Annotated in this window: 73 protein-coding genes and 2 pseudogenes (1 of these 75 only partly in view); 47 read left to right on the top strand and 28 right to left on the bottom strand. The window is 72.4% G+C overall.

Annotated features, from left to right (window positions below):
- The coding region (locus tag BL253_RS15065) for a DUF6444 domain-containing protein (RefSeq protein ID WP_420801667.1) at positions 1-296 on the bottom strand (296 nt) is incomplete at its 3' end.
- A gap of 101 nt (positions 297-397) precedes the next feature.
- Between BL253_RS15065 and BL253_RS15060 the strand changes: the two genes are divergently transcribed.
- The 5 genes and pseudogenes from BL253_RS15060 to BL253_RS45365 all read left to right on the top strand — a co-directional run.
- Entirely contained in the window at positions 398-1,183 is a 786-nt protein-coding gene (locus BL253_RS15060; protein ID WP_076817360.1) for an IS5 family transposase, read from the top strand.
- 86 nt (positions 1,184-1,269) lie between these two features.
- On the top strand, positions 1,270-1,803 hold the full coding sequence (locus BL253_RS15055) for a hypothetical protein (protein ID WP_076817359.1): 534 nt from the start codon (positions 1,270-1,272) through the stop codon (positions 1,801-1,803).
- A gap of 54 nt (positions 1,804-1,857) precedes the next feature.
- Positions 1,858-2,736 (top strand): transposase, encoded by an 879-nt coding sequence (locus BL253_RS15050; RefSeq protein WP_241834810.1) that lies wholly within the window; start codon positions 1,858-1,860, stop codon positions 2,734-2,736.
- A 328-nt stretch (positions 2,737-3,064) separates the two neighbouring features.
- Complete coding sequence (locus BL253_RS15045) at positions 3,065-3,874, top strand: SAM-dependent methyltransferase (protein WP_241834812.1); 810 nt, start codon at positions 3,065-3,067, stop codon at positions 3,872-3,874.
- Between the two features lie 154 nt (positions 3,875-4,028).
- Positions 4,029-4,124: pseudogene (locus BL253_RS45365) on the top strand (SAM-dependent methyltransferase); the annotation flags it as partial.
- Positions 4,125-4,214: 90 nt separating this feature from the next.
- On the opposite strand, the gene BL253_RS42270 reads toward BL253_RS45365, so the two are convergent.
- The 8 genes and pseudogenes from BL253_RS42270 to ald all read right to left on the bottom strand — a co-directional run bounded on the left by BL253_RS42270 (position 4,215) and on the right by ald (position 12,915).
- Positions 4,215-4,397, bottom strand: a complete 183-nt coding sequence (locus tag BL253_RS42270) for a hypothetical protein (protein ID WP_158230360.1) — start codon at positions 4,395-4,397, stop codon at positions 4,215-4,217.
- 188 nt (positions 4,398-4,585) lie between these two features.
- The gene (locus BL253_RS15035; RefSeq protein ID WP_076817355.1) at positions 4,586-4,999 is read right to left on the bottom strand and encodes a VOC family protein; all 414 of its coding nucleotides are present in this window, start codon (positions 4,997-4,999) and stop codon (positions 4,586-4,588) included.
- The gene (locus BL253_RS15030; protein WP_274535208.1) at positions 4,996-5,556 is read right to left on the bottom strand and encodes a dihydrofolate reductase family protein; all 561 of its coding nucleotides are present in this window, start codon (positions 5,554-5,556) and stop codon (positions 4,996-4,998) included. The genes BL253_RS15035 and BL253_RS15030 overlap by 4 nt, the downstream gene beginning before the upstream one ends.
- Positions 5,557-5,852: 296 nt before the next feature.
- Positions 5,853-6,123: pseudogene (locus BL253_RS42910) on the bottom strand (hypothetical protein); the annotation flags it as partial.
- Positions 6,124-6,152: 29 nt separating this feature from the next.
- Complete coding sequence (fxsT, locus tag BL253_RS15020) at positions 6,153-8,810, bottom strand: FxSxx-COOH system tetratricopeptide repeat protein (protein WP_081438325.1); 2,658 nt, start codon at positions 8,808-8,810, stop codon at positions 6,153-6,155.
- Positions 8,811-9,551: 741 nt separating this feature from the next.
- Positions 9,552-10,217 (bottom strand): hypothetical protein, encoded by a 666-nt coding sequence (locus BL253_RS15015; RefSeq protein WP_076817352.1) that lies wholly within the window; start codon positions 10,215-10,217, stop codon positions 9,552-9,554.
- Between the two features lie 229 nt (positions 10,218-10,446).
- Complete coding sequence (locus BL253_RS15010) at positions 10,447-11,598, bottom strand: acyl-CoA dehydrogenase family protein (RefSeq protein WP_076817423.1); 1,152 nt, start codon at positions 11,596-11,598, stop codon at positions 10,447-10,449.
- Between the two features lie 192 nt (positions 11,599-11,790).
- Positions 11,791-12,915, bottom strand: a complete 1,125-nt coding sequence (gene ald, locus BL253_RS15005; RefSeq protein ID WP_076817350.1) for an alanine dehydrogenase — start codon at positions 12,913-12,915, stop codon at positions 11,791-11,793.
- A 216-nt stretch (positions 12,916-13,131) separates the two neighbouring features.
- Between ald and BL253_RS15000 the strand changes: the two genes are divergently transcribed.
- Complete coding sequence (locus BL253_RS15000) at positions 13,132-14,529, top strand: aspartate aminotransferase family protein (RefSeq protein ID WP_076817348.1); 1,398 nt, start codon at positions 13,132-13,134, stop codon at positions 14,527-14,529.
- 159 nt (positions 14,530-14,688) lie between these two features.
- Here the strand turns inward: BL253_RS15000 and BL253_RS14995 are convergent, their stop codons facing one another.
- Together BL253_RS14995 and BL253_RS14990 are read right to left on the bottom strand one after the other, a co-directional pair.
- Positions 14,689-14,898, bottom strand: coding sequence for a hypothetical protein (locus BL253_RS14995; protein WP_131831497.1), 210 nt, complete (start codon positions 14,896-14,898; stop codon positions 14,689-14,691).
- A gap of 216 nt (positions 14,899-15,114) precedes the next feature.
- The gene (locus tag BL253_RS14990) at positions 15,115-18,930 is read right to left on the bottom strand and encodes an ATP-binding protein (protein ID WP_241834808.1); all 3,816 of its coding nucleotides are present in this window, start codon (positions 18,928-18,930) and stop codon (positions 15,115-15,117) included.
- Positions 18,931-19,236: 306 nt separating this feature from the next.
- On the opposite strand from BL253_RS14990, the gene BL253_RS14980 reads away from it, so the two are divergent.
- Complete coding sequence (locus tag BL253_RS14980) at positions 19,237-19,635, top strand: VOC family protein (protein ID WP_076817345.1); 399 nt, start codon at positions 19,237-19,239, stop codon at positions 19,633-19,635.
- Positions 19,636-19,870: 235 nt separating this feature from the next.
- Positions 19,871-20,536, top strand: coding sequence for a GlcG/HbpS family heme-binding protein (locus tag BL253_RS45820; RefSeq protein WP_241834807.1), 666 nt, complete (start codon positions 19,871-19,873; stop codon positions 20,534-20,536).
- 536 nt (positions 20,537-21,072) lie between these two features.
- On the opposite strand, the gene BL253_RS45135 is transcribed toward BL253_RS45820, so the two are convergent.
- Positions 21,073-21,372, bottom strand: a complete 300-nt coding sequence (locus BL253_RS45135) for an aquaporin (RefSeq protein ID WP_338013716.1) — start codon at positions 21,370-21,372, stop codon at positions 21,073-21,075.
- Between the two features lie 5 nt (positions 21,373-21,377).
- The gene (locus BL253_RS14960; protein ID WP_076817421.1) at positions 21,378-21,860 is read right to left on the bottom strand and encodes an ArsI/CadI family heavy metal resistance metalloenzyme; all 483 of its coding nucleotides are present in this window, start codon (positions 21,858-21,860) and stop codon (positions 21,378-21,380) included.
- A gap of 98 nt (positions 21,861-21,958) precedes the next feature.
- Here BL253_RS14960 and BL253_RS14955 point away from each other — a divergent pair, with 98 nt between their 5' ends.
- Entirely contained in the window at positions 21,959-22,351 is a 393-nt protein-coding gene (locus tag BL253_RS14955) for an ArsR/SmtB family transcription factor (protein WP_076817419.1), read from the top strand.
- Here BL253_RS14955 and BL253_RS14950 read toward each other — a convergent pair.
- Entirely contained in the window at positions 22,348-23,694 is a 1,347-nt protein-coding gene (locus BL253_RS14950; protein WP_076817341.1) for an amidohydrolase, read from the bottom strand. The two genes, BL253_RS14955 and BL253_RS14950, sit on opposite strands and share 4 nt — an antisense overlap.
- 261 nt (positions 23,695-23,955) lie before the next feature.
- On the opposite strand from BL253_RS14950, the gene BL253_RS14945 reads away from it, so the two are divergent.
- Together BL253_RS14945 and BL253_RS14940 are read left to right on the top strand one after the other, a co-directional pair.
- Complete coding sequence (locus BL253_RS14945; protein ID WP_131831496.1) at positions 23,956-24,366, top strand: hypothetical protein; 411 nt, start codon at positions 23,956-23,958, stop codon at positions 24,364-24,366.
- Between the two features lie 68 nt (positions 24,367-24,434).
- Complete coding sequence (locus BL253_RS14940) at positions 24,435-26,012, top strand: AAA family ATPase (RefSeq protein ID WP_076817337.1); 1,578 nt, start codon at positions 24,435-24,437, stop codon at positions 26,010-26,012.
- Between the two features lie 403 nt (positions 26,013-26,415).
- On the opposite strand, the gene BL253_RS14935 is transcribed toward BL253_RS14940, so the two are convergent.
- Positions 26,416-27,603 (bottom strand): LacI family DNA-binding transcriptional regulator, encoded by a 1,188-nt coding sequence (locus BL253_RS14935; RefSeq protein WP_241834806.1) that lies wholly within the window; start codon positions 27,601-27,603, stop codon positions 26,416-26,418.
- A 300-nt stretch (positions 27,604-27,903) separates the two neighbouring features.
- Between BL253_RS14935 and BL253_RS14930 the strand changes: the two genes are divergently transcribed.
- The 21 genes from BL253_RS14930 to BL253_RS14830 all read left to right on the top strand — a co-directional run bounded on the left by BL253_RS14930 (position 27,904) and on the right by BL253_RS14830 (position 50,920).
- Positions 27,904-29,508, top strand: coding sequence for a sugar ABC transporter ATP-binding protein (locus BL253_RS14930; protein WP_076817336.1), 1,605 nt, complete (start codon positions 27,904-27,906; stop codon positions 29,506-29,508).
- Complete coding sequence (locus BL253_RS14925; RefSeq protein WP_096336003.1) at positions 29,505-30,554, top strand: ABC transporter permease; 1,050 nt, start codon at positions 29,505-29,507, stop codon at positions 30,552-30,554. Before BL253_RS14930 ends, BL253_RS14925 begins: the two co-directional genes overlap by 4 nt.
- Positions 30,544-31,746, top strand: a complete 1,203-nt coding sequence (locus tag BL253_RS14920; protein WP_241834805.1) for an ABC transporter permease — start codon at positions 30,544-30,546, stop codon at positions 31,744-31,746. Before BL253_RS14925 ends, BL253_RS14920 begins: the two co-directional genes overlap by 11 nt.
- A gap of 262 nt (positions 31,747-32,008) precedes the next feature.
- Positions 32,009-33,091 (top strand): rhamnose ABC transporter substrate-binding protein, encoded by a 1,083-nt coding sequence (gene rhaS / locus BL253_RS14915; protein ID WP_076817334.1) that lies wholly within the window; start codon positions 32,009-32,011, stop codon positions 33,089-33,091.
- A gap of 338 nt (positions 33,092-33,429) precedes the next feature.
- Positions 33,430-33,750, top strand: a complete 321-nt coding sequence (locus BL253_RS14910) for an L-rhamnose mutarotase (RefSeq protein ID WP_076817332.1) — start codon at positions 33,430-33,432, stop codon at positions 33,748-33,750.
- Between the two features lie 119 nt (positions 33,751-33,869).
- Complete coding sequence (rhaI, locus tag BL253_RS14905) at positions 33,870-35,039, top strand: L-rhamnose isomerase (RefSeq protein WP_076817331.1); 1,170 nt, start codon at positions 33,870-33,872, stop codon at positions 35,037-35,039.
- Between the two features lie 40 nt (positions 35,040-35,079).
- On the top strand, positions 35,080-36,606 hold the full coding sequence (locus tag BL253_RS14900) for an L-fucose/L-arabinose isomerase family protein (protein WP_241834804.1): 1,527 nt from the start codon (positions 35,080-35,082) through the stop codon (positions 36,604-36,606).
- 55 nt (positions 36,607-36,661) lie between these two features.
- Complete coding sequence (locus BL253_RS14895; RefSeq protein WP_241834803.1) at positions 36,662-38,773, top strand: bifunctional aldolase/short-chain dehydrogenase; 2,112 nt, start codon at positions 36,662-36,664, stop codon at positions 38,771-38,773.
- Positions 38,774-38,807: 34 nt separating this feature from the next.
- Positions 38,808-40,319, top strand: coding sequence for a rhamnulokinase (locus BL253_RS14890; RefSeq protein WP_076817329.1), 1,512 nt, complete (start codon positions 38,808-38,810; stop codon positions 40,317-40,319).
- 4 nt (positions 40,320-40,323) lie between these two features.
- A complete protein-coding gene (locus BL253_RS14885; protein WP_076817327.1) occupies positions 40,324-41,121 on the top strand; it encodes a (Fe-S)-binding protein in 798 nt (265 codons plus the stop codon).
- 322 nt (positions 41,122-41,443) lie between these two features.
- The gene (locus BL253_RS14880) at positions 41,444-43,033 is read left to right on the top strand and encodes a LutB/LldF family L-lactate oxidation iron-sulfur protein (RefSeq protein WP_076817325.1); all 1,590 of its coding nucleotides are present in this window, start codon (positions 41,444-41,446) and stop codon (positions 43,031-43,033) included.
- Entirely contained in the window at positions 43,030-43,779 is a 750-nt protein-coding gene (locus tag BL253_RS14875; RefSeq protein ID WP_076817324.1) for a LutC/YkgG family protein, read from the top strand. The genes BL253_RS14880 and BL253_RS14875 overlap by 4 nt, the downstream gene beginning before the upstream one ends.
- A gap of 212 nt (positions 43,780-43,991) precedes the next feature.
- Positions 43,992-44,315 carry a hypothetical protein gene (locus BL253_RS14870; RefSeq protein WP_076817322.1) on the top strand — a complete coding sequence of 108 codons (324 nt, stop codon included), beginning with the start codon at positions 43,992-43,994 and terminating at the stop codon, positions 44,313-44,315.
- A gap of 1 nt (position 44,316) precedes the next feature.
- On the top strand, positions 44,317-45,585 hold the full coding sequence (locus BL253_RS14865) for an FAD:protein FMN transferase (protein ID WP_081438323.1): 1,269 nt from the start codon (positions 44,317-44,319) through the stop codon (positions 45,583-45,585).
- The gene (locus BL253_RS14860) at positions 45,582-46,244 is read left to right on the top strand and encodes a ferric reductase-like transmembrane domain-containing protein (RefSeq protein WP_081438322.1); all 663 of its coding nucleotides are present in this window, start codon (positions 45,582-45,584) and stop codon (positions 46,242-46,244) included. The genes BL253_RS14865 and BL253_RS14860 overlap by 4 nt, the downstream gene beginning before the upstream one ends.
- Before the next feature lie 194 nt (positions 46,245-46,438).
- Positions 46,439-47,851 carry an NADH-ubiquinone oxidoreductase-F iron-sulfur binding region domain-containing protein gene (locus BL253_RS14855; protein WP_241834802.1) on the top strand — a complete coding sequence of 471 codons (1,413 nt, stop codon included), beginning with the start codon at positions 46,439-46,441 and terminating at the stop codon, positions 47,849-47,851.
- Between the two features lie 117 nt (positions 47,852-47,968).
- The gene (locus BL253_RS14850; protein ID WP_081438321.1) at positions 47,969-48,340 is read left to right on the top strand and encodes a ferredoxin; all 372 of its coding nucleotides are present in this window, start codon (positions 47,969-47,971) and stop codon (positions 48,338-48,340) included.
- 430 nt (positions 48,341-48,770) lie between these two features.
- Positions 48,771-49,295 (top strand): pyridoxamine 5'-phosphate oxidase family protein, encoded by a 525-nt coding sequence (locus BL253_RS14845; protein WP_076817316.1) that lies wholly within the window; start codon positions 48,771-48,773, stop codon positions 49,293-49,295.
- Between the two features lie 29 nt (positions 49,296-49,324).
- On the top strand, positions 49,325-49,819 hold the full coding sequence (locus tag BL253_RS14840) for a nitroreductase family deazaflavin-dependent oxidoreductase (RefSeq protein ID WP_076817314.1): 495 nt from the start codon (positions 49,325-49,327) through the stop codon (positions 49,817-49,819).
- A 118-nt stretch (positions 49,820-49,937) separates the two neighbouring features.
- Entirely contained in the window at positions 49,938-50,363 is a 426-nt protein-coding gene (locus BL253_RS14835) for a PPOX class F420-dependent oxidoreductase (RefSeq protein WP_076817313.1), read from the top strand.
- Positions 50,364-50,716: 353 nt separating this feature from the next.
- Positions 50,717-50,920, top strand: a complete 204-nt coding sequence (locus BL253_RS14830) for a cold-shock protein (protein ID WP_071051652.1) — start codon at positions 50,717-50,719, stop codon at positions 50,918-50,920.
- Positions 50,921-51,378: 458 nt separating this feature from the next.
- Here the strand turns inward: BL253_RS14830 and BL253_RS44740 are convergent, their stop codons facing one another.
- Positions 51,379-52,242 (bottom strand): PadR family transcriptional regulator, encoded by an 864-nt coding sequence (locus BL253_RS44740; RefSeq protein ID WP_076817311.1) that lies wholly within the window; start codon positions 52,240-52,242, stop codon positions 51,379-51,381.
- A gap of 329 nt (positions 52,243-52,571) precedes the next feature.
- On the opposite strand from BL253_RS44740, the gene BL253_RS42905 reads away from it, so the two are divergent.
- The 3 genes from BL253_RS42905 (at position 52,572) to BL253_RS14810 (ending at position 55,542) form a co-directional block, all read left to right on the top strand.
- Positions 52,572-53,780: an aminoglycoside phosphotransferase family protein gene (locus tag BL253_RS42905; protein WP_076817309.1), complete on the top strand. Its 1,209-nt coding sequence runs from the start codon at positions 52,572-52,574 to the stop codon at positions 53,778-53,780.
- A 193-nt stretch (positions 53,781-53,973) separates the two neighbouring features.
- Positions 53,974-54,309, top strand: a complete 336-nt coding sequence (locus BL253_RS14815) for a TFIIB-type zinc ribbon-containing protein (RefSeq protein WP_076817408.1) — start codon at positions 53,974-53,976, stop codon at positions 54,307-54,309.
- Positions 54,310-54,819: 510 nt separating this feature from the next.
- Complete coding sequence (locus BL253_RS14810; RefSeq protein ID WP_076817307.1) at positions 54,820-55,542, top strand: NeuD/PglB/VioB family sugar acetyltransferase; 723 nt, start codon at positions 54,820-54,822, stop codon at positions 55,540-55,542.
- Between the two features lie 189 nt (positions 55,543-55,731).
- On the opposite strand, the gene BL253_RS14805 is transcribed toward BL253_RS14810, so the two are convergent.
- Positions 55,732-56,139, bottom strand: coding sequence for a VOC family protein (locus BL253_RS14805; protein WP_076817305.1), 408 nt, complete (start codon positions 56,137-56,139; stop codon positions 55,732-55,734).
- A gap of 248 nt (positions 56,140-56,387) precedes the next feature.
- Positions 56,388-58,973, bottom strand: coding sequence for an endopeptidase La (lon, locus tag BL253_RS14800; protein WP_076817406.1), 2,586 nt, complete (start codon positions 58,971-58,973; stop codon positions 56,388-56,390).
- A 276-nt stretch (positions 58,974-59,249) separates the two neighbouring features.
- Between lon and BL253_RS14795 the strand changes: the two genes are divergently transcribed.
- Both BL253_RS14795 and BL253_RS14790 read left to right on the top strand, forming a co-directional pair.
- Positions 59,250-60,296 (top strand): alpha/beta hydrolase, encoded by a 1,047-nt coding sequence (locus BL253_RS14795; protein WP_076817303.1) that lies wholly within the window; start codon positions 59,250-59,252, stop codon positions 60,294-60,296.
- A gap of 244 nt (positions 60,297-60,540) precedes the next feature.
- A complete protein-coding gene (locus BL253_RS14790; RefSeq protein WP_158230359.1) occupies positions 60,541-61,332 on the top strand; it encodes a GAF and ANTAR domain-containing protein in 792 nt (263 codons plus the stop codon).
- A gap of 106 nt (positions 61,333-61,438) precedes the next feature.
- On the opposite strand, the gene BL253_RS14785 is transcribed toward BL253_RS14790, so the two are convergent.
- The 4 genes from BL253_RS14785 to BL253_RS14770 form a co-directional block, all read right to left on the bottom strand.
- Positions 61,439-63,550, bottom strand: coding sequence for a catalase (locus BL253_RS14785; protein ID WP_076817302.1), 2,112 nt, complete (start codon positions 63,548-63,550; stop codon positions 61,439-61,441).
- A gap of 145 nt (positions 63,551-63,695) precedes the next feature.
- The gene (locus BL253_RS14780; RefSeq protein ID WP_076817300.1) at positions 63,696-64,739 is read right to left on the bottom strand and encodes an NAD(P)-dependent alcohol dehydrogenase; all 1,044 of its coding nucleotides are present in this window, start codon (positions 64,737-64,739) and stop codon (positions 63,696-63,698) included.
- A gap of 15 nt (positions 64,740-64,754) precedes the next feature.
- Positions 64,755-65,849 carry a DUF459 domain-containing protein gene (locus tag BL253_RS14775; RefSeq protein WP_241834801.1) on the bottom strand — a complete coding sequence of 365 codons (1,095 nt, stop codon included), beginning with the start codon at positions 65,847-65,849 and terminating at the stop codon, positions 64,755-64,757.
- Between the two features lie 241 nt (positions 65,850-66,090).
- Positions 66,091-67,470 carry a M20/M25/M40 family metallo-hydrolase gene (locus BL253_RS14770; RefSeq protein ID WP_076817298.1) on the bottom strand — a complete coding sequence of 460 codons (1,380 nt, stop codon included), beginning with the start codon at positions 67,468-67,470 and terminating at the stop codon, positions 66,091-66,093.
- Between the two features lie 1,098 nt (positions 67,471-68,568).
- On the opposite strand from BL253_RS14770, the gene BL253_RS14765 reads away from it, so the two are divergent.
- Positions 68,569-68,901, top strand: a complete 333-nt coding sequence (locus BL253_RS14765; RefSeq protein WP_076817297.1) for an ArsR/SmtB family transcription factor — start codon at positions 68,569-68,571, stop codon at positions 68,899-68,901.
- A gap of 146 nt (positions 68,902-69,047) precedes the next feature.
- Here the strand turns inward: BL253_RS14765 and BL253_RS14760 are convergent, their stop codons facing one another.
- The gene (locus tag BL253_RS14760; protein WP_076817295.1) at positions 69,048-69,263 is read right to left on the bottom strand and encodes a DUF3073 domain-containing protein; all 216 of its coding nucleotides are present in this window, start codon (positions 69,261-69,263) and stop codon (positions 69,048-69,050) included.
- Positions 69,264-69,607: 344 nt separating this feature from the next.
- Here BL253_RS14760 and BL253_RS14755 point away from each other — a divergent pair, with 344 nt between their 5' ends.
- Complete coding sequence (locus BL253_RS14755) at positions 69,608-70,147, top strand: DUF2237 family protein (protein WP_241834799.1); 540 nt, start codon at positions 69,608-69,610, stop codon at positions 70,145-70,147.
- 104 nt (positions 70,148-70,251) lie between these two features.
- Here BL253_RS14755 and BL253_RS14750 read toward each other — a convergent pair whose 3' ends face one another.
- Positions 70,252-70,686 (bottom strand): cold-shock protein, encoded by a 435-nt coding sequence (locus BL253_RS14750; protein ID WP_076817293.1) that lies wholly within the window; start codon positions 70,684-70,686, stop codon positions 70,252-70,254.
- Positions 70,687-71,082: 396 nt separating this feature from the next.
- Entirely contained in the window at positions 71,083-72,672 is a 1,590-nt protein-coding gene (locus tag BL253_RS14745; protein ID WP_081438319.1) for a carboxylesterase/lipase family protein, read from the bottom strand.
- 420 nt (positions 72,673-73,092) lie between these two features.
- Between BL253_RS14745 and BL253_RS14740 the strand changes: the two genes are divergently transcribed.
- The 8 genes from BL253_RS14740 (at position 73,093) to BL253_RS14705 (ending at position 83,363) form a co-directional block, all read left to right on the top strand.
- A complete protein-coding gene (locus tag BL253_RS14740) occupies positions 73,093-74,079 on the top strand; it encodes a malate dehydrogenase (RefSeq protein ID WP_076817292.1) in 987 nt (328 codons plus the stop codon).
- A 166-nt stretch (positions 74,080-74,245) separates the two neighbouring features.
- On the top strand, positions 74,246-75,871 hold the full coding sequence (gene pruA / locus BL253_RS14735) for an L-glutamate gamma-semialdehyde dehydrogenase (RefSeq protein ID WP_076817290.1): 1,626 nt from the start codon (positions 74,246-74,248) through the stop codon (positions 75,869-75,871).
- A gap of 172 nt (positions 75,872-76,043) precedes the next feature.
- Positions 76,044-77,330, top strand: a complete 1,287-nt coding sequence (locus BL253_RS14730; protein ID WP_076817288.1) for a methylenetetrahydrofolate reductase C-terminal domain-containing protein — start codon at positions 76,044-76,046, stop codon at positions 77,328-77,330.
- Positions 77,331-77,493: 163 nt separating this feature from the next.
- Positions 77,494-78,795, top strand: a complete 1,302-nt coding sequence (locus tag BL253_RS14725; protein ID WP_198946269.1) for an amidohydrolase family protein — start codon at positions 77,494-77,496, stop codon at positions 78,793-78,795.
- A 3-nt stretch (positions 78,796-78,798) separates the two neighbouring features.
- A complete protein-coding gene (locus BL253_RS14720; RefSeq protein ID WP_076817285.1) occupies positions 78,799-79,557 on the top strand; it encodes an ABC transporter ATP-binding protein in 759 nt (252 codons plus the stop codon).
- A 5-nt stretch (positions 79,558-79,562) separates the two neighbouring features.
- The gene (locus BL253_RS14715; protein WP_076817400.1) at positions 79,563-80,462 is read left to right on the top strand and encodes an ABC transporter permease; all 900 of its coding nucleotides are present in this window, start codon (positions 79,563-79,565) and stop codon (positions 80,460-80,462) included.
- A 118-nt stretch (positions 80,463-80,580) separates the two neighbouring features.
- Positions 80,581-81,771 carry a nitrate ABC transporter substrate-binding protein gene (locus tag BL253_RS14710; protein ID WP_076817283.1) on the top strand — a complete coding sequence of 397 codons (1,191 nt, stop codon included), beginning with the start codon at positions 80,581-80,583 and terminating at the stop codon, positions 81,769-81,771.
- 227 nt (positions 81,772-81,998) lie between these two features.
- Positions 81,999-83,363 carry an FAD-binding oxidoreductase gene (locus tag BL253_RS14705; protein WP_081438318.1) on the top strand — a complete coding sequence of 455 codons (1,365 nt, stop codon included), beginning with the start codon at positions 81,999-82,001 and terminating at the stop codon, positions 83,361-83,363.
- Positions 83,364-84,115: 752 nt separating this feature from the next.
- Here BL253_RS14705 and BL253_RS14700 read toward each other — a convergent pair.
- The 3 genes from BL253_RS14700 to BL253_RS14690 all read right to left on the bottom strand — a co-directional run.
- Complete coding sequence (locus BL253_RS14700; protein ID WP_076817281.1) at positions 84,116-84,862, bottom strand: GAF and ANTAR domain-containing protein; 747 nt, start codon at positions 84,860-84,862, stop codon at positions 84,116-84,118.
- 51 nt (positions 84,863-84,913) lie between these two features.
- Positions 84,914-85,693 (bottom strand): GAF and ANTAR domain-containing protein, encoded by a 780-nt coding sequence (locus BL253_RS43730; RefSeq protein WP_241834798.1) that lies wholly within the window; start codon positions 85,691-85,693, stop codon positions 84,914-84,916.
- Between the two features lie 246 nt (positions 85,694-85,939).
- Positions 85,940-86,158: the 3' end of a fatty acid desaturase family protein gene (locus BL253_RS14690; protein WP_081438315.1), read on the bottom strand. Its footprint extends 876 nt past the window's final position; only the last 219 of its 1,095 coding nucleotides appear in the window; its start codon lies beyond the right edge, outside the window; its stop codon occupies positions 85,940-85,942.

The raw sequence follows: 86,158 nt of genomic DNA, 5'->3' as shown, positions 1-86,158 counted from the left end.
CCCGGCTCGCCCGGCTGCTTGCCACGGGGCCGGCCCGACGCCGTCCGCGACGACCGCTTCGGCGCCTTCGTGAACGGGCTGTCCGACGACGGCGGACGCGACGACGTCGAACTGTCCGTCCCGAGCCGGCGTTCGAGCTCCGCGACCCGCGCCGCCAACTCCTCGGCCCGCGCGGTCAGCCCCTCGATCAGCGCCGCCTGCCGTTCGATCAGCGCGRCCTGCCCGGCGATGACAGCCACCTGCTCCGCGACCAGACGCTCAAGCTCCTCATAGCTCGGCCGGCCCGCAAACTCCACCCCCGCAACCTAGCCGATCTTGCCCCGCCGCCCGACAACCAGGAGACCGATCACCACACAAGATCCGGAAGACAGCCGCTCAACCGAGCTGAACAGCTACGATCGCCCCGGCTCTGCACGCCTGGCGGAAGGCCCGGCTCGACCGCCGGCCCACCGGCCAACCCGCCTCCGTCGACCTCCGTGAAGTCTTCAACGCGATCCTCTACCTCAACCGGACCGGCGTCCCGTGGAAATACCTGCCCCACGACTTCCCGCCACACGGCACCGTCTACTTCTACTTCGCAGCCTGGCGMGACGAGGGCATTCTTGCCCAGCTCGGCTATGAGCTGACCGGCCTGGCCCGCGCCGCCGAGGGCCGCGAGCCGGAGCCGACCGCGTGCATCCTCGACACCCAGACCGTCAAGACCTCCACCGATGTTCCCCTTGCCAGCCAGGGGATCGACGCCGGCAAGAAGATTGTCGGACGGAAGCGGGGCGTGGTCACCGACACCCTCGGCCTGCTGCTCGCCGTGACCGTCACCGCCGCCCACCTGTCCGACAACGCTCTCGGCATACGCCTGCTCGACCAGGCCAAAAACACCTGGCAGTCCCTGTCGAAAACCTGGGTCGACAAAGGCTTCAAGAACACCGTGGTCGAGCACGGGGCCACCCTCGGTGTCGACGTCGAAGTTGTCTCCAGAAGCACCGGGGCCCGCGGTTTCCACGTCGTGAAACGGCGTTGGGTCGTCGAGCGGACTCTGGGCTGGCTGATGTTCCACCGCCGTCTGGCCCGTGACTATGAGACCCTGCCCGCCAGCTCCGAAGCGATGATCCACATCGCCATGATCGACAACACGGCCAGGCGCGTAACAGGCGAAGCCACACCAACCTGGCGAGACCTTCAATAGAAGAGGAACCACAATCAAGTCAAATCAAACATCCAGTGACTACCGGCTGAGCCTGCTCGGCGCCGAACCCGGAACCGGTCCCGTCGATGCCATGGTCGAACTGGGGTGACGGCCGCCGCAGGACCGCAACCTTTGTCTCCTACCAGGACCTGGCGACAATCCTGACCCGCTGGCAACGCTCGGGCGAGTGCCTCGGCGGCCGGTACTTCTGGGTCTTCGACCAGATCCTCGCCGCGCATACCACCCCTGGCGCCCTCGACCGCATCGTCGCCGATCTCGTCCACACCGGCGACATCGACGACGCCTTCCCCGCCCTGCGCATCACGACAGACGATCTCCTCTGCGACGGGGACCTTCCCGCCGGCTTCTCCTACCCCGCACAGTTCATGCGGCTCGTCGAAGACGGCCCGGCCAGCCTGCAGCCCTGGCACCTCCTGACCGGCAACCTCCTACACGACTSCCACGCCGGCCTCACCGAACGCCGCTCAGACYGGATCCTGGTCCCCTTCGCCCACCGGCAGAACACCGACGACGTCGCCTGCTTCGACATCGAGACCAACCACATCGCCGTTATCCACGAGCACAGCGACCCCCACACCCTCTGTGTCAGTCTCGGGTGAGACACCCGCTGGGTGCGGGTTGGCTACAGGGGGCGTGATCGGAGATCCTTGTGTTTGTATCGACCCATCGCTGGGGACAGCGAGCTGGCCGAGGCGGTCAAGGTCCTTGCCCGCACACATCAGAACCTGATCTGGTCGCGGCAGCGGCAGGCGAACCTGCTGCGCTCGACACTGCGGGAGTTCTACCCGGCCGCGCTGGTCGCGTTCACCGATGAGCTCGCCGGCCGCGACGCCCTGGCCGTGTTGGAGATCGCGCCGACCCCGACCCGAGGGCGGGGACTGTCGATGGCGCGGATCGTCTCCGCGCTGCGCCGCGCCGGCCGCCAGCGCTACCTCGACAAACGGGCCGGGGAGATCCGCGATGCCCTGCGCACCGAACAGCTACAGGCCGCACCGCTGATCGCGGACGCCTACGGCCACACCGTGACCGCCCTCGTCGCCGTCCTCGCGACCCTCGTCGCCCAGATCGAGCAGGTCGAAGGCGAGCTGAGCTCGTGTTTTGACCAGCACCCGGACGCGAAGATCCTGCTCTCCCAGCCAGGACTGGGACCGGTCCTCGCCGCCCGGGTGCTCGCCGAGTTCGGAGACGACCCGACCCGCTACACCGACGCGAAAGCACGCAAGAACTACGCCGGCACCGCCCCGATCACCCGCGCCTCCGGCACGAGACGCGTCATGCTAGCCCGCGTCGCCTGCAACAAACGGCTACGCGACGCCCTCTACCTACAAGCCTTCGCCGCCCTGAACGCCTCGCCCGGCGCGAGGGTCTACTACGACGCCCACCGCGCCCGCGGCGCCACCCACCACAAGGCACTACGCTCCCTCGCGAACCGGCTCGTCGGCGTCCTGCACGGCTGCCTACGCCACCGCGCCTGCTACGACGAAGCCACCGCCTGGCCCAACCAGAACACCGACCTGAAGATCGCCGCTTGACAGTTGGAACCGTGGGATATCTAGCCAGGACCACGGCCCGGGTGGGGCGGGCGGTGGCGCAGCCCGTTACACGGGGCCGACAGGACGTGGTGCCAAGGCCACGATCTCGTCCCGGATCGACCGCAGGCCGCAGGGTCTCAGCGGTGGAGGGTCGTTACGATACGGCGTAGTTCGGGTCGTATGTGTCGTGGTGAGCCCCGTGATGCGAGATGCACAGGGCTCGCCGTACCCGTGGTGGGGCGCCACGGGCGGAGGGGGTTAAGGGTCAGTGACTGACAGCGATGATGTCCCGGGTTGGGACTTCTCATCGGCGGCGGCCGGCGAGGAGATCATCGGTTCTGGTGGTACGTCGGTCGATCTGAAGACCGACGTACCACACTCCGCCCGCCTCTACGACTACTACCTCGGAGGCAAGGACAACTTCCCCGCGGATCGGGAGGCTGCGCAGAAGGTGATCGCCGCGGCGCCGGAAGCGCCGCTGATGGCCCGGGAAAACCGTGGCTTCATGCATCGTGCCGTTGCGCACCTCGCCTCAGAAGTCGGGATCCGTCAGTTCCTGGACGTCGGGACCGGTATTCCGACGCGCCCGAATCTGCACGAGGTGGCCCAGGGAATCGCGCCTGACGTGCGGGTCGTATACGCCGACAATGATCCGATCGTGCTCGTCCACGCCCGCGCTCTGCTGGGTGRCACGCCGCAGGGCCGTACCGCCTACCTTGACGCCGATGTTCGGGATCCGGCGAGCATTCTGGCCTCATCCGAGGTGCGGGACTGCCTGGACCTCACGCAGCCGGTCGCGCTGTGCCTGGTCTCGATCCTGCACTTCATCGCGGACGACGACGATCCCTACGGCATCGTACGTGCGCTGCTCGACGCTCTTGTACCGGGCAGTTACCTGGTTCTCTCGCACGCCACGACCGACACACAGGCACGGGGAGTGTCCGACGTCGTGTCGACCTACGGCCGCTCGTCATCGTCGCTGACCGTCCGCAGCAACAGCCAGATCATGGCCTTCTTCGACGGGCTGCACATGCTTGAGCCCGGCCTGACGCTGGTCCCGGCGTGGCGACCCACCAGCGATCTGCCCAAGGGCCACGAGCTGGTATGGATTGCCGGTGGTGTAGGCCGTCTGCCCTGACCGGCTCCCCGCAGCGTCAGGCCAAGGGTCACGGGGGTTGTGTTTGGCGACCACACCTGTGGCGGCGTTCTGGATAGCAGCGCAGCGCAGCGCCGCGCGCCGAGGTGCGCCGCGCCTCCAAATGCAGAACCCCGAAGCGGGTGCGTACGACCCGACTTGTAACGGTCCGCTCGTGCTCGTCCACGCCCGCGCGTTGCTCGCCAGCAGCCCGGAAGGACGGACCGCCTACCTCAACGCGGACGTCCGTGACGTGAATGTGTGACCTTTTGGTTGAATTCGAGGACATGCACTTGTGGCTGTGAGCACACGACGGGCCATACGCTGCCGCGTCCCACCTGTCTCAACGAGCCGGATTTTCGCGAAGTTGGCGACGCCTTGCGACCGTCCCGGCGAAATATGCGACGAAAAACATAATTTCTACAAGAAGAATACTCCGTGCAAGCGAGTCCTGCGAGTCCGGTCCGAGCGCCCACAGTACCTGTTCGACACCATCGAACACATCATCGAGCAGCGACAGCTTCAACCGGTCACCCGCGCCACCATGTTCGGCACCTCCCGCACCATCGGCTGACCGCGGCGCATCCGGACATGGCTTAGCGACCGAAAGGCCCCCCAGCCACTAGCTCAGTTGGAGCGGCGTCACGGTCGGGGGGCTCAGCTGAGGTCAGCGGAGCGTGCGACGAGTGGTCCAGGCAGGTACTGGGCGATCCCTCAGGAGAAGTCTGCTGCGGTGATGCCGTCGGGATGTCCGAACGGCCACTCCACCAGCTCGATCCGGTAACCGTCCGGGTCGGTGAGCCACGACGTCTTCGGGCCGTGAGGGCCGCCCGGATACTGGATAGGCTCCGGCTCCAGGCCGGCTTCGGCCAGCGTCTTCAGGGTGACAGTCAGCGTGTCGACCTGGATCGCGAGGTGGTCGATTCCGCTGCCCACGTCGACGCGTCCATCGGCGGGACGGTAGACCAGTTCGAGCGAGGCCGCCGGTTCGCCGGGGAACTTGAGGATCACAAGACGGCTCCCGTCACCGACCTCGACCCTGCCCAGTTCGACGTAGCCCAAAGCGGTGTAGAAACCGAGCGAGCGATCCAGATCGGTGACGCGGTAGGCGACGAAGAGCGTCTTCATGCGGCTTCCTCGGGTCGGCGCACTCGGTAGCGGAGGTGCGTGACGTCTCGATCCTCGAGTCGTCGGACGAGGTCGAGTTCGATGTGATCACCACCGAGGTGGTCGAACAGCCGTCGGCCGTCCCCGAGGAGGACTGGCACCAGGTGGATCTCCATCTCGTCCATCTGCCCGGATCGGAGAAGCGCTTGGGCCGCCCCCGCCCCATGGACCATGACCGGCCGGTCTCCGGCGGCGGCGCGAGCCTGACGAGCGCATTCCTCGACGTCAGTGACGAAACACGCGTGGCCGGGTGGCACGTCCCCGTCATCCACCTGGTGGGTCAGGACGAGGATCGGCACGCCGTCGTGATGGTCGCCCTGCCAGCGCCCCGCGAGTTCGAAGGTCCGTCGGCCGGAAATCACCGCGCCGGTCGCCAGCGCTTCACGGTAAACCTCGCCGCTCGGACCGTCGGATTCCCGATCGTCAAGCCAGTCGAAAAGCCGTCCGCCGCCGCGTCCGAGCTCCTGACCTGGCCGATCGTCCGGCCCGGCGATGTAGCCGTCGAGCGACATCGACATGTACAGCCGAATCGGATTGTGCATCCTGGCCCCATCTCTCCTCCATGACACCGGGACCCGCCGCTGCCTGATCCGCCGACGGGGGGCGGGCATGCCACAAAAAAGACCTCAGGCAACCGACAAACTCATCGGCCTGACGCGCCGGCCCACCTGCCCAGAGCGCAATGGCCGTCGCTTAAGTGATCGACTGGCTGTCGGGCTTACTGTGGCCAGCGTCACTCGAAGCCTGTGACCTGGCCTTCTACGCCGGCCGAGTTCCGCGGCCGTGACTTACATCACGACCGGTCGGACCAAAGCTACGGCCATTGGCCCAGAGCGCGCGGGCGGGGAGTTGCAGTCACGATCGTGGATGAGTCGAGGTCGTTCAGGCCGCGTGCCTCTCGAGACGGTTCGACGAGGCGGCCGGGCTCGAAGCGGGCTCCGGCACGGACGACGGCGACGAGGTCGGGTGCGTTCACGGCTCGCCAGCGGGCAAAGGGTGGAGTCAACGATCTTGCGCACCATCGCCAGGGCGGCGGCGCGGGAACCAGCCCCTTTGGTGACCTTGGTCCGCAGCCGGACGACGGATGGACCCCGAACAGCGAGAAGGTTAAAAATCAAGCTAACTTGACGTTCCCGGCAAGTGCGGCGGAGATCGAGTCGAGGAACTCCGCCGCGGCGCCGGTGTCCGGATGGTCGTCGCCCAACACCAGCCGTCTGCGGGTGTAGGTGTCCCGGGCGAGGGTCCGCGCRGCCTGATGATCGCCAAGTTCGATCAGGTAACGGGCAAGACGGGCCGCCGCAGCAAGCGTGTGGTTGTGGTCGTCGCCGTACAGCCACCGCCTACGGGCCAACGTACGTTCGGTCAGGTCACGGGCGGTCCTCAGATCGCCGATGGCGGCCATCGCCACCGCGAAGGTGGTGGGCAGGGCCTGGTGATCGGGAACGTCGTCGCCATACCGCCGCCGGGCGGTAAGCGGACCATCGACGGAGTCTCTGATCAGAAGGGCCTGGCCAAGTTCGGCCCGTGTGCTGGCCAGGCCGGCCGCGCCGCTGGGAAACGACCAGTCATCGCCGACGAGTGCCTGCCATCGTGTCCAGGCGTCCTCCACGAGTGTGCGCGCCTGCTGCGGCTCACCGACCGCGGCGAGCTGAACGGCAAGGTTGGCAGCGGTGGTCAGGGCGTTGGGATGGTCGTCACCAAGCAGCCGGYACCAGCGCTCGAGAAGGTCCTCGGCTAGGGGACGCGCGGCGTGGTGTTCACCGAGCAGTCCAAGTTGGACGAGGAAGTCGACGCCGGAAGCGAGGGTCTCCGGGTGGTCGTCGCCAAGCAGACGCCGACGGCGTGCGTACACGTCCTCGGACAAGGCGCGCGCTTCCTCGTGCTCGCGCAGTGAGTCGCACGCGACGACCAGCAGGCTGGCGACGGTGAGACTGTCCGGATGATCGGGGCCGTGTGTCCTCGACCACCTGGCCAGGGTCGCTCCGGCGAGCGAGTGCGCGKCTCGATGCTGCCCAGTCAAGCAGATGTACCAGATGGTCCGCACGAGCAGGCGGCGGAACCCGTCGGGCTCCACGACACCGAAAGTCACATCCAGATGTCCAGTGACAGCTTTGACATGCGGCGTCAGCCACGCATAGGCGGGCCACGAGTCAAGGTCCTTGGGGTCGCCGAGCCGCGCGGTGCCGAGCAGTCGCATCGCGCCTTCCACCGCCTCCTGGCGTCGCGCGTCGCTGCAGGATGCCCGCAGCAGGGCGTGGACGAGTCGGTGGAGCTGCAGGCCCGAGCCGGAGCGGCGGGCCAGCGCCAGCTCGCTGATTGCCGCGATKTGTAAAGAGGTGGTCACCGGGTCGGCGACCACCAGCATGCCCGCGGCGCCCGGGGTCGCGGCCGTGTTCGTCGTGGCCGGGACGCTGGTGAGAGGGACGAGCTCGGGCGCGAGGAACGCCAGCTTGTCCAGCAGGAGGGCTGCGTCGGGACGGTGGCCGGCGAGGCGGTCACGGGCGGTACTCACCGTGGCCGCGAGGCCTGGGTGGCTGAGTGTCTCGCCGGCCAGGACGGCATGCGGCTGGTCCGCGAGCACCTGCAGGTAGACGTCTGCATCCATCCCCGTCTGGGCGAGGAAGGCGCCTGCCTGGTCCACCGCGAGCGGTAGGTCGCCCAACTCCTCGGCCAGTCTGTCCCGCACGTCCTCGGCCAGATCCTGGACATGACGGCCTAGCAGAAGGCGGGATTCGTCGCGGTCGAACGCCTCGACCTCGACGGTCGAAATGCCGAGGCGGCGTACGCCGGGGTCTCGACACGTCACGATCAGCTGTCCTCTCGGCGGAGGGAGGTAACGGGCCAACACCGCAACGTCGGAGACGTTGTCGAAGACGAGCAGCCAACGGTCACGGCGCCCGAGCTCGGCCAGCACCCGCGCCACCTGGCTCGGCACGTCCGGGGCGGCGATGTCGAGTTCGGCCGCGAGTGCGGCCAGCCCGGCGGCGAAACCGTCCGGGGTCTCGGCATCGACCCACCACACCAGGGAGTGCTCGACACAGTGCCGCCACACGTGCTCAGTCGCGAGCTGGGTCTTGCCGACCCCGCCGAGACCGTGCAGCGCCACATAGCCCGTTGCCGCCCCGCCGCCGACCAGGCGGTCCCGTATCTCGCCAAGCAGCTGTTCTCGACCGGTGAACATCTGGTTCTGCGCCGGCACTGGCCCCCAGACCGGCGGCAGCTGCCCTGGGAACGCCGCCGGTCGCATGAGGTCCGTGGGGCTGGTCCACTCACCAGGAAAGGGCACCGGCCCGGGTCGACGAGCCGCCGCGCCAACTTCCTCAAGAAGTCGGCTCCGGGCCCTCTCCTCTGGCAATCCGGTCAGGTCGATCCGCGACAGCGACCGGTACAGCACCGGAATCTGCTGTTCGTCGCATCGTCTCACGACGACGGGCACCAGGCGCCCACCCCGCTCCTGGCTGTGCGCGAGCAGGGCGCTGCCGGCCAGGACGTTCCACATCTGATTGAAGTAGTCCGGAGTCAGCAGCACGACCACCTGATCGRCATGGGTAATCGCCCGCTCGGTCGCCGCGACCCTGTCGGTGCCCGCGGGCCAGTGCCACAGGTCCAGCTCCACCTGGTAGTTGGCCTGCGTCAGTTCCCAGGCCACCCACTCGGCCCACTGCCGGTCTGCTTCCACGTAGGAGACAAAGAAGTCGAAGCTACCGGGCGGGCGATTCCGCGGCGCGACCTCGACGAACCCCGAACCGCCAGACCCCATGCCCACAAGCATTCCATCTCCGAGTGGCGTGCCCCGACCCGGGCACTCGCCATTGACGGGCCACGCCAAGGCCACTGAATCCCGATCCACCGCCGGTTATGGGATGCCTGAACGCGTAAATGCCCTCCGAGTCGCCCGGGCCCTTCGGGCGGCCGCGCGAGCGCGGAAATTTTGGGGGTGGCTCGTTCGGGTGGTCTGTCCGGGCGGGGTGCGGCGTGGGTGGCGCGGCTCGGGATGATGTTGTCCGAGTCGTCCGCCGATGCCGGTCATTTCCTGCCGCCTCGTTGAGGCCGTCTCTGGGTCTGACTCTGGGGGCCTGATTGTCGGGCTGTGCACTGCGCTTCGAGCGCGCGTTCCAGAGTGGGTTTTCTGCCCTGGCTCCCCGGGCGGCTCGCTGTGTCCCTGTCGGTGGTGCGGAGCGAACCACACCGCGTGCACATAGACGAAACGCATCGTCCCGGCGAACCTGGAGATCGCGTCCGCGGACCCGGTCGGGCGACCCCGCGAAGGCCTCTCGCTCGTGGCGCAACGCAACGACCGGCCGGTGATGCCCAGCGTCCCCGCCCTCGCAAGACGGCGCCTGCATCGTGCTGACCGGGTTGYCTCGGAGCGTGGGTCATGACGCCACTCCACGCCGGCCTGTCGCGTCGGCGCCCTTCTCCAGGGCGGCCCCGGCCCCAGGTGCACAGGGATGCGCAGATCGCGAAACAGTGGATAGCAGCGATCGACATGACTTCGGATTACGCGGCGCCGTCAGAAGCCGGCGGCGTCCAGGACGCGCAGAAACGCGGGACGGCGCCGGTTGCCGGCGCGCAACTTCTGCAGGTAGGTGGCGAAGGCGTCGGGGTCGCCGTGCCGTTCGTAGGCGGCGCGTAGAGGCGGCAGCAGCGCCTGGGCTTTCTGGTAGCGGTGCTTGTCGTAGGAATCGGCGTGCAGGTGGGTCTCGACGAGACGCTCGTAGTGGCCGATGACGTCGCCCGGATGGCCTTCGGCCCGCCGGGCTTCCAGCAGTTCGGTCAGCAGGCTGGGCGTCAGCACGTCGACGTGCGCGTTCCCGATCTGCCACGCCTCGGCGGGCCGCCCTTCGGCCAGCAGCACACGGACGAGAGTCGCCGCCGCGGCCGGCTGGCGGGCGACCCTGGCCCGCAGCGTGTCGACGGCCCAGTCCGCGAGCCCCGACCGGCCCACCCGGGCGCCAGTCTCGACCAGCGCCCGGAAGGTATCGAGCGTGGGATGGCGCTCGAACTCGGCCTGCCGTTCCGCGACCGCCGCCGCACCGTCGTCGAACCGCACAAGCAGCTCGACACAGGCGTCGCGCAGCGCCCCGGCGCTCGGCCGCGTGCCATGCTCCGCGAGACCCCGGCGGGCCCAGTCCAGCGCCTCACGCGGGCCCGCCCCTCCAGCGTCAAGGCTGCTCACGCATCGCCTACGGCGACCGGGTCCCTTCCGGGGCCCACGGGCCCTGACCCCGGAGCCTCTGCGAACCCGCGGGCAGCACACAACGGCAGGCACAGCTGCCTGCCCCTCCCACACGCCGCCGACCCCACGGCGGCCAACCCCCGCACGCCCACAACCAGCCAAAACAGATCCCAGCATCGTCTTGACCGGCCCCGCTCCTTCAGGGATGACCAGCGAAAACCCCGCCTGATCAGGCCTTTGCCAGGTGCCGGCTGATCACCAGCCGCTGGATCTGATTGGTCCCCTCAAAAATTTGCATGACCTTGGCTTCGCGCATGTAGCGCTCTACCGGGTAGTCCTTGGTGTAACCAGCACCCCCAAGAACCTGAACGGCGTCCTCGGTGACCTTCATGGCCGCGTCGGTGGCGACGAGTTTCGCGATGCTCGCCGATCTGGAGAACGGCAGGCCGGCGTCGCGCAGGCGAGCCGCGGCGAGCGTCGTCGCCCGGGCCRACTCCACAGCTGCCGCCATGTCCGCGAGCAGGAAACCCAGGCCCTGGTGGTCGATGATGGGCCGGCCGAACGATTCCCGTTCCTTGGCGTAGGCGACGGCGTCGTCGAGTGCCCGCTGGGCGAGGCCCGTCGCCGCGGCCGCGATACCGAGCCGGCCGGAGTCCAGCGCCGACAGCGCGATGGTGAGTCCCTGGCCTTCGACGCCGATCAGCCGGCTCGCCGGCACGGCGGCGTTCTCGAACCCGATCTGGGTGGTCGGGGACGCGGTGAGGCCCATCTTGCGTTCGGGCGCGTGCGCGGTCATGCCCGGGGTGGCCGCGTCGACGAGGAAGCAGGAGATCCCGCCGTGGCCCTCGCCGGTGCGGGCGAACACGGTGTAGAAGTCGGCGGCGCCGCCGTGCGTCACCCAGGCCTTGGTGCCGGACAGGACATAGTCGCCGCCGGTCTCCGTCGGCGGGGTGGCCGTGGTCCTCAGAGCCGCCGGGTCCGAGCCGGCGTGCGGCTCGGACAGGCAGTAGGCGCCGAGCAGGTCGCCGAAGAGCAGACGCGCCAGGTGTTCCTCGCGCTGGGCGTCGGTGCCGAAGTTCGCCAGCGGATAGCAGGAGAGGGCGTGCACGCTGACACCCACGGCGACGGACGCCGACCGGTAGGCGATCTCCTCCAGGACCTGGAGGTACACCTCGAACGGCTGCGCGCCGCCGCCGAACCGCTCCGGGTACGGCAGGCTCAGCAGCCCCGCCTGACCGAGCGTCGTGAACACCTCGCGCGGGAAGTGCGCCTCGGCCTCGTCCCGCGCGATGCGCGGCTCGAGTTCCTTGGCGCAGATGTCCGTGGCGAGCGCGACCAGTTCACGCGCCTCGTCGGACGGCAACAGACGCTCCGCCGGCACGGCGACCACCCCTTTTCGGCGACCAGCCCTCCGGGCGCGACCTCGCACCCGGCCGGCTGAACAGTACCAGGAGCGGTACCCGGGTACTACCTCCGGTCTTCACATTCACGATCACCGGCGGGCATGGACGGCATGCCGGACAACGGCCCGGCCGAACCCGACGGGGCGAACTGGTGGCGACGATCCGGTCCGTCAGCTCTCAGCGTCGAGCACGGCGGCGGCGGGAACACCGGGCAGGCCGTGGGCCTCGGCCACCGGCGCGCAGGTGACGTCGCCGGCGTGGGTGTTGAGCCCGCGAGCCAGCGCCGGGTCGAGGCGCATGGCGCCGCGCCAGCCGTGGTCGGCGAGCGCGACGGCGTAGGGCAGGGTGGCGTTGGTCAGGGCGTGGGTGGAGGTGCGCGGAACGGCGCCGGGCATGTTCGCGACGCAGTAGAAGACGGCGTCGTGCACCTTGTAGGTCGGGTTGTCGTGCGTCGTCGGTCGGGTGTCCTCGAAGCAGCCGCCCTGGTCGACGGAGATGTCGACGAGCACCGCGCCGGGCCGCATCCGGGCGACCATGGCGTTCGTGACCAGCTTCGGCGCCCGGGTCCCCGGTACCAGCACCGCGCCGATCACCAGGTCGGCGTCGAGCACCGCCCGCTCGATCTCGTAGGCGTTGGCGGCGATCGTGCGCACCCGGCCCTCGAAGCGGGCGTCGGCGGCGCGCAGCCGGCCGAGGTCGCGGTCGAGCAGGGTCACGTCCGCGCGCATGCCGGCCGCGATCGACGTCGCGCCCTGCCCGGCCACGCCCGCGCCGATGACGACGACCCTCGCCGGGTCCACCCCCGGGACGCCGCCGAGCAGCACACCCCGCCCGCCGGCCGCCGCGAGCAGCGCCTGGGCGCCGACCTGCGGCGCGAGCCGGCCGGCCACCTCCGACATCGGCGCGAGCAGCGGCAGCGACCGGTCCGTGAGCTCGACGGTCTCGTAGGCGACCGTGGTGACCCGCGCGTCGAGCAGCGCCCGGGTACACGGCAGGGACGCGGCCAGGTGCAGGTAGGTGAACAGCACCAGGCCGGGGCGCAGCCGGTGGAACTCCTCCTCGACCGGCTCCTTGACCTTGAGGACCAGGTCGCCCGAGGCCCAGGTCGCGTCGGCGCCCTCGACGATCTTCGCGCCGGCCGCCGCGTACTCGGCATCCATGATCATGGAGCCGGCGCCCGCACCAGCCTCGACGAACACGTCGTGGTTGTGCCGGGTCAGCTCGTGGACGCCGGCGGGGGTGGCGGCCACCCGGTACTCGTGGTTCTTGACCTCGCGGGGGATCGCGATCCTCACAGCTGGGCTCCCTTGTGACGGCGCCATGCCGACGCGGCTCGGTTCACCAGGCCGCGGTCCGGCCGACACGGGACCGCAATACGGGAACCGTTGCCATGTCGATCATACGCTTCGGAAACACTCGCACAGTGGCTGCTGTTCCGCGATAACCGTATGATGAGGCGCATCTTATGACGCAACGTCGGTGACCACTGCCGGCCAGGCGGAAGGACAGCAGTGACAGCCTTCGGCACCGCGACCGACCCCATCCCCTCCACCGGCGCGCTCGCCCGGTCGGCCGCGGCCCACCTGTGGCCGCACTTCTCCCGGCTGTCGTCGCTCGCCGCGGGCGAGATGCCCGTCATCGTGCGCGGAGAGGGCGCCTACATCTGGGACGCGAACGGTCACAGGGTGCTCGACGGGCTCGCGGGGCTCTTCGTCGTCCAGGTCGGCCACGGCCGCGCCGAGCTCGCCGAGGCCGCGCGCAAGCAGTCCGAGCAGCTGGCCTTCTTCCCGCTCTGGTCGCACGCGCACCCGAGCGCCATCGAGCTCGCCGAGCGGGTCGCGGGCCTGGCGCCCGGCGACCTGAACCGGATCTTCTTCACCACCGGCGGCGGCGAGGCCGTCGAGTCGGCCTGGAAGCTCGCCAAGCAGTACTTCAAGCTCGTCGGCAAGCCACTCAAGCACAAGGTGATCAGCCGGACGACCGCCTACCACGGCACCACCCAGGGGGCGCTCGCGATCACCGGCATCCCGTCGCTCAAGCAGATGTTCGAGCCGCTGGTGCCCGGTGGGTTCCGGGCCGCGAACACGAACTTCTACCGGGCTCCCGAGCACGGCGACGACCTGGTGGCGTTCGGCCGCTGGGCCGCCGACCAGATCGCCGTCGCGATCGAGGCGGAGGGCCCGGACACCGTCGCCGCCGTCTTCCTGGAGCCGGTGCAGAACTCCGGTGGCTGCTTCCCGCCGCCGCACGGGTACTTCCAGCGGGTCCGCGAGATCTGCGACCAGTACGACGTGCTGCTGGTCTCCGACGAGGTGATCTGCGGGTTCGGCCGGACCGGCGCGATGTTCGGTGCGCAGCGCTACGGCTACCAGCCCGACATCATCACCTGCGCGAAGGGCCTGACGTCCGGCTACGCACCGCTTGGCGCCATGATCGTCAGCGACCGGCTCGTCGAGCCGTTCCTGCACGGCACGGCCAGCTTCGCCCACGGCTACACCTTCGGCGGCCACCCCGTGTCGACGGCCGTGGCCATGGCGAACCTGGACATCTTCGAGCGCGAGGACCTCGTCGGCCACGTCGACCGCAACGCCGCCGCGTTCCGCGCCACCCTGGAGAAGCTCTCCGACCTGCCGATCGTCGGCGATGTCCGCGGCGACGGCTTCTTCTACGGCATCGAGCTGGTCAAGGACAAGGCGACCAAGACGAGCTTCACCGACGACGAGTCCGAGCGGCTGCTGCGCGGGTTCATGTCCGGCGCGCTCTACGAGGCCGGCCTGTACTGCCGCGCCGACGACCGCGGCGACCCGGTCATCCAGCTCTCCCCGCCGCTGATCTGCGAGCAGAGCCACTTCGACGAGATCGAGTCCATCCTGCGCTCCGTCCTCACCGAGGCCTGGGCCAGAATCTGAGCCCCGGCCCGGCCCGGCCGGCCTAAGGCCAGGCCAGCCCGGCCCTGCGGCGAAGCAGGACAACAAAGCAACAGCGCGATACAGCGAAGGCCGGCAGCATGGCTGCCGGCCTTCGCTGTCATAGGTGCGACCCCCTGATTGCCGCGCCTGTGACGTCGGTCAGAAGAAGACCCCGAGCCGCGGCGGGAGCGAGAGCGAACGGTCCGCGGAGGAACCGGCTTCGCCCCGCCGGCCCGGCGCCCTGGAGGCGACGATCCAGTCCGGGACGTCACCCTCGCCGCTGGTCGCGCCGTGGGTGGCGTCGGCGGAGTGAGTCAGGCCGCGGAGCGCGCCACCGATCCGGGACATCGACGGGAATGAGCGCGTCATTGGGCTCCCCTGCTTTCTGTGGCGTGCCCCGCGGCCCATGACCGCGGCGGACTTCTTTCCGGTGCGCCTCGGCGTTGGGGCGCATCGCCATGAAAGCCCGGCCGGAGGCGTCCCGTCCCCCGGTCGACGCCCGGCTGACACGCCCCGCGCGTAGCCGACACCTTTTCTGACGCCCGGCCGACAGTTCCGGCCGGCGACGCGCCCAGCCCGGTCCGCTCAGCCGACGACGTCGCCACCGACGGGATTGAGGCCGGCCTCCGCGGCGGTCAGCGCGCCATAGCAGCGAGCGGCGTCGAGCGGGTGGCCGACATAGTCGAACAGCCGGCCGGCGGCGACGAGCAGCGCGCCCGCCCGTTCCGTGTCACCCTCCAGCCGGGCGACATACGCCTCGGCCTCCTGCGTCGCCGCCTGCCAGGCGGTGCCGTCCCACAGCACGGCAGCCGAACGCGCGACGACGAGGTGGCGGTGGGCACGTGCCAGGTCACCCCACCGGGCCGCCGCGACGGTCGCCGGCACGGCCGAGGTCACCGAGCAGAACACGCAGCCGTCCTCGACGCCGAGCGTCTCCTCCACTCTGGTGAGCGCGGCCGCGGCGGCCGCGGCGTCCGGTGCGGCGGCGATCAGCGTTCCGTGGATGCGGTGCAGCAGGTGGGCGGCGATCGGCGACCAGCGCGCCAGCGGCAGGGCGCGCAGCAGCAGKCGGTTGGCGTCGGCGGCGTCGCCGCGCGCGAGCCTCGCCTCGGCCAGCCGCTGCAACGAGTGCGCCTCCCCCGACGTCGCGCCGATGCCGCGGTGCAGGTCGACCGCCTCGGCGAGCCGCCGCTCGGCGCGTTCGAGGTCACCGCTGAGCAGCCTCGCCTCGCCGGCGAGGCAGGCGGCGAACGCCAGCCCCCTGGCCGCGCCCGCCTGCTCGGCCGCCTCGGCCAGCCGGTCCGCGATGCTGACCACCTCGGTGTAGGGCGTCGGCCCGTAGAGCATGATCTCGGCGACGCACAGATGGGCGTCGAAGACGGTCGTCGCGAGCCCCGGCAGGCGGCTGCTGTGCCGCAGGTCCGCGGTCAGCTGCGCGAAGTACTCGCCACGGCTGTGCGAGACGAGTCCCCGCAGGCTGATGAGGTCGAAGCCGAACCGGGTCGTCGGGGCGGACACGAACCGACGGCCGCCCTCGTCGGCGATCGCGGCGGCTTCGTCGATGTCACCCCGGAAGTAGGCGAGGTGTCCCCGCCCCAGCAGGATCGCGAGGTCCGCGGGGCCGCCGTCCGGCTCCAGCCCGTCGAGCGCGGCGGCGGCTCCGTCGAGGTCGCCGGCCACGAGCAGGGCACGGGCGAGGCGGGCACGCGGTATCCGCGCGTCGGCTGGCGAGCAGAGCGCGATCGCCGCCCGGTAGGCGTCCGGGGCACTCGGGTCGGCGAGCGCGACCAGCAGGTCCGCGCGCAGCGCGGCGAGCGCCGCGGCGTCGGCGCCGGTGGCGTACTCGCGGACCTCGTCGAGCCGGGTGAGCGCGTCGCGGTAGGCGCCGAGTGCCGCGGCCGTCTCGACGGCGCGCAGCACGAACGGCACGGCGCGGGCGCGCTCCCCGGCCTGGACCAGGTGGTGCCCGACCCGGCCCGCCGGTCCGCCCGCCGCGGCGAGCCGGTCGGCCACCTCACGGTGTGCCATCCGCAGCCGGTGTGGCGCCAGGTCGGCGAGCAGCCCGTGACGGACCGCCTGATGGCGGAACCGGAAGCCACCCCCGGTCCGGTCGAGGACTCCACGGTCGAGCAGGTCGTCGAGCAGCGCGTACGCGTCGGGCTCGGAGCGGCCGGACAGGGCGACGAACTCGTCCGTGTCGAACGAGTCGCCGGCGACGGCGAGCAGGCACAGCAGGTCGCGGGCCGCGCGCGCGAGACCGGCGATCACCGCGGTGTCGAGGGCCAGCGGGTTCTCCGGGTCAAGCGCCGCTCGCCGGGCGAGCTGGAGGGCGGTGGACGGCAGGCCGCCCGACACCTCCCAGATCCGCTCGACCAGCGGGCCGGCGAGAGTGGACTCTCGGGTGACAAGCGCGGCGGTGGTCGCCTGGTCGAGCGGGGCGAGGTCGACCGCGACGGCGGCGCCTCTACCCAGAAGGCTCGCGCGGATCTCGGCGAGGACCGCCGGAGCGGCACCGAGCGGACGGTGGGCGAGCAACAGCACGACGGGCCGGCCCGAGAGCGAGCGGACCAGGTAGTGCGCCAGCCGCAGGCTCGCGTCGTCGGCGTCCTGCAGGTCGTCGACGACGAGCAGCACGCCCCGGCGGGTGCCAGGCGCGACGGGAAGGCCGGGGTGAGCGGAGCCGACGAGGCCGGCGGGGCCAGGGGGATGGGCAGAGCCAGCGGGATCAGCCGCGCCAGCGGGACCAGTGTGACTGGCATCGTCGGCGCGGCTGGCGGAGCCGGCGAGGTCGGCACCCTCGGCCGCGGCCCGCAGAAGTTCGGCGGCGGCGATGAACAGCCGCTGGTGCCCGCCGGCACCCGGCCACTCGAGGTCGCGGCCGGACATGGCGCGCTCCAGCTCGGAGCGGAAGCGCTCGTCGATCTCGCCGAGGAGCGCCGGGCGGCGGCGGCACAGGTCGGCGAGGGCCTCCAGGACCGGTGCGTAGGGCCAGGCGCCCTCGACCGCCGCTGCCGTGCCCACGCCGACCTGCCAGCCCACGGCGGCGGCACGGCGGGTCACGGCGTCGAGCAGCGCCGACTTCCCCACGCCCGCCGGGCCGCCGACCAGCACCGCGGCGGCGCCCCCGTGGCCGGCGGCACCCGCCGCCACGGTCGCGCCGCCGCTGTCAGCGCCGAAGCCCCCGCCGACGCGGTCGAGTACCCGCTCGACCAGGCGCAGCTCCGCGTCCCGCCCAACCAGGCCGGCCACCGCGGCCGCGCCGCGGGGACGCGGCGCACCAGCCTCCCGACCCACCTCGGCACCGCGGCGGCCGTCGGTCCCCTCGCCCGCCCGCCGCGCGCCGTCAGACCGTTCGCCGTCGGCCCGTTCTCCGCTGGACCGTTCACCGCCGGACCGTTCACCGCCGGACCGTTCACCGGCAGGGCGCTGGCCGCCGGCGGCCAGCGCCTCCGCCTCCGGCGCCCGCGCGGCTGGCACCTGGTTCGCGGCAGCGGCAGCGGCCGGCCGGGCCGCCGATGTCCCAGCCGCGGGCGGACGGGCGACCGCCACGGCGGTGGCCGGCGGCGGTGCCGATGCCGGAAGCGGGGGCGGAGGCTGAGGCGCTGAGGCCGACGGCGAGGGCAGCGTCCGCGGGTCGAGCAGGGCCGCGGCGCGCAGCGCGAGCGCGTCAGGCCCGGGGCCGACGCCAAGCTCGCGGCGCAACGCCCGGTCCATCCGCTCGAACTGGCGCAGCGCCGCGTGCCGCTCACCGCGGGCGATGTACCCGCGCATCAGCGTCAGATGGGCTTCCTCGTCCGCCGGGTCCTCGGCGAGCACCCGCTCCCATCGGCCGGCGGCGCGCAGCAGCCGCAGGTAGAGCAGCCGGAGCCGGTCGCGGTCGGCCTGTGTCCACGGCTCGTACAGGTCGTCCGGCAGCAGCGCCCCGCCGTACGCGTTCGCCGCGTGGGCGGCGGCGTCACCCGCCGGGCTCCCGCCGGTGCCGGCGGGCCCGAGGGCCCGCTCGGCCAGATCCTCGAAGACCCGGACGTCGATGGTCGCGTCCCGGTCGGGGCAGAGCGTGACGACCTCACCGCGCAGGAGGACGCCCTCCGGATCGCGCAGCGCGCGGCGGGCGTAGTGCGCCGCCTTGTGCAGCCGGGGCGCCGCCTCGTCGACGGGAACGTCGGGCCAGAGCGCGTCGAGCACCCGCTCCCGGTGCAGTCTCCGCCCCGGCGCCAGCGCCAGCAGCTTCACCAGCGCCGCCGCCTGCCGCCGGCGCCACACCTCCTCCGGCAGCACCTCGGGAAGCCCTCGGCCGCCGCCGTCCCGACCGGCCCGCAGCGTCACCTCGAACCCGCCCAGCAGCCGGATCTCCACCTCGGGCCGCGCCGAGGCAACCGGTACCCGTTCCGCCAGCGTCATGACGACGATTGTCGGCCGAGGCGGGGCCAGTCCGATCCACCGCGAAACCCCGGCGGCCGTCGCCTTCCCGACACCCTCGGCACCGCCACCGGGCGCGTCCACCTGCGTCTTCCCGGCTGGCCACCCGGGTAAGCCCTACGTGGGCGCGCCTTCTCTGGACCTTCCCCGCCGTGGTCGCGGCCCCGACAGCCCGCAAGAAGGCCGGCGGAAGCAACCGTCCCTAGCTTCAGCTGCATCCGGTCCGGCACTCCACGCCGGGCGCCGATGAGCCTCTCCGACGAGAGATTTCATGAAAGGAGACGTCCGATGACGTCCTTCCCCGCGGTCACGCACGTCGCCGTCACGGTCACCGACCTCGAGACCAGCGTCCCCTGGTACACCCGCCTGTTCGGCGCCGAGCCGGTCCTGGACGAGGACACCGGTCCGTTCCGCCACGTCGTCTACGCCCTGGACGGCGGGCAGCTGTTCGGCCTGCACCACTTCCCTGAGGGCGTCTGGGCGGGCGAGTTCAGCCCGCGGCGGGTCGGCCTCGACCACGTGGCGTTCGGCTGCGCGGACCGCGCCGAGCTGGAGAGCTGGTGCGACCGGTTGGACGGGCTCGACATCAAGCACGGCGACATCGTCGACGCGCACTACGGCTCCGGCCTCGCCGTCAAGGACCCGGACGGCATCGCGCTGGAGTTCTTCGCTCCGCCGGCGGCCTGAGCGGGCGCGGGCCTGGCGGCCAGACGAGCGCCGCGGTGGTCGTGGCGCCCCTCATCCCACGACCACCGCGCACCCCGTCACCAGGCGGGCGACAGGTGTGCCACGTGGCGCACGGCGCCCAGCGGCGCGAACGGATCTAGCGTCGGCGACGGGCAGACCGCCCAGGTTCACAGCAACGCACGGGGGCGGCGCCGACGGGGCGACGAGTCCCGTCAGGGGAAGGTGAGGGGGGACCGTGACCTTGTCACTGTCCGACGCACGCCGGGTCATCGCGGCGGGCGAGCGGCGGGCGCGCGAGCTCAGCCAGCCGATGAACATCGCGGTCGTCGACGACGGGGGCAACCTCGTGTCGCACGTACGGATGGACGGCGCCTGGGTCGGCAGCGTCGACGTGTCCATCAACAAGGCGGTCACCGCCCACGCGGGGCGCCCCCGGCCCGCCGAGGAGCGGGTGCGCGACCTCGCCGCGGCCAGCGTGTCCCGCTACGGCGGGCCCGACCACGCCGCCAACGGGCACCACGCCGACCGCTACCCGTCGGACGGGTTGCGCGCGGACCACCCTGACGCGGGCGGGCGCCGCGGGAGCGGGCATGACCCGAGCGGGCACGACGGGCACGACGAGGGCGGATACGACAGGGACCGGTACGACGAGGACCGGTACGACCGGGGTGGCTACCGCGAGAGCGGCTACCGCGAGAGCGGCTACCGCGGCGGTGCCGGTCGCGGCCACGCCGCCGACGATGACCGGTTCGGCGACGTCAGCGGCCGGGGACGGGCCGCGAGGCCCGTCGGCGGCGTCCCGCTGACACGCGACGGGCGGGTCGTCGGGGCGGTCGGGGTCAGCGGCGGCACCGCCGACGACGACCAGACCGTCGCCCGGGCCGCCGCCGCCGCGCTCTGAGGCCCGTCCGTCCGTTTGTCCGGACGGGCCATGTCCGCCCGGGTCTCGCGCCCCGCCCAGGGGATCCGCGCGGGATCCGGGCCGGTCCCCTCAGCGGTGGACGGGGCCGCGGCCGGTTCGGGATGCTGGCCGAGTAGCGCGTTACCGGCCGGCGCGGGTGCGGGGTAAAGCAGGTGAATCAGGCCATAGCCGGCGGCGACGCCCACGGTCTGCGCGACGACGAAAGCGGGAGCGGACGCGGGGGCTATTCCGGCGAAGGTGTCGCTCAGCGTGCGTCCGAGAGTGATGGCGGGATTGGCGAAGCTGGTGGAACTGGTGAACCAGTAGCCGGCGCCGATATAGGCGGCGACCGCGGCGGGAACGCGCGAAGCCTGCCCAGAGCGGTCGAGCGCGTAGATGAGCAGCAGCCGGCCCGTGGTCGCGACCACTTCGGCGAGCAGGTGCGGGCCGCTGGCGCGGTGGTGCGTCGACAGCGACACGGCCGGCTGGTCGAACATGACGTTGGCCAGGACAGCGCCCAGCGCGCATCCGACGGTCTACGCGGCGATGTACCCGGCGGCACCGCGGCGGCCGATGTCATGGGTGATCGTGCGCAGGATGGTGACGGCTGGGTTGAGGTGCGCGCCGGACACCGGCCCGATCATGAGGATGATCGCGAACAGGCCGGCGGCGGTCGCGGCGGCGTTCTCGGCCAGTTGAAGGCCGAGGTCGGTCGGGCTGAGCTGCCGGGCCGCGATCCCGGACCCGACCACCAGCGCGGCCAGCAGCACCGCGCCGACCAGTTCGGCGGTCAGCCGGCGCCACAGCGCCGGCTGACCGCCAGGTACTGAGCCCACGTGGATCAGGCGGTGGCGGCGGGTGCGCACACCGGTCCGCAGTCGCAGGCGGACCCCGGCCGATCCGGCTCGACGGTACGCGGCGTCGTCCGGCCGCCGCTGGCCTCGGCGATGTCGGCGAGGACGGTGTAGACCTCCCACGGCGCGCCGTCGGGGTCGTCGACCCATACCTTGTCCTGCACCGCGTAGCAGCAGGCGGTGTTCTCCTCGACAGCGGTCGCCAGACCGGCCGCGCCCAGACGCCGCGCGGCGGCGGTCACCTCCTCGGACGTCTCGGTCTCCACGCCCAGATGGTTCAGTGCCCCGGCCACACCGGCGCCCCGGGCGTCGGGGTTCTCGATGAGGACGAGCTTGAGCGGTGGCACGTCCACGGCGAAGTTGGCGTATCCCGGCCGGCGCTTGGCCGGGCCCACCCCGAACAGCTTGCTGTAGAAGTCCACGGCGGCGTCCACGTCGGTCACGTTCAGGGCGAGCTGCACCCGAGCCACGGTCACCACTCCTCACATCGACAGATATCTATGTCTTGGCAGGGGCAGCATGCGGGCACGGATAGACGGCTGTCAATACGTGGGGCATGCTGGGAGCCATGGCCATTGCGACGCTGCCCTCGCCGTCGCCGTCGTCGGCACCCGCGGATGGCGCCGCGTCGCTGGTGACGATCGCGGCCTGCCGTACGCCGCTGACCCGCGCGCCGCTGTCGGCCGGGGACGCCGAACAGCTCGCCTCGGCGCTCAAGGCGATCGCGGTGCCGGCACGGCTTCGCCTGCTGTCGATGATCTACGCGGCGGAGGACGGCGAGATCTGCGCGTGCGAACTGAACGAGCCGCTCGAGCTCACCCAGCCCACCGTCAGCCACCATCTCAAGGTCCTCGTGGACGCCGGACTGATCAGCCGCGACAAGCGTGGCGTCTGGGCCTACTACCGACCGGTTCCCGCCGCGCTCGACGCACCGCGGGCCATGCTCGGCACGTCGGACTAGCGGGGAGTCAGGGCGGCCCGGCGGGCGAACAGCTCCTCGGCGGCGGACTGGGCGCGGGCACGGACGGCGGCCTCGTCGCAGGTCAGCAGCTCGCCTGCCGCTAGCAGGCGGCGGCCGTCGACCCAGACGCTGTCGACGTCCTGGCCGGACGACGAGAAGACCAGATGCGCGGCCACGTTGGCGTCCGGTCCGGACAGCAGCGGGGTGGTGTGCAGCTTGCGCAGGTCGACGGTGATGACGTCGGCGCGCTTGCCTGGTTCGAGGCTGCCGGTGATGTCGGCCAGGCCGAGGCAACGGGCGCCCTCGATCGTGGCCATCGCGAGGATGTCCCACGGGTCGCCGGCGGTCGGGTCGAGGGCGACGAGCTTCTGCAGCAGCGACGCCATCTTCACCTCCTCGAGGAGGTCAAGATTGTTGTTCTCTTTTTCGCCGTCGCTGCCGATACCGACGGTGACGCCGGCGGACCACAGCTTCGGGACCGGCGCCGCGCCGGAGGCGAGCTTCATGTTCGACGCCGGGCAGTGGGCGACCCGGGTACCGGTCGAGGCGATCAGCTCGATCTCGGCGTCGTCGAGCCAGACGCAGTGCGCGACGACCGCCCGGCCGTCGGCGAGCGCGCCGCGCCGGGCGATCTCCGCCAGCGGGCGGCGGCCGTAACGGCGCAGCGACTCCTCGACCTCCCAGCGGCTCTCGCTGGAGTGGACGTGCAGGCCGGTGTCGTACTCGGCGGCGAGCGCGGCCGCGTCGGCGAAGGCGTGCTCGGTGCAGTAGAAGAGGTGCTCCAGGCCGACCCAGGAGCGGACCCGGCCGCCGAAGGACGAGCGGTGCGCGGCGAGCAGCGCCCGGGTCGAGTCGATCGATTCGAAGTAGTCGTATCCCTCCTCGTCGGCGACGTATGGCACGAGGGTGACCCTGACGCCGAGCTCCCCCGCGACGCGTGCCGAGCCGTCGAGGAAACGCCACATGTCCATGACCGAGGTGGTGCCGGAGCGGACCGCCTCGGCGTAGCACAGCCAGCTAGCCGCCTCGGCGATCTCGGGAGTGAGTGCCCGGTGGGCCGGGTCGACGTAGGTCTGCAGCCAGTCGAACAGGGCGAGCCCCTCGGCCGTCCCGCGCAGCAGGCCGGAGTGCAGGTGGCAGTTGTGCAGCCCTGGCAGCACGGCGAACCCCGCCGCGTCGATCACCTCGACATCGGGCCCGGCCGCGCGCGGGTCGGCGTCGACCTCGTCCACCGTCCCGACGGCGAGAATCTCCGCCCCGTCGAACAGCACCGACCCCGGCTGCAGCAGCGCCCGCCTCGGCGCCATCGGCAGCACGACCCCACCTCGCACCAACGTCCTCATGGCGCCTCATTCAGCCCCACCCGCCAGCCCCGGACAAGCGGCCTCACCCCGATGCGGCGCGAGCCACACCGATGCCCAGCTGCGCGTTCGCGTGTCGGACCTGAGGACGACGTGTCGAGCCGAGGTGTCGGGATCAGGACAAGTCCGAGCGCGGAGGTCGCGGTTCGGCATAATCGCGCCGTGACCGCGACTGGACGGACGAGGGCGGCAGCGGCAGCGGCGAGCGCGGCGGCGGTGCTCCTGCTCGGCACAAGCTGTGGCTTGGCCGATTCGGAACCGGATGCCGTGGCGCCGTGTTCGCTGCTCACCGCGACGGAGGTCAGCCTCGAGGCCGGGTCGACGTTTCTCCAGGGCAGCGAGTCCCCATCCGAAGGCGATCACCGGACGCTTCAATGCCCCTACCAGTCGCCCAAGGGCTGGACGTACGTCTGGACCGCGCGCGGCGCCGGCGGGACCAGCGTCGGCTGGCAGGAGCCGCCGAGATGCCCCGACGGCGAGCTCGAGAACGCCGACGGCCCGGGCTACCGCGCCTACACCTGCACCACCGGCACCAACATCCAGTACATGCGCGTGCGGAAGGGCGACAACTACCTCAGGGTCGACGTCGGCGCCGGCGCGCCGCCCGCCGCCGGCCGCCGCCTCGGCGCACTCGCCGCCGCCCGCCTGCCCTGACAGGCCACTCGACAGGTGATCCGTAGAGTGGACCGCGATCCACTGTCGGGTCGGCTAGGGGGTGGGCGGTGAAACGCCATTTCAACACCGCGGGTCCGTGCCTGCCCGAGCTGCATTACATGATCCCGGCGCTGACCCGCCTGCCGGCGGCGCCGCGGCTGGTGGAGGAGTCGAGCTACTTCGTCGTGCACGCCCCGCGGCAGACGGGGAAGACGACGGCGCTGCGCGCACTCGCCGCCGAACTGACGGCGACCGGCCAGTACGCGGCCCTGCACTTCTCCTGTGAGGTGGCCGAGTCCGCCGGCGACGACTACGTCGCGGCGCAACAAGCCATCGTGCATGCCGTCTCCCGACGCGCCCGAATCTCGCTTCCGGAAGATCTGCGACCGCCGCTTCCGACGGAGGCACCTGACATCTCGATGCTCGGAGACGCGTTGACGGCCTGGGCGACGTCATGCCCGCGCCCGTTGGTGCTGTTCTTTGACGAGATCGACGCGGTCCAGGGTCAGAGCCTCATCAACGTGCTACGCCAACTACGCGACGGCTTCAACGACCGACCCGCGAATTTTCCCGCCTCAATAGCCCTCTGCGGCCTGCGGGACGTCCGTGACTACAAGGCCGCGTCCGGCGGTGATCCAACCCACCTGGGCACGGYGAGCCCGTTCAACGTGAAGGTCGAGTCGCTGCGGCTCGGTGACTTCACGGGCGAAGAGGTACGGGAACTCTACGGRCAGCACACGGCCGAGACCGGACAGGAGTTCACTGAGGAGGCACTGGAGCGTGCCTTTGAGCTGACCGCCGGGCAGCCCTGGCTGGTGAACGCTCTGGCTCGCGAGGTCATCCGAAACATGGCCGTGCCGGCGGACGTCCCGATCGCTGCCGCCCACCTGGACCGGGCGAAGGAACGGCTCATCCTCGCCCGCGCGACCCACCTCGACTCACTGGCGGAGAAGCTCGTCGAGCCACGGGTCAGGCGCGTTTTGGAACCAGCGCTGGCGGGGACCCTGGCCACGTTCGATCCCTACGACGACGACCTCAGCTATGTCCGCGACCTCGGGCTCATCAAGTCCGACGGGCCGGTCGACGTCGCGAACCCGATCTACCGGGAGGTCATTCCCCGGGTCCTGGCCGCCGGGGTGCAGGCGAACGTCACCGTCGACCCGCGGTCCTTCGTGCTCCCCGACGGCCGGCTCGACTTCCGCAAGGCACTCGAATCGTTCGCCGCCTTCTGGCGGGAGAACGGAAACGTGCTCGCCGCCGCGCAGCTCTACCACGAGGCCGGCCCCCAGCTGATCCTCATGGCATTTCTGCAGCGGGTCGTCAACGGCGGCGGCTACGTGGACCGTGAGTACGGCGTCGGYCGCGGCCGTGTCGACCTGCTCATCCGCTGGCCCTACACCGACACGGACGACAGACCGGCCCTGCAGCGCGAGGCCRTCGAGATCAAGTTCCACCGCCCCGACAAGGGCGACCCCACCCGGGACGGCATCGCCCAGCTCGACAGCTACCTCGACGACCTCGGCCTCGACACCGGCACCCTCGTCATCTTCGACCGCCGCCCCGGCGCCGCCCCCATCGCCCAACGCACCCAGTTCGGCATCGCCACCAGCCCCACCGGCCGCCCGCTCACCCTGCTCCGCGCCTGAATTTCGGGGTCACGCTCGGTCATGAATCGCGCATCGAACGGCCAGCGCCGTTCGCCCAGTTCTTTCCTCAGCAGGAAAACCAGGAAACGACGAAGACCAGGTCCCGCCACATAGGTGGGCCGATCCTCCCGTTAATCGACATCGATAAAGAGAACAGCGTCACCGTCAAACAGTTCTCTGCTCGCATCCACTACATGGGAATTGCCGTGGCCGTCACCAGCGACCGGAATCCAGCACCAGTCGCTCCATACTGGGTGTAGCGAAATCACCGATCCAATGTCGAGACTCACCCTCGGGTTTCCGGCACCATGGATCCCCCTGGGCCCGCCATGACTCCGGTCAGCCGGTCAGCCGGTCAGCCGGTCAGCCGGTCAGCCGGTCAGCCGGTCAGCCGGTCAGCCGGTCAGCCGACGGTGGAGGCGCGGGCTACCAGTTCGGGGGTGAACTGGACGGCCTGGTGTTCGTGGGTGGGGTTGTTGGCCTCGTCGAGAAGGAGCTCGGCGGCGGTGCGGCCGAGGAGGCGGCGGGGCTGGCGGACCGAGGTGAGCGGGACGGCGGCCGCCGCGGCGAAGTCGATGTCGTCGTAGCCGACGATCGCGCAGTCGCCGGGCACGGCGACGCCCAGGCCCACGCACATCTGCAGCAGACCCAGGGCGACCAGGTCGTTCGCGCAGAACGCCGCGGTGGGGCGGCGCGCTGCCGGCAGGCCGATGAGCCGTTCGGCGGCCCCCCGGCCCTCGGCGACGGTGAGCGCGCCGGTCGCGAGCACGGTCAGCCGGTCCGGTGGGAGGCCGGCGCGTTCCAGGGCGCGCAGGGCGCCGTCGCGCCGGTCGCGAACCTGGCTGAGGGTGTCCGGGCCGCCGACGAACGCGATGCGCTCATGGCCGCGCTCGAGCAGGTGGGTGGCGGCGAGCTCACCGCCGAGGACGTCGTCCACGGACACCGAGCAGCCTTCGCCCGCGCCGGCGACCCGGTCGACAAGCACGACGGGCGTGCCGCGGGCGGGCAGGGTGCGCAGCCGTTCGTTCGCCGCGTCGACCGGGGTGATGAGCACACCCTGGACGCGCTGTTCCAGGAGCAGGTCCAGGTAGCGGGCCTCACGGGCCGCGTCCTCGCCGCTGTTGCACAGGAACACCGACAGGTCCGCGGCCCCGGCCACCTCCTCGATCCCGGTGGCGACGTCGGTGAAGAACGGGTTCGACGGGTCGAGCATCACGTAGGCGAGGATCCGGCTGCTGCCTGCGCGCAGCGCCCGTGCGGACTCGTTGCGGACGAAGCCGAGCTCCTCCATCGCACGCTCGACCCTGGCCCGGGTACGCGGGCTGACGAGCTGCGGCCGGTTCAGGACGTTGGAGACCGTGCCGAGCGAGACCTCCGCCGCCGCCGCGACCTCCTTGATGCCGGCGGCACGGATGGCGCCCATGGCCCGGCCCGCGCCCGCCGGACGGCCTACACCCGCGGGCCGTCCGGCGCCCGCGACCCGGTCGGCAGCGGCCGCCGCGTCAGGCGCGGCGGACTGCGCGGGCACGGCGGCCACCCGGCGGGGGCTCTCAGCCCCGGCCGCGGGTAATGCCTGGTCGCCCTCGTCCACGCCACTCCTGACCATTGAAACGTGCCAGCCGAACCGTGCCAACCGCTCCGAGAAAGCTGGACCGGGCCAGCCGGACCGTGCTGGTCGAAGGACCGAACCGTCCCACGGACCGACCCGGGKCCGCGGCGCCGACGAGGCGTCGGAGCGCGCCATCCCGACGAGCGGAGCGTACCGGCCGCTACCAGCGGTGACGCAACCGAAGCACCCAACCAGGCCCCAACCCGGACCTTGACACCGTTCGGGACGCGCGGCTACGTTGCGCTGGTCACGCTCGTTGAAACCTTTCATTAAAGGGGTGAGATGTCCGCAGAGCAGGCGCCGCTGTTAGCGGTGCGCGACGTCTCCAAGTCCTTCGGGGCGGTCGCCGCGGTCCGCGACGTCTCGTTCCCGCTCTACGCAGGCGAGGCRCACGCGCTGGTCGGCGAGAACGGCGCAGGCAAGTCCACGATCGTCAAGATGCTCGCCGGGGTGCACCGCCCCGACACCGGCGCGATTGAGCTGGACGGTGCCCCACTCACACTGAGCTCCCCCGCCGACGCCCGAGCCGCCGGCATCGCCGTGATCTACCAGGAACCCACACTCTTCCCCGACCTGTCCGTCGCCGAGAACATCGCGATGGCGAAGCCGCCCCGCGGCCGGTTCCACGCGATCGACCGGGCACGCATGGTGCGGGACGCGACGGCCCTGTTCGAGCGGCTCGGCGTGGACATCGACCCGGCCCGGCCCGCGCGCGGTCTCTCCATCGCCGACCAGCAGCTCGTCGAGATCGCGAAGGCGCTGTCCGCGGACGCCCGCGTGCTGGTGATGGACGAGCCGACGGCCGCGCTGTCGACCGTCGAGGTCGAGCGCCTGTTCACCGTCGCCCGCTCCCTTCGCGACCGGGGCGCCGCGGTGCTGTTCATCTCGCACCGGTTCGAGGAGATCACCGCGCTGTGCCAGCGGGTGACCGTCATGCGCGACGGCCGGCACGTCTCGACGGACCCGCTCGCCGGCCTGACCGTCGACGACCTGGTCCGCCGGATGGTCGGCCGCGACCTGTCGACGCTCTATCCGGAGCGGTCGACGACGCCGGGCGACGTCGTGCTGGAGGTCGACGGCCTGCGCCGCGACGGCGTCTTCCGGGACGTCTCCTTCCAGGTGCGCGCGGGCGAGATCGTCGCGCTCGCCGGCCTGGTCGGCTCCGGGCGTTCCGAAGTCGCGCAGGCGGTCTTCGGCGTCGACCCGCGCGACGCGGGCACCGTCCGCGTCCACGGCCGCCAGCTGCGCGCCGGGTCGCCGCGCGCGGCGATGGCCGCAGGGCTCGCGCTGGTGCCGGAGGACCGGCGGCTGCAGGGCCTGGTCATGGACGCCTCGATCGCCCGCAACGTCACCCTGCCGCGCTCCGGCGCGCTCGCCCGCCTCGGGCTGCTCTTCGGCGGCTCCGAGCGGCGCGCGGCCGCCGAGTGGACGGCCCGGCTGCAGACGAAGTACGGCCGGCTGGCCGACTCGGTGTCGACCCTGTCGGGCGGCAACCAGCAGAAGGTCGTGCTCGCCAAGTGGCTGTCGACCCTGCCCCGGGTCCTGATGGTGGACGAGCCGACCCGTGGCATCGACGTCGGGACGAAGGCCGAGGTACACCGGCTGATCTCCGGCCTCGCCGAGGACGGCGTCGCCGTCCTGATGGTCTCGTCCGAGCTTCCCGAGGTGCTGGGCCTGGCCGACCGGGTGCTGGTGATGCGGGAGGGCCGGCTGGTCGCCGAGCTCGGCCGCGCGGACGCCACCGAGGAGTCCGTGATGTTCGCCGCGGTCGGCCAGCGCAGGCACGAAGCCGCGTCAACCGAGACGACCGGGACGGCACCCGCGGCCGGCGAGGGCAGGGCCCCCGGAGGCAAGGCCACCGAACAGGGTGTGGAGGTCGCGCTGTGACCACCGTCGAGGACTCCGTCCGGACAGTGCCGGCGCGCGGCGCGGTGCCCGCCCGGGCGTCCGTGCTGGAGCGGGTGCTGCGGGCGCGCGAGATCAGCATCGTGCTGGCGCTGGCGCTGCTGGTCATCGTGACCGCCGTCGGCCATCCCAGCTTCGTGCACTCGCAGTCGATCCGCGACATCCTGCTCGGCGCCGCCATCATGGCGGTGCTCGCGGTCGGCCAGACGATCGTCGTCATCACCCGCAACATCGACCTGTCGGTCGGCTCGGTGCTCGGCCTGTCGGCGTTCGCCGCCGGTTCGCTGCTGATGGACCACCCCGGTGTTCCGATCATCGTGGCGGTCCTGGTCGGGATCGCGGTCGGCGCGGGCTGCGGCCTGGTCAACGGCCTGCTCGTCCGGTTCGGCGACGTGCCGGCGCTGGTGGTGACGCTCGGGACGCTGTACGCGTACCGGGGTGTCGCCTACCTGTGGGCGGGCGGCAGCCAGATCAACGCCGACGAGCTGCCGGACGGCTTCCTGAAGTTCGGCACCGCGACCGTCCTCGGCGTGCCGTACCTGGTGCTGATCGCCGTCGCCGTGCTCGTCATCGCCGGCGTCGTGCTGCGGTCCTACCCCGCCGGGCGCCAGCTCTACGCCCTGGGCTCCAGCCCCGACGGAGCACGCCTCGCCGGCATTCCGGTCGGCCGGCGCACGCTGGCCGCGTTCCTCGCCAGCGGCGTTCTCGCGGGCCTGGCCGGCGTGCTGTTCGCCGCCCGGTTCGGCACGGTCGACGCCGCCGCGGGCAACGGCTACGAGCTGAACGTCGTCGCGGCGGTCGTCGTCGGCGGCGTCGCGATCTTCGGCGGCAGCGGCTCGGTGTGGGGCGCGGCCCTCGGGGCGCTGCTGCTCACGACGATCGGCAGCGCGCTGCCCGTGCTCGGCGTCGACCAGTTCTGGCAGCAGGCCATCGTCGGCGCACTGATCCTGCTCGCGATCGGGATCGACCGGCTGATCGCCGCCCGGGTCGCGGCGGCGCTGAAGAAGAGGGGCTCCCATGTCCGCTGACAGCGACCGGCCGGCCACCTCCGCCGCGACAGCTAGCTCTGCCGCTGCCACAGCCGCCACAGCCAGCCCTGCCGCTGGCACGGCTGCCGCGGCCGGCAGCCTCGCCAGCGCCGCGGCACCCGCGGGTGGCCGCCGCGCCGGGCCGCCGGCCGCCGGCCCGGGAGCGCGGCAGGGCTGGAGCGCGCGGCTGGGCCGGCTGGCGAGCTGGGACGTCGGCGTCATCGTGATCGCGGTGCTCGTCATCGTCGTCGCCTCGGCGTCGGTCGAGAACTTCGGGACGTCGCGCAACTTCACGTTCCTGGTGCTCGACCTGCTGCCGATCGCGCTGATCGCGCTGCCGATGACGTTCGTGATCGTGACCGGCGAGATCGACCTGTCGGTGGCCAGCACGCTGGGCCTGTCCAGCGCGGTGATGGGCAGCCTGTGGAACCACGGGCTCACCATCGAGACGATCATCCCGCTGTGCGTCGTGCTGGGAGCGGTGCTGGGCGCGGTGAACGGCCTGTTCGTGACGGTGTTCCGGCTGCCGTCGCTGGCCGTGACGATCGGTACGCTGGCGCTCTTCCGCGGGCTGGCGCTCGTCGTCCTCGGCGACACCGCCGTCGCCGACTTCCCAGGCGGGTACACGACCTGGGTAACGGGCACCGTCGGCGGCTCCGCGGTGCCGAACGTCCTGATCCCGCTGGCCGCGCTGGCGGTGGTGTTCGCCGTCGTGCTGCACGCGACGCCGGTGGGCCGCTGGGCGTTCGCCGCCGGCGCCAGTGAGCAGGCGGCGCGGTTCGCCGGGATCCGCGTCGGGCGGCTGAAGTTCTGGCTCTACGTCGTGACCGGCGCGGTCGCGGGGCTCGCCGGGGTGCTGTGGACGCTGCGCTACTCCAGCGCCCGCGCTGACAACGGCTCCGGCCTTGAGCTCGCGGTCGTCGCCGCCGTCCTGCTCGGCGGGGTCTCGATCTTCGGCGGTCGCGGCACCCTGCCCGGGGTGCTCGGCGGGGTCGTGCTGCTGGCCGCGCTGCAGAACGCCCTGCGCCTGTCGGACGTCTCGAACGAGTCCCTGAACGTCGTCACCGGCGCGCTGCTCGTCGTGTCGGTGCTCGTCCCGAACCTCATCCGCCGGACCAGGGCCGCCCTCGCCGTCTCCCGCGCCCGACGCCGCGGGCCGACGTCCCTCTCCCCACCGCTGCCCGGTTCCTGACCGCCGGGTCGCGCCGACCACCCCGCCACCGCCCGCCCACCACGTCCACCGGGCACCGCCCACGGGCTCCGTTCGACTCGCCCCTTGTTGATCACACCAGGTAGTCGATTGCTACTGGATGTGATCAGGCGGGAGGTCGGCAGACCCGCGGCGGCCCATCCGCCTCCATCGCACCGCCGCCTTCCCCGTACCGCCTTACCGCCCGCCAGCGGTCACGGTCACACCGACCGCCCGGCGGCCACTCCGAAGGGACCCTCCAGCCATGCAGCCACGCCGGTCCAGAAGACTCCTCCTACCCGCCGCCGCGTTAGTCGCGCTGACCGTCGGCCTCGTGGCCTGCGGCGGCACGTCGAAGGACGACGCCACCGCCAGCGGCGCCACGTCGGGCGGTGCGGCGGCGAACGCCAACCCGAACGCGACGCTGAAGACCGGCGTGAAGATGGCGTTCCTGCCGAAGCAGCTCAACAACCCCTACAGCGACATCGAGGTCGGCGGCGGCAAGGCGGCGCTCGGCGACCTCAAGGGCGAGTACAAGCTGGTCGGGCCGAACGACGCGTCCGCGTCGTCGCAGGTCAGCTACATCAACACGCTGATCCAGCAGCAGCAGGACGTCATCGGCATCGCGGCGAACGACCCGAACGCCGTCTGCCCGTCGCTGAAGCAGGCGACCGCCGCCGGCATCAAGATCGTCGCCTTCGACTCGGACGCGGCGAAGGACTGCCGCGACGTGTTCATCAACCAGGCGACCACGCAGGGCATCGGCGAGGGCCTGGTGAAGATGACCAGCGACCTGGTCGGCGGCAAGGGTGACATCGCGATCCTGTCGGCCACCCCGAACGCGACGAACCAGAACGCCTGGATCGACGTCATGAAGACCGAGCTGGCCAAGCCGGAGAACAGCGGCATGAAGCTGGTGAAGATCACCTACGGCAATGACGACGACCAGACGTCGTTCCAGCAGGCGCAGGGCCTTCTGCAGTCGTACCCGAACCTGAAGGCGATCGTCTCGCCGACCACCGTCGGCATCGCCGCGACCGCTCGGTACGTGAGCAGCTCCAGCTACAAGGGCAAGGTCGCCGTCACCGGGCTCGGCACCCCGAACCAGATGCGCGAGTACGTCAAGGACGGCACCGTCAAGCAGTTCGCCCTGTGGAACCCGGCCGACATCGGCTACCTGGCCGCCTACGCGGGTGTCGCGCTCGCCTCCGGCCAGATCACGGGCGCCGAGGGCGAGACGTTCACCGCCGGCAAGCTCGGCAAGTACACGATCGGCAAGGACGGCGAGATCGTCCTCGGCCCGCCGACCGTCTTCGACGCCAACAACATCGACAAGTTCGACTTCTGAGTTTCTTGGTTCGCTCCGTGCGGGCGGCGCGCTCCGGCCCCTTACTCGCTTCGCTCCCAAGGGACCTCCGCGCGCCGTCCTCCTCCGCTCACGGGCGCTACGGCGACCTCGCTGCGGCCCAGCCCACGTCGCTTCGCTCGTGGGCTGGGCCTCCGCGAGGCGCGCCTCCCGCGCCAGCCCGGTGGCGTTCCGGTCGCCCGTTGCCTTCCTGGCTGCCTGTCATGGGGGCCACGTCACTCGCTCATGGCAGGACTGCTCCGCGCTGGCACGCCTGCGTGCTGAGAAGGCAGCCCGRCCGGTGCGAGCCACCAACCGCAGATACAAGGGAGAAGATCGCCGTGCGACGGTACTGCTTCACCCTGCGGGTTCGGCCGGACCGCCTGGCCGAGTACGCCGAGCGCCACCGCGCCGTCTGGCCGGAGATGCTCGACGCGCTGCGGGCCGCGGGCTGGCACAACTACTCGCTCTTCCTGCGTGACGACGGCCTGCTCATCGGGTATGTCGAGTCGCCGGACCTGGCCGCCGCGCAGGCGGCGATGGCCGCGACCGAGGTGAACGCGCGCTGGCAGAAGGAGATGGCCGACTTCTTCACCGGCATCGACGGCCGCGGGCCGGACGAGGCCATGCGGCCGCTCACCGAGGTCTTCCACCTGGACTAGCTGGTTTCACCTGGCCTAGCTGGACTGAGCCGGCCCTAAGCCCAGTCCTGGCCGCTTTCCCGCCGACGTCCGCKGCGCCCACCCCAGCGCCCCGACGGCGCCGGCCCCCAAGGAGCGTGATGACGATGGCGAACCCGACGGATGTTGTGAAGACAGGCCTTCGTTCGCTGCAGATCGAGACCCCGTCCTGGGCCTACGGCAACTCCGGGACCAGGTTCAAGGTGTTCCCGCAGCAGGGGATACCCAGGACTCCGTTCGAGAAGATCTCGGACGCCGCGCAGGTGCATCTGTATACCGGGACCGCGCCGAGTGTCGCCCTGCACATCCCCTGGGACCGGGTAGACGACTACGAGGGGCTGGCGGCATATGCCCGCGAGCAGGGTGTCCGGATCGGCGCGATCAACTCCAACGTCTTCCAGGACCCCGACTTCATGCTCGGCAGCGTCACTAACCCGGAGCCGCGCATCCGTCACAAGGCGGTCAAGCACCTGCTGGAATGCGTCGACATCATGGACGCCACCGGCTCGACCGACCTGAAGCTGTGGTTCTCCGACGGCCTGAACTACCCCGGCCAGGATGACCTGCGCGACCGCCAGGACCGGCTCGCCGAGGCGCTGCGCGAGGTCTACGACCGGCTCGGCGAGGGGCAGCGGATGCTGCTCGAGTACAAGCTGTTCGAGCCCGCGTTCTACGCCACCGACGTCCCCGACTGGGGCACCTCCTACGCRCACTGCGTGGAGCTCGGGCCGAAGGCGGCCGTCTGCATCGACACGGGCCACCACGCGCCGGGCACCAACATCGAGTTCATCGTCGCGTTCCTGCTGCGCGCCGGCCGGCTCGGCGCGTTCGACTTCAACTCCCGCTTCTACGCCGACGACGACCTCATGGTCGGCTCCGCGGACCCGTTCCAGCTGTTCCGCATCATGTACGAGATCGTCCGCGCCGACGCCCTCGCGGGCGGCATCGCGTTCATGCTCGACCAGTGCCACAACATCGAGCCGAAGATCCCCGCGGTGCTCCGCTCGGTGATGAACGTCCAGGAGGCGACCGCCAAGGCGCTGCTCGTCGACCGCGACGCGCTGCGCGCGGCTCAGCGGGCCGGTGACGTCCTCGCCTCGAACGCCATCCTGATGGACGCCTACAACACCGACGTGCGCCCACTGCTCGCCGAGCTGCGCGCCGACGCGGGCCTCGACCCCGACCCGACGGCCGCCTACCGCCGCTCCGGCTACGCCGAGCGGATCATCGCCGAGCGCGCGGACGGCCAGCAGGCCGGCTGGGGCGCCTGACCGGCGTCCGCCTGGCCTGCCCGGGAGGAGGAACTCGACCATGACATCCACGACCACCGCCACGACCACGAGCGCGGCGACGAGCGCGGCGACGACAGGCACGCCGGTGGCGCCTGGCGCGTCCGGCCTCGCCGCCGGACTGGCGCGGGTCAGGCCCCGCCCGACCAGGGTGGGCCTGGTGGCCGGCGGGCTCGGCGCCTACTGGCCGCAGTTCCCGGCGCTGCTGCCGAAACTCCAGCAGTCGGCCCGCGAGGTCTCGGCCCGGCTGTCCGCGCTCGACTGCGAGGTCGTCGACGTCGGCTTCATCTCCGACGCGCAGGAGGGCGCCCGCGCCGCCGACCGGCTGCGGGCCGCGGACTGCGACCTGATCGTCGGCTTCCTCACCACCTACATGACCGCGAGCATGCTCGTCCCGATCGCCCAGCGCGCCGGGGCCCCGGTCCTCCTGCTCAACCTGCAGCCGACCGAGGCGATGGACCACGGCACCTTCGACACCGGCGACTGGCTGGCCTACTGCGGCGCCTGCCCGCTGCCCGAGATGGCGAACGCGTTCCGCCGCTGCGGCGTCGAGTTCCGGTCCGTCTCCGGCTACCTCGCCGACGAGCGGGCGTGGCGCCGGATCGAGCGCTGGGTGCGGGCCGCCGGCGTCCGGGCCGCGCTGCGCACCGGCCGCCACGGCCTGCTCGGCCACCTCTACCCCGGGATGATGGACGTCGCCACCGATCCGACGCTCGTCTCCGCTCAGCTCGGCGGGCACGTCGAGATCCTGGAGATCGACGACCTGCGCGTCCGCGTCGAGAAGGTCACCGACGCCGAGACCGACGCCCGGCTCGCGCTCGCCGGCGAGGTGTTCACCCTCGACCAGTCCGTCGTCGACGAGGACCTGCGCTGGGGCGCCCGGGTCTCCGTCGCGCTCGACCGGCTGGTCGACGACTTCGCGCTCGACTCGCTCGCCTACTACCACCGCGGCCTCGACGGCGAGCAGCACGAGCGCGTCGGCGCCGGGCTGATCCTCGGTGCGTCGCTGCTCACCGCCCGCGGCATCCCGGCCTGCGGCGAGTACGAGCTGCGCGCCAGCCTCGCCATGCTCATGTTCGACCGGCTCGGCGCCGGCGGGTCGTTCACCGAGATCCAGGCGCTGAACTTCCGCGACGGCGTCGTCGAGATGGGCCACGACGGCCCGGCGCACCTGGCGATCAGTGCCCGCCGGCCGCTGCTGCGCGGCCTTGGGACCTACCACGGCAAGCGCGGCTGGGGCGTGTCCGTCGAGTTCGACGTCGCCCACGGCCCGGTGACCGCCTTCGGCCTCGGCCAGCTGCGCGACGGCACGTTCCAGTTCATCGCCGCCGAGGGCACGGTCGTCGACGGGCCGCTGCTGCGGATCGGCAACACGACGTCGCGGGTCGACTTCGGGCGCGACCCCGGCGAATGGGTCGACGCCTGGTCGGCCACCGGCGTCGACCATCACTGGGCGCTCGGCACGGGCCACCGCGCCGCCGACCTCGCCGCCGTCGCCGACCTGCTCGGCATCGAGCTCGTCGTCGTCGGCCCCGGCGGCGGCGCGTGACCAGCCCAGGGCGCGCGAGCCGGACACACCAGAACACGAAGGGACTTGGGACACGATGAGCGAGCAGCCAGCACGACCGGCCGGCGCGAGCGGGACCGGCCGCGACGCCGGGACGGACGCCACAACGGTGGTCGACGAGCTGCTCGGCCGGTCGAACCGGCTGGGGGCGGACCCCCGCAACACCAACTACGCCGGCGGCAACACGTCGGCGAAGGGCACCGGGACCGACCCGGTCACCGGTGGCCCGGTCGAGCTGCTGTGGGTGAAGGGCTCCGGCGGTGACCTCGGCACGCTGAAGGCCGCCGGTCTGGCCGTCCTGCGCCTGGACAGGCTGCGCGCGCTCGTCGACGTCTTCCCGGGCGAGGACCGCGAGGACGAGATGGTCGCCGCGTTCGACTTCTGCCTGCACGGCCGCGGCGGCGCCGCCCCGTCGATCGACACCGCCATGCACGGCCTGGTCGAGGCCGCCCACGTCGACCACCTGCACCCCGACGCCGGGATCGCGCTCGCGACCGCGGCCGAGGGCGAGCGGCTGACCGCCGAGTGCTTCGGCGACCGGGTCGTCTGGGTGCCGTGGCGTCGGCCCGGCTTCCAGCTCGGCCTCGACATCGCCGCCGTCGCCCGCGAGCACTCGGACGCCATCGGCGTGATCCTCGGCGGGCACGGCATCACCGCCTGGGGAGCGACGTCCGCCGAGGCGGAGGCGAACTCGCTGGAGATCATCCAGACGGCGGCCCGGTTCCTCGCCGAGCGCGGCAGGGCCGAGCCGTTCGGCCCGCCGGTCGCCGGCTTCGGCGCGCTCCCGCCGGCCGAGCGGCGCGCCAGGGCCGCCGCCCTCGCCCCGCTCATCCGCGGCCTCGCGTCCACGGACCGGCGGATGGTCGGGCACTTCACCGACGACGACGCCGTGCTCGACTTCCTCGCGCACGCCGAACACCCGCGCCTCGCCGCGCTCGGCACCTCCTGCCCGGACCACTTCCTGCGCACCAAGGTCCGCCCGCTGGTGCTCGACCTGCCCCCGGACGCGCCCCTCGACGCCGTCGCCGACCGGCTGCGCACGCTGCACGCCGCCTACCGGGACGACTACCGCGCCTACTACGAGCGGCACGCCACCCCCGACAGCCCGCCGATGCGCGGCGCCGACCCGGCGATCGTGCTCGTGCCCGGCGTCGGCATGTTCTCGTTCGGCGCCGACAAGCAGACCGCCCGCGTCGCCGGCGAGTTCTACGTCAACGCCGTCAACGTGATGCGCGGCGCGGAGGCCGTCTCGACGTACGCGCCGATCGACGAGTCGGAGAAGTTCCGGATCGAGTACTGGGCGCTGGAGGAGGCCAAGCTCGCCCGGATGCCGAAGCCACGCCCGCTCGCCGGCCGGGTCGCGTTCGTCACCGGCGGCGGCTCCGGCATCGGCCGGGCGATCGCGCTGCGGCTGGCCGCCGAGGGCGCGTGCGTCGCGGTCGCCGACCGGGACGGCGCCGCGGCCGAGAAGGTGGCCGCCGAGATCGGCGCCGCGGCGGCGCGGACCGCCGACCGGGCCGTGGCGGTGGCCGCGGACGTCACCGACGAGGAGCAGGTCGCCGCCGGGCTCGCCGCCGCGGCGCTCGCGTTCGGCGGCGTCGACCTGATCGTCAACAACGCCGGGCTGTCGATCTCCAAGCCGCTGCTGGAGACCACCACCGCCGACTGGGACCTGCAGCACGACGTCATGGCGCGAGGCTCGTTCCTGGTCTCCCGCGAGGCGGCACGGATCATGACCGATCAGGGCCTCGGCGGCGACATCGTCTACATCGCCAGCAAGAACGGCGTGTTCGCCGGCCCGAACAACATCGCCTACGGCGCCGCCAAGGCGGACCAGGCCCACCAGGTCCGGCTGCTGGCCGCCGAGCTCGGCGAGCACGGCATCCGCGTCAACGGCGTCAACCCGGACGGCGTCGTCCGCGGCTCCGGCATCTTCGCCGGCGGCTGGGGCGCCAAGCGCGCCGCGGTCTACGGCGTCCCCGAGTCCGAACTCGGCGCGTTCTACGCTCAGCGCACCCTGCTCAAGCAGGAGGTGCTCCCCGAGCACGTCGCGAACGCCGTCCTCGCCCTCACCGCCGGCGACCTGTCGCACACCACCGGCCTGCACATCCCCGTCGACGCCGGTGTCGCCGCCGCCTTCCTCCGATGACCTCGCCGCTGGTAGTGCTGGCGGGGAGGGCGCGATGAGCCTGTTCGCCGCCGTCGACCTCGGGGCCTCCAACGGGCGGGTGCTCGCCGCGCACGTCGACCCCGGCCGGCTGGAGGCGACCGAGGTACGCCGGTTCCCGAACACGCCGCTGCGCCTGCCCGACGGCCTGCACTGGGACGTCGGGCACCTCTACCTCGAGATCCTCGCCGGGCTGCGGTCCCTCGTGGAGACACACGGGCAGCCGCACAGCATCGGCGTCGACTCCTGGGCGGTCGACTACGGCCTGCTCGACGGCGCCGGCCGGCTGCTCGGCCTCCCCCACCACTACCGCGACGCCCGGACCAGCGACACGGTTCTCGACGCGGTGCACGCCGCGGCCTCCCCCTCGGCGCTCTACCAGGCGAACGGGCTGCAGTTCCTGCCGTTCACCACGCTCTACCAGCTCGCCGCCGAGTCGGCGGCGGGCAACGGCGCGCTGGACGCCGCGGCGTCCCTGCTGCTCATCCCGGATCTGCTGACCTACTGGCTGACCGGGCAGTGGGTCGCGGAGGTGACGAACGCGTCGACCACCGGCCTGCTCGGCGCGCGCGACCGGACCTGGTGGGCGTCGCTCGCCCGGCTCGCCGGGATCCGGCCCGAGATCCTGCCCCCGCTGGTCACCCCGGGCACGATCGTCGGCGGCCTGCGGCCCGAGGCCGCCGAGGACACCGGGCTCGCCGCCGGGACACCGGTCACTGCGGTCGGCTCGCACGACACCGCGTCCGCCGTCGTCGGCGTCCCCGCCGCGGGCGAGAACTGGGCCTACATCTCGTGCGGCACCTGGTCGCTCGTCGGCGTCGAGCTCGACGCGCCGGTTCTCACGGAGGAGAGCCGGGCCGCCCGGTTCACCAACGAGGCGGGCGTCGACGGCCGGACCCGCTACCTGCACAACGTGATGGGCCTGTGGATCCTGCAGGAGTGCCTGCGGACGTGGCGGCGCGCCGGACACCGACGGGCGCTCGCCGACCTGCTGGGCCAGGCGGCGGCGCTGCCGCCCGGCGGCCCGCTGGTCGACCCCGACGCCCCCGAGTTCCTGCCGCCCGGTGACATGCCGGCGCGCCTCGCCGCGGCCGCCAGCGCCGGCGGGCAGCGCGAGCCGCGGACCCCGGCCGAGATCGTCCGCTGCGTCCTGGACAGCCTCGCCGCCGCCTACGCGCGGGCGGTGCGCGCCGCCGAGCACCTGTCGCGCCGGCGCGTCGACGTCGTGCACCTCGTCGGCGGCGGGTCGCGCAACGAGCTGCTGTGCCAACTGACCGCCGACGCGCTCGGCCTGCCGGTGCTCGCCGGCCCGGCGGAGGCGACCGCGCTCGGCAACGTGCTGGTCCAGGCCCGCGCCCACGGCGCCTTCGGCGCTTTCGGCGGGCGGGAGGCCGGCGGTGACGTCAGTCTGGAAGCGTTGCGCGCGCTGGTCCGTGCCACGGCCCCGCCGACGCGGTACGAACCGACGAGGACCCGGACGGTCCTGGTGCCGGGCCCGCCGCGGCGCGGCGGCGCCGGAGGGAGCTGAGCGGATGCGGGTCGGACTGTTCGTCACCTGCCTCGTCGACGGGATGTTCCCGGACGTCGGCGACGCGACCGTGCGGGTACTGGAGCGCCTCGGCCATGAGGTCGACATGCCGATGGCGCAGACCTGCTGCGGCCAGATGCACATCAACACCGGCTATGCCCGCGAGGCGCTACCGCTGGTGCGGCGACACGTGGGCGCGTTCGAGGGCTACGAGGCGGTCGTCGCGCCGAGCGGGTCCTGCGTCGGCTCGGTGCGCCACCAGTACGCGACGCTGGCCGCCGCCGCCGGCGACGAGGCGCTGGCCGCGGCCGCCGCCGACCTCGCCTCGCGCACCTACGAGCTGTCCGAGTTCCTGGTGGGGGTGCTGGGCGTGACCGATGTCGGGGCCTACTACCCGCACCGGGTCACCTACCACCCGACCTGCCACTCGCTGCGGCTGCTGCGGGTCGGCGACGCGCCGACGCGGCTGCTGCGCGCCGTCGCCGGGCTCGAGCTGGTGGAGCTGGCGGCCGCCGAGTCGTGCTGCGGCTTCGGCGGGACGTTCGCGCTGAAGAACGCGGACACCTCCACGGCGATGCTCGCCGACAAGATGCGCGACGTGCTGTCCACCGGCGCCGAGGTCGTCACCGCCGGCGACTCGTCCTGCCTCATGCACATCGGCGGCGGCCTGTCCCGGCTGCGGGCTGGCGTCCGCCCCGTCCACCTGGCGGAAATCCTCGCGTCCACACCCACCGCCGCGTCCACTGTCGCGCCGCCGGCCGCCGCGTCACCCGCCGCATCCGTCGCGCGGACCGCCCGATGACCCGGCCGGGTGGCGGTCAGGCGCCCGGGGGCCGTCAGCTCGCCAACCAGCGAGACCTGATACGCACAGTGCCCAACCGTGTGCGGCTGAGCGGGCCGTGTACGGGCGAAAGGGAGTGGGCCGGTACGTCTGCCACCCCCTCACCGCGCCTTCCGGCCGGTGGCCTTCCGCCCCGGCCAGGCTCGAACGTCGGACTGTGTCATCTGGGGGTGTCTACAGGCATGCTCATCCACCACAGTTCGCCGCTGGGGGCAGGGACTGTGTCGTCTCAGCGCGCCTATAGGCGCGCTGAGACGACACAGATCGTTGGCGGGGGTGGGGCGTGACGGGGGCGGGTGAGTCGACGACGTTTTTGGGGTTGCCGGGGGTGGTGCCGCCGACGGCGCCGCGCGGGGTGGGGATGCTGCGCGGCGACGAGCCGTTCCCGGTGGCCGCGCGCCGGGCACTCGGTGACGCGCAGCTGCGCCGCAACCTCGGGAAGGCGACGGGCACGATCCGCGGGCGCCGGGCGCGCGTCGTCGCCGAGCTCGACGACTGGGACCAGCTGCGCGCGGCCGGCGCCGCGATCAAGGACGACGTGCTCGCGAACCTGGGCGACTACCTGGTCCAGCTGGAGGAGCAGGTCACCGCGCGCGGCGGCGTCGTGCACTGGGCGCGCGACGCGAACGAGGCGAACCGGATCGTCGTCGACCTCGTCCGCGCCACGGGCGCCACCGAGGTCGTCAAGGTCAAGTCGATGGCGACCCAGGAGATCGGCCTCAACGAGGCCCTCGCCGACGCCGGCGTCGCCGCCTGGGAGACCGACCTCGCCGAGCTCATCGTCCAGCTCGGCCATGACCGTCCCAGCCACATCGTCGTCCCGGCGATCCACCGCAACCGCGCCGAGATCCGCGACATCTTCACCCGGGAGATGGGCGCGTCCGGCGGCATCCCCGCGCCGCCCGGCCTGACCGCCGAGCCCCGGGCGCTCGCCGAGGCCGCCCGCCGGCACCTGCGGCAGCGCTTCCTGTCCGCCAAGGTCGCGATCAGCGGGGCGAACTTCGCCGTCGCCGAGACCGGCACGCTCGCGGTCGTCGAGTCGGAGGGCAACGGCCGGATGTGCCTGACGCTGCCCGACACGCTCATCACCGTGATGGGCCTCGAGAAGATCGTCCCGACCTGGCGCGACCTCGAGGTGTTCCTCCAGCTGCTGCCCCGCTCCGCGACCGGCGAGCGGATGAACCCGTACACCTCGATGTGGACGGGGGTGGCACCMGGCGACGGCCCGCGCGCGTTCCACCTGGTGCTGCTGGACAACGGCCGCACGGCGACGCTCGCCGACCCGGCCGGGCGGGCGGCGCTGCGCTGCATCCGGTGCGCGGCCTGCCTGAACGTCTGCCCCGTCTACGAGCGGACCGGCGGCCACGCCTACGGGTCGGTCTACCCTGGCCYGATCGGCGCGGTGCTGTCCCCGCAGCTCGCCGGCGTCGCCGACAACCCCTCGTTGCCCTACGCGTCGACGCTGTGCGGGGCCTGCCTGGACGCCTGCCCCGTGGCGATCGACATCCCGTCCATGCTGGTCCATCTGCGGGCCAAGGTCGTGGACACTGGCCGCGGCGCCGGCCACCCGCCCAAGCCCGAGCGGGCCGTGATGGCCGCGGCCGCCTGGACGATGGCGAAACCAAACCGCTGGGCACGCGCCCTGCGCGCCGCCCGCCTCGGCCGGCCGCTCGGGCGCCGCCGCGGCGCGATCGGGCGGCTGCCACCGCCGCTGGCCGCCTGGACGGCCAGCCGCGACCTGCCACTCCCACCGCCCGAGACCTTCCGCGATCGCTGGTCGCGCCAGCGCTCCGGCCCCGACGGTCCGGACAGGCCGGACAGGCCGGACAGGCCGGACAGGCCGGACAGGCCGGACGAAGGGACGCCGCGATGAGTCGGACAGACCCGTTGCCGTCCGAGGACGCGCGGGCGGAGGTCCTGGCCCGGGTGCGCGCCGCGCTCGTCGACCGGCCGGCCGCACCGCCCGCCTCCCGGGACTACCGGACCGCCGGCGGTGGTTCCCCGAGCCTCCCGGCGGACGCCCCACAGGAGGCGTTGCTGGAGCTGCTGGCCGGCCGGCTCGTCGACTACCACGCGCTGGTCCGCCGAGTCCTCGCCGGACCGGCCGGACTCGCCGGCCAGACCAGCGACAGGAAGGACGCGAAGGACGGGAACGACGACGGGGATATCGCCGCCGCCGTCGCGGACGCGCTCGCCCAGCGCGGCGCGCGGCGCCTGGTCCGCCCATCGGGTCTGCCCGGTGGCTGGCTCGCCGCGGCGCGCGGGATCGAGACGGTCGACGACGAGCCGCCGCTGACAGCCACCGACCTGGATGTCGTCGACGGGGTGCTGACGGGGTGCGCGCTGGCGATCGCCGAGACCGGGACGGTCGTGCTCGACGGCGGGCCCGGGCAGGGTCGCCGCGCGCTGTCCCTGGTCCCGGACTACCACCTGGTGGTCGTGCGCGCTGACCAGGTGGTCGCCGGCGTGCCGGACGCACTCGCCCGCCTGCGCGCCGCCGGACGCGCGACCCGCCCGCTGACCTGGATCAGCGGGCCGAGCGCCACCAGCGACATCGAGCTCCACCGGGTCGAGGGTGTCCACGGCCCCCGCACGCTGGAGGTCGTCCTCGTCGGCTGACACGGGGAACGGGACCACGGACCGGACTCGGGAGTCGGATCGCCGACACGTCTCCGGGCCTGCGCACAGCGCGCGTTCAGTCCTCTCCAAGGGTAGGCGCCCACTCTGACGGTGGTGCCTCGATCGTTGCACACGCGCCGAACCTGCCGGCCTCGGCAGGCACGGGCGCGCACGGTGACGGTCGAGGCGAGGGCCGACGGAGGGACAGCGCCATGACCACCCGCGACGAAGGTGCCCGACAATCCCGCGACGACGGGATCCGGCGCACGGCGAGGGCGACCACCGGCCTGTTCGCCATCAGCGCCGCGGCGGTCATCGGATTCGGGGTGCTCGCCCGCGACCACTCCGTGGCCTCCGCCGGCACGGGCGGCGGCGGGACGGACGACGACTCGACCACCGGCGGCACGCAGGACGGCGGCTTGTCGTCCGGGAGCGACGACTCGACCTGGCCGTTCGCCGACGGGTCCGGCGACGGCCTCGTCTCCGGCGGCAGTGGCGGAGCCGGCGGCTTCCACGGCAGTTCGGGTGGCAGCTGACATGCCCGCCGACAGCCCGGCGTCCGCCGAGTGGGCGATCTGGAGCACGACCGCGCGGGTGGTCGTCACCGACCCCGCGACGATCGACGAGGCAAGGCAGATCGTGGCGGACGAACTCGCGGCCGTGGACGCGGCGGCGAGCCGGTTCCGCGACGACTCGGAGATCAGCCAGCTCGCCGCCGCCGGCGGGAGGCCGCGCCGCGTCAGCCCGCTCCTCGCGGAACTGGTCGCCGCGGCGCTCACCGCGGCTGAGGCCAGCGGCGGCGACGTCGTCCCGACGCTCGGCGGCCCGCTCGCCGCACTCGGCTACGACCGCGACATAAGCCTCCTGACGCCCGGCGGCCTCCTGACGCCCGGCCGCGCGCCCGCTCCCGGAACGACCGGCCACGTCGACGACGCCAGCCGGGCATTCGCCTCGGCCCATGGCGACGCCGGCAGTCCCACCACCGCCGCCGTTCCTGTCACAGTCAGTCCCACCACCGTCCTCGGTCCCGCCGCCGGGCCTGCCACGACCGTCAGGTCTGCCCCGACCGCCAGACCGGTCGTCCCGGCCGCGCTCAGCGCCGGCGGACCGGCGACCATGGTGGTTCGGCTCGCGCCCGCGTGGCGGCGTGTCATCCTCGACGGCGACGTCCTGACGGTGCCGGCCGGTGTCCAGCTCGACCTGGGCGCGACGGCGAAGGCGCACGCGGCGGACCGGTGCGCCGCCCTGGTCGCGAGACGGCTGGGCACGGGCACGCTGATCAGCCTCGGCGGTGACATCGCGACCGCCGGCGACGCGCCGCCCGGCGGCTGGCGCGTCCGGGTACAGGACCGCCCCGGCGAGCCGGCGGGCACGGTGACGCTCGCCCCCGGCGGGGCATTGGCCACGTCGAGCACCATCGGCCGGCGCTGGCGGCACGAGGGCCGGGTGCTCCACCACGTCCTTGATCCGCGGACCTGCCGACCCGCCCCGGTGATCTGGCGGACGGTGACCGTCGCCGCCGGCAGTTGCCTCGCGGCCAACACCGCGAGCACCGCGTCCATCATCCGCGGTGAGACGGCCGCGGGTTGGCTGCGCCGGCTTCGCCTGCCCGCGCGCCTGGTCGACGCCGGCGGCTCCGTGCTGGCCATCGCGGGCTGGCCGCCCGAGCCGTTGCCGGTAGTACCCGTCCCCGACGCCACCCCCACCATTGCCCTGACGCCTGTCGCCCTCGCCGTCGCCATCGCGGCGGCCGCGCGGGCGGGCAGCGCGCCCGCGGGCATGGCCCACGGAGGTAGGGCGCGATGACGAACGACGTGCTCTGGTACACCGCGCGCGGCACCGGGATGACGTTGCTGCTGGTCCTCACGCTCACGGTCGTCCTGGGAATCGCGGCTCGCTCGGGGCGCCCCGCCGCCGGTCTTGCGGGGTTCGCGCTGGCGACGGTGCACCGCGACGCGAGCCTGCTCGCCGTGGCGCTGCTCGCCATCCACGTGACGACGCTCGTGGCCGACCCGTTCGCCCAGGTCGCCGTCCTGGACGTGGTGCTGCCGTTCCGCGCCGCCTACCGGCCGCTGTGGGTGGGGCTTGGGACGGTCGCGCTCGACCTGCTCGTGGCACTCGTCGCGACGAGCCTGCTGCGCCGCCGGATCGGTGCTCGGGCCTGGCGGGCGCTGCACTGGGCCGCCTATGCCACCTGGCCGTTGGCGTTCGCGCACTCCCTCGGCTCGGGCAGCGACGTCGGAACCCGCTGGCAGGTGCTCGTCGCGGTGGTCTGCGCCGGCGCCGTCCTGCTCGCGATCGGCTGGCGCTGCTCGGCAGCCTTCCTGACGACGCGCGGGACGACCCGTACCAGCGGCAGACCCGGCGGTCGGCCCCACGCCAGGTCCGGCGGTGGCGTTCAGCTCAGCACTGGACCCGGTGGTCAGCCCGCCGGCGCGCCCGTGGGCACGGAGCGGGCCCGATGACCGCCGCGCCCGCGCCCGGCGCCCAGGCGCCGCGCCCCAACCGGCATCAGGACGCCATGCCCGTCCCGCGCCCTGGCCCGGCGCACCCGGCGGGACGAACGGCGGCCGGGTCGCGGCGCCCGGCCGGGTCGCGGCGCCCGGCCGGGTCGCGGCGCCCGGCCGGGTCGCGGCGCCCGGCCGGGTCAGCGCCACGCGTGGCGCCATCGTCCCCGCCGCCGCCGGATCACGGCCTCCGGCTGTTCGGCTCCGCCGCCGAGAACCTCGCGGAGCACCTTGCCCGCCTGGGTCCGGTCCCGTGGCGGGGCGGGCCCGGCCCGCTCATCGACGAGCTGCGCGGGTCCGGCCTCACCGGGCGGGGCGGCGCCGGTTTCCCGGTCTGGCGAAAGCTGGCCGCCGCGTCCGGCGGCGGTGTGACCACCGGACCACCAGCCGCCGCGCTCGGTGGCGCAGGACCGCGCGGCGGGCCGGCCACGGTGATCGCGAACGCGGCCGAGGGCGAGCCGGAGAGCCGCAAGGACGCCTGGCTGCTGACCGCGGCACCCCACCTGGTGCTCGACGGCCTGGCGTTGGCCGCCGAGGCCGTCGCCGCGGCCGAGACCCACGTCTACGTCAAACCGGGCCCCGCCGCCGACGCCGTCACCCGCGCCATCGCCGAACGGCGCACGGCGCGCCTCGATCGTGTACCGCCCGACGTCCGGGCGGCTCCGGCGGGAGTGTTCGTCGCCGGCGAGGCGGCCGCCGCGGCGGCCGCGGTCGCGGGGAGACCTGCCAGGCCGTTCCCCCAGTGGATTCCGCTCGCCGCGCCGGCACCGCGTGGCGCCGGGCGGGCGGGACGGCTGCGCCGGCCGGTCATCGTGCTGAACGCCGAGACGCTCGCTCACCTGGCGCTGGTCGCCCGGTACGGCGCTGGGTGGTTCCGAGGGACCGGCGCACCCGGCGAGCCAGGCACCATGCTCGTCACGGTCAGCGGCGCGGTCATCTTCCCCGGACTGGTCGAGGTGCCGACCGGCGCGACGCTCGGCGAGATCGCCGGGCTCGCGGGTGGCGCGGCCGAGGAGCCGGGGGCGATCCGCGTCGGCGGGTACGGCGGTGGCTGGGTGCCGGCGGGTCGGGCACACGCGGTACCGATGTCGCGGGCGGCCCTCACCGCCTGGGACGCCGGCCCGGGGCCGGGTCTCGTCCACGTGTTGCCCGCGCGGCTGTGCGGGCTGGCGGAGACGGCCAGGATCGTCGGGTACCTGGCCGGGCAGAGCGCCGGTCAGTGCGGGCCGTGCCGCCGCGGCCTGCCCGAGCTGGCGGCGGCGATGGCCAACCTGTCGGCGGCGGGCGGCCCAGGGGTGGGCGGCCTGGCGGCAGGCGAATTCCTGACGGGCGGCTCGGCGGCGTCGAGCAGCGCGGCGGCAGGCGGTTCGGCGGCGGGGGACGCGGCGGGGGACCCGGTCGCCCGTTGGGTCACGCAGGCGGCTGAGCTCGCGGAACTGGTCGACGGCCGCGGCGCGTGCCGCCATCCCGACGGCGCAGCCCGGCTCGTCCGCACCGCGCTGCGTGTCTTCGCCGCGGACCTGGCGGCCCACGCGGCCGGCCGCTGCGTCGGTTCCGTCACGTGATCGCCGTCATCCCAGGTGCTGTTACGCAACGACGCGGGTAGTTCCTGATGTGGCGGCGTTCGCCGCCGAACCGCCGGCGCAGTCCCGAGCCCCGCAACCAGCCGGAAGGACCCAGCAATGTCCAGTGGATCACCGCAATGGTCAGCCAGTTCACGCGGCCCGGCGCAGTCGGAGACGGTCACGCACGCGGGCAGTGGCACTCGCGCCGCGGTGAAGCCGCCGACGAGCTGGCTGCTCACCGTCGACTGGACCGCGTGCGACGGCCGCGGCTGGTGCGTCGAGCTGCTGCCAGAGGTGCTCGCCCAGGACCGCTGGGGCTACCCGATCTCCCGCGAGGACGCGGCCCGCGCGGCCACCGCACGTGACGGCGAGCTCCCCCCGGGCCGACCGAGCCGCGACATCCCGGTCCCGCCGCCGCTGGCCGCGCACGCCCGCCGCGCCGCCGACACCTGCCCGCGGCAGGCGCTCCGGCTGCGCTACGTCTCGTAGCAGGGCCCTGTCAGGTAGTTCCGACCGCGCACGCGAACGCGCCGGAGGTGCGGCGGGCGCGATCTCCGGCCCCCGTCCGCACAGGTCACAGGCGTCTCCTGGACGACGCCCGCTACTCGGCCGAGAGGTCCCCGTCCCTGGGTATCCCCGGCTCGTCTCCTCACATGGATCACGCGGTACGGCCCGGTCGACCCGTGATCAGTGGATCACGCACCGGCCATCGCGCACACTGCGTCTGTCGGGCATCGATGTGCCACCTCGACCACCGCGAGGGGCCATCGTCGGAGTCGTGACGTCGATCCTCGTCAGCCCGGCCTCGGCCACACCGCGTTTCGCCTGGCCGGTGCCGGCGGCGCGGGCAGCGCGCGGCGACCGACACCTACGAGGACGAGATACGGGCCAGACGGCACCTGAAGAGGAAGCAGATCACGTGGGAGCAAATCAGCGGTCCCAGGTCGAGATGACGGCCGAGGAGATCTCGGCATATGTGACGACGCGGCGCACGGCGACGCTGGTGTCGCTCGGGCCGACCGGTCATCCGCACGCCGTCGCGATGTGGTTCGCCGTCCTCGACGGGGTGCTGTGGTTCGAGACGAAGGCGAAGGCGCAGAAGGCGCTCAACATCCGCCGCGACCCGCGCGTCACCGTCCTGATGGAGGACGGCCTGACCTATGACACCCTGCGCGGGGTCTCGATGGAGGGCCGAGCCGAGATCGTGGACGATCCCGAGGCGCTGTGGGCCGTCGGCGTGAACGTCTGGGAGCGCTACAACGGGCCCTACAGCGACGAGGCGAAGCCGCTCGTGGAGTTCATGCTCCACAAGCGCGTCGCCGTGCGCTTCGACGTCGAGCGCACCCGTTCCTGGGACCATCGCAAGCTCGGCATGGGCGCGATGCCCGTCGGGGGGACGACCGCTCCTCGCCACGCCGCATCCCCGTCGTCCCGGTCCCTGTAGGCCGCTCACGTTCAGGATCAGGAGCTTCGGTGGCACGTTTCTCCCTGCCCGAGGAGGCCCCCAGCGGCCTGGGCTCCCCCACGACGGCCAGGGCCATCAAGTACATGGCCAGAACCCAGGTGCGGGTCTTCAGGCTGACCAATGGGCGCGTCGGCGGCAAGTGGCGCGTCGGGGCGGGTTTCCGCCGGCCGGTGCCGACGCTGCTTCTGGAGCATCGCGGCCGCAGGTCCGGGAAGCTGTTCACCACCCCGCTCCTGTACCTGCGATCCGGTGACGAACTGGTCGTCGTGGCCTCTCAGGGCGGGCTACCGAAGAACCCGCAGTGGTATCTGAACCTGATCGCCCACCCCGAGACGCGGGTGCATCTGAAGGGCCGGCGAGATGTCTCCGTCCTGGCCCGGGTCGCCTCGCCCGAGGAACGCGCCAGCCTGTGGCCGCGCCTGGTCGAGCTCTACGCCGACTTCGCGAGGTACCAAAGCTGGACTGACCGCGAGATCCCCGTCATCATCCTGGTCCCCCGCTGACGTTGCCCCCTGCCGGGCAGGTCCATCCGGCGAACTCATCATGGTGACATGGCCACCATCCGGCATCCATGCCGAAAATTCATGGAGCAGCACACCGGCATGTGGAAAGGAGCAAGGCATGAATGGTCTGCCACCTACGCTGCGAGAGCTGGTCGAATCCGGGCCCATGGCTCACCTCAGCACCATCAACCCCGACGGAAGCCCACAGGTGACCGTGATCTGGATCGGCCTGGACGGCGATGACCTGGTCAGCGGACATATGTCGTGGCATACGAAGCTGCGCAACCTCGACCGGGACCCGCGGGCGGTATTGTCCTTCGACGCGCCRCATGTGCCCGGCATCTTCATGAACCAGTACGCCGTGGTGCAGGCGCGAGCCACCATTCAGCCGACCGACGACGCCTGGGACCTGCTCAACCGGCTGGCGAAGGTCTACATCTCCCCCGACGCCGAGTTCCCGGCGCCGAAGGGGCCCGGCTACATCGTGCGCTACTCCATCCAGCGCATCGGCGGCGTCGGCCCCTGGGCACCGGCCTCGCACTGACCACGGGCTTGGCGGCCAGACCCATACCATCGCGCGGCGGCGACCAGGACTCGTGGCCCACCGCCCCGCGTCCCGTCGACCGAACCGGTCTGCCCTGTCCCGAGAAGCCCGGTCGGCCGTGTGCGCCGCCATTACCCCATTCGCACCCTGGAAGTGTGTAAACAGATGGGATCCAGCCGGGCCGCGACAGCACCGCCGGCGCCGCGGGCGGGTAAGGTGGAGGCGTTACCGGTTCTCCGCTGTATGAACGTCATGCATCGTCGAACGGGACGGCCGGACGTGGAGCGCTCCTCGGCCGGCGCGAGACCGGGAGACGAAGGACGTCTACCGGGAAAGTAGCAAGGAGAACGCTCGTGGCTCAGGGTACCGTCAAGTGGTTCAACGCGGAGAAGGGCTTCGGATTCATCTCCGTGGACGGTGGCGGTCCGGACGTGTTCGTCCACTTCTCAGCGATTATGTCGGACGGCTACAAGTCGCTTGACGAAGGACAGAACGTGCAGTTCGAGATCGTGCAGGGCCAGAAGGGTCCGCAGGCTGACAAGGTTCAGCCCGTCTGACGACCCCTCGACCTCAGACAGAGCAGCGCGCGGCCGCCGGGCCGCGCGCTGCTTTGTTCTGAGCGGGCCCCCAAGCTCCACCGAATCGGCCTGATGTAATTTCAGGCAGGGTTGGCCGGTGATTTTGCCGCGCCGCCGGTTTGATCGACGGAAGCGTGCTCGGACGTGAACCGACGGGGGCTCGCGTTTCGATCCCGACCGAGGGCAGCCCGGGCGATCTCGCGCGACGAAGGTCGGCGAACGCCGCCGGGGAGCGGAGGGGACCCGGTCAGCCGTCGCGCGGAGGGAGCCCTGCGCGACGACCGACCGGGCTTGTGAGAAGGGCCTCGACGCTCAGGATGAGCGCCGAATCTTGGCTGCGCCTTAAGAAAGGCTGTAGAGCTGCTGACGGGACGGCGGAGTCCGGCCCGCCGGAGACGGGCCGGACTCCGCCGGTGGTCACTCGCCAGTGCCAGTGGTCACTCGCCGGTGGCGGGCGCCGCGTCGCCCGAGGCGGATGCCGCGGGCGGCTCCGGGACCGACTCGGCGGCCGGCTCGGCCGGGCCGCCGGAGTCGCCGGTCGGCTCGCCGGTCGGCTCGCCGGCCAGGATCAGGTACAGGGCCCTGCGGGCGTCCGTGAGGATCTTGTGGGCGGCCGTGATCTGGTCGGCGTCGCCGGTCCTCGCGACCTGCCAGGTGGCGGCGTGCAGCTCCTGGACCGGGCCGATCAGGCTGGCGCCGCCGCCGGCGCGGGCGGTGAACCCGGCGAACGGGTCCCCGAGCGTCGCGCGGTTGGCGGTGACGTGCTCACGGCCAGCGTCAGTGAGGGTGACCAGGCGCCGGCCGCCATCGGCGGTGACGGTGACCAGGCCCTCGTCCTCGAGCTGGCTGATCGTCGGGTAGACGGCGCCGGGGCTGGGCTGCCAGGCGCCGCCGGTGCGCTCGGCGATCGCCTGCATCAGCTGGTAGCCGTGCATCGGGCCGTCCGCGTCGGCGAGCAGCAGCAGAACGGCGGTGCGAACGTCGCCGCGTCCGGCGCGGCCGCGGCCGCCGCCCGGACGCCCCCGCCGTCCCCATGGGCCGGCGGCCCAGGGCCCCGGACCACCCGGGGGAACCGGGCCGGGATGCATCGCTCCCATGGGGGGCGGTCCGCCGAACACCCCGAGGCCGGGACCAGGGAACGGGCCCCCGTCGGGGCGAGGGAACGGGCCCATGCCAGGGCCGGGGTGATGCGCGAACCCGTGGCCGTGCCGGCGGAACGGGCCGTGGTGCCGCCGGCCTCCGCCGCGCGGGCCGGACTCCTCCGGGTGTGACCCGGACCAATCACGATGATCGGACTTCATGGTGGTGTCTCCTTGCGGAATGTGCGCTTGCGCGCTGATGGAGGTAGATGCGCGGGGGCGTCCGATGGGTATCCGATCGGCGCGCGGCCAGGCGCGCCAGCCGAGCCCGGCGCCTCCCACGAGAGCCACTGGCACCGGGCGCGCTCCGGGCGTTTGCCTATCTGGAGCGAGCCGGTGTTTCAGTGACACGCTCACGATATATCGCGTTAGCACGCTTGGCAAGTCCCGGCTGCCGGCAAGATCCTTCGCGATCGCTCTGGGCGGCGGGCCTGGCCGATCCGAGAACCGCGCCCCAACCCCTGCGGCGGCATGATTGGTTGAATCACGGGGTGGACGGCACACCCGCGCCAACGATCCCGGCAGGGAAGGCGACCGTCGGGGCCGACGGGTCCGGCGCCGCCGCATTACCGGACACGGCAGCGACCCAGACGCTTCTGGACGGCATGGCCGCGCTTGCCGCGCGGCTGGTGGCGCCGGCCGATGCCGATGACCACGGCGATGACCATGGCGATGCCGTCGAGGTGCTCTCGCGGCGGCACGACCGGCTGGTGGTCCGGCGCGGGCGTGTGGTGCTGAAGGCGCACCAGGCCGGCATCGACCCGGCGGCGCTCGCGGCCCGGCTGCTCACCGCGGCCGACCCACGCCTGGCCGCGGCCCTGCTCGCGCCCCAGCCGGTCCCGGGCGCTGAGCTCGGCGGCTACGCGGCCCGCGTCGGTGGACGCTGGGTCAGCGCCTGGCCGTTCGGCGCGGCGCTCGGACCGGACGACGCGGACGACGCGCCGTGGGAGCAGGCCGCCGTGTTGCTGGCCCGGCTGCACACCGCGCCATATCCCACGGACGTCGCGGCCCTCGCCGCCCACCCGCGCAGGCGGCTGGCACCCGCGGTCGAGGCCCTCCGGCGCCAGGCGGCGACGTTGTGCCCGGCCGCGGCGCCCGAGGCCGCGGACGCGCCGAGGGCCTCGCGGCCGCCAACCGTCGCGGGGGCGCGGGAGATCGAAGGGGCACAGGAGGTCGAAGGCGTCCCGCTCTCCGCCGGCTCGGCGCGGGACGCTGTACTGGCCGCCTATCGCGCGCTGCCGGATCGGGACGCGGTCGCGACGGCGCGGCCCGGCCGGCCGGTCACGCTGATCCACGGCGACTGGCATCTCGGGCAGCTGGTCAGGACCGAGGCCGACGGGTGGCGGCTGGTGGACGTCGACGACCTGGGGATCGGCGACCCGGCGTGGGACCTGGCCCGGCCCGCCGCCTGGTTCGCCGCCGGGCTGCTGCCGCCCGCGGTGTGGGCGCGGTTCGTCGACACCTACCGGGTCGCGGGCGGGCCGGCGCTACCCGCCGGTGGCGATCCCTGGCCCGCCGTCGACCTGCCCGCCCGGACGTTCGTCGTCGAGTACGCCGCACGTGCCCTCACCGCGACGCTGCCGACGGCCTCCGCTGGTGACCGGGACAGGGTCGGCCGCGCCGGGGACGGTGTCGGCCCCGACGGGCTCGACCCGCTCGGCCACGCGTTTGTCACCTGTTGCCGCCGGATGCTCTTGTAGTGCCGTTCTCGGCGACGTTCGCCATCCCCTCGCGGCTGCCCCGTGGCGGCGATGTGGCGGCAACGGCTCGGCGCCGGGCAAGACCTGGCTCTAGTCGTACATTTGACAGCGCTGTAGATGATGCAAGGTCAGTACGCTACGGGCCCGACGAGCCCGCCTCCTGGATGGGTAGGTAGACGTGAACCAACCGACGATGCAGTGTCCCAAGTGCCACGCGGTGATGCGGACCTACAACCGCAACGGCGTCCAGATCGAGCAGTGCGACGGCTGCCGCGGGATCTTTCTCGACTATGGCGAGCTGGAGACGCTGACCCGGCTGGAGTCGCAGTGGACGCAGTCGGCTCCGCCCGCCCCGCCGCCACCGCCCGCGCAGCCCTACGGCCAGCCCGCGTATGGCCAGCCAGCGTACGGCCAACCCGCCTATGGCCAACCTGCTTATGGCCAGCCAGCCTGGGGCCACGGCGGCCACGGGCGTGGCCACGGCCGCCACGGGCAGGGCGGCTTCTTCAACATGCTGTTCTCGTCCTGACTCCAGACCCACCAGGGCCTCTGGCCCTCCCGGGCCGAGGCGCCACGGCGTCCGAGGCCCAGCCCAGCCCAGCCCGGCCCAGCCCGGCCCGGCCCAGCCCGGCTCGGCCCAGCCCGGCTCGGGCCCAGTTTCGAGCTTGGGCTTGGGCTCGGCGATCGCCCGGGAAGGCGCACACAAGGCCACGCGAGGCCAGGCAGGACGCTGGCCGAGCGGGTTCGGGCCTGGTTGCCGACGCCCGGAATGGCGACCGATCGACTCTGGACGAGCGTCTCGTCGCTCCAGGGCGAGTGTCTCGGAGCACGAATGTCGCGCGGGGTAACCGTTCCCTCGAGCGGTACTGGTAGGCGGCCCGATGATTGTCACGGTGCGGCGGCGTATGCTCCGTGCGCAACGATACTGGGGACCTTCGCGCCGCCCGTTGACTCTTCACGGCGGATGAACGAAGTGCATCATGCCTGCGCGGAATACCTTAGAGCGCCTTTGGGCCGCTCAAGCCGTATAAAGGACAGCATGACCGCCGCCGGGCCTGTCCCGCTGCTCATCGTTGGCGCTGGTGGCCTGGCCCGGGAGGCGGCGGAGGCCGCCCGCGCGTCCGGTGAGCACCACGTCGTGGGCTTCCTTGACGACAACCCGGCGCTGTGGGGCGCCCCGATCGGGGGTGCGCAGGTGCTTGGCGGCCTGGAACGGGTGGCCCACTACCCACGGGCCCGCCTGCTGCTCGGGCCCGGCCGCGGGCGCTCGCGTGCCGTGCTGCGCCATCGGCTCGAGGAGATGGGCATCGGCGCCGACCGCTACACCAGCGTGATCCACCCGCGCGCCGTGGTGCCGCCCTCGTGTTCGGTCGGGGCCGGGTCGGTGCTGCTCGCGGGTGTCGTGCTCACGGCGGACGTGACCGTCGGCCAGCACGTCGCGGTGATGCCGAACGCGGTGCTCGCCCACGACGTCGTCGTCGAGGACTACGTGAGCGTCTGCGCCGCGGTCACGCTCGCCGGTTCCGCGCGGGTGCGGGTCGGGGCCTACCTGGGGCAGAGCTGCACCGTCCGCGAGGGGCTTACGGTGGGCGCCTGGTCGATGATCGGCATGGGCGCGGCCGTGGTCGGCGGGGTCGGCGACAGCGAGATCTGGGCCGGTGTTCCGGCTCAGCTGCTCCGTCCGTCGGTGGGACCGCCCCCGGTTCCGACAGTCCCGTCGGGCGTCGCGCCCCGCACGGGATTCGCGCGCTCCGGCCGCTGAACGGGCGGGGCGGAATCCGTTCGGAGCCGCCCCGCCGCGCAATCCCAGGCCATTCTGGTCGGTATCCGCGCCGTCCGGTGTCCGCGCCGATACGCCGGAATGGCGTCTGGGTGGTCAGCGGGTGACGGAGCGGCTCCGAAATGCAAAATCGTGCGGCCGGCAGCCGGGCGCGGCGACCCGGAACCAGAATCATTCAGGAACGTGGTTCACCGCGAGCGGGTCAGCGGAGAACTGGGTTACCGACAAGGTGTGACCGTCGGGATCGTTGAACCACACTATTCGGTCACCGTCCGGCGACGTCCAGATACCGAGGCCGTCCTGGTCGATGCCGTCGTAGCGGTTGACCCGCGCGCCCCGGTCGGTGAGCCACCGCACGACGTCCACAATGTCCTCCACCCGCCAGCCGAGCGTCGTGAAGGGCTGCGGCACGACCTCGCGCACCGCGCTGACGCGCAGCATGGTCCCGTCCATCTGGAACACCGCCGCCGACGGCGTCTCCTCCGTCAGCGGGAGTCCGAGGACGCCCTGGTAGAAGTTCAGCGCCCGGTCGAGATCAACCGTCGGCACAAAGGCTATTAGCTCAGCGTCAGCAAGCACTCCCCCACCGTCCTGTACGGCCGACACTCCTAAGGGTCACATCGTCTCACCGTGATGTTTCATCCACCAAAGGAGACGCCGCCAGCCGGGATGTCACCCGACACCAACGGGTAACCACGCCGACGGTGAAACAACGCCGACGCGGCACGACCCCGTGGCGAAACATCGCCACGGGGGGCGACGCCGACGGCCGGCCGGGGATCCTTCGTCCACCGGCCGGCCGTGGGTCACCGGGTACTACCCGCCACCTATGCGGCGATCATCGCGCCCCGAGCCGGGTCGAACGCGGCGGGCTCGAGGGCCAGGTCGAGGACCTCGCGCACGTCGGAGACCAGGTGGACGGTGAGCGCGTCGCGCACCGCCGCCGGCACGTCGTCCAGGTCCGGGCCGTTGCGGCTCGGCAGCAGGACGGTCGTGAGGCCGGCCCGGTGGGCCGCAAGCAGCTTCTGCTTGACGCCGCCAATCGGCAGCACCCGGCCCGTCAGCGACACCTCGCCGGTCATCGCCACCTCGGCCCGCACCGGGCGGCCCGACAGCAGCGACGCCAGCGCCGTGGTCATCGTGACGCCGGCGCTCGGCCCGTCCTTGGGCACCGCGCCCGCCGGGACGTGGACATGCACGCCCCGCTCGGCCAGGTCCCCGACCGGCAGCTCCAGCTCGGCGCCGCGCGAACGCAGGTAGGACAGCGCGATCTGCGCCGACTCCTTCATCACGTCGCCCAGCTGGCCCGTCAGCGTCAGCCCCGTCGCGCCCGTCTCCTTGTCGGCCAGCGACGCCTCGATGAACAGCACGTCGCCGCCGACGCCGGTGACCGCGAGCCCGGTCGCCACGCCCGCCACGGCGGTGCGCTCGGCCGACTCGGGCGTGTGCCGCGGCCTGCCGAGGTAACCGACCAGGTCGCCGCCGCCGACCGTCACCGGCAGCGCCACGGCGCCCTCCGGCTCCGCCTCCCTCGCCACGGGCACACCGCCACCAGCCACATCCGGACCAGCCGCGTCCGAACCAGCCGCGTCCGAACCGGTCACGCCGGCGCCGGAGACATCAGGGCGCGCAGCGCCCATCGCGGCCTTCGCCGCGATCTTGCGCAGCACCCTGGCGATGGAGCGCTCCAGGTCACGCACGCCCGCCTCGCGGGTGTACTCCCCCGCGAGCAGCCGCAGCGCGTCGTCGCCGATCGTCACGTCCGCCGGCGCGAAGCCGGCCCGCTCGAGCTGGCGGGGCAGCAGATGGTCGCGGGCGATGACGACCTTCTCGTCCTCGGTGTAACCGTCGAGCCGGACGAGCTCCATCCGGTCCAGCAGCGGGCCGGGGATCGCCTCGGCCACGTTGGCGGTCGCGAGGAACAGCACGTCGGACAGGTCCAGCTCGACCTCGAGGTAGTGGTCGCGGAACGTGTGGTTCTGCGCCGGGTCGAGCACCTCCAGCAGGGCGGCCGTCGGGTCGCCGCGGTAGTCGGCGCCCAGCTTGTCGACCTCGTCGAGCAGCACGACCGGGTTCATCGTGCCGGCCTCGCGGATCGCCCGGACGATGCGACCGGGCAGCGCGCCGACGTAGGTGCGCCGGTGGCCGCGGATCTCGGCCTCGTCACGCACGCCGCCGAGCGCGACCCGGACGAACTTCCGCCCCATCGCGCGGGCGACCGACTCGCCGAGCGAGGTCTTGCCGACTCCGGGCGGGCCGGCCAGGGCCAGCACCGCGCCGCTGCGCCGCCCGCCGACGACACCCAGGCCAGCGTCCGAACGACGGCGCCGCACCGCCAGGTACTCCACGATCCGCTCCTTGACGTCGTCAAGGCCGGCGTGGTCGGCGTCCAGCACGGCGCGGGCGCCCGCGATGTCGTAGGAGTCCTCGGTGCGCTCGTTCCACGGGATGTCGAGCACGGTGTCGAGCCAGGTCCGGATCCAGCCGCCCTCGGGCGACTGGTCGGAGGTCCGCTCGAGCTTGTCGACCTCCTTCAGGGCCGCCTCGCGGACCTTCTCCGGCAGGTCGGCCGCCTCGACGCGGGCACGGTAGTCGTCCGGCTCGTCGCTGGCGTCGCCGCCAGCGCCGTCGGCGCCGCCCTTGCCGGAAAGCTCGCGCAGCTCCTTGCGCACGGCCTCCAGCTGGCGGCGCAGCAGGAACTCCCGCTGCTGGCGGTCCATGCCCTCCTGGACGTCCTTGCGGATCGTCTCGGCGACGTCGAGCTCGGCCAGGTGCTCCCTGGTCCAGCCGAGGACCTTCTCGAGCCGGGCCGCGACGTCGGCGGTCTCCAGCAGCGCCAGCTTCTGCGCGGCGGTGAGGTACGGGGCGTATCCGGCGGTGTCGGCGAGCGCCGACGGGTCCTCGATCGAGGTCACCGAGTCGACGACCTGCCACGCGCCGCGCTGCTGCAGCAGGGTGGTGACGAGCGCCTTGTACTCACGGGCGAGGTCGATGATCTTGCCGTTCGCGGGCGTCACGTCGTCGAGAACGGTCGCCTCGACCCACAGCGCGGCGCCGGGGCCGGTGCTGCCGGTGCCGATGCGGGCGCGCGCCACCGCGCGGACGACCACCGCGGGCTCGCCACCCGGCAGCCGGCCGACCTGCTCGATCACGCCGAGCGCGGCCACCGGCGCGTACCTGCCATCCAGCCGAGGCGTCAGCAGGACCTGCGCCTTGCGGCCGTCGGCCGAGCCCGCCGACCCCGCCGAGCCGGTCGTGGTGGCGCTGTCAGGCGATCGCGACTGGGCGGACGCTCTCGCCGCGTCCACCGCGGCGCGCGTCTCCACGTCGGAGAGCGCGAGCGGCACGACCATGCCGGGCAGCACGACCGCGTCGTCGAGCGGCAGAACAGGCAGCACACGAGTCTGGGTCACGAAGCACATCCCTCACGGTCAACAGAGCAGTCATCGCCAAGCCCAGAGAACTTGACACTGACCGACTCAAGTCATCGGAGCCCGTCGTTGTTCCGCCTCAGCCACCCTGTCTGTTCGCCGAGACCGAACAGACAGCCACGGGCAGGTGGGCCAGCGAGGCTGGGAGCGCTCGCCCTGTTTTGTCGCGCCCTGGCGCCCGTGGATGGATGCTGCTGACCAGCCGCGCCGCTCGCCGCCGAGCAGCGCGCCGAGCAGCAGAGGAGCCGAGGAACAGCCATGACGATCGCAACACCGCCCGTCCCCGCGCCGGGCGCCCAACCCACGCCAGTCGGGCCGCCGCCGCCGTTCGACGCGGAGATGACCGCCATCGTGGAGACGATCGCGGAGTCCCTGCCCCCGACGATCACCCCCGACATGATCTCCCGGCTGCGTGGCGACGGCGGCGTCGCGCCCGGGCTGACGAACGACGACCTCGCCGGGAATGGGGCGTTCGAGGTCAGCGAGATATCCGTGCCCGGCCCGGCCGGGGCGCCCGACGTGGCGCTGCTCGTCTGCCGCCCGACGGCGACGACGATCGAGGCCGCCGGCGCCGGCCCGGGCACCGCCCAGCCCGTGATCTACCACTCCCACGGCGGAGGAATGATCATCGGGGACTTCCGGACCGGGCTGCTGAGCATCCTCGACTGGGCCCGGCAGCTGGGCCTGGTGGTCGTCTCGGTCGACTACCGGCTCGCCCCCGAGCATCCGCACCCGGCACCGGTCGAGGACTGCTACGCGGGCCTGCGCTGGACCGCCGACCACGCCGCCGAGATCGGCGGCGACCCCGGCCGCCTGATCGTCGCGGGCCCGTCCGCCGGCGGCGGGCTGTCCGCCGCGCTGGCGCTGCTCGCCCGCGACCGCGGCGGCCCGGCGCTCGCCGGCCAGGTGCTCATGTCCCCGATGCTCGACGACCGCAACGACACCCCGTCCGCCGTCCAGATGGCCGGCCGCGGCGTCTGGGACCGGTCCGCCAACGAGACCGGCTGGGGCGCGCTGCTCGGCCCCGCGCGCGGCGGGCCCGACGTCTCCCCCTACGCCGCGCCGGCGCGGGCGGCGGACCTCTCCGGGCTGCCGCCGGCCTACGTCGACGTCGGCTCGGCCGAGACCTTCCGCGACGAGGACGTCGCCTACGCGAGCGGCATCTGGCGGGCGGGCGGCCAGGCGGAGCTGCACGTCTGGCCCGGAGCCTTCCACGGCTTCGACATGCTCGCCCCCCACACGGCCATCGCCCGCCAGGCCAAGGCCGCCCGCCTCCTCTGGCTCCGCCGCCTCCTCGCCAGATGACGCCGCGGATCTGACCGCCGGCCTGGAAGGCGAAGGTCGGCGGTTCGATCCGCCCGTGCCCACCACCTCTGACGATCCGCGTTTTCAGACGGGAGCGCGTATGATCGCCGCTCTGTACCGGAAGGGAGAAACGGGATAGTCTTCACCTGGATTGGTTGTCGATATTTGGCGGACGGCGGCCAGTTCAAAAATATCGGTTGAGTGCCGTCGACGACGGCGGGGTCATGACCGGGAAAGGTGGAGAGTGGACACCGACGCCGTTCCGAAAACGGCCGTTCCGGGTCGATCCGAAGCGGCCGACCCGGAACGGTTCGCAGACTGGGAAAGCCTCGCCGAGAGCGGCTGGTCAGCGCTGGAGGCACTGGCCCGGGCCCTGCACGTCAAGGAAGCCCGGCTGCAACCGACTCTCGACGCGGTTGTGCTGACCGCCATCGACACCATCAGTCCGGCGGCATTTGCCGGGWTAGTCCTCCTCGAGCGTGGCACGCTCGTTCCGCAGGCCGTTCACGGAGAACCGGCCCAGCGGCTTGATGACTTCCAGATACGGAAGGGCGACGGTCCCTGTATCGACGCCGCGAGCTCCCGCGGTGTGGTCTCCATCCACGACACTCGTGCCGACGAGCGGTGGCCCGATTTCTGCGCGCAAGCCGCCGCGTACGGGGTGGCCAGCATGCTCTGCGTACCCCTGAACGCCGATGAGCAACGCCTTGGCGCGCTGAGCCTGTATGGCACCCGGATCGACGCCTTCGACGATGTCCACCTACGGCTGACCCGGCTCTATGCCACCCACGCCGCGCTCGCGCTCAGCGATGCCCGACGCACGGAGCAACTGCACACCGCGCTGGCCAACCGGGCCATCATCGGCCAGGCCAAGGGCATCCTCATCGAACGGCTGAAGATCACTCCGGATGCGGCGTTCCGCCTCCTGGCCGAAGTCTCGCAGAGGTTGAACCACARACTGGTCACTGTCGCGACACATCTGATCGAAACCGGCGAGCCCCCCGAGCCCGCGGCCCGGCGGGCCACTCGCGCGTAAGTCTCACCGTGACCGCCGCCGCGCGGCCTTTCGGATGCTTCCGCCCGTACGGAACCGACCGCCGCGCGGTCCCTGACAGGGACCACGCGACGGCCGGCCAGGTTCTCTACCGGGCGGGTGGTGCGGAGTTCGCCATCACCTCGTCGGCGCGGCTCCACACGCGGTGAAGGCCCAGTGCCTCGATGACCTGATCGCTGAAGGACTTGGTGACGGTGTCGGCGACGACGACCCCCGGGCGGTCACCGGTGATACCAGCGGCGGCGAGGATGTGGGCGCCGCTGCCCCAGGCGGCCAGTGGCTTGAGATGGCGGTAGGCCTCCTGGARAAGCAACGACACCTTCAGCTCGTCCGTCGGGGTGGTACCGCCCGCGACGACTACCGCGTCGAACTCGATGGATCGCGCGGTGAGATTTGTCCGCTCGACGATCTCCGTGTTCTTTCCGTGCTGGAGGACTCCACCGGTGGGGGCAACGACGAGGAGCGTGGCGCCGAGTTTCTCCGCGGCCTTGCGAAGCTTCCCTATACCGGCGAGGTCCGCGCCCGCGTCGGCGAGCACGCCGATGCGTCGACCGGCGATGGGGCCGGGCTCGCTCACCAGCTGGGACAGGGCCGGGGAAAGGATGACGTCGTCGGATGGCGTGCCCGCGGGAGCGGGCAGGCCGAGCCCGGCGGCGACCCGGCCGCACAGCTCGGCGTCGACCTCGGCGAGAACCCGCAGCTCCCGTTCCCTGATCGCCTGCTCGTAGCACTTGCTCAGCTCGAAGGTGAACGCCTCGACAATGTGCGTCTGCTCCACGGGGCTGAGGCTCCGGTAGAAGGCGGTGGCCTGGGAGAAGTGGTCGTCGAAGGAGACCGGGTTGGCGCGGACGGCCTGGCCCTCAAGGGGGCGCGCCGTCTGCACGTAGGCGCCGTCCTCGCCCGTCGCGACCTGCGGCAGACCACCGTCGATGCTGTTGGGCCGGTACGGTGCCAGGCCGGTGTGAATCGCGGTCTGGTGCATCCCGTCGCGCRGCATGTCGTTGACCGGGCAGTGCGGACGGTTGATCGGTAGCTGGGTGAAGTTCGGTCCGCCGAGGCGGGTGAGCTGGGTGTCGAGATAGGAGAACAGCCGGGCCTGCATCAGGGGATCGTTGGTGACCTCGATGCCGGGGACGAGGTTGCCGGTGTGGAAGGCGACCTGTTCCGTCTCGGCGAAGTAGTTGGTGGGGTTCGCGTTGAGCGTCAGCTTGCCGATCAGCTGCACCGGGGCGAGCTCCTCAGGCACGATCTTGGTGGGATCGAGYAGGTCGATGCCCGCGAACGTGTTCGTCCCGTCGTCCGGTAGCACCTGGATGCCGAGCTCGTATTCAAGGAGGGCTCCGGATTCGATGCCGTCAGCCAGGTCCCGACGGTGGAAATCGGGATCGAACCCGGCCGCGAGCTGCGCCTCCTCCCAGACCAGGGAGTGAACGCCGGCGACCGGCTTCCAGTGGAACTTCACCAGACTCGACGCACCCTCGTCGTTGACGAGGCGGAATGTGTGGACGCCGAAGCCCTCCATCGTCCGGTATGACCGGGGTATCCCCCGGTCGCTCATGTTCCACATCACATGGTGCGTCGCCTCCGTGTGGAGGGAGACGAAGTCCCAGAATGTGTCATGYGCCGACTGGGCCTGCGGGATCTCCCTGTCCGGGTGCGGCTTGCCGGCATGGATGATATCCGGGAACTTGATGCCGTCCTGGATGAAGAAGACGGGAATGTTGTTGCCCACGAGGTCGAAGTTCCCCTCGTCGGTGTAGAACTTCACCGCGAATCCTCGGGTGTCGCGGACCGTGTCAGCCGACCCTCGCGACCCCAGCACGGTGGAGAACCGGGTGAATACCGGCGTCACCCGGCCCTTGTCACGCAGGAACGCCGCCCTGGTGACCGTCGCCRCCGTTCCGTAGGACTCGAATATGCCGTGCGCGGCCGCTCCGCGGGCGTGTACCACCCGCTCCGGAATCCGCTCATGGTCGAAATGGGTGATCTTCTCTCGCAGATGGAAATCCTCGAGCAGCGTGGGTCCGCGATCGCCGACCTTCAGCGAGTGGTCGGTGTCGGGAAGTCGCACTCCCTGCGCGGTGGTCAGGAGGTCGCCGACCTGGGCACGTGCGTCCGCGGTCGGAGCGTCGCCGTCAGCGGCCCCGGATGGACCGGACAGCTTGGGAGCGCTCTGATCGGGGTGACGGGGGGTGGGCATCAGTACTCCGTACGAGTAGAGCAGAGGCGATGGTCTTCACCTGCCGGCTACCGTGTCCCAGGCATGGGCCCACCAAACCCCGCCGGACCACAGAACCGCCGCTAGGACTGCTCGACGTGCCTCGGAGTCGACCAGCCCGACGCGCTCAGGCGAGCGTCGCGATGTCGATGACGAAGCGGTAGCGGACGTCGCTGGCGAGGACGCGCTCGTAGGCGGTGTTGACGTCGGCGGCGCCGATCAGCTCGATCTCGGCAGTGATGCCGTGCTCGGCGCAGAAGTCGAGCATCTCCTGGGTCTCCCGGATGCCGCCGACGTTCGAGCCGGCCAGGTTGCGCCGCGTCTGGATCAGCGAGTACGCGAGGTGTCTCTGCGGGTCGCCCGGGCCGCCGACGTTGCACATCGTGCCGTCCAGGCGCAGCAGCGACAGGTACGCGTCCAGGTCGAGGCTGGCCGACACCGTGTTCAGAATGAAGTCGAGGCCGCCCCGCAGCTCGTCGAACGTCGCCTCGTCGCTGGTCGCCCGGTAGCGGTCGGCGCCCAGGCGCAGGCCGTCCTTCTCCTTGGAAAGCGTCTGGCTCAGCACGGTCACGTCGGCGCCCAGCGCGTGCGCGAGCTGCACACCCATGTGGCCGAGGCCGCCCAGGCCGACGATCGCGACCCGTGAGCCCGGCCCGATCTTCCAGTGTCGCAACGGCGAGTAGGACGTGATCCCGGCGCACAGCAGCGGCGCGGCGGCGTCGAGCGCGAGCGCGTCCGGGATCCGCAGCACGAACGACTCCCGCACGACGATCCGCTCGCTGTACCCGCCGTAGGTGGGCGCGCCGTCATGGTCCCTGCCGTTGTACGTCGCCACCGGGTGGGCGGCGCAGTACTGCTCCAGGCCGGCGACGCAGGCCTCGCAGGTCCCGCAGGAGTCGACGAAGCAGCCGACGCCGACCCGGTCACCGACCGCGAACCTGGTGACCGCCTCGCCGACCGCGGCGACGACGCCGGTGATCTCATGGCCGGGCACCATCGGGAAGATCGCCGGGCCCCAGTCCTCGTTGGCCTGGTGGATGTCGCTGTGGCAGATCCCCGCGTACCTGATGTCGATGACGACGTCGTCCGGGCGCGGGTCGCGCCGCTCGACAGTGGCGGGCTCGACGGTCGCGCCCGCGGCCGGGATGGCAAGTGCGCGTACGGTGGCCATCGTTCTCCTGTTCGATCATGCGGTCGGGCGGTCATGCTGTCCGGCGAAGGGCGCGGCGCGCGTACCTGTCGACAAGCCTGCGCGGACGGACCCGCGACGGGATAGTGCTCGCGGCACAGCTGTCCGTCGGCGGTGGCCCGCGTCGGCCGGCCCCACCCGCTGGGTCTCCGCTCGCTGGGTCTCGGCTCGCTGGGTCTCGGCTCGTTGGATCTCGGCTCGTTGGATCTCGGCTCGTTGGATCTCGGCTCGTTGGATCTCGGCTCGCCGCCTGCCTGGACGCCGGCGCGTCACCCTGGCCGGTGCCGGCGGCGCGCCCGGCGTGGACCGGTGGGCGGACGGCGGCGGCGTGCCCGACGGCGACGGGACCGGGCCAAGGGCCGCGACGGCCGCYGCGGCCATGGCCCGGCCGTAGCGGTCCGCGCCGGGCGACGGGACCGGGCAGGGCGTGACCGGTGGCATCTGGCGCGGGCAGAAGTGCACCCCGTCGGGGCTGCGCACGGTCACCGCCCCGTCAGGTTCGCACTGTTCACCCGGAAGGCACGGCAGCGCCCGCGCGAACCGGCCGTCCGGCATGGTCACCGCCCGGCCCGCGGGCACGGCGGTCGTGTCCGGTAGGTCACGAGCGATGTCACGCCAGATCTGGTCGAGCGGGGTGAGCCCGCCGCCGCTCACCGGCTGGTCGAGCCGCGGCGGCGCCTCGACCAGCAGGACGTGGGAGCCAGCCCGGGTGAGCCGCGTGACCGCCTTCGTGACGTCGTCACGGTAGGCCTCGACGAGGTCGCGGCCCTTCATGCAGGGCGACCCGGTGTTGCCGGAGAAGGACAGCACCGCCACGGTCGGGTGCCACCGGCGGGACTGCTTGCGCATGTCGTCGAGCCAGTCGCAGGGCGCGGTGCCGCCGTACGTGTGGATCAGGAGCGACGGGTCGCCGGCGGCCGTCACCGCCGCCTTGAACGGCCCCTGCGCCTCCCAGGCCAGCGAGTCCCCCCACAGCGCGACCTTCCGGTCCCCGCCTCCGCCCCCGTCCGGCCTGCTGACGACCGCGACCAGTCCCAACAGCACCGCCCCGATGAACAGCCACCCGATCGGCCCCGGCCGTCGCGCCGCCACCCAGCCCCCGCCCCCCTGCTCCGAGCCACCGCCAGCCGTGCGCGGCCCCGTAACCGTCCAGCGGCCCCGGTGGGACCGCCGCGTCGCCGCGTCCCGGCCCCGTCACCCAGGACGGGTCGGAACACACTGCGACAACGTGAAAGATGCCCGGTTCCCGCTCCTCAACGCGCCCCGGATGGACTCTCGCACGCCCCCACCGCTCACGCGGCGGGCACGACGTGCGCAGCCGGCGGCCAGGGGGTCAGCTGGCGGCCAGGAAGCGGTCCAGGACACGGACGCCGAACCGGAGGGCGTCGGTGGGGACACGCTCGTCGACGCCGTGGAACATGCCGGAGAAGTCCAGGTCGGGYGGGAGGCGCAGCGGGGAGAAGCCGAAGCAGCGGATGCCGAGGCGGGAGAACGACTTGGCGTCGGTGCCACCGGAGAGCATGTAGGGGACGGCGCGGGCGCCGGGGTCCTCGGCGCGCAGCGCGGCGGCCATCGCGTCGACCACCGGCCCCTCGAACGGCGTCTCGACCGCCCGGTCGAGCACCACCCATTCGCGGCGGATGTCCGGGCCGATCAGGTCGTCGATCTGGGCGATGAACTCCTCCTCCTGGCCGGGCAGGAACCGGCCGTCGATGCCGGCCGTCGCCTCGCCCGGGATCACGTTCACCTTGTAGCCGGCGTTCAGCTGCGTCGGGTTGGCGGTGTTGCTGATGGTGGCGCCGATCATCCGCGCGAGCGCGCCGAGCTTGGCGACGGTCGTCTCCAGGTCGTCGGTGTCGATCTCGATGCCCAGGGCGTCGCCGACCGAGTCGAGGAACTGGTGCACGGTCGGGGTCAGGATGACCGGGAAGCGGTGCCGGCCGACCCGGGTGACCGCCTCGGCGAGCGCGGTCACCGCGTTGTCCGAGGAGAGCATGGAGCCGTGGCCCGCGCGGCCGCGCGCGGTCAGCTTCATCCAGGCCATGCCCTTCTCGGCGGTCTGGATGAGGTAGAGCCGCAGGTCGTCGTTGATCGTGTAGGAGAAGCCGCCGACCTCGCTGATCGCCTCCGTGCAGTCCGCGAACAGATCGGCGTGGTTGTTCACCAGCCAGCTCGCGCCGAGCGGGCCGCCGGCCTCCTCGTCGGCGACGAACGCGAGGACCAGGTCGCGCGGCGGCTTCCGGCCGGTCCTCATCAGGCCACGGACGACGGCGAGCGTCATCGCGTCCATGTCCTTCATGTCGATCGCGCCGCGCCCCCACAGGCAGCCGTCCGCCTCCTCGCCGCTGAACGGGTGGTGGGTCCAGTCGGACGGGTCCGCCGCGACCACGTCGAGATGGCCGTGGATCAGCAGCGGGGGACGGCTCGGGTCGGCGCCCTCCACCCGGGTGATGACGCTGGTACGGCCCGRCTCGGACTCCAGCAGCGTCGGCTCGAGACCGACCTCGGCGAGCCTGGCGGCGACGTACTCGGCGGCCGTGCGCTCGAACCCGTCGCCGTTGCCGCGGTTGGTCGAGTCGATCCGCAGCAGGTCCCGGCACAGTTCGACGACCTCGTCCTGAGCACTCGTGTTCGGCAGCTCCGCCGCCGTCACGGTGGTCATGGACCCGGGTCCGGCCGTCATCCCCGGGAAGGCTGTCGAATCGTTCGCCATGCCTGACAGTTTGCCCCTGGCGCCTGGCGTACGCCGGATCGGCCACGGAAACAACCCGATCCAGGTAACCTATTGGAAATAGTGAGACGTACATCACTCGCCTGACCGACCGATCGCACGGAGTCTCCACCAGGGCAGTCAGGCCGGACCTGGGGCGCCGCGGCTTTCGGACGCCCGGCTCTCGGGTAGACGCCTAAGGGCGCGCGATGGCGGTGAAGCGTGGCGCGCCCCAAGGCCCTTGATGTCACAGGGCCCGCGCTGGGCAGCGTACGGGCCAAGGGTGGCGCGATCGGGCCGGTAGCCGCGCCGTACGCCGTATGGCCGGCCATCGGGCACCGGGACACGTCACCGGCGGCCTCTTGCCGACGCGGCCGGAAGGGGTGGCTCATGACGCTGTATCCGTGCCCACGAATGGATCTTCACTGCAAGGCATTGTTCGAGTCGTCAGGAGACCTTGACGACCATTACCGGTGGACGCACGGCTATCGGCGTACCTCGCGGTACTTCGCCTCGCTTCGGCCAACACGGCCACCAACGACCAGCGAACCCCGTGACCTTCGGACCGAGCGGGGAGCCCGAGCAACCGCAGGCGCCGCCGCGGCGGCGGGCGCCCTGCCGCCCGGCCAGCAGCGGGCCGTCGGGCGCGAGGCGAGCGGTTTCGGCCCACCCGCGACAGCTGGCGCGGCACGCTCCCGCCGTACCCGTCATGAGCCCGCCGGCGCGGGTGCTCCCTCGCGCCGGCGCGCGCGCCGCCACTAGCAACTTCAGGGACCGTTCACCCAACGCCAACACTCACGCCCACGGATCAACGGATCAGTCAGACGCGGCGTGTCACCGGCGGCGCGCCGTGTCTGGCTGATCTCCAGAGCCCGCGCCTCTCCAGGACTCGCGCCGCGCGGGCCAACGTCACCTGTCGCGGCGCTGAACTACCAGCGCCGATCTGGGAGGTCAGGGCCTGCTACCTGACAATGTCGTAAGATTCGCAGGTGTTGCCTTCCCGTCGACCAACCTTTTTTCGATCGGTCTGGGCCGGGGGGCGCGCCCCCACGGCCGGACTAGGACTGGCGGGCCGGGTATGCCGGCAGGGTGGCTAGTCCGATGGCGACCCCGCTCTACGAACTCCAGGCCCAGTTCTTTCGTTCCCTGGCCCATCCGGCCCGCATCCGCGTTCTCGAGCTTCTCCGCGACAGCGAGCGCTCGGTCGGCGAGCTCGTGGGCCAGGTCGGCCTCGAGGCCTCCCACCTGTCCCAGCAGCTCGGGGTGCTGCGCCGCGCCGGCCTGGTGACCACCCGCAAGCAGGGCACGACCGTCTACTACGCGCTGGCGACGCCGCTGATCGTCGGCCTGCTGGACCAGGCCCGGCTGATCCTCACCGGCGTCCTCAACGAGCAGGCGGAGATCCTGCGCGATCTCCTCGCCGCCCAGCCCTGACCGGACGCCGTCGCGGCACGGCGGGACCGCCCACGGCCAACCGCCATGACCGGGGCGTGGACGGCCGCGGCGGGCGTCCCCTGGACGCCCGCCGCGCTGTCGTGCCGTCGTGCCGCGTGGCCAGGCCAAGGCGTGGCCACGCCCGTTCAGTAGGAGGAGGCGCGCGCCTCGTCGTCGTCCTCCTCCTGCTCGTACAGCTCGGTCCAGCCGGAGCTCACCGTCGCGTCGACCTCGCCGTCCAGGTCGTCGTCCGCCGCGCCACCGAGATCGGCCCGTAGCCGATCGATATCGATGGAYGGCGAGTGGTACTTGAGCTCCCGGGCGACCCTCGTCTGCTTCGCCTTGGCCCGACCCCGCCCCATGGCCCACTCCCTTCCGCGACGCCGCGGCACCCGCCGCCGCGCACCGTGCTCGTCGCCCGTGCCTGTCGCCTACGACGAAACGTCCACGACACCGATGGCCGTCCGCCCACGACACCGTCCGGCGCGCCGGGACCCGCCCGGGCGTCAGGCTCCCGCCGCCCGCGCGGCCCTTCGGCGCGAGCCGCCGTGCGTTGCCAGCGCTCTGTGTCAACCACTCGATACGGCCGGCTATGCCGGCCTTCTCGAGGGCCCACGCTGTCGCCCCACAGCCGTTGCCCCACACCTGTCGGGCAGCGGTCGTCGTCAGTAGTCGACCGCTGAATACCTTACAACCTCGTCAGATTGTGAGCGTTGCGGTCGCCGTCGTCGCGGCGACCGCCACCATCGTTCCCGATCCGTCCTGGATCCTCACTCCCGCGGCCGCGGGGCCACACCGCCAGGGTTCGGGGACCATGCTGCGCTCCTTAGCAGGGAACCTGCACACTGGGGGCGTGACGGACGAGCGCAACATTCTCGGTGATCCTCTGGAGCCGTGCGGCACCGACCCGATGACCGGTTTCTTCCGGGATGGCTGCTGCAGCACCGGACCTGAGGATCTCGGCAGTCACACCGTCTGCACCGTGGTCACCAAGGAGTTCCTCGATCATCAGCGCGCCGTGGGCAATGACCTGTCCACCCCTCGCCCCGAGTGGGCCTTCCCCGGCCTGCGTCCCGGCGACCGGTGGTGCGTGCTCGCGACCCGTTGGCTGCAGGCATACCGGGCGGGCGCCGCGGCGCCCGTCGTGCTCGCCTCGACGAACGCCCGCGCGCTGGAGATCATCCCGCTCGAGGCCCTGCGGGAGCACGCCGTCGACGTACCCGCGGACCCCCGCTCGCTGACCTGAGCCCGCCAGGACCGGGTCGCCGACGTGACTGGCCACGACGGTGGCTGGTTGACACAGCGCCGACGCGCCGTGGCCAGATGGCGGCCGGCTGGCCGCCAACCCGGTCAGCCGTCGATCCAGCCGTTCTTCTCGGCGAGCCTGGTCAGGCCACGGCGGACGGCCAGGATCTGCGCGCCGGTCAGCGTCGGCTCGGTCTGCAGCAGAAGCTCGGTGATCTCCCGGGTGAACTCCTTCGCCGACGGGACGTAGAAGAAGTCCTCGGTGTCGTCCCCCGGCTCGCGCACCGGGCCCTCGGCGGTGGCCGTCCCGGCGGCTGGCGACGAGCCGGCCTGGCCCGTGCGCGCCAGCCGCGCGCCGGTCGCCTTCGGCCCGCGGTCGCCCTGCTCGACCTCGAACTCCATGGTCACGCCAGCCGTCACCAGATGCTTGTCGACCAGCAGATCGTTGGCATGGAGGAAGATGTCCTCCCCGCCCCCGGCAGGGGCGATGAACCCGTAGCCTCGAACCTGATCAAACCTCAAGACCTTGCCTGTGCGCACACATCACCCCGAAAAACACCGGTAAGCCAAAACCGCGACCGCATCACGGTGCATGAGAGGCGTCGCGCGGTCAACGGCCAGCAGGGTGGCCTGRCCGACGGTCCACGGGGAGAGCCGGGCCCCGCTCCCCTTCGGGAACCGGCGGGCCGACAGACGTCATCTCCCCGAGCAGACAGCGCGGGCCGTGGAAAGGCAGCCACCGAGCACTGACCGGCGAACGCCTCAGCTCGCCTCGGGCGCGTTCTCAGGCACGTTGGTACGGCCTGCGGCTGAGTGTAGCCGAGCCTGGACATCCCGATCGCCACTCTTCGCGCGGCTCCGCCGTCGCCGCCTGGAAGGGCGTGGTCTCGACCGGCTGTGCCTGGTTGACGGACCTGTGGGCTGGCGGCTCTCGCGTCAGAGGAACAGCGACGAGGGCGCGAACTCGGCACGGATCTCCGGTTCGGGGTCGCGCACCACCCGGCTGGGGCGGTCGAAGACCATCGTGGCCCGGTCGCGGGTGCCGTACGCCGGCCAGGGAGGCAGGCCGGGATGGCTCGGGTCGCCGTGACGGGCGAAGGCGATCCAGGCGTCGGCCACCTCGTCGATGAGAACGCCCAGGTCGGGGGCCTCCCCGCCGATYGGGGCGCGGTCGGGGTTGTCGAAGACGAGTGGCAGGTCCAGGCAGTGCGGGGCGCCGAGGATCCCGCCCAGCGCCGAGGTGCGCCAGGCGAGCAGGTAGGCGAACACGGGCGCGCCCCCCGCCGCCGCCTTGCGCTCGGCGAGCAGCGACGTGGCGACCTGGAAGCCGATGCCCCGGCTCCAGGCCCGCAGGAACGACGGCGTCCAGTAGGGGCGCAGCTCCCGCAGCAGCTCGACACGCAGGTCGGCCCGCTCGCCCCAGGCCTCGACGAGGCCAGGGCCGACGTCCGCCATCGTCAGCGTGCCGAACCGGGGGTTGAACGCGGACATGAACGTCACCTCGTCGGCCGTCGCGCCGACCAGCAGCGGGACGTCCCGCTGGGCCGCCGGGACCGGGTCGAACGGGTTGACCGGGAGCGCGGCGCCGTCGAGCACGGGCGCGAACCCGAGCGGGCCGGGGCTCTCCCCCGCCCTGGCCGCGGCGGCGGCCGCCGTGAGGAGCGCGCTGACGGGAAGCTCCTGGATCTGGTCCAGGCGAGCGGCGCCGAGATCGAGGCGGCGCACCAGCGCGCGCGCCGCGCGGTCGGCGTGCTCGGCGGTGACGGCCCGCAGGCTGGGCCCGCTCTGGATCGCCGCCCGGTGCACGAGCCCGGCGGCGGCCGGCATGGCGAGCAGTGTGGAGACCTTCGCGCCCCCGCCGGACTGGCCGAACACCATCACCCGGCCCGGATCGCCGCCGAAGCCCGCGACGTTGTCCCGGACCCACTCCAGCGCCAGCGCGACATCGAGCATCCCCGCGTTGCCCGACCCGGCCCATCGCTGCCCGCCCAGCCCCTCCAGGTGCAGGTGGCCGAGCACACCGAGACGGTGGTTGACGGTGACGACGACGACGTCGCCGCGGCGGGCGAGCCGGTCGCCGAAGTAGGCCGCGTTGTTCGCGCTGCCGCTGGAGAAGCCGCCGCCGTGCAGCCACACCATGACCGGCCGCCGGCCGTCGTCGCTGGCGGGGGTCCAGAGGTTGAGGTTGAGGCAGTCCTCACTGACCCGTCCCCGGTCGCCGCCGCCGGACAGGTTGACCAGCGCGATGCTGCGCGCGAGCAGGGCGGCCCGGTCGACACCCGGCTCGTCCGCGCCATAGCGGGCACCCAGCCGCAGCATCGACTGCTTGCACCGCGCTCCCCAGGCGACGCAGTCGCGCACGCCCGGCCACGGCTCGGCGGGTGACGGGGGGCGGAAGCGCCCGGCTCCGGACGTCGGCCCGCCGTAGGGAATCCCAAGGAACGCGAGCGTCCCGTTCTGCTCGACGAGCCCGCGGACCTTCCCCGACGTGGTCTCGACGACGCTGCCCTCAACGACGCTGATCACGCGACCTCCAGGCGGCTTCAGGGCCTGAGCCGGCGCTGGCCGGCCGAAAGGGCCCGGCACGGCCGCATCCGGATGCTACGGCGACCGGACCCCTCACCGCCCGTATTCGCCAGAGTCCGCCTGGGCAAACTGGCGGCACCCCAGCCGGCCAGCGTCGCCGGGCAACACGACGCGTCGCGCCCGATGGACGACGGCCCGCGGGCGGCTGTCGACCCGGCCGTGACCGTGAGGACTCGGCCGCGACGGTGAGAAGGCCGCCATCCGCCTGGAAGGACAGCCGGACTGGGCGGTGGCCGGGACCGAGCCAGGAAGCGGTTCTGGCGCGGGCGGGCGGGCTGTGTCCGGCGCCACGCTGGCATATGGGGCGTCGACAGGCTCTGGGAGGGGCGAGGCCGGGCCGGGAAGGATAGCATCCGGGCCATGGCACGTACACCTGTTAATGTGACGGTAACCGGCGCCGCCGGGCAGATCGGGTATGCGCTTCTTTTTCGGATCGCATCCGGGCAGCTCCTCGGCGCGGACACTCCGGTCAAGCTGCGCCTGCTGGAAATCCCGCAGGCGGTCAAGGCTGCCGAAGGAACGGCGATGGAACTCGCCGACGCCGCTTTCCCACTGCTTTCCGGCGTTGACATCTTCGACGACCCGGTAAAGGCGTTCGAGGGCGCGAACGTGGCCCTGCTGGTGGGTGCCCGGCCGCGCACCGCCGGCATGGAGCGCGGTGACCTGCTGGAGGCCAACGGCGGCATCTTCAAGCCGCAGGGCGCCGCCATCAACGCCGGCGCGGCGAGCGACATCAGGGTCCTGGTCGTCGGCAACCCGGCGAACACCAACGCCCTCATCGCCCAGACCCACGCCCCGGACGTCCCGGCCGGCCGCTTCACCGCGATGACCCGCCTGGACCACAACCGGGCCATCTCGCAGCTGTCCGCGAAGCTCGGCGTAGGCGTCGCGGACATCAAGAAGATCACGATCTGGGGCAACCACTCGGCCACCCAGTACCCGGACGTCTTCCACGCCGAGGTCGCGGGCAAGCCCGCCGCCGACCAGGTCGACGAGGCGTGGCTGGCCGACGAGTTCATCCCGACCGTCGCCAAGCGTGGCGCCGCGATCATCGCCGCCCGGGGCGCGTCGTCCGCCGCCTCCGCCGCCTCCGCCGCGATCGACCACGTCCACACCTGGGTGAACGGCACCCCCGACGGCGACTGGGCCTCGATGGCCATCCCGTCGGACGGCTCCTACGGCGTGCCCGCCGGCCTGATCTCGTCGTTCCCGGTGACCTGCAAGGACGGCGAGTACACGATCGTCCAGGGCCTGGAGCTCAACGAGTTCTCCCGCACCCGCATCGACGCCTCGGTCGCCGAGCTCGTCGAGGAACGCGACGCGATCCGCTCCCTCGGCCTCATCTGAACTTGCTGGTTCGCTCCGTGCGGGCGGCGCGCCGCCCGCACGGAGCGAACCAGCAACACAGTCGCGGGTGGCGGTCGCCAGCGGCTCGGGGTAGACCGGGGGTACCGGAGCTACGGCCGCCGCCGGGCCGGACCGGCGACCGCGTGGCTCCCGAGGGAGGCGCGCGGTGGACGCCGTGACCCAGGTGCCGAGGCCGGCTAACGAGCCGGTCCGGAGGTATCCGGCGGGTTCCGGGGCTTGCGGGCGGCTCCACGCTCGGTGCGAGGAGCTGGCCGCGGCGCCTGTGGAGCTGACGGCCGCGATCGGCGGGGAGCGGCGGCCTGGGGGTGGGGCGTCGGTCGACGTCGTCATGCCGCACGACCACAAGCACGTGCTCGGGACGTTCCGTGCCGCGACCCGGGAGGACACGCGCGAGGCGCTGGCCGCGGCGCGCCAGGCGGCGCCGGGGTGGCGGGCACTCGGGTTCGACGACCGGGCGGCGGTGTTCCTGCGGGCGGCGGAGCTGCTGGCCGGGCCGTGGCGGGACACGCTGAACGCGGCGACGATGCTCGGGCAGAGCAAGGTCGCGCACGAGGCCGAGATCGACGCCGCCTGCGAGCTGGTCGACTTCTGGCGGTTCAACGTCGCGTTCGCCCGGGACATCCTCGCCGACCAGCCGGCGTCGGGCGCCGGGGTGTGGAACCGGGCCGACCATCGCCCCCTGGAGGGGTTCGTCTACGCGGTCACACCGTTCAACTTCACCTCGATCGCCGGCAACCTGCCGACAGCGCCCGCCCTGATGGGCAACGTCGTCCTGTGGAAGCCCTCCCCCACCCAGCAGCTCGCCGCGCACTTCCTCATGGGGCTGCTGGCGGAGGCGGGCCTGCCGCCCGGGGTGATCTCGATGCTGCCCGGCGACGGCGCCGACGTCTCCGCCGTGGCGCTCGCCGACCCGGATCTCGCCGGCATCCACTTCACCGGCTCGACGCGGACCTTCCAGCACCTGTGGCGCCAGGTCGGCGAGAACATCGCCCGCTACCGCGGCTACCCGCGCCTGGTCGGCGAGACCGGCGGGAAGGACTTCGTCCTGGCCCACCCGTCGGCCGACCCCGACGTGCTGCGCGCGGCGCTGCTGCGCGGCGCGTTCGAGTACCAGGGCCAGAAGTGCAGCGCCGCGTCCAGGGCGTACATCCCCGAGTCGGTGTGGCGCCGGCTGCGCGACGGCCTCGTCGGTGAGACCGAGACGCTCGTGACCGGGAACGTCACCGACCCGGCGACGTTCTGCGGCGCGCTCATCGACGCCCGCGCCTACGCCCGGGTGACGGCGGCGATCGACCGCGCCCGGCGGGTCGACTCGCTGACGATCGTCGCCGGCGGGCTGGCGGACGACAGCCGTGGCTGGTTCGTCCGCCCGACGGTCGTCCTCGGCACCGACCCCGCGGACGAGGCGTTCACGACCGAGTACTTCGGCCCGCTGCTCGCCGTCCACGTCTTCGCCGACACCGACTACGACCGGGTCCTCGCCGGGATCGCGGACCCCGACGCGTCGCGTTACGCGCTGACCGGCGCGGTCATCGCCGAGGACCGGGCCGCGGCGACGGCGGCCCTCGAGGCGCTGCGGTTCGCGGCGGGCAACTTCTACGTCAACGACAAGCCGACCGGCGCCGTCGTCGGCCAGCAGCCCTTCGGGGGCGCCCGCGCCTCCGGCACCGACGACAAGGCCGGCTCGGCGCTGAACCTCCTGCGCTGGACCAGTCCGCGCGCCATCAAGGAGAACCTCCGTCCCCCCACCGATCACCACTATCCGTCCTGAGGCGGCGCGAGGCCGGCGTTCCTGGCGGAGCCGGTCGCCACCTGGACAGGCCACGGCGCCTTGATCGGAGCGGTCATTGGCGGCCGCATCGGGCCGGGTCGATGGTGTGACATCAGCTGATTCGGGGTATGAAACCTAGTTTTCATGATCTGGAAACCGAACGCTGCCGGCGGTGCTGGACAGTGTTGGCGTGGTCGACATCGGGGGCATCGCCGGCGCTGGTTGGCGCGCCGCGGCCGCCCGGTGTCCGAAGACGATGACACACGGCCCCTGCGCCGGCGTCGGCGCGGACCGGTCCTGCGAGGTCCCCGGGTTCGGGACCTGTGCCTTTCTCGAGATCGAGCCCGCCGACTGGCCCTACGCCGCCGCGCCCGGCGCCCCCACAGGGCGGGTTCCGCCAGACGGCCGCCTGGACTCGTCAGGCTCTTCCGCCGGTCGCCCGCGGCGGGTCGCCGAGTTCCTCGCCGCGGCCGCCACCCGGCCGGTGATCGTCGCCGACCTGCCCGCCGCGCCGCTGTCCGCCGCCAGCCTGCGCGCGAGCGCGGCGGCACTCGCCGGCACGGTCGACGCCTGCCTGCTCGGCGACCACGGCGGCGCGCGGGTCCAGTTCCCACCCTCCTACCGGGCCCGGCTGCTCGCGGACGAGGGCGTGCGCGCCTGGGTCGGGGTCAACTGCCGGGACCGCAACCGGGTCGCGATCGAGGGCGAGATCGCGGCCTGCGCCGACGCGGGCGCCGTCGCGCTGCACTGCGTCACCGGCGACCACGCCGCGCTCGGCCACCGGGCGGACGCCGCCGGGGTCTTCGACCTGGACTCCGTCGGCGTCGTGGAGCTTGCCGCCGCGGCCACGCGCTCCGCCGGGCCGCTGTGCTCGGTCGCGCACGCCCCCGCCGCGCCACCGGTGGAGCGGCGGCTCCCCCGGCTGCTCGCCAAGATCGACGCGGGCGCGGACGCGGTGTTCGTCGACCACTGCGGCGGGCCGGGGCCGGTCGCGGACGCGGTCGGTGAGCTGCGCACGGCCGGGTTCACGGGGCTCGTGCTCGTCTGCGTCCCGGTCGTGACGAGCGCCGCGTCGGCGGCGGTGATCGCCTCGTTCGCGGCCGGCCGGCTGCCGCCCGGCTACCTGGAGCGGATCACCGGCGACGCGTGGGCGCCACCGGCGAACGGCGCCGCGGGCGCCGCGGGCGCGGGAGTCGCGAGAGTCTCGGCCGTCGCGGCGGTGGAGGCGGCCGAGATCGAGGCCGCCGGGATCGCGGAGTGCACCGAGCTCGCCGAGCGGATGCTGGAGATTCCCGGGGTCGACGGGGTGAACCTCTCCGGCGGCGCCCCGCCCGGCCAGGAGGCGGCGCTCGCCGCGGCGATGGCTGAGATCGCCCGTCGGGTGCTCGGCGTCGCCGCGCCGCCCGGCCGCCGGGGACGGCGCCGGGCAGCCGCCGGCAGGGAAGCCGGGCCGTCATGAGACGGTTCACCATGGGACACAGGGTGCGAACAACCCGCATCAGGCGAGTCACGCGCAAGGGGTATGCCGTGCACAGAGGGCGGACAGCGCGGAGGGGACCGGCCGGGCAGGCGGCCGGCCGCGTCGGCGAGCTGGGAGGCGTCGTGGGCGAATGGCGGTGGGCATGAGCTGGCTGCGCTCAGCGATGACGGCGGCGGGTGACATCGTCGACGTCGAGATCGCGGACGGGGTGATCGGGCAGGTGCTGCCCGCCGCCGGAACGGCCGGCACCCCGACGGACGACGCCGCGGCGGCTGGYGGCCTCGGCCCGGACGACGTCGACCTGTCGGGGCAGGTGCTGCTCCCGTCGTTCGTCGAGCCGCACGCGCACCTGGACAAGGCGCTCACCGCCTCGCTCGGGCGCAACCTCACCGGAGACCTCGCCGGCGCCGTCGCCGCGATGGACCTGCTGCGCGAGGTGACCACGCCGGCGGACATCATCACCCGGGCCGAGGCGGCGCTGCGCATCCACCTCGCCTACGGCACCACCCACATCCGCTCGCACGTCAACGTGCTGAACGAGGTGGGACTGTCCGGCCTGGAAGCGATGATCGAGGTCCGGGAGCGCTGGCGCGGCGTCATCGACCTGCAGCTGGTGGCGCTGGTCAACGACGCCGCCGGTCCGCTGCTGCGCGAGGCCCTCAAGATCGGCGCGGACGTCGCCGGCGGCTGCCCGCACATGGAGGACGACCCGGACCGGGCCGTCGCCGCCTGCCTGGACGCGGCCGGTGAGGCGGGCAGGCCGATGGACCTGCACACCGACGAGACGCTCAACCCGGCCGCGCTGAGCCTGCGGACCATGGCCGACCTGGTCCTGCGCACCGGCTTCCCGCACGGCGTGACGGCGAGCCACTGCGTGAGCCTGTCGATGCAGCCGGTCGAGACCCAGCGGGAGATCGCCCAGCGGGTGGCCGAGGCCGGCATCGCCGTCGTCGCGCTGCCGCAGACGAACCTGTTCCTGCAGGGCCGCGACCACCCGGTCGCCACCCCGCGGGGGCTGACCGCCGTCAGGCCGCTGCTGCGCGCCGGCGCGACGGTCGCCGCCGGCGGCGACAACCTGCGCGACCCGTTCCACCTCGTCGGCCGCGGCGACGCGCTGGAGGTCGCGGCACTCATGATCACCTGCGGCCATCTCGACCCGATCGAAGCGCTGGACACGGTGACCGCTGCCCCGCGGGCGGCGATGGGCCTGCCGGCGGTGGCGCTCACGCCCGGCGCGCCCGCCGACCTGGTCGCGATGCCGGCGACCGACGTGCTCGACGCCCTCGGCATCGCCGGCGCCGAGCGGACCGTGTGGCGCGACGGCCGGGTCGTCGCCCGCACCGTGGTGCGTTCCGAGCTCGCCGCCCCGGCGGGGACGTCGTCGGTCTCCGCCGCGGCCGCATGGTCGATGGCCTCGTCCACCCCCTTCCAACCGAAGGCCTAGCCGATGACGATGACAACCGAACCCCCGCCCTCGACGACCGCGGCGCTGCGCTTCTCCGGCGTCAGCAAGAAGTTCAAGGACGGCACGGTCGCGCTCACCGGCGCCGACCTGGCGGTCGCGCCCGGCGAGTTCGTCACGGTCGTCGGCCCGTCGGGCTGTGGGAAGAGCACGTTGCTGCGGATCGCCAGCGGCCTGGACAAGGCGAGCGACGGCGAGGTCGCCGTCCATTCGAAGTCCGTCGGCTACGTCTTCCAGGACGCGACCCTGCTGCCCTGGCGCACCGTCCGGGACAACGTCGGGCTGCTCGCCGAGCTCGAGCACATGGACAAGAAGGAACGCGAGCGGCGGGTCCGTGACGCGATCGACCTGGTCGGCCTCACCGGTTTCGAGAAACACCTGCCGATGGAGCTGTCCGGCGGCATGCGGATGCGCGTGTCGCTGGCCCGGTCGATGGTGCTGGCCCCGGACGTGTTCCTGTTCGACGAGCCGTTCGGCGCGCTCGACGAGATCACCCGGGAGCGGCTCAACGACGAGCTGCTGCGCATGTTCATCCAGAGCCGTTTCGCGGCGCTGTTCATCACCCACTCGGTGCAGGAAGCCGTTTTCCTGTCCGGGCGGGTGCTGGTGATGAGTGGCCGGCCGGGCCGGGTGAAGGCCGAGGTGACCGTCCCGTTCGACTACCCGCGCGCACCGGAGATCCGTTACAGCGCCGAGTTCGCCGCGCTGTGCGGCGAGGTCTCCCAATACCTCAGGGACGTGTGACGATCATGACGGTTGACGTTGACTCCGCGGCGGCGGCCCCCGCCGTCGGGCCGGCGCCGGGCGAGGTGGTCGCACCGCCGACGGGCGCCGGCGTTCCCGGTGGCCGGTGGGCGCGGTCACGCGGGGCGCTGCTCAACAAGTTCCTGTTGCCGTTCTGTGTGTTCGCCCTGTTCGTCGGCGGCTGGTACCTGGTCTCCGGGTTCGCGCTGACCAGGCAGCAGCGGTTCATGCTTCCGCTGCCGCACGACGTGATCCGGGTCGGCATCCTCGACTGGTCGAACTTCAAGGTCATTCTTGAGGCTCTGCGCTACACCGTGATCGTCACCTTCGTCGGACTGGCGATCTCGATGGTCCTCGGGGTGCTCGCCGCGGTGCTCATGAGCCAGGCGCAGTGGATCGAGAGCTCGCTCTATCCGTGGGCGGTCGTCCTGCAGACCGTGCCGATTCTCGCGCTCACCCCGGTGCTGAGCTTCTTCTTCGGGTTCGCGCTGACCAGCCGGACAATCGTCTGCGTCATCATCGCGTTCTTCCCGATCGTGTCGAACACGTTGTTCGGCCTGCAGTCGGTCGACCGGGGCATGCACGAGCTGTTCACCCTGCATCACACCAGCCGGTTCACGAGGCTGTGGAAGCTGCAGCTGCCGGCCGCCCTGCCGGCGATGTTCTCCGGCTTCCGCGTCGCCGCGGGGCTGTCGGTGATCGGCGCGATCGTCGGCGAGTTCTTCTTCAAGCAGGGCAACGCCGGGCTCGGTACCAGCCTGTCCGTCTACAGCTCGCGGCTCGAGGGCGAGCGGCTGTGGGCGACGACGCTGGTGGCGAGCCTGCTCGGCATCGCCGTCTTCGTCTTCTTCGGCTGGCTTTCGCGCCGCGTCGTCGGCCGCTGGTACCAGCCGAAGCGAGGCTGACCCCTCCGCACCAGTCGTTTCACCGTTTCACCGCTTCACGCAACCGGGCCATCGCGGCCGGTTTCATCCATCGATGCCGTCGGGTGCACGTCGCCCGAGGAACCAGGGGGAGACTCCGTTGACCAGACCACGCCCGACTAAGATCGTCGCGGCGACCGCCGCGGCGGTCGCGCTCGTCCTGGTCGCCGCCGCCTGTGGCGACGACGACACGGCGAGCCCCGCGCCGGGGGCGTCCGCGGGCGGCGCGGTGCCGGCCCAGTACGACCTGAAGGCGGCCGGCTGCCCGAGCACCGTCGTCCTGCAGTCCGACTGGAACCCCGAGGCGGAGCACGGCGGGCAGTACCAGCTGCTGGGCCCGAACCCGAAGTTCGACACCGGCAAGAAGTCGGTCACCGGTGAGCTCGTCGCGCACGGCGGCGTCGACACCGGCGTCAAGCTGGAGATCCGCGCCGGTGGCCCGGCGATCGGCTTCCAGACGGTCACGTCGCAGCTGTACGCCGACCCCAACATCACGATCGGCTACGTCAGCTCCGACGAGCAGATCCAGAACTCGAAGGACCACCCGACCGTCGCCCTGCTGGCCGGTCTGGAGAAGAGCCCGCAGGAGATCGGCTGGTCGCCGGAGAAGCACCCGGACTTCAAGACGATCGCCGACATCGGCAAGACCGACACCAAGGTGCTCTACTTCGAGGGCGCCGCGTACATGGACTACTTCACCGGCCAGGGCATCCTGAAGAAGAGCCAGATCGACGGCAGCTACGACGGCACCCCGACGAACTTCGTCGCCTCCGGCGGCGACTACGCCGTCCAGGGCTTCGCGACCTCCGAGCCCTACACCTGGGAGAACGAGGTCCGTTCCTGGGGCAAGCCGCTGAAGTACCAGCTGGTCGCCGACGCGGGCTTCGACTTCTACCAGCAGGCGATCGGCGTGCGCGCGGACAAGCTCGACGCCCTCAAGCCCTGCCTCACCAAGCTGGTCCCGATCATGCAGCAGGCGATCGTCGACTTCATCGCCGAACCGGCCACGGCCAACAAGGTCATCCTGGACGCGGTCACGAAGTACAACAACGGCTGGGTCTACACCCAGGGCGTCGCGGACTACGCGGTCAAGACGATGGCCGAGCTCGGCATCATCGGCAACGGCAAGACCCCGACCCTCGGTGACTTCGACGAGGCCCGCACCCAGGACCTGATCGGCATCCTCACCCCGATCTACGCCGCCCAGAACAAGCCGACCAAGGACGGCCTCAAGCCGTCGGACCTCTACACCGACGAGTTCCTCGACACCAAGATCAGCCTGACCTCCTGACGCCCCGCGGCCTCATGGACGTCCCGGACGGCTTGGACGTCCGGGACGTCCCGGTTACCCCGGCGTCACCGGATGATCCCGGTGACGCCGGCGGCCGTGAGGCCCAAGGCGCGCGGGTGTGGGCAGGTACGCAGGCACGCAGGTACAGCTGACGAACGCGGGTCCCGGTGGCCTCCGCCCGGCGGGCGGCCACCGGGTTTCGTCGTTCCCGACAACGGAGGATGTTCATGGCGGAACCTGTCGCCATGCCGGTGTTCGAGCGGGCCACGCTGCCCGCGGTGACCCCGGTCGACCCGGAAGCGCTGAACAACCTGGCCTTCGAACTCACCCGGCTGCTCGGCGAGGACGCGGTGTCCCGTGACGAGGCGACCCGGATGACGGCGTCGACGGACTGGGCGCACATGAGCCCTGTCCTGCGCCCGATGCTGCCCGGCGGCGTCGCCGACATCGTGGTCCGCCCGCCCGACGCCGAGGGCATCGCCGTGGCCGTCGGCGCGGCGCACCGCCACCGGGTTCCGGTCACCGTGCGCGGGCAGGGCACGGGCAACTACGGCCAGGGCATCCCGCTGTTCGGCGGGCTGGTCATCGACACCTCCCAGGCGACGAAGGTGCTCGCCGTCGAGGACGGCTGGATCACCGCCGAGGCGGGCGCGTCCTTCGTCCTGATGGAGAAGGCGGCGCTGGCGACCGGCCAGGAGCTGGCCATCATGCCGTCGACCGTGGGCTCCACGATCGGCGGGTTCATCGCCGGCGGTGCCGGCGGTACCGGTTCGATCGCGAACGGCGCCGTCTGGGACGGCTACATCCGCTCGCTGCGGGTCGTGCCGTGTACCGACGACGCCATCCCGGTCGACGTGCCCTACCCGGACAACATGGCCCAGTCGCATGCCTTCGGCGTCAGCGGCGTGATCGCGACGGCGACGGTGGCGCTGCGCCCGGCTCGGCGCTGGACCGCCCTGTTCGCCTCGTTCCCCGAGCTCGACGGCGCCGTCGCCGCCGGCGAGGAGCTGTTCGGCCTGGATCCGACGCCCCGGCTGCTCTCCCTCGACGAGGCGGGCGTCGTCGCCACCTACCGCCCGGCGGACCCGGCGATGCCGGCCGACCGGCTGTCGGTGCGCGGCATCGTCACCGAGGAGAGCGTCCCGGCGGCGACCGCGATCGTCGAGCGCCACGGCGGCCGGGTCGACGCGGTCCGGCCGAAGGGCCCCGCCCTGGTGACGTCGCTGTCGTACAACCACACCACCTACCGGGTCCGCAAGCTGCGCCCCGAGCTCACCCATCTGCAGTGCGGCGGCCCCGGGCTCACCCGGCGCCGCGCCGAGGTGGCCGCCGTCGCGCCGGACACCCTCATCCACCTGGAGGGCTTCCTCAACCCGGCCACCGGCGTCCAGCACTGGGCCGGAATGCTGTTCCTGCGCTTCGAGGACGTCGAAACCCTGTACGACCGGATGGCCCGGCTCGCCGAGGTCGAGGTCTACGTCAACGACCCGCACACCTGGGTCCTGCACAACCGCGTCGACATGATCCGTGCGGCCGCCGAGCGCTTCGACCCCGACGGCCTTCTCAACCCCGGCAAGCTCCCGGCTGTGTAACTGGTTCGCTCCGTCCGGGCGGCGCGCTCCAGCCCCTTACTCGCTTCGCTGCGGCTTCGAGATCGAGCCAGGTCCGGGTTGAGGTCAGGCAGGGTCGGGCGGGAAGGTTGTTGCCGGTTCGCTCCGTCCGGGCGGCGCGCTCCAGCCCCTTACTCGCTTCGCTCCCAAGGGACCTCCGCACGCCGTCCTCCTGCGCTCACGGGCGCTCCGGCGACCTCGCTGCGGCCCGACCCACGTCGCTTCGCTCGTGGGCCGGGCCTCCGCGAGGCGCGCCTCCGCGCCCAGCACGGTTGCGTGCCGCCGGAACGTTCCGGAACCCGGCATGAGGCCGGTGCCGTAGGGCACTTCGCTGCGCTCGTGCAGGGGATCACGGCCGGCGGCCGGACCCGGACTGGTGACGGGCCAGCGCAACGCCACCCGGCTGGCCCGGAGGCGCGCCTCGCGGAGGCCCGACCATGGAGCGAAGCGACCATGGCCGGGCCGCAGCGAGGTCGCCGAAGGGCACGTTCGCGGAGGAGGACGCGGCGCGGAGTGGTCGTCCGAGCCGCCAGGCGAGGACGGCCACGCAGCGCCGCGCCCGCACGGAGCGAACCATGACAACCCTCCCGCCCAACCCGGTCCGACTCCAGCGCCGCGCCCGCATGGAGCAAACCATGACAACCTTCCCGCCAACCCCAGACATGTCCCCGCCCAACCCCGGACTCGCTCCGAGAGACGCCCCGAGGCGGGGCCAAGGGTTGTTGGCGGTTCGCTCAGGGCGGCGGCTGCCGGGCCGGCTGGGCGCTGAGCACCAGGCGGCTGTCGAGCGTTCCCTCGACGATGCCGCGGGCCAGGTCGGTGAGGCGGGTGTTGGTGTCGCGGGCGTACCGGCGCAGCCGGGCGAACGCCTGGTCCATGTCGAGGCCGCCGCGTTCGGCGAGGACTCCCTTGGCCTGCTCGATCATGATCCTGCTGGTCAGGGCGTGCTGCAGCTGCTCGGCCAGCAGCTCGTGGTGGCGGATCGCGCGCTCCTGCAGGATGGCGATCGTGGCCACGTCGGCGAGCGCCTGGGCGACGCGGGCCTCGGTGTCCTCGAGCAGGCCGGGCCGGGCTCCGAACAGGCTCAGCGTCCCGACCACGTCGTCGCGCAGCCGCATCGGCAGCACGTGCACGCAGCGGTAGCCGGCGGAGCGGGCCTCGGCCGCGAAGACCTGCCACCGGAGGGCGGCCAGGTCGATGTCGGGGACGGTGACCGTCGAACCGGTCCGGTAGCAGTCCAGGCCAGGCCCCTCGTCGTGCTCGAGCTGGAAGAGCCCCAGCAGGCGGCTCGCCTCCGACGACGCGGCTATCACCTGCAGCCTTCCGCGCTGGTCGGACAGCATCAGGCCGGCCGCCGCCACACCGAGAAGCGCTACGCAGTGGTCGGCCAACCGGTGTAGCAGGTCCGCCACGTCATAGTCGGCGACCAAGCTGTCGGCGAGGCCGACGAACGCCTCGCTCAGCTCCCGTTCCCGGCACACCGCTTCCTCCGCACGCCTCACCTACGGGGGGACCGTCCCGCCCAGCCCCCATCATCGGGGCAGGTCTCCGCGGAGCCGCAGCCGGCGGGCAACAATGTCGCGCGCGGTCTCGTCGGTTATCTGACCCCGAGCGCGGGCGAGCGCGCGCAGCCGTACGAGAGCCTCCTGCGCGCTCACGCCGAGCTGGGCCATGACCATCCCGGTCGCCTGGTGGATCTCGGGCCGGTACAGCGAGGCGGCCCGGGCCCGCATCCGGACCGCGGCCTCACCCGTCAGGTCAAGCTCAGCGCCGTCCGCCGGGTCGCCTGCGATGTCACCCAGATCGCCTCCGGACAAAATGTCACCCAGATCGCCTCCGGGCATGCCAGGCTCCGCCGTGGTCGCGCGTCCTTCGGCGGGGATGTCATCCGGATCGCCTGCCCCGCCGGCCGGTGGGCCACCGGGCGGCGGGCCACCGGGCGGCRGGCCGCCGGCCGGCGGGTCGAGCAGGATCAGTGCGACGGTGTCCGCGACGACCAGCGCGTCGGCTAGGGCGGGACCGTCCAGGCCGCCAGGGCTGGCCCGGACAAGGAACAGCGTCCCCAGTTCGATCGCGCCGATCCGCAGCGGGAAGGCGAAGGCCGCCCGGTAGCCGGCGGCCAGCGTCGTGGGCGTGAACCGCCCCCAACGCTGCCCCGCCGGCCCGGCCAGGTCCCCCACAAGCACCGGGCCGCCGTCTTCGGCGGCTTCGTGGCAGGGGCCCTCATCAAGGGCGAGCTGAAGATCGTCAAGCCGGCCGGCCGCCTCGTCGCTCGCGCCGCGCGCCCCCCGGCCGGTGGCGCCGGCCGTCACCGAGATCGCCGCGCCGTCGACGTGCAGGACCGACGCGACGCGGACGCACAGCCGGTCCAGGCTCGAGCCTGGACCGACCTCGTCCGAGGCCGCGCGCGGGCCTGTCAGGGATTGACCCGCCGGCGAGGGCCGCGGCGTGCCGCGTGCCCGGCTCGGTTCACGTGGGCGCTCCCCGGCCGCCCGGCCGCCCGGCCGGGCGAGCGGGCCCGCCCGCGCCCGCGGCCCAGCCGCCCCAGCCCTGGTTGTTCACGCCTGGACGGGACGACGCCGCAGTGGCTCGCCGACGGCGTGCAGGTGGCCGAGCACCTCCCGGTACGAGCCCAGAGCGCTGCTCTCCCGGTAGCTGATGCCGTGCGTGTCGCAGAACTCCCGCACGATCGCCTGCRTCCGCCGCAGGTTCGGCCTCGGCAGCATCGGGAAGAGGTGGTGCTCGATCTGGCGGTTCAGGCCGCCGTAGAAGATGTC

Source organism: Pseudofrankia asymbiotica (assembly GCF_001983105.1).
Classification (GTDB): domain Bacteria; phylum Actinomycetota; class Actinomycetes; order Frankiales; family Frankiaceae; genus Pseudofrankia; species Pseudofrankia asymbiotica.
Note: the sequence above shows the minus strand (reverse complement) of the source record. Positions and strands in the feature narration are given on the sequence as shown.

Coding starts and splice junctions, on each gene's coding strand:
- BL253_RS15035 (WP_076817355.1), bottom strand. CDS start 4,999: ATGAAGACGCTCTTCGTCGCCTACCGCGTCACCGATCTGGATCGCTCG.
- BL253_RS15030 (WP_274535208.1), bottom strand. CDS start 5,556: ATGTCGATGTCGCTCGACGGCTACATCGCCGGGCCGGACGATCGGCCA.
- BL253_RS14995 (WP_131831497.1), bottom strand. CDS start 14,898: ATGACGCGCTCATTCCCGTCGATGTCCCGGATCGGTGGCGCGCTCCGC.
- BL253_RS14980 (WP_076817345.1), top strand. CDS start 19,237: ATGACGTCCTTCCCCGCGGTCACGCACGTCGCCGTCACGGTCACCGAC.
- BL253_RS14955 (WP_076817419.1), top strand. CDS start 21,959: ATGGCCATTGCGACGCTGCCCTCGCCGTCGCCGTCGTCGGCACCCGCG.
- BL253_RS14950 (WP_076817341.1), bottom strand. CDS start 23,694: ATGAGGACGTTGGTGCGAGGTGGGGTCGTGCTGCCGATGGCGCCGAGG.
- BL253_RS14920 (WP_241834805.1), top strand. CDS start 30,544: ATGTCCGCTGACAGCGACCGGCCGGCCACCTCCGCCGCGACAGCTAGC.
- rhaS (WP_076817334.1), top strand. CDS start 32,009: ATGCAGCCACGCCGGTCCAGAAGACTCCTCCTACCCGCCGCCGCGTTA.
- BL253_RS14900 (WP_241834804.1), top strand. CDS start 35,080: ATGACATCCACGACCACCGCCACGACCACGAGCGCGGCGACGAGCGCG.
- BL253_RS14895 (WP_241834803.1), top strand. CDS start 36,662: ATGAGCGAGCAGCCAGCACGACCGGCCGGCGCGAGCGGGACCGGCCGC.
- BL253_RS14890 (WP_076817329.1), top strand. CDS start 38,808: ATGAGCCTGTTCGCCGCCGTCGACCTCGGGGCCTCCAACGGGCGGGTG.
- BL253_RS14885 (WP_076817327.1), top strand. CDS start 40,324: ATGCGGGTCGGACTGTTCGTCACCTGCCTCGTCGACGGGATGTTCCCG.
- BL253_RS14875 (WP_076817324.1), top strand. CDS start 43,030: ATGAGTCGGACAGACCCGTTGCCGTCCGAGGACGCGCGGGCGGAGGTC.
- BL253_RS14870 (WP_076817322.1), top strand. CDS start 43,992: ATGACCACCCGCGACGAAGGTGCCCGACAATCCCGCGACGACGGGATC.
- BL253_RS14865 (WP_081438323.1), top strand. CDS start 44,317: ATGCCCGCCGACAGCCCGGCGTCCGCCGAGTGGGCGATCTGGAGCACG.
- BL253_RS14860 (WP_081438322.1), top strand. CDS start 45,582: ATGACGAACGACGTGCTCTGGTACACCGCGCGCGGCACCGGGATGACG.
- BL253_RS14850 (WP_081438321.1), top strand. CDS start 47,969: ATGTCCAGTGGATCACCGCAATGGTCAGCCAGTTCACGCGGCCCGGCG.
- BL253_RS44740 (WP_076817311.1), bottom strand. CDS start 52,242: ATGAAGTCCGATCATCGTGATTGGTCCGGGTCACACCCGGAGGAGTCC.
- BL253_RS14815 (WP_076817408.1), top strand. CDS start 53,974: ATGCAGTGTCCCAAGTGCCACGCGGTGATGCGGACCTACAACCGCAAC.
- BL253_RS14810 (WP_076817307.1), top strand. CDS start 54,820: ATGACCGCCGCCGGGCCTGTCCCGCTGCTCATCGTTGGCGCTGGTGGC.
- BL253_RS14795 (WP_076817303.1), top strand. CDS start 59,250: ATGACGATCGCAACACCGCCCGTCCCCGCGCCGGGCGCCCAACCCACG.
- BL253_RS14780 (WP_076817300.1), bottom strand. CDS start 64,739: ATGGCCACCGTACGCGCACTTGCCATCCCGGCCGCGGGCGCGACCGTC.
- BL253_RS14765 (WP_076817297.1), top strand. CDS start 68,569: ATGGCGACCCCGCTCTACGAACTCCAGGCCCAGTTCTTTCGTTCCCTG.
- BL253_RS14740 (WP_076817292.1), top strand. CDS start 73,093: ATGGCACGTACACCTGTTAATGTGACGGTAACCGGCGCCGCCGGGCAG.
- BL253_RS14720 (WP_076817285.1), top strand. CDS start 78,799: ATGACGATGACAACCGAACCCCCGCCCTCGACGACCGCGGCGCTGCGC.
- BL253_RS14715 (WP_076817400.1), top strand. CDS start 79,563: ATGACGGTTGACGTTGACTCCGCGGCGGCGGCCCCCGCCGTCGGGCCG.
- BL253_RS14705 (WP_081438318.1), top strand. CDS start 81,999: ATGGCGGAACCTGTCGCCATGCCGGTGTTCGAGCGGGCCACGCTGCCC.